The 83,341-nt window shown below is 35.0% G+C and carries 84 protein-coding genes and 1 riboswitch (1 of these 85 only partly in view); of the genes, 64 read left to right on the forward strand and 20 right to left on the reverse strand.

Annotation, left to right across the window (positions count from 1 at the left end; all coding sequences use genetic code 11):
- Together EZV73_RS14675 and EZV73_RS14680 are read left to right on the forward strand one after the other, a co-directional pair.
- Nucleotides 1-2,220: the 3' portion of a collagen binding domain-containing protein gene (locus EZV73_RS14675; RefSeq protein ID WP_240841115.1), read on the forward strand. 1,974 nt of this gene lie to the left of the window's left edge; 2,220 of the gene's 4,194 nt are visible here — the last part of the coding sequence; the start codon falls outside the window, past its left edge; it ends in the stop codon at nt 2,218-2,220.
- Nucleotides 2,221-2,871: a class D sortase gene (locus EZV73_RS14680; RefSeq protein ID WP_240841116.1), complete on the forward strand. Its 651-nt coding sequence runs from the start codon at nt 2,221-2,223 to the stop codon at nt 2,869-2,871.
- A gap of 38 nt (nt 2,872-2,909) precedes the next feature.
- Here EZV73_RS14680 and EZV73_RS14685 read toward each other — a convergent pair whose 3' ends face one another.
- The gene (locus EZV73_RS14685) at nt 2,910-4,901 is read right to left on the reverse strand and encodes a bifunctional diguanylate cyclase/phosphodiesterase (protein ID WP_240841118.1); all 1,992 of its coding nucleotides are present in this window, start codon (nt 4,899-4,901) and stop codon (nt 2,910-2,912) included.
- A 166-nt stretch (nt 4,902-5,067) separates the two neighbouring features.
- On the opposite strand from EZV73_RS14685, the gene EZV73_RS14690 reads away from it, so the two are divergent.
- From EZV73_RS14690 to EZV73_RS14785, 20 genes are all read left to right on the forward strand, one after another.
- The gene (locus EZV73_RS14690; RefSeq protein ID WP_240841120.1) at nt 5,068-6,006 is read left to right on the forward strand and encodes a hypothetical protein; all 939 of its coding nucleotides are present in this window, start codon (nt 5,068-5,070) and stop codon (nt 6,004-6,006) included.
- Nucleotides 6,007-6,092: 86 nt separating this feature from the next.
- Complete coding sequence (locus EZV73_RS14695) at nt 6,093-6,299, forward strand: type II toxin-antitoxin system Phd/YefM family antitoxin (protein WP_240841122.1); 207 nt, start codon at nt 6,093-6,095, stop codon at nt 6,297-6,299.
- A 2-nt stretch (nt 6,300-6,301) separates the two neighbouring features.
- Nucleotides 6,302-6,712 carry a PIN domain-containing protein gene (locus EZV73_RS14700; protein WP_240841124.1) on the forward strand — a complete coding sequence of 137 codons (411 nt, stop codon included), beginning with the start codon at nt 6,302-6,304 and terminating at the stop codon, nt 6,710-6,712.
- 84 nt (nt 6,713-6,796) lie between these two features.
- Nucleotides 6,797-7,177, forward strand: coding sequence for an Asp23/Gls24 family envelope stress response protein (locus tag EZV73_RS14705; RefSeq protein ID WP_240841125.1), 381 nt, complete (start codon nt 6,797-6,799; stop codon nt 7,175-7,177).
- Nucleotides 7,178-7,222: 45 nt separating this feature from the next.
- A complete protein-coding gene (nusB, locus tag EZV73_RS14710; protein WP_240841127.1) occupies nt 7,223-7,633 on the forward strand; it encodes a transcription antitermination factor NusB in 411 nt (136 codons plus the stop codon).
- Nucleotides 7,626-8,534 carry a peptidase M22 gene (locus EZV73_RS14715; protein WP_240841129.1) on the forward strand — a complete coding sequence of 303 codons (909 nt, stop codon included), beginning with the start codon at nt 7,626-7,628 and terminating at the stop codon, nt 8,532-8,534. Before nusB ends, EZV73_RS14715 begins: the two co-directional genes overlap by 8 nt.
- A 5-nt stretch (nt 8,535-8,539) precedes the next feature.
- The gene (xseA, locus tag EZV73_RS14720) at nt 8,540-9,730 is read left to right on the forward strand and encodes an exodeoxyribonuclease VII large subunit (RefSeq protein WP_240841130.1); all 1,191 of its coding nucleotides are present in this window, start codon (nt 8,540-8,542) and stop codon (nt 9,728-9,730) included.
- Complete coding sequence (locus EZV73_RS14725; RefSeq protein ID WP_240841132.1) at nt 9,723-9,959, forward strand: exodeoxyribonuclease VII small subunit; 237 nt, start codon at nt 9,723-9,725, stop codon at nt 9,957-9,959. The genes xseA and EZV73_RS14725 overlap by 8 nt, the downstream gene beginning before the upstream one ends.
- Nucleotides 9,960-10,838: a polyprenyl synthetase family protein gene (locus EZV73_RS14730; protein WP_240841134.1), complete on the forward strand. Its 879-nt coding sequence runs from the start codon at nt 9,960-9,962 to the stop codon at nt 10,836-10,838. It abuts the gene before it with no gap.
- Nucleotides 10,839-10,846: 8 nt separating this feature from the next.
- Nucleotides 10,847-11,290 carry a divergent PAP2 family protein gene (locus EZV73_RS14735; RefSeq protein ID WP_240841136.1) on the forward strand — a complete coding sequence of 148 codons (444 nt, stop codon included), beginning with the start codon at nt 10,847-10,849 and terminating at the stop codon, nt 11,288-11,290.
- A 588-nt stretch (nt 11,291-11,878) separates the two neighbouring features.
- Entirely contained in the window at nt 11,879-12,445 is a 567-nt protein-coding gene (locus EZV73_RS14740) for a hypothetical protein (RefSeq protein WP_240841137.1), read from the forward strand.
- 10 nt (nt 12,446-12,455) lie between these two features.
- Nucleotides 12,456-14,279, forward strand: a complete 1,824-nt coding sequence (dxs, locus tag EZV73_RS14745; protein ID WP_240841139.1) for a 1-deoxy-D-xylulose-5-phosphate synthase — start codon at nt 12,456-12,458, stop codon at nt 14,277-14,279.
- Nucleotides 14,272-15,090 (forward strand): TlyA family RNA methyltransferase, encoded by an 819-nt coding sequence (locus EZV73_RS14750; RefSeq protein WP_240841141.1) that lies wholly within the window; start codon nt 14,272-14,274, stop codon nt 15,088-15,090. The genes dxs and EZV73_RS14750 overlap by 8 nt, the downstream gene beginning before the upstream one ends.
- Before the next feature lie 14 nt (nt 15,091-15,104).
- Entirely contained in the window at nt 15,105-15,554 is a 450-nt protein-coding gene (locus EZV73_RS14755; protein WP_240841143.1) for an arginine repressor, read from the forward strand.
- A 19-nt stretch (nt 15,555-15,573) separates the two neighbouring features.
- On the forward strand, nt 15,574-17,280 hold the full coding sequence (recN, locus tag EZV73_RS14760) for a DNA repair protein RecN (protein ID WP_240841144.1): 1,707 nt from the start codon (nt 15,574-15,576) through the stop codon (nt 17,278-17,280).
- Nucleotides 17,267-18,013 carry a sporulation transcription factor Spo0A gene (gene spo0A / locus EZV73_RS14765; RefSeq protein WP_240841146.1) on the forward strand — a complete coding sequence of 249 codons (747 nt, stop codon included), beginning with the start codon at nt 17,267-17,269 and terminating at the stop codon, nt 18,011-18,013. Before recN ends, spo0A begins: the two co-directional genes overlap by 14 nt.
- A gap of 15 nt (nt 18,014-18,028) precedes the next feature.
- Nucleotides 18,029-19,231, forward strand: coding sequence for a GGDEF domain-containing protein (locus EZV73_RS14770; RefSeq protein WP_240841148.1), 1,203 nt, complete (start codon nt 18,029-18,031; stop codon nt 19,229-19,231).
- Nucleotides 19,218-20,090 carry a tyrosine-type recombinase/integrase gene (locus EZV73_RS14775; RefSeq protein WP_240841151.1) on the forward strand — a complete coding sequence of 291 codons (873 nt, stop codon included), beginning with the start codon at nt 19,218-19,220 and terminating at the stop codon, nt 20,088-20,090. Before EZV73_RS14770 ends, EZV73_RS14775 begins: the two co-directional genes overlap by 14 nt.
- 130 nt (nt 20,091-20,220) lie before the next feature.
- The gene (locus EZV73_RS14780) at nt 20,221-21,399 is read left to right on the forward strand and encodes a phosphopentomutase (RefSeq protein WP_240841152.1); all 1,179 of its coding nucleotides are present in this window, start codon (nt 20,221-20,223) and stop codon (nt 21,397-21,399) included.
- 2 nt (nt 21,400-21,401) lie between these two features.
- Complete coding sequence (locus EZV73_RS14785; protein WP_240841154.1) at nt 21,402-22,727, forward strand: pyrimidine-nucleoside phosphorylase; 1,326 nt, start codon at nt 21,402-21,404, stop codon at nt 22,725-22,727.
- 33 nt (nt 22,728-22,760) lie between these two features.
- Here the strand turns inward: EZV73_RS14785 and EZV73_RS14790 are convergent, their stop codons facing one another.
- The gene (locus EZV73_RS14790) at nt 22,761-23,885 is read right to left on the reverse strand and encodes a hypothetical protein (protein WP_240841155.1); all 1,125 of its coding nucleotides are present in this window, start codon (nt 23,883-23,885) and stop codon (nt 22,761-22,763) included.
- 199 nt (nt 23,886-24,084) lie between these two features.
- On the opposite strand from EZV73_RS14790, the gene EZV73_RS14795 reads away from it, so the two are divergent.
- The 16 genes from EZV73_RS14795 to EZV73_RS14870 all read left to right on the forward strand — a co-directional run bounded on the left by EZV73_RS14795 (nt 24,085) and on the right by EZV73_RS14870 (nt 36,692).
- Entirely contained in the window at nt 24,085-24,837 is a 753-nt protein-coding gene (locus EZV73_RS14795; protein WP_240841156.1) for a ScpA family protein, read from the forward strand.
- Nucleotides 24,838-24,839: 2 nt separating this feature from the next.
- Nucleotides 24,840-25,397, forward strand: coding sequence for an SMC-Scp complex subunit ScpB (scpB, locus tag EZV73_RS14800; protein ID WP_240841157.1), 558 nt, complete (start codon nt 24,840-24,842; stop codon nt 25,395-25,397).
- The gene (locus EZV73_RS14805; protein ID WP_240841159.1) at nt 25,384-26,070 is read left to right on the forward strand and encodes a pseudouridine synthase; all 687 of its coding nucleotides are present in this window, start codon (nt 25,384-25,386) and stop codon (nt 26,068-26,070) included. Before scpB ends, EZV73_RS14805 begins: the two co-directional genes overlap by 14 nt.
- Nucleotides 26,070-26,489 (forward strand): hypothetical protein, encoded by a 420-nt coding sequence (locus EZV73_RS14810; RefSeq protein ID WP_240841161.1) that lies wholly within the window; start codon nt 26,070-26,072, stop codon nt 26,487-26,489. The genes EZV73_RS14805 and EZV73_RS14810 overlap by 1 nt, the downstream gene beginning before the upstream one ends.
- 115 nt (nt 26,490-26,604) lie before the next feature.
- Nucleotides 26,605-27,444, forward strand: a complete 840-nt coding sequence (locus EZV73_RS14815) for a hypothetical protein (protein ID WP_240841163.1) — start codon at nt 26,605-26,607, stop codon at nt 27,442-27,444.
- A gap of 17 nt (nt 27,445-27,461) precedes the next feature.
- The gene (locus tag EZV73_RS14820) at nt 27,462-28,562 is read left to right on the forward strand and encodes a hypothetical protein (protein WP_240841165.1); all 1,101 of its coding nucleotides are present in this window, start codon (nt 27,462-27,464) and stop codon (nt 28,560-28,562) included.
- A gap of 394 nt (nt 28,563-28,956) precedes the next feature.
- A complete protein-coding gene (locus EZV73_RS14825; RefSeq protein ID WP_240841167.1) occupies nt 28,957-29,160 on the forward strand; it encodes a 4Fe-4S binding protein in 204 nt (67 codons plus the stop codon).
- Nucleotides 29,160-30,296: a 2-oxoacid:acceptor oxidoreductase subunit alpha gene (locus tag EZV73_RS14830; protein WP_240841168.1), complete on the forward strand. Its 1,137-nt coding sequence runs from the start codon at nt 29,160-29,162 to the stop codon at nt 30,294-30,296. Before EZV73_RS14825 ends, EZV73_RS14830 begins: the two co-directional genes overlap by 1 nt.
- On the forward strand, nt 30,296-31,120 hold the full coding sequence (locus tag EZV73_RS14835; RefSeq protein WP_240841170.1) for a 2-oxoacid:ferredoxin oxidoreductase subunit beta: 825 nt from the start codon (nt 30,296-30,298) through the stop codon (nt 31,118-31,120). The genes EZV73_RS14830 and EZV73_RS14835 overlap by 1 nt, the downstream gene beginning before the upstream one ends.
- Nucleotides 31,120-31,653, forward strand: a complete 534-nt coding sequence (locus EZV73_RS14840; protein ID WP_240841172.1) for a 2-oxoacid:acceptor oxidoreductase family protein — start codon at nt 31,120-31,122, stop codon at nt 31,651-31,653. The genes EZV73_RS14835 and EZV73_RS14840 overlap by 1 nt, the downstream gene beginning before the upstream one ends.
- A 13-nt stretch (nt 31,654-31,666) precedes the next feature.
- Nucleotides 31,667-32,551 carry a MurR/RpiR family transcriptional regulator gene (locus EZV73_RS14845; RefSeq protein WP_240841173.1) on the forward strand — a complete coding sequence of 295 codons (885 nt, stop codon included), beginning with the start codon at nt 31,667-31,669 and terminating at the stop codon, nt 32,549-32,551.
- A gap of 105 nt (nt 32,552-32,656) precedes the next feature.
- On the forward strand, nt 32,657-33,307 hold the full coding sequence (gene cmk / locus EZV73_RS14850) for a (d)CMP kinase (RefSeq protein WP_240841175.1): 651 nt from the start codon (nt 32,657-32,659) through the stop codon (nt 33,305-33,307).
- Nucleotides 33,300-33,893: a 1-acyl-sn-glycerol-3-phosphate acyltransferase gene (locus tag EZV73_RS14855; RefSeq protein WP_240841177.1), complete on the forward strand. Its 594-nt coding sequence runs from the start codon at nt 33,300-33,302 to the stop codon at nt 33,891-33,893. Before cmk ends, EZV73_RS14855 begins: the two co-directional genes overlap by 8 nt.
- Nucleotides 33,874-34,704, forward strand: coding sequence for a 4-hydroxy-3-methylbut-2-enyl diphosphate reductase (gene ispH / locus EZV73_RS14860; RefSeq protein WP_240841179.1), 831 nt, complete (start codon nt 33,874-33,876; stop codon nt 34,702-34,704). The genes EZV73_RS14855 and ispH overlap by 20 nt, the downstream gene beginning before the upstream one ends.
- Nucleotides 34,705-34,734: 30 nt before the next feature.
- The gene (gene rpsA / locus EZV73_RS14865) at nt 34,735-35,826 is read left to right on the forward strand and encodes a 30S ribosomal protein S1 (protein ID WP_240841180.1); all 1,092 of its coding nucleotides are present in this window, start codon (nt 34,735-34,737) and stop codon (nt 35,824-35,826) included.
- Between the two features lie 92 nt (nt 35,827-35,918).
- Nucleotides 35,919-36,692, forward strand: coding sequence for a protein-glutamate O-methyltransferase CheR (locus EZV73_RS14870; RefSeq protein ID WP_240841182.1), 774 nt, complete (start codon nt 35,919-35,921; stop codon nt 36,690-36,692).
- Nucleotides 36,693-36,726: 34 nt separating this feature from the next.
- Here EZV73_RS14870 and EZV73_RS14875 read toward each other — a convergent pair whose 3' ends face one another.
- Together EZV73_RS14875 and EZV73_RS14880 are read right to left on the reverse strand one after the other, a co-directional pair.
- Entirely contained in the window at nt 36,727-36,903 is a 177-nt protein-coding gene (locus EZV73_RS14875) for a YjfB family protein (RefSeq protein ID WP_240841183.1), read from the reverse strand.
- Between the two features lie 73 nt (nt 36,904-36,976).
- Entirely contained in the window at nt 36,977-37,153 is a 177-nt protein-coding gene (locus EZV73_RS14880) for a hypothetical protein (RefSeq protein WP_240841184.1), read from the reverse strand.
- A 114-nt stretch (nt 37,154-37,267) separates the two neighbouring features.
- On the opposite strand from EZV73_RS14880, the gene EZV73_RS14885 reads away from it, so the two are divergent.
- The 5 genes from EZV73_RS14885 (at nt 37,268) to EZV73_RS14905 (ending at nt 43,234) form a co-directional block, all read left to right on the forward strand.
- Entirely contained in the window at nt 37,268-38,548 is a 1,281-nt protein-coding gene (locus EZV73_RS14885) for a D-serine ammonia-lyase (protein WP_240841185.1), read from the forward strand.
- A 262-nt stretch (nt 38,549-38,810) separates the two neighbouring features.
- Nucleotides 38,811-39,080: a barstar family protein gene (locus tag EZV73_RS14890; protein ID WP_240841186.1), complete on the forward strand. Its 270-nt coding sequence runs from the start codon at nt 38,811-38,813 to the stop codon at nt 39,078-39,080.
- A gap of 150 nt (nt 39,081-39,230) precedes the next feature.
- Nucleotides 39,231-41,006 carry an oligoendopeptidase F gene (gene pepF / locus EZV73_RS14895; protein ID WP_240841187.1) on the forward strand — a complete coding sequence of 592 codons (1,776 nt, stop codon included), beginning with the start codon at nt 39,231-39,233 and terminating at the stop codon, nt 41,004-41,006.
- 91 nt (nt 41,007-41,097) lie between these two features.
- A complete protein-coding gene (locus EZV73_RS14900) occupies nt 41,098-42,369 on the forward strand; it encodes a GntR family transcriptional regulator (protein ID WP_240841188.1) in 1,272 nt (423 codons plus the stop codon).
- Nucleotides 42,370-42,379: 10 nt separating this feature from the next.
- A complete protein-coding gene (locus EZV73_RS14905; protein WP_240841189.1) occupies nt 42,380-43,234 on the forward strand; it encodes a DegV family protein in 855 nt (284 codons plus the stop codon).
- A gap of 23 nt (nt 43,235-43,257) precedes the next feature.
- Here the strand turns inward: EZV73_RS14905 and lipA are convergent, their stop codons facing one another.
- Nucleotides 43,258-44,124 (reverse strand): lipoyl synthase, encoded by an 867-nt coding sequence (gene lipA / locus EZV73_RS14910; protein WP_240841190.1) that lies wholly within the window; start codon nt 44,122-44,124, stop codon nt 43,258-43,260.
- Between the two features lie 10 nt (nt 44,125-44,134).
- Nucleotides 44,135-45,112 (reverse strand): lipoate--protein ligase, encoded by a 978-nt coding sequence (locus tag EZV73_RS14915; protein ID WP_240841191.1) that lies wholly within the window; start codon nt 45,110-45,112, stop codon nt 44,135-44,137.
- Nucleotides 45,113-45,287: 175 nt separating this feature from the next.
- Nucleotides 45,288-45,390, forward strand: a riboswitch (glycine riboswitch).
- A gap of 224 nt (nt 45,391-45,614) precedes the next feature.
- Between EZV73_RS14915 and gcvT the strand changes: the two genes are divergently transcribed.
- The 5 genes from gcvT to glyA are packed head-to-tail and all read left to right on the forward strand — an operon-like array spanning nt 45,615 to nt 51,112.
- On the forward strand, nt 45,615-46,703 hold the full coding sequence (gene gcvT, locus EZV73_RS14920; RefSeq protein WP_240841192.1) for a glycine cleavage system aminomethyltransferase GcvT: 1,089 nt from the start codon (nt 45,615-45,617) through the stop codon (nt 46,701-46,703).
- 9 nt (nt 46,704-46,712) lie between these two features.
- Complete coding sequence (gene gcvH, locus EZV73_RS14925; RefSeq protein WP_240841193.1) at nt 46,713-47,096, forward strand: glycine cleavage system protein GcvH; 384 nt, start codon at nt 46,713-46,715, stop codon at nt 47,094-47,096.
- On the forward strand, nt 47,097-48,419 hold the full coding sequence (gene gcvPA, locus EZV73_RS14930) for an aminomethyl-transferring glycine dehydrogenase subunit GcvPA (protein WP_240841194.1): 1,323 nt from the start codon (nt 47,097-47,099) through the stop codon (nt 48,417-48,419). It begins immediately after the preceding gene.
- Nucleotides 48,419-49,882: an aminomethyl-transferring glycine dehydrogenase subunit GcvPB gene (gene gcvPB / locus EZV73_RS14935; protein ID WP_240841195.1), complete on the forward strand. Its 1,464-nt coding sequence runs from the start codon at nt 48,419-48,421 to the stop codon at nt 49,880-49,882. The genes gcvPA and gcvPB overlap by 1 nt, the downstream gene beginning before the upstream one ends.
- On the forward strand, nt 49,883-51,112 hold the full coding sequence (glyA, locus tag EZV73_RS14940) for a serine hydroxymethyltransferase (RefSeq protein WP_240841196.1): 1,230 nt from the start codon (nt 49,883-49,885) through the stop codon (nt 51,110-51,112).
- A gap of 20 nt (nt 51,113-51,132) precedes the next feature.
- Here glyA and bioD read toward each other — a convergent pair whose 3' ends face one another.
- From bioD to EZV73_RS14955, 3 genes are read right to left on the reverse strand one after another with little or no spacing between them, the layout of a single operon-like run.
- The gene (bioD, locus tag EZV73_RS14945) at nt 51,133-51,696 is read right to left on the reverse strand and encodes a dethiobiotin synthase (protein WP_240841197.1); all 564 of its coding nucleotides are present in this window, start codon (nt 51,694-51,696) and stop codon (nt 51,133-51,135) included.
- The gene (gene bioA / locus EZV73_RS14950) at nt 51,693-52,889 is read right to left on the reverse strand and encodes an adenosylmethionine--8-amino-7-oxononanoate transaminase (protein WP_240841198.1); all 1,197 of its coding nucleotides are present in this window, start codon (nt 52,887-52,889) and stop codon (nt 51,693-51,695) included. Before bioA ends, bioD begins: the two co-directional genes overlap by 4 nt.
- Nucleotides 52,886-53,410, reverse strand: coding sequence for a biotin transporter BioY (locus EZV73_RS14955; protein WP_240841199.1), 525 nt, complete (start codon nt 53,408-53,410; stop codon nt 52,886-52,888). Before EZV73_RS14955 ends, bioA begins: the two co-directional genes overlap by 4 nt.
- 166 nt (nt 53,411-53,576) lie before the next feature.
- Between EZV73_RS14955 and EZV73_RS14960 the strand changes: the two genes are divergently transcribed.
- Nucleotides 53,577-54,428: a DUF975 family protein gene (locus EZV73_RS14960; protein WP_240841200.1), complete on the forward strand. Its 852-nt coding sequence runs from the start codon at nt 53,577-53,579 to the stop codon at nt 54,426-54,428.
- Nucleotides 54,429-54,455: 27 nt separating this feature from the next.
- On the opposite strand, the gene EZV73_RS14965 is transcribed toward EZV73_RS14960, so the two are convergent.
- Complete coding sequence (locus EZV73_RS14965) at nt 54,456-55,244, reverse strand: AraC family transcriptional regulator (protein WP_240841201.1); 789 nt, start codon at nt 55,242-55,244, stop codon at nt 54,456-54,458.
- Nucleotides 55,245-55,356: 112 nt separating this feature from the next.
- On the opposite strand from EZV73_RS14965, the gene EZV73_RS14970 reads away from it, so the two are divergent.
- The 12 genes from EZV73_RS14970 to EZV73_RS15025 all read left to right on the forward strand — a co-directional run bounded on the left by EZV73_RS14970 (nt 55,357) and on the right by EZV73_RS15025 (nt 69,732).
- Entirely contained in the window at nt 55,357-57,702 is a 2,346-nt protein-coding gene (locus EZV73_RS14970) for a glycoside hydrolase domain-containing protein (protein ID WP_240841202.1), read from the forward strand.
- Nucleotides 57,703-57,800: 98 nt separating this feature from the next.
- Nucleotides 57,801-58,529 carry a DUF2161 family putative PD-(D/E)XK-type phosphodiesterase gene (locus EZV73_RS14975; protein WP_240841203.1) on the forward strand — a complete coding sequence of 243 codons (729 nt, stop codon included), beginning with the start codon at nt 57,801-57,803 and terminating at the stop codon, nt 58,527-58,529.
- Nucleotides 58,507-59,928 carry a tRNA (N6-isopentenyl adenosine(37)-C2)-methylthiotransferase MiaB gene (gene miaB, locus EZV73_RS14980; RefSeq protein WP_240841204.1) on the forward strand — a complete coding sequence of 474 codons (1,422 nt, stop codon included), beginning with the start codon at nt 58,507-58,509 and terminating at the stop codon, nt 59,926-59,928. Before EZV73_RS14975 ends, miaB begins: the two co-directional genes overlap by 23 nt.
- Nucleotides 59,929-62,529: a DNA mismatch repair protein MutS gene (gene mutS / locus EZV73_RS14985; RefSeq protein ID WP_240841205.1), complete on the forward strand. Its 2,601-nt coding sequence runs from the start codon at nt 59,929-59,931 to the stop codon at nt 62,527-62,529.
- Entirely contained in the window at nt 62,530-64,626 is a 2,097-nt protein-coding gene (mutL, locus tag EZV73_RS14990) for a DNA mismatch repair endonuclease MutL (RefSeq protein WP_240841206.1), read from the forward strand. It abuts the gene before it with no gap.
- Nucleotides 64,627-64,633: 7 nt separating this feature from the next.
- Nucleotides 64,634-65,557, forward strand: a complete 924-nt coding sequence (gene miaA / locus EZV73_RS14995) for a tRNA (adenosine(37)-N6)-dimethylallyltransferase MiaA (RefSeq protein WP_240841207.1) — start codon at nt 64,634-64,636, stop codon at nt 65,555-65,557.
- Nucleotides 65,558-65,577: 20 nt separating this feature from the next.
- A complete protein-coding gene (gene hfq, locus EZV73_RS15000) occupies nt 65,578-65,820 on the forward strand; it encodes an RNA chaperone Hfq (protein WP_240841208.1) in 243 nt (80 codons plus the stop codon).
- Between the two features lie 66 nt (nt 65,821-65,886).
- Nucleotides 65,887-67,149, forward strand: coding sequence for a methionine gamma-lyase family protein (locus EZV73_RS15005; protein WP_240841229.1), 1,263 nt, complete (start codon nt 65,887-65,889; stop codon nt 67,147-67,149).
- Between the two features lie 20 nt (nt 67,150-67,169).
- Nucleotides 67,170-67,682, forward strand: coding sequence for a signal peptidase I (gene lepB, locus EZV73_RS15010; RefSeq protein WP_240841209.1), 513 nt, complete (start codon nt 67,170-67,172; stop codon nt 67,680-67,682).
- Nucleotides 67,672-68,313 (forward strand): lactate utilization protein, encoded by a 642-nt coding sequence (locus EZV73_RS15015; RefSeq protein WP_240841210.1) that lies wholly within the window; start codon nt 67,672-67,674, stop codon nt 68,311-68,313. Before lepB ends, EZV73_RS15015 begins: the two co-directional genes overlap by 11 nt.
- A gap of 91 nt (nt 68,314-68,404) precedes the next feature.
- Nucleotides 68,405-69,322 (forward strand): phosphotransferase enzyme family protein, encoded by a 918-nt coding sequence (locus tag EZV73_RS15020; RefSeq protein ID WP_240841211.1) that lies wholly within the window; start codon nt 68,405-68,407, stop codon nt 69,320-69,322.
- 116 nt (nt 69,323-69,438) lie between these two features.
- Entirely contained in the window at nt 69,439-69,732 is a 294-nt protein-coding gene (locus tag EZV73_RS15025) for a hypothetical protein (protein WP_240841212.1), read from the forward strand.
- 56 nt (nt 69,733-69,788) lie between these two features.
- Here the strand turns inward: EZV73_RS15025 and lexA are convergent, their stop codons facing one another.
- Entirely contained in the window at nt 69,789-70,442 is a 654-nt protein-coding gene (gene lexA, locus EZV73_RS15030) for a transcriptional repressor LexA (protein ID WP_240841213.1), read from the reverse strand.
- A 137-nt stretch (nt 70,443-70,579) separates the two neighbouring features.
- On the opposite strand from lexA, the gene EZV73_RS15035 reads away from it, so the two are divergent.
- A complete protein-coding gene (locus tag EZV73_RS15035) occupies nt 70,580-70,900 on the forward strand; it encodes a LysM peptidoglycan-binding domain-containing protein (protein ID WP_240841214.1) in 321 nt (106 codons plus the stop codon).
- A gap of 151 nt (nt 70,901-71,051) precedes the next feature.
- The gene (locus tag EZV73_RS15040) at nt 71,052-71,624 is read left to right on the forward strand and encodes a hypothetical protein (RefSeq protein WP_240841215.1); all 573 of its coding nucleotides are present in this window, start codon (nt 71,052-71,054) and stop codon (nt 71,622-71,624) included.
- Nucleotides 71,625-71,666: 42 nt separating this feature from the next.
- On the opposite strand, the gene EZV73_RS15045 is transcribed toward EZV73_RS15040, so the two are convergent.
- The 4 genes from EZV73_RS15045 to EZV73_RS15060 all read right to left on the reverse strand — a co-directional run bounded on the left by EZV73_RS15045 (nt 71,667) and on the right by EZV73_RS15060 (nt 76,900).
- Nucleotides 71,667-72,791, reverse strand: coding sequence for a tyrosine-type recombinase/integrase (locus tag EZV73_RS15045; protein WP_240841216.1), 1,125 nt, complete (start codon nt 72,789-72,791; stop codon nt 71,667-71,669).
- 507 nt (nt 72,792-73,298) lie between these two features.
- Nucleotides 73,299-74,093, reverse strand: coding sequence for an MBL fold metallo-hydrolase (locus tag EZV73_RS15050; RefSeq protein ID WP_240841217.1), 795 nt, complete (start codon nt 74,091-74,093; stop codon nt 73,299-73,301).
- Nucleotides 74,094-74,122: 29 nt separating this feature from the next.
- Nucleotides 74,123-75,439, reverse strand: a complete 1,317-nt coding sequence (locus EZV73_RS15055; RefSeq protein ID WP_240841218.1) for a UDPGP type 1 family protein — start codon at nt 75,437-75,439, stop codon at nt 74,123-74,125.
- Nucleotides 75,440-75,535: 96 nt separating this feature from the next.
- Nucleotides 75,536-76,900 carry a hypothetical protein gene (locus EZV73_RS15060; RefSeq protein ID WP_240841219.1) on the reverse strand — a complete coding sequence of 455 codons (1,365 nt, stop codon included), beginning with the start codon at nt 76,898-76,900 and terminating at the stop codon, nt 75,536-75,538.
- A gap of 211 nt (nt 76,901-77,111) precedes the next feature.
- Between EZV73_RS15060 and EZV73_RS15065 the strand changes: the two genes are divergently transcribed.
- Nucleotides 77,112-77,588 carry a CGNR zinc finger domain-containing protein gene (locus EZV73_RS15065; RefSeq protein WP_240841220.1) on the forward strand — a complete coding sequence of 159 codons (477 nt, stop codon included), beginning with the start codon at nt 77,112-77,114 and terminating at the stop codon, nt 77,586-77,588.
- Between the two features lie 24 nt (nt 77,589-77,612).
- Here EZV73_RS15065 and EZV73_RS15070 read toward each other — a convergent pair whose 3' ends face one another.
- From EZV73_RS15070 to purB, 5 genes are all read right to left on the reverse strand, one after another.
- Nucleotides 77,613-78,284, reverse strand: coding sequence for a TrkA family potassium uptake protein (locus EZV73_RS15070; protein WP_240841221.1), 672 nt, complete (start codon nt 78,282-78,284; stop codon nt 77,613-77,615).
- Between the two features lie 9 nt (nt 78,285-78,293).
- Complete coding sequence (locus tag EZV73_RS15075; protein WP_240841222.1) at nt 78,294-79,775, reverse strand: TrkH family potassium uptake protein; 1,482 nt, start codon at nt 79,773-79,775, stop codon at nt 78,294-78,296.
- A 35-nt stretch (nt 79,776-79,810) separates the two neighbouring features.
- Nucleotides 79,811-81,115: a CCA tRNA nucleotidyltransferase gene (locus tag EZV73_RS15080; RefSeq protein ID WP_240841223.1), complete on the reverse strand. Its 1,305-nt coding sequence runs from the start codon at nt 81,113-81,115 to the stop codon at nt 79,811-79,813.
- A gap of 35 nt (nt 81,116-81,150) precedes the next feature.
- Nucleotides 81,151-81,492 (reverse strand): hypothetical protein, encoded by a 342-nt coding sequence (locus tag EZV73_RS15085; RefSeq protein ID WP_240841224.1) that lies wholly within the window; start codon nt 81,490-81,492, stop codon nt 81,151-81,153.
- Nucleotides 81,493-81,636: 144 nt separating this feature from the next.
- Nucleotides 81,637-83,067 (reverse strand): adenylosuccinate lyase, encoded by a 1,431-nt coding sequence (gene purB, locus EZV73_RS15090; RefSeq protein ID WP_240841225.1) that lies wholly within the window; start codon nt 83,065-83,067, stop codon nt 81,637-81,639.
- Nucleotides 83,068-83,341 lie beyond the last annotated feature (274 nt).

Raw genomic sequence — 83,341 nt, forward strand, 5'->3', positions numbered from 1 at the left:
CTAGATGGTTTGGTTGTTGTGGATGATTTTTCAACTGACCAATACATGACTCAAGCTCAGTTTGATGCTATAAGCATCACAGATGGGGCAACGACTGAAAAAGTAGAAGTTGACGGTATAATCAGAGGTTTTAAGATTATATTTCCTGATGACTTAAACAATAAGACTTACAACATAGTTTATAATACAACAATGGATGATGACGTTTTTTATAATGGCGGTAATTTGAATTATTCTAATACTGCTAAACTGACTTGGGACGTTGATGGAGAGACTGAATTATCAAAGAAGCCGACTCTTACGAGTGAAGGTGTTAAGAATGGTAAGAAGGTAGGTTCTGCAGATTTTTCTAACAAGTCCATTGATTGGGATGTTTACATCAACTATTTTTCTAAGAATATGACTGATGAGGTGTTAACAGATAATTTACCTGAAGGCCTTTTATTAAAGTCAGGTTCTATCCAAGTATATGATTATTCTATTGATGCAGATGGTGCTATTACTGTAGGTGGTCTAGCGGATATGACCAACATACAAATTAATGAGGCGAACGATCATAAATCTTTTACCTTAGACTTTGATGGTTTACATGATAGACCTTATATGGTTTCTTACAAGACTGATTTAGATGGTGTTTCAAAAGATGAATACATCAACACAGCCAGTCTAGAAAGTGGTGAATCTTTTACTGCTAAGGTCAAATATGATAACTACAATAAGTTTATCTCAAAGACGGGTACTCAAAATGGAAAGACATCTATTGACTGGAAGTTAAAAGTCAATCAGTCACGATCTAAAATAAGCAAGCTTGTTGTCACGGATACATTAAGTCGAGGTTTAGAAATAGACTTGGATTCATTCAAGTTTACAGAAGGCAATTTAGACATAGATGGTCAGTCTTATGCTTTTTCTGACTTGTTTGATGTCACAATAGACGATAAAACTTTGGTAACTGATCCTACAATTGTAAGAATGACCATTAAAGAAGGTTTGTATGTGGACGATCTTTTCCACATAGAATATACAACAAACATTGTAGAAGAAGAAGTGATTGGCAAGGCTGTAAGTAACCAAGTATCTCTTACTGGTGAATCCATTAATTTTGGTACACGTCAAGATAATATTTCTTATGATTATTCTTCCATAGATGGTTTTGGTTATGGTACTGGTGAAGTTGGAGCCTTTACAATGACCAAAGTAGATGAAGATGATGGTACAAAGCTTTCTGATGCTGTATTTGAACTAAGACGCGGTGATAAGCTTCTTGGACAATTAACAACGGATGAGAATGGACGAATTACAGTTGATAATCTTTTATACTTAGAGCATTCGCTCACAGAGATTACGGCACCAGAAGGCTATGAGCTTGATTCGACGCCTTATACCTTCACCATAAATGGTCCAAATATGACTTTTGATATAGAAAATGAAAGATATAGAAAACTGATTATCACAAAGTTAGATGAAATCAATGAACATGTATTAAGTGGTGCTGAGTTTGAGATTTATGATGACTCAGATCAGCTTGTAGATACTCTTACAACGGATCATACAGGGAAGGTTGAAATTTTACTTCTTAAGGGTGATTATAAAATCAAAGAAGTTAAACCGCCATCAGGTTATTACCTGAATGAGGATCTTGCAGAAATTACTGTAGATGATTCATCTGATGTCTTTGAAGTTGATTTTAAGAATAAGAAAAAACCAAGAGTTTCAGACGATGATGACGATGAACCTGAAGAAAAGCCTGAAGAAAAACCAGTCGAAAAACCTGTAGAAGAGATTGTAGAAGAGCCTACTGAGGAACCAGAAGAGGATCAACCAGAAGAGGAAATCAAACCAGTTCCTGTGGATGAACCTGAAGAAGAGGTTATAGAAGTTGTTACCAAAGAAGACGAGCCTGTATCAGGTGAAGTTGAAGAGGCTGAAGATCTTGAAGTAGAAACTGAACCTGAGCATGGTAGTGTTGAAGTTGATGAAAATGGCAAGTGGACTTATACGCCTGATGAAGGCTATGAAGGTGACGATGCCTTTACCATTAAAGTGACAACACCTGAAGGTGAAGAAGAGATCATCTACATCGAAATAGACGTTGAAGAAACACCACAAGGTGCGGTCATTCTACCACAAACTGGTCAGTCTATGCCGTGGTTTAACTACATGTTTGGTGGCTTTTTAGTCTTATTGGGATCAGTCTTCTTGTTTAGAAAGAAGTCATAAATGAAAAGATTTATACCAGTATTGATGATTATTATAGGTTTAATGATCATCTTTACACCTGGTTTAGTAGAAAAATATCATGATTATCAAGTGGAGACCATACGTGTGACATTTGAAGAAGCCATGGCGTCCATTGAAGTTGATGATGCTTCAGAGGAAGTGGTTGATTTTGATCCGACACCTGCAGAAAAACCAGTTGGGGAGGAACGGGTTTATACTAGAGAAGAAAGAAACGATTATATTGTTTCAGCTTGGCCTGTTGAGGCCATGCTTACTATAGATACAATTGATCTTGAAATGCCTGTAATATTGGGCGCTACAGATGAATATTTGAATGTATCTGTTTGTGCTCTTGAAGGCACTGGAAAACCGTGGACTGGGGGCAACTATGTTATTGCAGGTCATAGGTCATTGACATACGGCAGGCACTTTAATAGATTAAATGAAGTGTTAGTAGATGATCTTATTAGTGTTACTGATTTAGAAGGGCAGGTTTATACTTATCTAGTATATTCTGTGTCCATTGTTCATCAGACAGAAGTTCATGTTGCAGATGATCATGGCTTCAAAGAGATTACCTTGATTACTTGTGACCCTATTGGTCAAAAGAATCCTGAATACAGATTGGTTGTTCAAGCCAAATTAAAATGAGTCTTATGGGCTCATTTTTTCAATTAAAAAGCAAACATCTAAGATGTCTGCTGGTTTGAAAATGTTTCTATTATTTTTTCACTGTTCATAGGTTTATAGAAGTAGTAGCCCTGCATATTGGTGATGCCAAGCTCTTTGAGTGCCTTTACCTGGTTGATGTCTTCTATACCTTCTGCAATGATTTCAAGATTTAACTGGTTAGCAAGTGTGACAATGGTCTGTAAAACAATTCTATCTGTACGAGATGTTAAGATTAAGTCTACAAACTTCTTATCTATCTTTAAAACATCAAACTCCACAGAAACCAATTTATCTATTGAAGAAAAACCTGTACCGAAGTCATCTATAGCAATCTTAAATCCTAGCTCTCTAAGTTCTGAGACTGAATCGTTGAACATTTTTAGGTCTTGAACTATAGAAGTTTCAGTGATTTCAAGTTTGATGCAGTCTTTGATCCAAGGATATGTCTTTATTTTTTCTTTTATATAATTGAGTAGGTCATCATTCATCAAATCAATGATGGAAATGTTGACTGACATAAACCTTTTTTTGAATTGACACTGGTTGATATCTAAAAAGTTAATGACTTCATCAATAACAAACTTAGTGATGTTGGCAATGGTGCCATTTTCCTCTGCCAGTGGAATAAAGTGAACTGGAGATATGCTGCCGTATTCGTCATCATGCCATCTTATAAGTGCCTCAAAACCAATGATGGTATCATGTTGGCAATCACAAATTGGTTGATAGTTTAAACTTAAAAAATCACTGTATGATTCATGATGTATGAGCGTGTTGTTGATATGGGCAGCTACGTCAGACTGACGGTTAAACTCATCATGATAATATGACGCAGAGATGCCGCTTTTTTGCTTAGCTATTTTCATGGCTGTTTCTGCTGTCAGAATTAAAGACTGGGTATTGTTTGCATCTTTCGGATACCTTGATATACCTGTAGAAAAAGCATATTTGATGTTTTGAAAATCTATATAAGTACCTAGGTTTTTACGCTGTGCTTTAACAAGTGCTTCTTCATCATCTAAAAGGATGAAGAAGGAGTCACCATGGGATCTAAATATTGTTGATGTCGGAAGTTGGGTTAAAATAAACTTAACGGTATTGTTTAAAAGAGCATCACCGAAGTCATAACCCTTTAGCCTGTTGATTCTTCCAAATGAATCAATGTCTAAATTGAGTAGGCAAAATTTTTCTTTTTCAGCAATTTTCTGATCAATCATCAACTCCATGATGTTTCTGTTATAGATACCAGTGATATTGTCAAATTTAAAGCGACTTTCACTTTTACTTTTGTAAGTTTCTTGTTCTGTAATATCTTTAGAAACAACAATGTATCTTGTATCTTCAAAGTTGTTGTTGTCAAACTTGACAATCTTTTTCTCAACGACCCTGAGGTTTGGCTTTGATTGTAAGCTGAAAACACCTTTCCATTCATCGTATTTGTCTACATGCAAAAGGGCAGCTTTTAGAGATACTGTATTTTGAGATTTGAAATCAGTGATCAAACAGTCCTGAAAACATAAGTTGTCTTCATATTGACACAGTTTTCTGTTACACCATAAGACATGACCGTTTTGATCAAGTAGGGTAATTTGCTCATCAATAATCTTAAAGAGATCCGTATAGTTTTGAAAAGATGGATCTTCTCTGTACTTTTCAGATGTCTCGAACGACCTTAAAATCGTACCATTAACGGTTTCTTCGACAAAGAAGGGTGTAAACTCATAATGAAACCAATAGTTGTTATCTTCAAAAGATTTAACTGACTTTTCAAAAACCTTGACTTGGCCTTGATGTGTTTCTGAAACAGCTTCTCTGAAGTTCGGTAAGAATCCATCTGTTACAAAATCAAGCATATAAGAATGCTTATGCATGGTCTTTCCAAATAGCTTATAGGATATTTCTTTTGCTTTTCTGTTGGCATACAAAACATTAAAATCTCTATCAAAAATGATGTAGGACATTGAAGATTCTTCAAATTGTCGTTGATACTCGAGCAGTCTCTTATTCATAAATTTCTCCATACCTTTCAATACCTTAGATTATATACTATTTGGAAAAACAAGTCATTAATTGGTGTGATTAAACTTTTTAATACAGTATTCTTTTTGTGAAATACTTTTTTTATGAGTTAGTTTTATGTAAAATATAGTAAAAGAATTGTGGAGGGCAACTCATATGTACAAAGAAATAGAGCGTATTCATATACTAGACAATGAATTTAATTTGGTTAAGTTTGACTCAAGTAAGCTTGTGGAAGACGATTATAGAAAAATTTATGATTATGACAATTTGAGAAGAATAGATGGTGGCAAGAAGGGAATCGAATCCATTAATCATTTTATGCTCCTTATGAAGGTGGAAAGAGATTACTTTGAGAACAAGTATTATCTTTTAAATGATGCATATGACATTATAGGATCTTACAGCTTGTACATTGATGGATCTCTTGTGACTTATAGTTATCATATAAGTAGCTTTTATAGATTTAAAGAGCTAAAGGATTACTTGTTTTCAAGTGGTATGTTGAAGGCTTCTAAATTGGGTGACGTGAAGATCTATCCTTCCTGTAAATATAGAGAAGACTATGAGTTTTATATAGAAAAGGGTTTTAAGTGTCTTGTAAGAAAAGGTAGATACCAGATTCCTATTAATTATGATCGGGCTATGGTTGATAAATATCAAAAACAAGCCATTGTTGAGTTTAATGACAAGGTGCCTGATCATATGATAGAAACCTATTCTACTATCATTTCTGAGTGTCAAGGTGAATATGAAGCAAGTGTTGTAGCATCTATTGTAAGATTGATTGAAGAGGATGTCAAAGTAGATGGGAACAAACAGTATACGGGCTTTTACAACAATAGTGGTCTGATTTCTTATATGGTTGTAGGTTCAACTTCTGCATACATAGATGCCTTGTGTGTACTTGAAAAAAATAAGTCAGTTCCATTAAAGATCTTAATAGCTTCTGCTTTGGATCATTTAAAAAGAACCTATTCTGACATCTTGTATTTAGATATAGGAGACTTAGATAAAAGTCTCTTTAAAGAGTTTGGTGTTAGACCTATTTTGAATTATCAGCTAGCAGCTAAAGATATTCAGGAACTTCTTTAACCTACGTACTATATTCTTCTTTAATGGTACGAAATTTTGATTTTATAGTACGAAAATGTTATAATTAAGTGAAAGGAAGTGATTCTATGTCAATTACTGTGACTGATCTTAAAAATAATCTTTCATTCTATCTGAGTAAGTCTCTTGAAGAAGATATCTATATTACTAAGAATGGAAAAATCATCGCCAAGTTATCTAATCCAATGCAATCTAGAGTAGATAAAGCTACTGCATTATTTGGTGTAATTTCTCATGCAAAAAATATTGATGTGAAAGCTGAGAGATTGGAGTAGTGATGAAAAAAGTTTTGATAGATACAAATGTAGTGATAGACGTGTTGACGTCCAGACAACCTTGGCATGTGGATGGTGAAAAAATCTTTATTAGGATTGCAAATAATGAGATTCAAGGCTGCATTTCTGCATCCTCTATTACTGATATATTTTATCTGTTAAACAAGTATTCAAAAACGAGATCAGTTGCTAGAAAGGCAATCGAAAATATTTTAGACTTGTTTACTATATTGGATGTAACTCCTGAAGATTGTATAAATGCCTTGGGCTTAGGTATAGAGGATTATGAAGATGCTTTAATTATTATCGTAGCTGTGCGTCATAAGATTGACTTAATCATTACAAGAAATGTTAAAGATTTTGAATTAAGTCCAATTGAGATAGTAACACCTAACACCTATATTAAAATGTGACAAAATGGTATTAGTAATTTAATTATGTAAACTTGAATATAAGACCATCCTTTGGTATAATTATGAGGATTGGAGGAATTAATTATGTCTGAAAAAGAAATACAAGCACATGAATTTGGACATGTCAATATATCAGATGATGTTATAGGCATCATCACCAATATAGCTGCTAGTGAGATAGAAGGCATACAGCTTGCCGGTACACTTGCAGGAGACATTGCAGAGATTCTCGGAAGAAAGAACATGACTAAAGGTGTTCGCGTAGAAATAAACGATGAAGATGAAGTACAAGTAGACTTAAATATTGTGGTAGATTTTGGTGTTGTTATACCAGAAATTGCTTGGAAAGTGCAAGAGAGTGTAAAAACTGCTATTGAGAACATGACTGACCTAAAAGTAACAAGCATTGATGTTAATGTTCAAGGCATTAACTTAGATAAAGACCATGACAAGGTAGATGAGTAAACTAACTCTTTGGAGTTAGTTTAACTTTTGTAAAAGGAGCGCATAGTGAATAGAAATAAAATGAGAGAGAACATCATGAAGTTAATTTACCAAGCTGATGTTCATAATAATTATATTTTTTCATTCTTTACAGATGCTTATGAGTTAATGGAAGATACAACACCAGTAAATGATCAATATTTTATGACGGTTGTTAAGTCATTTATTGATTATAAGACTCTTATTGATAATGAAATTTCAAACAATTTGAAGAAATGGGACATTGATAGAATCGGTAAAGTTGAACTTGCAATTATGAGACTTGCTGTGACTGAGATGATGTATTTAAATGATATTCCTCTAAAGGTATCTATCAACGAAGCCATAGAGCTTGCCAAAGTGTTTGCAGACGATCAAGCACCAAAGTATATCAATGGTGTATTGGCATCTATTTTAAAATCAATCGAAAATGCTTAGTTTAGGGATTGATACATCTTGTTATACAACGTCACTTGTTGTCATGGATGGTAAAAATGTTGTATATGAAGGTCGAAAGTTATTGACTGTTAAAAAGGGCACAGTTGGTCTTAGACAAGCTGATGCTTTTTTTCAACATGTGCAGAATCTACCTATACTTTATAAGGAAATGGTTTATAAAATAGATGTAAGAGAGATTGATAGGATTGTGGTCTCTGATAGGCCGAGACCTTTAGAAGGTTCATACATGCCTGTTTTTACAGCTGGTATGCGTTTTGCTGAAGTTATAGGTGATACACTTGATACCCAGGTGCTTTATCTGTCTCATCAGGAAAACCATCTTTATGCCACACTTTTGGAACATGGTGTTCAGGGGAACTTTGTGGGCGTTCATATATCAGGTGGTACAAGCGAGATTCTAGCCGTTGATTCTGACTTGTCTATTTCAATTATCGGAGAAACTTTGGATTTGAGTTTTGGTAAACTCATTGACAGACTGGGCGTCTACATGGGACTGGATTTTCCTTGTGGTCAGGCCATGGACATCTATACATCCTCAGAAGTCTATCCCCTTAAGATGTCTATAAAGGATATGTCCTTCAACATATCCGGCATAGAGAATCAATTAAAGGCTTATTATGACAAAGAGGGTTCTATAGAAAAGGTTTCTGTCACACTCTTTAGATATATAGGCAAACTCTTATGTAAAGTATTAAAAAAAGCTTTGGATGAAACAAATTATGACAGAATCATTATGTCAGGTGGTGTTTCAGCAAACAAACTGATTAGAGAAGAAGTATCCTCTCTGTCAGACAAGGTTTTGTTTACCAGCATCGAGTATTCGACAGATCATGCTGTAGGCAACGCCTATTATGGAAATGTGGTGAGATCATCAAATTAAGAGCCATGGCTGTTAGTGAACTTAACAGCTACATAAAAAGACAATTACAATTTGATCCTATCCTAAGTCAACTACGAGTTGTCGGTGAAATATCAAATTTTAAATTACATTCAAGTGGTCATATCTACTTTACTCTAAAGGACGAAACTTCTAAAATTCAGTGTGTTATGTTTCGGTCTGATGCAGAAAACCTTGATTATATGCCAGCTGATGGTGAAAAAACGGAAATCTCAGGCCGAGTATCTGTTTATGAAAGAGAAGGCAAGTATCAGATTTACGTAACTTCTATGACTGAAGTAGGTAAAGGTGAGCTTTTTAAAGCATTTAACCTTTTAAAGGATCGTTTGGACAAGGAAGGGTATTTTCTAAAGTCAAATGAGATACCTAGATTTCCTGCAAAGGTTGGTCTTATTACATCACCGACCAGTGCTGCTGTTAGGGATATGATAACAGTCATGACCAGAAGAAACCCTTATGTAGAGATTCAGATTTATCCGGTTCATGTTCAGGGTGAGATGGCTAAGTTTGAAATTGCATCTGCCATTGATTACTTTAATGACAATCCAGTGGATACCATTATTGTTTCAAGAGGTGGCGGTTCTATAGAAGAGTTGTGGGCATTTAATGAACTCATGGTGGCTGAAGCTATCTATGCTTCTAAGATTCCTGTTATTTCAGGTGTTGGTCATGAAACAGACTTTACCATTTCTGACTTTGTATCAGACAAAAGGGCTGCAACGCCTTCTGAAGCTGCAGAAATGGCTGTATCAGATATGAGTGTTTACTATGATCATTTAAGCTTGCAAAAGTCAAGACTCATACAATCTGTATCAAATGAAATACAAAGCAAAAAAATTCTCTTAGAGAGAAGTAACAAGAAAAAGTTATGTCAACTAATCTCAAGGGACATATCAACAGAAAAATCACAGCTAGAATGGTCTGGAACCAGGCTTAGAAATGCCATGGAATTCTTAACCATGTCTTATGGCAACCACTTGGAAAAACTGGCTTTACGCTTAGATGGGGCCTCGCCTTTATCGACTTTAAATCGTGGTTATGCTGTTGTACAAAAAGACCACAAAACCATTACATCTGTTGATGATGTCCAGGTAACAGATTCAATTGATATTATACTAAAAAATGGTATAATTAAAACTGAGGTCATTTCAAAAGAAAGGAAGACCCATAATGAATAAATTTAAAGATTTTGAAAAAGATCTTAAAAAATTAGATGAGATTGTGGCTTCTCTTGAAGCTGGTGAATTATCTCTATCTGAGGCTTTATCAGCCTTTGAAAAAGGGATCGGTCTTTACAATGCATGCCATCAGGTTCTAGAGGGTGCAGAAGACCAGGTAAAGATCTTAATAGATAATATGGAAACAGGAGAAAAAGAGGCTGTTTCATTTAATGATTTTGGAGAGTAAATGAATTTTAAAGAGAGTTTACATAATAAAGCACAAGTCGTAGAAAAACATCTAGCTACTTTTTTTAATGAACATCAGAATGAATTCGAAAAGAAACTTCATGATTCAATGAAATACAGTCTTTTATCAGGTGGTAAAAGAATTAGACCTATATTAGCTTTAGAAATTGGACGCTTGTTTGGTGCTCATGAATCTCAAGTCATAGACTATGCTTGCGCCATCGAAATGATTCATACCTATTCTTTGATACACGATGATCTTCCTGCTATGGATGATGATGATTTAAGAAGAGGGAAAAAGACCAATCACATAGTATACGGTGAAGCCATGGCCATTTTAGCGGGTGATGGCTTGTTGAATTACGCTTTTGAGCTTATGAGTGATAAAGCTATTTCTATGAATCATGTAAATGCTATGAAAGCTGTTTCTAAGGCCTCAGGTCATCAAGGCATGATTGGTGGACAGGTTGCAGATATTATGTCTGAAGATCAAGGTGGAGATGCAGACATTCTTCACTATATTCAAATGAATAAAACATCGGCACTTTTAACTTGTGCTTTGCTTGCAGGTGGTCATATAGCAGGTGCTGATGATAAAGTAATAAAGAATTTGGAGCGCTTAGGCGCATGTGTGGGCATCGCCTTTCAAATCAAAGATGATATCTTAGACATTGAAAGTGATGAAGAAACGCTGGGAAAACCAATCGGTAGTGATGAAAAGAACAAGAAATTAACTTATCCTTCATTACATGGTTTAGAAGCGTCTAAAGAAAAGTTGTTATCATTAACTCAGGAAGCACATGATATTTTAGATGGTTTTTCTGGGGATGTCACTTTCTTAAAGATGCTGGTTGATTATTTGTGTTATAGAAACAGTTAGGAGATAGAGTGAGGTTTTTTAATGAGTTAATTGCCAATGAATTTTTCAAGGTTGCCTTTGTGGCCTGGTTCATTGCGCAGTTTATGAAAGTTATTTTGACATTAGCCTTTGAAAAAAGATTGGATATAGGGAGATTTTGGGGGTCGGGGGGCTTCCCAAGTTCCCATACATCAAGTGTAATGAGTGTCTCAACTGCTATTGGTTTAGATATGGGATTTGATACACCTTTTTATGCTTTGAGTTTGGTTTTTACGTTTATTGTTATGTATGATGCATCTGGGGTAAGACGAGCAGTTGGTAAACAAGCCGTTATTTTGAATCAAATGATTCATGATATTTCAGAGCACAAACATATAGAAGGTGAGCAATTGAAAGAACTTATTGGGCATACACCATTTGAAGTTATCGGTGGTGCCATACTCGGTATTTTGGTTGCAAATTTTTATTTCTAAATAATTGGGGCACAGTATCCTAGTCAGTACTTTAATTTCTGAAGGCGGGCCTAAAAATTCGTCAGAGGGCACATCGATGAAGTTCCTGGTATTTGCTTTAGACGCCCAGTCTGGGGTGATTGCTGGGAGTAAGGAGTAGGGGGCGATCCGCAATGGCATGTGGGCGTTGACCCTCTTTCCGTGGAGACTTGCAATGCAAGATTACACCTACAATGTGTTGCTTCTGTTTAACCTAACAGTTGTGGTACGTGTAGTGTAGCCTGCCTTGAGCTGAAGATGGTGGACGGTAGACCAGATCAGATTGTATCGGCCAATATGATTTGATTATTGCTCATCTAAACCAATTTGGCAAAAGAGGCTAGGAAGTTATTTGACTGCTGAGGAAAACTCCTAGGCTGAATGTATTAAATGGATTGAAGTGTGAACTAAGTGGTAGTCTAGTCTAGCGTTAGGAAACTGCGCTAATACATGATTAAAAGGGAACTGCTGATTTGGCGACAAATCAGTTGATGTATGGGAAATCCTACTAGACCTAAGTCGCAGAATTTACTTTTTTTACTGCCCCATTTATATAAAAAAAGAGGATTTATGAAAAAAATTAAAGTGAAGTTGAATTCCTGGATCTATTTGATCTCTGGGGTTACATTCTTTATAACGATTGTCATCAGTTTTGTCACTGACAGACTGATGGGAAACACTGGACTTTTATCTGCTATCATAGTGGTCTTGTCTATTGTTTTAATAGGTGTTTTATTTGATACAGTGGGTACAGCTGTAGCAGCAGGTTCGCCTGCGCCGTTTCATTCAATGGCAGCTTCAAAAGTACCATCTGCCAAGTATTCACTTTTACTTTTAAGAAATGCCAGTAAGGTAACCAACTTCTTAAATGACGTTATTGGGGATATTGCTGGAATCGTTTCGGGAGCTGCCAGTGCTGTTATAGTTGTTAAGATTATTGCCTTACACGGTGATAAGATCGAGCAGTACTTAATCAGCGTTCTTTTGTCTGCAACAGTGGCATGTTTAACTGTTGGGGGTAAAGCCATTGGTAAGGAAATTGCCCTTGGTTATACCAAAGAAATTGTCAATTTTGCTGGAAAGGTTATGTATGTCTGTAATGAGAAAACACCTTTCAAGTTTATAAAAAATATATAATGGAGAAAAAATGATAGAACTAAAAGATATTCATTCACCACAGGATCTTAACAATCTTAAAACTAGTGAATTGAAGGATTTGGCTGTTCAAATCAGATCTTTTTTGTTAGAGAATGTTTCATCAACTGGTGGACATTTATCATCTAACTTGGGCGTTGTGGAATTAACACTTGCCCTACACAAGGTTTTTGAGAGCCCTAATGACAAGATCATATTTGATGTTGGTCATCAGGGGTACGTACACAAGATTTTAACAGGAAGACAAGAAGATTTTAAAGGTCTTCGTCAGTTTGAAGGCATGAGTGGTTTTCTAAAGGCATGTGAAAGTGAACATGATGCCTTTGAAGCTGGTCATTCATCGACTTCAATATCTGCAGCACTTGGTTATGCAAAAGCATTTAGAAGTGCTGGACTTGACCACCATGCGATTGCTGTTATTGGTGATGGCGCCCTAACGGGTGGTATGGCCTTTGAAGCCTTAAACTATGCTGGTCATTCTGAAGAAAATATTATCGTCGTTTTAAATGACAATGAAATGTCTATTTCATCTAATGTTGGTGCTGTGACAACCATCTTGTCTAAGGCGCGTACAACAACATTTTATGACCACTTTAAAGTGAAGTTAACTAAGGTTTTAAGAAAGATACCTCTGATAGGCAAACCTATAGAAAATATTCTGCGTGCTTTAAAAAACAGCGTCAAGCAGATTTTTGTAAAAGGTATGCTCTTTGAAGAATTAGGTTTTACTTATTTTGGTGTGGTAGACGGTCATGACATCACTAAGATGCTTGATATCTTAGAACATATCAAAGATGTTAAAGGACCTATTCTATTACATGTATCGACGACCAAAGGCAAGGGGTATCCTTTTGCTGAAAAAGAGCCAGAGAAGTACCATGGTGTTGGTAAATTTGATCTTGAAGAAGGCGTCTTGCCGTCTTCAACAGAGAAATACCAAGATACAATGGGTAAAAAGCTCCTATCTATGGCCAAAGACCATAAAGATATTTTTGCCTTTACGGCTGCTATGCCATCAGGGACTGGTTTAACAGAGTTTTCAAAAGTACTGCCAGACCAATTTATAGATGTTGGTATTGCAGAGCAAAATGCTGTCACCATGGCAGCGGGTATGGCTGTGGCCGGTATGAAGCCTTATGTCTGTATTTACTCAACATTTTTGCAGCGTGCTTATGATCAAATTGTACATGATGTTTGTTTACAAAACTTGAATGTTACTTTCTGTATCGACAGGGCTGGCCTAGTCGGTGAAGATGGTGAAACCCATCATGGTATGTTTGACATTGCTTATTTAAGCCATATTCCTAATATGACCATATGGGCACCAAAAGATAAAATCGAATTAGAAAAAATGTTAGAGGCGTCATATACATTTGAAGGTCCTTTAGCTATTAGATACCCAAGAGGGACTGCACTTGAAATTAACAGAAGCGACTTCTCTACTCAAGCAGAAGTTTTATCTCAAGGTGATATTTCACTTGTTGCAGTTGGTAAAATGGTCGACATAGGACTTGATGTGGTTAAGAAACTAGAAGATGAGGGGATATCTTGTGAGTTGATTAATCCAAGACAGTTGGTGCCTATGACGGATGAATTGAAAGATTTGCTCTTGAGTAAAAATAAGATTGTAACTTTAGAAGATCATGCCATTAAGGGTGGCTATGGCCAATATGTTTCTGGTGTGCTTAATCGTTCTGTAGAAAAAATAGGTCTGCCGAATGAGTTTGTAGAACATGGTACGGTAGATAAGCTATTTACAAAACATGGTCTTGACGTTGATTCTATTGTTACTAAAATAAGGAGCTTAAATGGCTAAAAAAGAAAGAATAGATATTCTCTTGGTAGAACAGGGGTTGTTTGAATCAAGAGAAAAAGCAAAGCGTGCGATTATGTCAGGTGTCATCTTTGTAGATAATCAACGTGTTGATAAACCAGGTACAACCATCGACAAGGAAGCGGCCATAGAAATCAAGGGCAAAACACTTCAGTATGTTTCTAGAGGTGGTTTAAAGCTTGAAAAGGCCATGAAGGCATTTCCAATCAGTCTTACAGATAAAGTCTGTATGGATATCGGTGCTTCAACAGGTGGCTTTACAGACTGCATGTTACAAAATGGTGCATCAAAGGTTTATTCAGTGGATGTTGGCTACGGGCAACTTGACTGGAAACTTAGAAATCTTGAAAATGTCATCAATATGGAAAGAACCAATATCCGTCACGTTAAAGCTGAAGACATTGATGATATGCTTGATTTTGTCAGCATAGATGTATCCTTTATATCATTAAAGCTGGTTTTACCAGTGGCAGCCTCTTTGATGAAAGAGGGGGCTCAAATTGTATTTTTAATCAAGCCGCAATTTGAAGCTGGTAGAGAGAAGGTTAAAAAGAATGGTGTGGTCAGAGACCCTGCTGTTCATATGGATGTTATTGAAAAAGTCTTATCGTATGCTTATGATGCAGGCTTTCAAATAGAAAATGTTTCTTTTTCTCCAATTACAGGTCCTAAAGGTAATATTGAATTTTTAGGCTATGGATTTAAAAGAGATTTAACTAAGGATTTAGATTTTTATGACACACAAGCATTAAGGACCCTCGTAGAGGATGCACATAAGAGTCTGAAGAAATAAGATTGGGGGAAAAAGTGAAGTATTCTAGACATTCTAAAATATTGGAACTAATTAATAAGCATGAAATTGAAACGCAAGAGGAACTTGCTAAAACACTATGCGACAGTGGTTTTAATGTAACTCAAGCGACCGTTTCAAGAGACATCAAGGAATTAAGACTAATCAAGGTACTGACACGTGAAGGTCGTTACAAGTATGCGACTTTAAAGCAACATGAAACTTCTATGTCTGAAAGATTTAAGAAGCTTTTTAGAGATTCAGTCATCTCAATAGACTATGCGTCAAACATCATTGTGATTAAGACCCTTGTTGGTGCAGCCAATGCAGCGGCTGCTGCTTTAGATGCCTTAAATTTAAAAGATGTGGTTGGTTCATTAGCAGGTGATGATACAATCTTTGTTTTGATTAGAAATGAAGAAAACATTGATGCAGCAATAAAAGAATTAGAAGGTTTACTTCAATAGCCAAAAGTAGAGGTTTTAAATGTTAATTGAAATCCGAATCGAAAACTTTATCTTAATCGAATCACTCAACCTAAGTCTGGATAAAGGTCTCAATGTCTTTACTGGTGAAACAGGTGCCGGTAAGTCTATGATTATCGGGGCTATTAATGCTGGACTTGGTGGTAAGGTATCAGGAGATTTGATACGTGTGGGTGCGAAAAAAGCAGTGGTGCAACTTGTCTTTGTTATAGAAGATCCTTCTATAAGAAGCTCACTAGACGATATGGGTATTGTCTTAGATGATGATCTTTTGATCATTACAAGAGAGATACTACCATCTAATCGTTCTGTTATCAGGTTAAATGACCGTGTTATCACAATCAGTACACTAAAAGACTTGTCTGATTTGTTGATAGATATCCATGGTCAACATGAGCACCAGTCACTTCTCTATCCTAAAAATCATTTGAAATATTTAGATCTAATGGGTGGTTATGACCATCAGGACTTGATTTTACAGGTACAGACCTTATATGGAGAGATTAAGCGCTTAAAGTCAGAAATCGAAAAGCTAGCGGGTTCTGAATCCGGTGATATTAACTATTTAAAGTTTCAACTCCAAGAAATAGATGCTTTGAATCTGACAGGTGACGATGAAAAGCATCTAGAAGAAAAATATGAGTATTATAAGCATTTAGAGCAAATTTTTCAAAATACACAGGGCATATCAGAAATTCTTTCTGGAGACAACAGTTCTAATGTCAAAGAGATGCTTCAGACTGCCACTAGGTTATTAGGAGACATATCTTCATACGATGACAAGTTAGAAGGCTATTCTAACCAGCTGAATGAAGTTGTCTATATGATAGATGATTTACAATCAGAGTTCAGACATTACCTTGACGGTCTAGATGTGGACGAACAAGAGATGTTTGAGACTGAAGAAAGAATGAATGCCGTCAATGAACTTAAGCTGAAATATGGCAAAACAGTTCATGATATATTAGAAAAGAGAGATGACTTAAGTCAGCGTTTAGACATAGCTTTAAGACAAGATGAGATCCTAGCTGGTCTCAACCAAGAGATTCTAAAAGCAAAACGTGCTTATATAGATCAATCAAAGCAATTACAAGAGTCAAGACATGCTCTTAAAGACCTCTTTATACCGCAGGTGGTTAAGGAGTTGTCTGTTTTAAATATGGGTACTTGTCAATTTGAAATTGCATTTGTTGAAAAGAAATTGCCAGATGGTGAATACCGTTTGTCGCCTAACGGCTTTGATGAAATTGAGTTTATGATATCTACTAATCCTGGTATGCCTGTCAAACCTTTATCTAAGGTGGCATCGGGTGGTGAGATTTCAAGAATCATGCTGGCAATTAAAATCGCTTTATCCAATCACGATGTAATTTCTACATTGGTGTTCGATGAAGTAGATACAGGTATTAGTGGTAATACAGCCATTGTAGTTGGTGAAAAAATTCACGAAATCACTTCAAACTATCAAGTTTTATGTATTACACACTTGCCTCAAATAGCAGTGATGGGAAGGCGTCACTTTTTAATCCAAAAGGATTTGGGACAGACAGATGTTGTTGAATTAAATGAAGATGATAGATTGTCTGAAATTGCAAGGATGCTAAGTGGTATGTCTACAAGCCATACTTCAAGACAAAATGCTAAGGAAATGTTGGAAAAAGCTAGCCTTTCTATGCAAAAAATGGAGAGTAATAATGTTAAAAAGTAAAAGTGTTATCATTGTTGATGATAACGAAAGCTTATCTTTTCTTTTAAAAGAGAATTTAGATAAGGAAGAGGGCTTTCATGTAATTGGTATGGCAAAGGACGGATTAGAGGGCATATCTCTGATTCATGAGAAAAGACCAGACATTGTCATTTTAGATATGGTAATGCCTAAGGCAGACGGTTTAACTGTTTTAGAGAAAATACAGGGTATCCATGCACCTGAAGTTGTCATCTTATCGGCAATAGGTCATGATATCATCACAAAACGTGCCATGAGTTTAGGGGCAATGTATTATATCATCAAACCCTTTGAAGTACCTGTATTTATTGACAGGATGAATCAGCTTTTTCATGGTGAAAAGCCAAGTAATAAGGTTATAAAAAGTGATAAAATTAACTTAAGGTTAGATGAGCGCATCACCAGCGAGCTTAATAAACTGGGTGTGCCGCTACATGTTAAGGGTTATCATTATTTAAAACATGCTATTACTATGGTTGCTAAAAACGATACAACTGTTGTAAAGATTACAAAGGAAGTGTATCCGGATATCGCATCTAAACACGATACGACACCTTCAAGCGTTGAAAGAGCCATAAGACATGCTATTGATTTAACGCTTGCCAGAGGGTCCGTGGCATTTATAGAATCTTATTTTAACCATGAGTTGTTTAACAATAAGATAACCAACAAAGAATTTATTTTGGGTATAGTAGATAATGTAAGACACAGATAGAGAGGGGGGATCAACATGCAAATAGAGTTTTCTCGAATCGTTTTCTCAAGTTTTGAGGCGCTTATTTATTTGTGTATGATCCACCTGATTCTGCCTAAAAACACCAGGAATAATTGGACCCAGAACTTAATCATGTATGTGATCATTTGGGTCGCCTCTTTTTTCTTCTTAAAAGAAAGTTTATTGGGGACCTTGGCCTTTTCTACGACCTTGATACTGTCCATCTTCTGGATCAACAAAGTCAATGTTTATGTGGCCTCTATAACGGTGGTATTTGCCTATCTTTTAAATACCATCTCTTCACTTATTTCTATCGTATTCGGAATATTCGCTTATAAGTCTTTAATCGACTATAGGTTTGTTTTAGAAGGCTATGATTATAAGGTCATTCTTTTAAAGTTTGCCATTTCCATCATTGTTGTTTATACCTTTAAGGTCTTTAACTCCTTGATCAATAGGAAGATAAAGATTCAGAAGATCAATCCTAGACCTGTTTTTTTTCTAGACTTGGTTTACATTGTTTTGATCATCTTCTTGTCGTGTGAACTTATTGAGTATTTACCGACAGTTTACAATGATGTCTTAGGTATAGAGAGTCTGAATAACTTATTATTTATTGGTATCTCCATGCTTTATGTAGCCAGTGCTTTTGTCATTTACATAACCAATGTTTACTTGTTTAAGTCAAGTGATTACTTATCAATAAAACTGTCGTCAGAGACAGATGCTCTTACGGGTGTTTATAACCGTAAGGCAGGTATCAATTATTTAAAAGAACGTATGCAAAATGTTCAGCACAAGAAGTCTGCTTTGACCATTTGCTTTATAGATGTTAATAATCTTAAGGACGTCAATGATAAATATGGTCATAAGGCTGGCGACCGTTTGATCATCTCTGTTGCAAATATCATTAAAGATGGCTTAAGAGAAGGGGATGAGGTGTCACGACTGGGTGGTGATGAGTTCCTGGTTTTGTTTGATAATTGTACCATAGAACAAGCTGTTAGGGCTTGGGACAGAATTATAGAGAAATTCGAAACATATAATTTGACTTCAGAGGAAGTTTTTGATATCAGTGTGAGTGTAGGCTTTGCAGAATACAACCACAAACTTAATATATCACATGATACACTGATCGAGCTTGCAGACACAGAAATGTATAAAAACAAGCAACGTTATAAAAGATTGAAAGGTAAAAGAAGAAATGCAAAGTGGTAATCTTAAAGATGTTATAGATAAGTATTGTGTGTATTTGACTGAAAAGAAACAAGTTTCTAAGGCGACTTTGTCAGCTTACAAGACTGATATGAACAAGTTTAGAAAATTTGCTTTTGAAAAGTACCATATTGATCTATTTTCAGATATCAATGTGAGTATTTTAACCTCATATATGCTTCATATGAAGTCCCTTGGTTTAAAGGGGTCAAGTATATCTAGGTCATCGTCGGTACTTAAGAATCTTATGTTATATGCATATCATGAGTCTTATATTGATGAGAATTTAGCAGAGGTGAAACTAGAGCTACCTAAAGAAGCCAAAGAACTACCAGAAATCCTAACGGTTTCAGAAATGGATCTACTCTTATCTCAACCCGAGGACACAGTACTTGGTATAAGAGATAGGGCCATGTTAGAGACCCTTTATACATCAGGATTGAAGGTCAATGAACTTATAAATCTTAAGTTAGAAGACTTAGATCTAAAGTTAAAAGTTATCAAGTGTCGTTCTAAGTCTAAGACAAGGGTTTTACCATTAGGTGCCATTGCCTTAGAAGCCATTGAGTCTTATCTTTCAAAAAGTAGACTATCTTTGGATAAGTCAGATTGTGAGTATCTTTTCTTAAGCTACAATGGTCACCAGATTTCTAGACAAGGATTCTGGAAGGTTGTAAAGAAGTACGGCGATCAGGCTGGTATTAAAAAGAATATCACAACTTCAACATTTAGACATTCTTTTGCCACCCATATGATTCAAAACGGCATAGAAAAAGATGCTCTTAGACAAACACTAGGAAATTCTAGTGTTGCCTCTGTTCAAGTCTATCTTGATCTGAATAGAAAAAGAAAAAGATCTTAGTTGTGTAACTATTACAAAAGTTAAATATAAATAATTGATTTGTCTCTCTTATTGCAAGATATCTTGATATAATGCAATAGGAGATTTATTTTTCCATAAATGGGTATTAAAATGTCAGAAGGAGGACATTATGAATAAAAGAGTTATATTAATGATATTAGATTCTTTAGGTGTTGGTGCATTACCAGATTCAGAAAAGTATGGGGATGTAGGTGTAAACACTCTAAATAACATTGCGAAAAACGTAGACAGATTTGAAATCCCTAACTTAATTAAGATGGGTATTGGTAATTTAGAAGGTATCACTCATGTGCCGTCGAGTGATGATGTCATCGGTGCATATGGTCGTTCGATGGAAGTTTCAAATGGTAAAGACACAACAATGGGTCACTGGGAAATTGCAGGTTTAAATATCTCTGAGCCTTTTAACACATACCCTGATGGCTTCCCAGAAGAAATCATCAAGCCTTTTGAAGAAAAGACAGGTAGAAAAGTTGTATGCAATGCGCCAGCTTCAGGTACAGTTGTGATAGACGAATTTGGTAAACACCACATGGAAACAGGTGATTTGATTGTTTATACATCTGCTGATTCAGTTTTCCAGATAGCAGCGCATGAAGAAATTGTTCCTATTGACGAGCTTTACAAGTATTGTGAGATTGCTCGAGAAATGTTAATGGGTAAACATCAAGTGGCTAGAGTTATTGCAAGACCTTTTGTAGGTACACCAGGTAACTTTACAAGAACTTCTAACAGACATGACTATTCCTTGAAGCCATTTGACAAGACTGTCTTAGACCAGTTAAAAGAAGCTGGTAAAGATGTTATTGCAGTTGGTAAGATTGTAGATATCTTTGATGGAGAAGGTATTACAGAATCTGTTCATACTAAGTCAAACATGGATGGTGTAGATAAGACTTTAGAATATATGAAGGCTGACAACCATGGTCTTATATTCTCAAACCTAGTAGATTTTGATGCTATGTTTGGTCATAGAAGAAACATAGAAGGTTACAGAGATGCTATCGAAGAATTTGACAAGCGTTTACCAGAAATCCAAGCTGCTATGAAGCCAGGTGACATCTTGATGCTTGCAGCAGATCATGGTAATGACCCTTCTTATACTGGTACAGATCATACTAGAGAATATATTCCTATGTTGGTATTTGGTGATGCTATCAAGGCGGGTACAGACTTAGGTACAAGAAAATCATTTGCAGATATTGCAGCAACAATCGCAGAAGTATTAGAAATAGATGCGCCTAAGAATGGTGAAAGCTTCTTTGGCATCATGAAGAAAGAAGGCTAAACATGAGAATGTATGATATCATTGCTAAGAAAAAGCATGGTGAAAAGTTAACAGATGAAGAATTTGATTTCTTCATCAATGGTTATATCAACGATGAAATCCCAGAATACCAAGTATCTGCTTTATTGATGGCTATTTACTTCCAAGGTTTATCAAGAGAAGAAACAGTAGCACTTACACATAAAGTCATGCATTCTGGTGATGTTATAGATTTAAGTGACATTGAAGGTATCAAAGTAGACAAGCATTCATCAGGTGGTGTTGGTGATACAACAACTCTTGTACTTGCACCACTTGTTTCATCTTGCGGTGTACCAGTCGCAAAAATGTCAGGTAGAGGTTTAGGCCATACTGGTGGTACTTTAGATAAGCTTGAGGCTATTGAAGGCTTCAATATTCACTTAAAAATTGATGAGTTTGTCAACCAAGTAAACAAGAACAAGGTTTCTGTTATTGGTCAAACTAAAAATATAGCACCAGCTGATAAGAAATTATATGCTCTAAGAGATGTTACAGCAACTGTAGACAACATTGGTTTAATTGCTGCATCTATCATGAGTAAAAAACTTGCCGCTGGTTCTGATAAAATTGTATTAGACGTAAAAGTGGGTTCTGGTGCATTTGTTAAGGAGTTAGACGGTGCTATTGAATTAGCTCAAGAGATGGTGAACATCGGTACAGATATGGGCAGAGAAACAGTTGCCATCATTACTTCTATGGAACAACCTTTAGGTTATGCTATTGGTAATGCTAATGAAGTTAGAGAAGCCATTGATGTACTAAAGGGACAAGGTCCTGACGATTTAAGAGACTTATGTGTCAAGTTTGCATCTACAATGGTTCACTTAGGTGGCGGAGCTGATTCTTTTGAAGCTGCAAAAGAAATGGTTCTTGAGAACCTATCTAATGGCAAGGCTTTAGAGAAAATGGTAGAGTTTGTTACAGCTCAAGGCGGTAACAAGGAAAATATCTTAAATCCTGATACACTACCTACATCTGATATCGTTAGAGAAATCAAAGCTGATAAAACAGGATATATCAAGGCTATCCAATCAGATGATATCGGAATAGCGGCTATGATTCTAGGTGCTGGTAGAGAAACCATGGATGATGTGCTTGATATGGGTGCAGGTATCTACTTTAACAAGAAAATTGGTGACTACGTTGAAGCTGGTGAGGTCTTAGGTACACTGATGACCAATAAGGCTGAAAAGATAGATGAAGCTATTCAAATGACTTTGGATGCACTTGAGTATTCAGAGACTGAAGTTGCAAAGAGTCAATTGATCAAAGCAAAAGTAACATGTGATGGTGTAGAAAAGTACTAAAATAAGCAGGCGATATGCCTGCTTTCTTTATGGTTATTCTACTATAAACTCAAGGGTTGTTTCTAAATCGTTCCATGTGGTACCATCAGAGCGGTAGTATGAAATCCTTACATTACCATCTGTTAAGAAGACTTCAATCATGTAGACTTGCCCTTGCTCCATTAACATGGGGTAATTGCTGTAAGGCAAGACATTGTTGTTAAGTGGATGATCTTTAAAGTCTTCATATGCATTTTCTATCCTGTAAAAATCAATGTAATCAATGTTCTTTTGTCCAAATCTTTCAACCTTACCAAAATAAGAAGCATCATAAAGCTTGCCTTCTAATGTAATCACATCAACGCGTATAGGGTCGATGTCCTTTTGCATGTATGACAAGTTTTCTGAGGAAATGATATCGCCATAATGTTCTTTAAGTTGATTTGCCATTGAAGGGACTTTGCCGCTAAAATCCATTTCATTAAGACCTGTATGGGCACTACCATAAATACCGTAAACATCTTCACCAATTAGCTTGTCAAATTCATAGATAAAGTTTTCAACCATCTTTTCTTCTCTGAATGATGAAGATCTACTACCATAAAACATTTCACCTTGCTTAGAGACTTCCTTGGCACGTCTGTATGCTTCTGTTTCCTCAAGGCCTTCAGATTCTAAGTACTCAAGATATCTCTTGCCGGTAGTCTTATATTGATGTCCGACATCTGTACCATGAAAAACGGTTTCTGGATACTTTTCTTTAATGGTCTTATAAAAATCTTTGATATAAGGATTATGGGCTGGTGTACCAGACCAGTCATTATAAATCTTATCTAAAATATCATCATTGTCTGCCTTCATCCACATGTTTAAAAACTCACCTGTATAGTAGGGTGATTCTATAAACATATGTCTCATGTCAAGATTGGTATAATAGTCATCCCATAGTTTTAGTTCTGCATCTAGTATTTTCTTAACACCATGTGCTTCTCCAACAAGATAGATAAGTCCATGCTTTATCTCTTGGTCAGCTGGTTCAGTAATATCATCTCCTGATGCTAATGCTTCTTCATTTACACCTTCAACTTGACCTATTGACTCATTTTTACTAGAGTCTGTGCAAGAGACAAAAATAAGAGATAGTGCGAGTAATAATAATAAGTAGTTTAATCGTTTCATTTTCTCCCTCCATTTCTAGTAATAGTTTATCATGAAAGAAATCGATTAAAACTTATTTTCCTAATAATGTTATTTTCATGCCTTAAAATGCACTTTAGGAGGCCTATATATATAAACGATTTGGGCAGGCATTTGGTCTCTTTTACTGGAAAAATTGCTGACTTAGTTGTATAATAGTAGGGGTAATTAAGGAGAATACATGTCATATCAAATAAATTTAGAAATATTTGAAGGTCCTTTCGATCTTCTATTTCATTTAATAGAGAAAAACGAAGTCGACATATACGACATTCCAATACATGAAATCACAGAACAATACTTATCATATTTAGAACAGATGCAGGCCATCGATATGGATCTAGCATCTGAGTTTATTGTCATGGCAGCAACCCTTTTGGAGATAAAGTCTAAAATGTTACTACCAACATCTGAAATGGACGATATAAGTGCTGAGCTATTTGATTCAGATCCGAGAAAAGAACTGGTAACAAGATTATTAGAATACAGAAAATACAGAGAAGCTTCAGAGTACTTTGCATCACTTGAAAGAAATCATTCAAGGAAGGTATTTAAAGCTCAGGATGATCTGCTTGCTTACTTTGAAGAACCGACATTAGATGAAATCAATGACGGACTTGATACCAAGCTTTTGGTGGAAGCCATGCAGCGTGTTTTAGCCAATCTTAACAAGGAAGACATGAAGAGAAAGACTTTCTTTAATTCTCTTAAAAGAGACCTTTATTCAGTGGATGAAAAGATTGAATCCATACGTGGCATATTAGCAACTAGAAACAAGTGTCTCTTTAACGATACCTTTTCAGAAAATCCAATACGTGAAGAAGTCATTGTTTGCTTCTTGGCCACTTTGGAACTTCTAAAGCTTAAGTATATCGGTATCAAACAGGAAAAACAGTACAGTGATATTGTACTATATAAATTAGAACAGGAGTAAAGATGACTTTACAAGATATAAAATCTAGCATTGAATCCATGATGTTTGCTTTTGGTGAACCTCTGAGTGCTAAGAAAATGGCCAATGTACTTGAGGTTTCACTCGATGAAGTGAAAGAAGCCATGGCCGACTTATTAGAAGAATACAGTGAAGATAAGAAGGGCATTTACATTGTTGAGGTAAACAACTCCTATCAGTTTGCAACTTCTAAGCAAAACTATGAGTATGTACAAAGACTTTGTAAGTATTCTCATTCTAAGGGCCTTACGAAGGTTGGTGCAGAAGTCCTTGCAATCATTGCCTATAAGCAGCCTATTACCAAGTTTCAGGTAGATTCGATTCGTGGTGTTAAATCTGATAAGCCTATCCAACAACTGATTGATAGAGAACTTATTTGTGTAAAAGGGCGTTTAGAGCAAATTGGCAGACCTATTATTTATGGAACGACTGAATCATTCTTAAAGGCATTTGGTTTAAAAACTTTAAAAGAGTTGCCACCTATTGAAGAGTTTGTCGGTTCTGAGGTCTTCTTGTCAGGAGAGTTTAATGAGAGTGCATAAGTATATGGCCAAGGCCGGTGTAGCCTCTAGAAGAAAATCAGAGGAAATGGTTAAAGAAGGCCTAGTTAAAATAAACGGTGAAACTGCTGGCTTGGGATCCATGGTTTCTGAGGGAGATGTGGTGACTGTAAGTGGTCATGTGGTGACTTTAGAAGAAACCATGGTCTATTTGATGTTAAATAAGCCTTTGGAGTGTGTAACAACAGCTGAAGACCAGTTTGGCAGAAAGACAGTCATGGACTATATAGATGTCCCTGAAAGGGTCTATCCTATAGGAAGACTAGATTACAATACAACAGGACTTCTGCTTTTAACAAATGATGGTGACCTTGCCAATAAGATCATGCATCCTAAACACCAGATGAAGAAAACTTATATAGCAAAGATCAAAGGAACACCTTCTGAAGATTTAATCAGAAAGTTTGAAACGGGTCTTTTGATTGAAGATAAGATGACAGCACCTGCCAACCTAAAGGTCATCAAACCGGGGTTGGTAGAAGTAAAAATACATGAAGGACGTAACCGTCAGGTCAGAAAAATGTTAGAGGCCATTGGATTTCCAGTGATTACTTTAAAGAGAAGCAAGATTGGCCGTCTGACACTGGGTGATTTAAAGGCGGGTCAGTTCAGACATTTAACTGAAGATGAAGTCAACTACCTCAAGGAGGCGTAATGATAGAAATTACTAAAATGGCAGATAAGTATCAAGAAGGTCTTAAAAAAATGATGACCATGGAAGGACTTGACTACAAGACAGTATCACTTTGTTTAGATACCTTGTTTGTAGTGGTAGATAGATTAGATGTTTTAGGTTTTGGTTATTACAACTCATATGATGGTGAGGTTTACTTAGACCATCTATACATCAAGAAAAATGAAAGATTAAACAAACTGGGTGACTCCTTATTCAGAGCCATCTTAAACAGTCTACAGCTTCAAGGCATCACTCAAATCTACATGAGACAAAGTGATTTATACGATGGCTTTTTAAAGGCAGAAAATATTGTTTTTGAAGAGGATAGATTTGCGATTGATACCATGGAGTTTTTTAACAGAAAATGCAGAGGCTCTAAAGAAGTTAAGATTCATTAACCACATTGATATGTGGTTTTTTTATGTTCAGAAATTGCGCTTTGGTACATACTTGCAGTTTGTTCTTTTATTATTATATAAAATGATTGTAGACATAGTTTGAAAGGAAGCAGTTATGAAGAAAAAAGATCTAATATTTATTTTACTAATTATTGTAGCCGTTATTTCACTAAGTATATTATTAAATCCATTTAAGCATTCTATTCAAATGGATGATCAAGGTAACTACATATCAAGGTATGCTTGGGTATCTGGTCAGGAGTGGTCAGAACTGGATTTAACAGATGCCAATTATGACAGTCCTGAAGCATTTTTAAAGGATGTGGACGACTACGTTGAAATCATCGGGAAAGAACTTAACAGAAGTGAGTGGATCAACACAAACATAAAGGATGGGACCCTTGATAATTTGATCGAAATAAAGTTTTCTAGTGGAAGAAGTGAAGCCAGTGGTGGTGGTTACTTTGAATCAGAAACTTATGTAAGACCTGTTATATTACTAAACATTGACGGATTCGAAGGTGGAAGAGACAATCTTATTCATGAGTTGGTACACATCATAGCACCTTATACAAGTTCTAAGACCATGAGTGAAGGTCTGGCCTGTTACATAAATGATCATTATTCTAAGTATGATAAAACATTCTTGTTTGACGGTTCAGTTCATCTTATTGTTAAAGAGAATCTAGAAGGAAAGTATGGTAATCTTGTGGATTATCTTGGAAATAACGCTAATGGTTCAAATAAACTCTATACCTCAGATAAAAAGAGAGATATACTTTATTATGCATTTTCTGATTCTTTTACAACATATATCATTGAAAATGTAGGTATAGAAGACTATATGAGACTCTATCAATCTGACTTTAAAGATGAAGACTACATAGATGCTTTAGGTTCTGATCGACAAACATCTATAGATAGGTGGCAGGCATATATATTAGACTTTGAGTAAGTGATTAAGAGGTGTACATGAAAAAGACTGTTTATATTATTATAGGAATACTGTCATTACTTCTGTTGGTAATGGGGTCTAACTATAGCAAACTACAAAATAACCAGACCATTTTAAGAAATAGAGTTTATGAGTTAGAGCAGGCCCATGCTGAGATAAAAAGTGGTTTAAGAGTCAATGAAACTAGCAATCAAAATTTACAAGAGGAAAACGACAATTACAAGTTGATTGTAAAAAGACTGTTGGAACATGAACATTATTCGGACCTTTCTAAGATTATTCGAAAGACATATGATGTTAAGAGTTTGGTTACAACTGATGATGCTTCATTTGAAGTGCCAAGAAACGGTAAGATCATCGTGGATTCTGAAAGTTTAGCCATAGAAATAAATATTGAACTACCACCTGACTTTGATGAAGAATTTAATGATATGCTTCACCTCTATGACCGGTTTAACTTTGGTCTTATGTTAGATAAAGAACTTACGTCTGATTATCAAGTAGATAAAAAAAGGATTTATATTGAATATGATAAGCTTGAAGCAGATGACCGTATTGACATTTATGTCAGCAATGAACTTCAAACGCTTCTTGGCTTGTCTGATAGACATATTGAAATTATTAATAGACAAACTGAAAGTTCAGAAGCTTACCTAGAAAAGAACCTATCTCTAAAAGAGTTTGGAGGTTTTATTACTGGGGTATATAGCCATAAATTCGATTATGATAATAAGACCGTTATCCAGTCGGTAGATAGAGGTCCGAATGTTTTTTTTAACCTCGACTATGAAGGTGCACAGTCTATAGACTATAAATTTGATAGAGGTATTAAAGTTATTAGTAAAAGAATTGGTAGTCAAGAGGAGTACTTTGATTTTCTGATATTACCTGAACAATTAAAGTTAGGTCAAGAGTGGACGAATAGAAGACGGTGTGTGCTTTCTGCATTAGATTATCAACTGGAAACTGCCATTGGAGTTTTAGACACCATAGAGGTCTCTCACTTTGAAAATGGTTTCTTAGTCTTTAAGAAATATTATGCAAGAAATCTTGGACTAGTTGCTACAGATTACGGTAATGGATGGGATAAAATCATTAAAATTGACTATACAAAATAGAAGTTCATTTTTATGGACTTTTTTTTGATGCTTGTATGTGATTCTATTAAAGAACAATGGTTTTAAACTTTGAAAGCCTTGGAATAACTTTGTTTCAGAAAAATAATATTTTACTCTTATGACGTCTTTAACTTGTACAATTGTATACGATTATATGAAAATGTGGTTATATTGTATACTATACGCAAGAATTTAGTAAATATAATTGTATACCATTATTCTTCTGCAATTTTTATTGCATAATCTATAGGGTGTGTTATTATGTAGATGATTCAATAAAGATTTAACAAAGTTTGTTAAAAAATAGCGATCTAACATAAGTGAAATCGCTTAAAAAAAGCGTAAGAAAACAAACGTTTTCTTAAAGATAACAAGAATAAAGGGGGTCTTCACGTTGAGCGGGAAGAAGAACTTAGAAATCAAAAAAGAATGGTGTAAAGGTTGTGGCATTTGTGTAGCATTTTGCCCGAAGCAAGTATTAGCTTTAGACTCAAATGAAAAAATTGATATCGTAAATAGAGATGCATGTATCTCATGTGGACAATGTGAATTAAGATGTCCAGACTTTGCGATCTTCTTAACAGGAGGTAACGAATAATGGCTGAAAAGAACGTAAAATTACTACAAGGTAATGAGGCTTGTGTAGAAGGTGCTTTATATGCAGGTATGACATTCTACTCTGGTTACCCAATCACACCATCAACTGAGATTGCTGAAGACTCAGCTTTAAAGCTACCTAAGGTAGGTGGCAAGTTTATTCAGATGGAAGATGAAATCGCTGGTATTGCTGCTGCAATCGGTGGTTCATTAACAGGTGCTAAATCAATGACTGCAACTTCAGGTCCTGGTTTATCATTAAAATTAGAAAATATCGGCTATGCTGCAATTGCAGAAATTCCGTTAGTAATAGTAAATGTACAAAGAGGTGGTCCATCTACTGGTCTTCCTACATCTCCTGCACAAGGTGACATCATGCAAGCTAAATGGGGTTCACATGGTGACTACCCAATTATCGCATTATCACCACAGTCAGTAAGAGAAACTTTTGATTTAACAGTAAGAGCTTTTAACTTAGCTGAAAAATATAGAACACCTGTTATTTTATTAACAGATGAAGTTGTGGGCCACATGAGAGAAAAAATTGTTATCCCAGAGCCAGGTGAGTTAGAAATATTTGATAGAATTAAGCCAGAAGCAAACACTGATTATAAGGCTTACAAAGTTGAAGAAGGTGACATCGTTCCTAAAATGGCGCCATTCGGTGCAGGTTATAGATACCATGTAACTGGTTTATTCCATGATGAGACTGGTTTCCCATCAAACTCTTCAGAAAACGCTAAATTTATGTTAGATAGAATGATGGCTAAAATTGAAGATAACAAAGAAGACATCATCACTTATGACGAGTTCATGATGGAAGATGCAGAGTTTGTTATCATCTCTTACGGTTCATCTGCTAGAACATGTAAAACTTCTGTTAGAAAGTTAAGAGAAAGAGGCATTAAGGCTGGTTTATTTAGACCAATTACTATTTGGCCATCTCCACAAGATCAAATCAAAGAGATCGGTAAAAAAGTAGACAATATTTTAGTAGCTGAAATGAACTTAGGTCAGTACTCGCAAGAAGTTGAGAGACTTGTAAAGTCAGATGCTGAAGTACACCATATTGGCCGTGCTAATGGTGAAGTTTTAACACCAGACGAAATTGTTTCTAAAGTAATGGAGGTTCTATAATGAATAGCGAATTAGTATCAAAGTTCTTCAGAGAAGACAAATTACCTCATATTTGGTGCCCTGGTTGTGGCCACGGTATCATCATGCGTTCTATTGCTGAGGCAATTAATAACTTAGGTTTAGATAAAGATAAGGTTGTTGTAGTATCAGGTATCGGTTGTTCATCTAGAGCACCTGGTTACATGGACTTTAACACACTACATACAACACATGGTAGAGCATTGGCTTTCGCAACTGGTGTAAAGCATGCAAACCCAGAATTAGAAGTAATTGTAATTACGGGTGACGGTGATGCTTCAGCAATCGGTGGTAACCACTTAATCCACGCTTGTAGAAGAAACATCGGCATCACAACAATTGTATTTAACAACAACATTTATGGTATGACAGGTGGTCAATACTCTCCAACGACTCCTACAGGCGACTTAGGTACAACGGCTCCTTACGGAAATGTGGATCCAGCGTTTGATATCGCGAAGTTGGCAGCGGCTGCAGGTGCAACTTATGCTGCAAGAACAACTGCTTACCATGCAAGACCAATGACTAAGTACATTGAAAAAGCAATTGCTCATAAAGGTTTCTCTTTAGTAGAAGCTATCTCTGTTTGTCCAACATACTATGGTAGAAAGAACAAAAAAGGTTCAGCTGTTGCAATGATGAACTTCTTAAAAGATTCTTTTGTAGATGTAAAGGCTGCTGAGAAGTTACCTGCTGAGAAATTAGTTGGTAAGCACATTATGGGTGAATTCAAACATGACGAAACTCAAACAGAATATACAGAAAAATATGCAGAAATCATTGAGCGTATGAAAGGAGCTAAATAATGTCTAATCAAGTAGAATTAAGATTATCTGGATCAGGTGGACAAGGTCTTTTACTTGCTGGTATTATCCTTTCAGAAGCAGCAATCGGTGAAGATAAGAATGCAGTTCAAACGCAGTCTTATGGTCCTGAGGCACGTGGTGGTGCTTCTAAGGCAGAAGTTATCATCTCAAATGAAGATATTGACTTCCCAAAAGTAACTGCTCCAAACGTAGTTTTAGCATTAACTCAAGTTGCTGCTGATAAATATGTTGAATCTGTGCGAGAAGATGGTATAGTTATAGTAGATTCAAAAATAGTTTTACCTGAAACGTTAAAGTGCGACAAAGTGATCAGTGTACCAATTATTGATACAGCGATTGATAAAATCGGTAAGTCGATTGTTGCTAACATCATTGCAATTGGTGTTATCCAACAAGCTACTCAAATTGTATCTAAAGAAGTAGTTGAAGCTGCGGTACTTAAGAGAGTTCCAAAAGGTACTGAAGATCTAAATAAAGCAGCACTTCAAGCAGGTTATGAGTTAGCGAAATAATAAGGAGTGTGTCATGAGCGGAGAATACAAAGATCTACTAAATCGTATACAGAGTCGGTTTAAGAAGCTGAGTAAGGGACAGAAGCGGATTGCAGATTATATACTCAATAATTACGATAAGGTTGCGTTCATGACAGCAGCTTCATTAGGACAAGCAGTTGATGTAAGTGAATCAACTGTTGTTCGCTTTGCAAATGCTTTAGGTTATGGTGGTTATCCAAAACTACAAAAGGCTTTACAGGAGTCTATTAAGACCAAGTTGACAACTGTTCAGAGATTTGAAATGTCTAAGGAGTTAGAATCAAATTCAGATTTGTATAGAAAGATCATGACTCAGGACATTGAAAATATTCAAAGGTCCTTGGATGATTTGGATATGGATAATTTGATGAACATTGCTGATGAAATCCATAAGGCCAGACGTGTTTACGTATTAGGTCTAAGATCTTCAGCTGTACTGGCTCAATATTTATCCTTTTATTTAAACTTTGCTATTGATCGTGTAAATGTTATACCTGTAGGTGTTTTGGACCCATTTGATTCTGTTATCAACTTATCTGAGGAAGATTTATTGATTGTCATTACTTTCCCTAGATATTCGAATCAGACATTAAAGCTTGCAAAATATGTTCATGAAAAAAATGTACCGATTATTTCTATTACCGATTCAGTATTGTCGCCAGTGGCTTCTATGTCAAAACATACTTTAACAGCCAAGTACGACATGATGACATTTATTGATTCATTGGTTGCACCTATGAGTGTGATCAACTCTTTGATACTGGCAGTTGGTATGAAAAACCGAGAGTTCTTGGACCATAAATTTAAGGAATTAGAAAAGATATGGGAAGAGTCTCATACTTACAGTGATAAGTATGAAGCGGAAACGAAATATTGATATAAAAGTACATCTATTGTATAATCTTAAAGTAGCATACCATCTTAGGATGGTATGTTTTTTAGTTTAACTCCATTTATAATGGATGTAGAAAGAAGGGTATGTATGTTTTTAAGTATTGCAGTCGATGGTCCAGCTGGATCAGGTAAATCTACCGTAGCTAAGGCGGTAGCTAAAAATCTAGGAATTACCTATTTGGATACAGGTGCTATGTATCGTATGGTAACTTTAGATGTCTTAAGAAATAAGGTTTCAATAAAGGATATGGAGGCCATAAAAACTTTATTGGATAAAATAAAAATTGAATTTAGAACAGAAGGTTTGTTTTTAAATAACGATGATGTGACGACAGAAATTAGAAATGATGTTGTAGCCAATCATGTATCGGATGTAGCTGCTATTGGCATTGTTCGTGAAAAAATGGTGGCTATGCAACGTGAGATTGCAAAAGGTCAATCCATCATCATGGATGGTCGTGATATCGGTACTCATGTATTAAAGGATGCATCACACAAGTTTTACCTGGTAGCTTCTGTAGAAGAAAGAGCCAAAAGACGTCTTCTTGAATTTGAAGCACAAGGTATAGATATGACCCTTGAAGAGCTGATGAAGGACATAGAAAGAAGAGATGGCATTGACTCAAACAGAGAGATTAATCCACTTAAACAAGCTCATGATGCTATACTTGTTGATACAACTAAAATGACGATTGAAGAAGTAATAAACTTTATTATGTCGGAGGTAAATCATGCGTAAATTTATCAAGTTGATGTTTCGTTTCTATTATAAGATCATGTTTGGTGTTAAAGTTCATGGCCTAGAGAAATTGCCAGACAGAGATGCCTATTTGATTTGTTCTAACCACTTAGATGCGAGAGATCCTTTTGTCATCGGTTCTGCCCTTGATCCAGAAATATCAATTCTTGCTAAAAAAGAACTCTTTAAGAATAAGATTGTTGCATGGTTTATTTCTTTAAATGGTGCCATTCCAGTAGACCGTGAAGCCAATGACATCTCTGCAATTAAGGGGGCTTTAAAGATCCTAAAGGGTGGCAATGTTATGATGTTGTTTCCTGAAGGTACAAGAAATAAAACCAAGGTGCCTTTAGAAGCTAAACCTGGTGTGGCCATGATTGCTGTTAAAGCCAAAGTACCGATTGTACCTATTTCATTTATAGCAGAGTACAAACACTTTAAGAAAATGCATGTGGTTATCCATGATCCTATATATTTAGATGAGTATTTTGATCAAAGAATGACAACAGAAAAATATCAGGAAATTTCACAAAACATTCTTGATAAGATTTATGAAGGTGTGAATGATGAAAATTATAATAGCTGATAAGGCAGGTTTTTGCTTTGGTGTAAAACGTGCTGTAGATATGGCCATTAATTATACAGAAAGTCATGATTCTTTAATCAGCCTAGGCCAGTTGATTCATAATGACCAGGTAACCAATAGACTTGAAAAGAATGGGTTGGTCAAGGTGGACAATCTTGAAGGCTTAAAAGACAAGACTGTTCTTATAAGGTCTCATGGTGTAGGCAAAGATATCTATGAGAAAAGTGAAGCTCAGAATCTAGAGATGCTTGATGCCACATGTCCTTTTGTGAAAAAAGTCCACCGCATCGTACATGACTATCATGACAAGGGTTATAAGATTATTATAGTCGGCAACAAGGACCATCCAGAAATCATAGGAATCAATGGTTGGTGCAAGAATGAGGCTTTGATAGTTTCAGATGAAAATGAGCTGCCTGTGCTTGATAAAGGACCTTACTGCCTGGTTGCTCAAACGACCCTCAAACTGTCTGTTTGGAATGGTCTTGTAGATAAGGTTAAATCTTTTGACGTAGAAGCAGAGTTCTTTAATACCATATGTTCTGCAACTGCAGAAAGACAAAGAGCTGCCATGGCGCTAGCCCCTAAGGTAGACTTGATGATTGTCATTGGTGGCTATCATTCATCCAATACAAGAAAGCTCTATGAAATTTGCTCAACGTTATGTGAAGAAACCCTACATGTTGAAAAAAAATCAGATTTAGTGATGACTAATCTAGATAAGTATGTTATGATAGGTATAACTGCGGGTGCTTCGACACCTGATTGGGTAATTGAAGAGATTGTCGATCATTTGAAGGCCATGCAGTAAAAAATTTTAATATGAGAGAGGTAATTGTTAATGGAAAACAATAATTCAATGGCAGAATTGCTAGAACAATTTGAGAAAGACTTTGTAGTACCAAAGAAAGGTGAACTTGTTAAGGGTAAAGTTGTATCTGTAAGTGACAAGGAAATCGTTGTTAATATCGGTTATAAAGCTGATGGTATCATTCCTAAGTCTGAAGTATCGAACAACGATGTAAACCTAAAAGAATTCGCGCAAGAGGGCCAAGAATTAGAAGTTTATATTCTTAAAAAAGATGATGGTGACGGTAACGTATTGTTATCATTAAAGAGAATTGCTCAGTTAAAAGACTGGACAGAATTAGAGAAGTTAGCTGAAGATGCTACTACTATTACAGTAACTATTAAAGAAGCTGTTAAGGGTGGTGTGATTGCATACTACAACGAGATCAGAGGTTTCATTCCAGCATCTCAAATCGCTTTACACTATGTAAATGATTTATCAGTATACGTAGGTCAAACTATCGAAGCTAAGATTCTTGAAGTAAACAAGAACAAGAGAAGAGCTGTATTCACTAGAAAGCAATTATTATCTGAAGAGTTATCAGAGAAGAAAGCTGAACTTTGGGGTAACATCTCTGAAGGTGCTGTTGTTAAAGGTGAAGTTAAGAGAATTACAAGCTTTGGTGCTTTCGTAGATATCGGTGGCTTAGACGGTTTAATCCACATTTCAGAAATGTCTTGGGGTAGAATCAAGTCTCCTAAAGAAGCTGTTAAGATTGGTGATACTGTAGAAGTTAAGGTATTAACAATTGACAAAGAGACTGAAAAAGTATCTTTATCATTAAAGCAAGTTAAGAACGATCCATGGATTGAGTTCGATAACAACTACAAAGTAAACGATGTAGTATCTGCTAAAGTAGTAAACTTAACTGACTTCGGTGCATTCTTAGAGATTGAGCCAGGTTTAGAGGGTTTAGTACACATTTCTCAAATTTCTGCTGAAAGAATTGAGAAGCCGGCTGACGTATTAAAGATTGGTGATGCTTGTGACGCTAAGATCATTGAAGTGAACTTAGAAGAAAGAAAAATCAAATTATCAATCAGAGCTATCGACGAGCCTGAAACTGCAGAAGTTCAAGAATAGAAAATTGAATAGGACCGTAATGGTCCTATTTTTTATTTCAATGCATAAACTTAATGATTTAGGGTACCTAATATCTTATAGGAGGCTTATACATGACACCATATGAAAAATTTAAAAGCCAAGTTTATAAAAAAACTGGAATAGATTTGTCCTTATACAAAGAAAGACAAATGAAACGCCGTATCGAATCAATGATTAAAAGAAACGGTAAGAAGAATTTTGACGAATATTATGATCTGATCAATACAGATTTAGATAAGTTTAATGAGTTTATCAATTACTTAACAATCAATGTATCTGAGTTTTTTAGAAATGCCAACCAGTGGGAGATTTTAAAGTCTACTGTTCTTCCTCAGTTGATGGAAGGCAGATCAACTTTAAAAGTATGGTCTGCTGCTTGTTCTACAGGTGAGGAGCCTTATACCATTGTTATGGTATTAAGTAACTTCTTACCACTCAGTAAAATTAAAATTCAAGCTTATGACATTGATGATGAAGCTATCAACAAGGCAAAAGCAGGTGTTTATTCTGAAAAGAGTATTGCCAATGTTCCTGAAGAATTTAAGAAGAAATATTTCACCAAGGTTGGAAATTCATATAAAATTTCAGATGAGATAAAAAGATGTGTTGAGTTTAAGAAATTTAACTTGTTAAGCGACAAATATCCATCTGGCTATGATTTGATTGTTTGTAGAAATGTAATGATTTACTTTACTGAAGAAGCTAAAGATGAAATGTATCATAACTTCAATGGTGCACTTAGAGAAGGTGGGGTACTCTTTGTAGGTTCTACCGAGCAGATTATTCTTCCGGCTAAGTACAAGTTTAAATCTTCAAAGACATTCTTTTATGAAAAATATAAGTAAAAAAGACACTATACAGTGTCTTTTTTTAACGATATTATACTTTAATATCGATAGATGCGCCTTTTCCTGGTTCTACACTGGCTTGCATTAACTTTGCCAGCTGTTCGGTATTCTCAGTTGCTGTGTCCATTGCCATTTTAGCAACAGCCAATGAAACTTGAGATGCCAAATTCATTTGACTACTCACCATAGAAAAACCTGCAATATCCATAGCATCACATCCTTTAACATATTATCGGCATAAATTAAAAAATCATTTACTATTTTATTTCTAGGGTAAGGGCCTATTGGTAATTTTCAAGCAGTAACATTTTTTCTTTTAAAGTGCTTTCAACTTCTTCGATGGTGTATGATAGATGTCTGGTTACATCTGAGTTGTTTTCATCGATTAAACGAAACTTGATTTCGCTTAATTTGTCTCTTAGAACTATAATTTCATTTAATAAAATATCTTTTGTCATAACATCACCTCAAGATATTCATACCCGATAGAAAAAACACTAACCAATTTAATGAAAAAACTTTCATTCTGATTCAAGAACGTTTATAATAATTAAAGAATTGGGAGGGGTTTCATGAACAAAGAATTGATGATAGAAAAACACAGCATTTTAAAAGATATGATGGCCTATAAGCCACTTTTATGGCAAAATCCAAGATATGAAAAAACGGATCTAGCAACGGCAGAACTCGACTTTACAATTTCAGATATTATTGATGCAGAAGCGAGATTAAGAAGATTTCAACCTTTTTTAGAAAAGGCATTTGATTTACAAGGTATCATAGAGTCTCCTCTATTAGAATTAGAGGGATATCGACCTGTAAAGCTATTTATGAAAGCAGACCATGCACTGCCTATTTCAGGCTCAATTAAGGCTAGAGGTGGTATATATGAGATATTAAGATATGCTGAGCAGCTTCTATTTAAGAATAACCTACTGACCATTGAAGATGATTATTCGATATTGAATACTCAGGCATTTCAAAAGTTTTTTTCTAGATATGAAATTGTGGTTTCGTCAACTGGAAATCTTGGACTCAGTATCGGCATTATCTCTGCATCTTTAGGTTTTAAAGTTAAAGTTCATATGTCACATGATGCCATGACTTGGAAAAAAGAAAAGCTTAGAAGCATTGGCGTAGAAGTGATTGAACACACATCAGATTATTCTCAAGCAGTAATAGAAGGCAGAAGGGCCTCTGATTTAAAGAGTAATTCTTATTTTGTCGATGATGAAAATTCTATCAATCTTTTTATGGGTTATGCGGTTTCGGCATTACGATTAAGAGACCAACTGGATAAATTGAAAGTACTAGTTACAGATGACAGCCCTCTATTTGTTTACATACCATGTGGTGTTGGTGGCGGTCCTGGTGGCGTTTGTTATGGACTTAAAGAAGTCTTTGGTGATAGGGTCCACGTATATTTTGTAGAACCGACCCACTCGCCCTGTATGCTTCTTGGAATGGCGACTGAAACACATGATGAATATTGTGTTCAAGATTTTGATATTGATAACATTACCATTGCAGATGGTCTTGCGGTAGGACGTGCATCTAAGTTTGTGGGTAAGACCATAGACAAAATGCTCGCTGGCATTTCAACAGTATCAGATGACACCTTATACAAATATCTTAAAGATATGGTTGATAGGTATCAAATCAAACAAGAACCTTCTGCATTAGCAGGATTTCAAGGTTTAGATGATATTTTAAATGCTGATCCTGTACATGGTCATATGACCATTACAAAAGAACAGGTTCAAAATGGAACGCATATTGTATGGTCGACAGGCGGTAACATGGTACCTGAAGATATAATGACCAAGTATTACAGAAACGCTCAAGAAGTTTAAGCGGCGTTTATAGAAATAAGATATAAAATCAGTGGGAAGACCTACTGATTTTTTTGATGAGCACTTTCTACTTTTATACCGCTATCAAATTTTTCGTTTATAGAATGTACTAAATGCTAAAAATAAACAATCTTCTCAAGCATGAGATAAGACAAAATGATGCTCCTTTATTAGTAAGACAAGTTTTCTGAAAAAAAGTTTAAAAAAAGTTTTGTTTTTTTTAGAAAATGGGTATAGATTGTATAAGAAAGGTTGGTGGCTTATGAATGTGACAATTGATGCAAGTGAATTTAACACTATTGAGGAATTGCATGAGCTTTTAAAAGAAAAACTGAGTTTTCCTGACGATTATGCAGATACTCTAGATGATTTGTGGGACAGCTTAATGAATCATTGTGCTTTACCACTGAATCTTTACTGGACAGACTTTGAAGTAAGCAAAACTTTAATCGGAGACTCTTTGGAAGAGATAGTAGTCCTTCTTAACGAGGCTCATGATGAGATAGATGACTTTGTCATAGAATTTCAATAAACTCGGTAAATACTCCAGAAGATTTCTGGAGATTTCTTTTTGTTTGAACCAGAATAATTATATTTATTTTATAACTTATTTTGTAACACTAAATATGTTATGATAACAAGTGAGAGATTTAAGATCATATAGAATGAAAGAGAGGCATTTATGTTAAAAAAGAGAGAAGACATTGATCAGAAGTATAAATGGAATCTAGATTCATTGTATCCTTCTGACCAAGCCTGGGAAGATGATTATAAACTTGCTGAAGCTATGTTTGAAGAATTAAAGAAAATGGAAGGCAGCATTCTTTCATCTTCAGAGAATTTTAAGAAGAACCTAGAGCTTAGTTTAGACTCTAGTAGAAAGGTTTCAAGAATAGCAACTTATGCAAAAATGAAGCAAGATGAAAATACAAAGGACAGCCATTATCAAGAACTAAATGGACGTGCTTCAAATCTTGGCGTAAAGTTTAGTGAAGCAACTTCTTATATTGTTCCTGAAATGATGATGGGTGATGAAGAGACTATTAGAAATTATTTAAAAGAGGATGGTTTAAAACTTTATACACAACATGTAAATGATATTTTAAGAGCGAGACCTCATACATTAACGCCGGGAGAAGAAGCGATTATGGCAGGTGCTAGTGAGTTATTTACTGCGCCGAGTACTGCTTTTGGCATGTTAAACGGTGCAGACCTTAAGTTTCCTAACGTAGGAAAAGATTCATTAACACATGGTTCTTTTATTCCTTTTATGATGAAAAAAGACAGAGCTGTTCGTGAAGAAGCTTTTAAGAAGTACTACAAGGTATTTGATGAACATAAAAATACATTTGCAAGTCTATTGTCATCAGAAGTAAAAAAGAATATTTTTAACGCTAAGGCTAGAAAACATACATCTGCAAGAGCGTGTGCTTTGCATGATAACAATGTACCAGAATCAGTTTATGATAACTTAATTGAAGCAGTACACAAAAATCTACCTGCTATGCACAGATACATTGATCTTAGAAAGAAAATGTTGCGTGTTGATAAGCTAAGACCATTTGACTTATATGTACCACTCATTGATGATGTGGATATGAAGTATGCTTATGAAGACGGTAGAGATACGGTACTTAAGTCTTTAGAGATTTTAGGTGATGACTATCTTGGTCCTGTTAGAGATGCTTTTGAAGATTCTTGGATTGATGTTTACGAAAATGAAGGTAAAAGATCAGGTGCCTACTCATGGGGAACTTATGATTCAAAACCTTATATCCTCTTAAACTATCATGATGAATTAGGGGATGTCTTCACTTTAACCCATGAAATGGGTCATTCGATGCATTCTTACCTAACTAGAAAGAATCAGCCGTATGTATATGGTAACTACAGTATTTTTGTTGCTGAAGTTGCATCAACAACAAACGAGGCTTTACTAAATAAATACTTACTTGATAATGTTAAAGAAAAGAATGAACGTCTCTACTTATTAAACAATTATCTTGAAAACTTTAGAGGGACAGTTTTCAGACAAACTATGTTTGCTGAATTTGAAAGAGATATTCATGCTTATGCTGCTGATGGCGGTGCATTAACAGCTGATCAGTTATGTAAAATGTATAGAGACCTTAATGCTAAATACTATGGTGAAAGCTTAGATATTGATGCAGAACTTGATTTAGAATGGGCTAGAATTCCTCATTTCTATTACAACTTCTATGTCTTCCAATATGCGACAGGTTTCTCTTCTGCAGTTGCTTTAGCTGACAAAATGGTTAATGAAGGCCAACAGGCTGTTTCTGATTATAAGTCTTTCTTAGGTGCAGGCTGCTCGGATTATCCTATTGAAGTATTAAAGGCTGCAGGTGTAGATATGACGACACCAGAACCGGTAGATAACGCCCTTAACGTCTTTAATGCATTGGTAGAAGAAATGGAAAAATTGATTAACTTATAATAATTAGGATGCTTTTGCATCCTTTTTTCTTCATTATTTTTACTCTTTGTAATATAATTGTTTTAGATAAAAGAATAAAAGAGAGGTAGACATGAAATACCAAGATATTATCCTTTATTTAGAAAAAGAGATTAACGAGAAGAGACTGGTCTCAGGCAGTAAGCTGCCTTCGGTAAGGCTTCTTTCTCATGAACTCAATTGTTCCAAATCGACGGTTATGAAGGCTTATGATGAACTTGTTAAAAACAAGCTTGCCTATGTGATTGATAAAAATGGTTATTATCTCATGAATGAACCTGAAAACAGATTGATGTCCAATCGAGTTGATTTTACACTAGATAACTCTCGGAGGGCCTATCAGACCAATGATTTACAACGTTTGATGAACAAAGGGTTCAGTCATTATCGTTTGGATTATGATGAAGTAGAAGGTTATTATGCCTTTAGAGAATCTATGAAAAGGTACTTCAAGAGTCGTAAGATATTTGCATCGGTTCATGACATTTTTACATTTCCAAGCCTTGTGCAAAGTCTTCTAAGTGTCTTGTCGATTGCCTCTTTTGATAGGGTCTTGGTTGAAAATGCAACTGATCCAAGGTTGACAGACTTGTTTAAAAGACACAAGAACATATCAACTTATTCTTTTATAGATTATGATGAAAATCTACTGGAGTTGAAACTGATACAAGACAAGGTAAAGTTAATTGTATTAACGCCGCATGTCCACTTGCCGACTGGTAAGTCCATGGATCTTGAAGAAAAGATGAAGTTGATAAATATATGTCAAAGACATGGTGTTTATATACTTGAAATCAACCAATGTGAGGATGGACTGTCCTACATTGAGTCTCAATCCCTTTATGCACTTGACAAGCAAAATATCGTCTTTCACTTAAAAACATTTGATAAAATTTTCTCCAAGGAATTAAAGTCAAGTGTTCTAGTCACACCGCCTGATATGTCAAAAAAGATTCTTTATTATAAGGATGTTTATATAGGAAAAGAGGCTGTGTTTGAATCTTTGATTTTAAACGAAATGATTGAAGATGATGCTTATTTAGATGAATATAAGAAAGCGCTTGAACACTTCAGAGACGCTGTAACATCTTACTTTGAAGGTGATTCAGATCTTTATAAGATTTACAAGTCTGAGGCTTCTAATTTTATATTTGTCAGCGTACCTTTTCATTATAATTTAGAAACTGTGATACAAGAAATGAATCACAGGAATGTACATATAGAAAACATATCCAAGTACTTTGTAGATGATCATGATTTAAAGGGCTTTATTTTATCTCTATCTATGGTTTCTAATAAAGCCATTCATGAAAGTATGCAAATTGTCAGTGATATGTTGATTTAGGAGGAGTGTTATGGCAGTTAAGATTTTAACGGATTCGGGTTGTGATTTACCAAAATCGATTACAGATAGCCTGAATATTGAGGTCATGCCTTTGATTGTTTATCTAAACGATGAAGAGCATTATGATGGAGAAGTTGATCCAAAATTCTTTTTTGATAGCATGAGAAAAGGGGCAAAAACTAGGACTGCGCAGATTACAGCACCTATGTTTGAAGAAACTTTTACCAGGCTTGCAGAAACAGGTGATGATGTTCTTTACATAGCTTTTTCATCGGGTTTATCTGGGACTTACCAAACGTCTGAATTGGTAAAGAATGATCTGTTATCATCCCACCCAGAATATAAAATACATATTATTGACTCTAAAGCTGCTTCCATAGGATTTGGCTTAGTGGTTTACTATGCTGGTAAATTGGCGCAAGAAGGCAAAAGCATTGATGAAATAATTAAGGCGACAGAATTTAACTGTAAACACATGGAGCATATATTTACTGTAGATGACCTTGAGTATCTTTATAGAGGTGGCAGAGTTTCTAGAGGTGCTGCTGTTATGGGGTCTATGCTTAATATCAAGCCGATATTGGATGTGGAAGATGGTAAGCTGATACCAGTTCAAAAGATACGTTCTAGAAAAAAAGCTATGAAGAGAATGGTGGAAATGATGGGTGAGAGGGGTGTAAACCTCGATAAGCAGATGATTGCTATCAACCATGGTGATGATTTAGAAGCTGCTGAATCTTTAAAAGCAATGATTACTGAAAAATATGGATGTAATGATTTTATTGTTAACTACGTTGGTTGCGTCATAGGCGCTCATTCGGGTCCTGGTACTTTGTCTGTATTTTTTCTTAATGAAATTAAATAATCTCTAACAATAAAACAACGCGCCTAATGCGCGTTGTTTTCTATGACTTCTAATGACTCTAGAGCCTTATAAGATGATCTTACCAGTGGGCTTGATGCCACTGCCTTAAAGCCTAATTCGTAGGCTATGTCTTCGTATTTCTTAAACTCATCAGGATGAATGTATCTTTGCATCTTTACATGTTGATCAGAAGGTTGCATATATTGACCGATTGTAACGATGTCGCATCCTGCTTGTCTTAAATCTTTAAGTGTTTGAATCACTTGATCTTCAGTTTCGCCTAAACCGAGCATAATGCCTGACTTGGTTACCATAGAAGGGTCTAAATGCTTGATGGTTTTGATGACTTCTAGTGACTGGTCGTAGTCGGCTTCAGGTCGAACATCTTCGTATAACGATTTTACGGTTTCTATGTTGTGATTATAAACATCCGGTTTTGATTCTACAACGATTTTAATTAGCGATTCTACACCGTTAAAGTCTGGTGTTAAGACTTCTATACTTGTATCAGGGTTATGTTTTCTGATTGCAAGTACTGTTTTCTTAAAATGTTCAGCACCTTGATCGAGTAGATCGTCTCTAGTGACAGAAGTAATAACAGCGTGTTTTAAGCCTAAATCTTTAATGGCTTGTGCGACATTTTCAGGTTCGTTTACATCAAGAGATTCTGGTGGGTTAGAAGTAACATTACAAAATCTACAGTGTCTGGTACATTCTTTGCCCAGTATCATAAAGGTAGCTGTTTTTGAAGAAAAACACTCTAAACGATTGGGGCAGTTTGCTGCTTGGCAAACGGTATTTAAATTGTATTGTTTAAGTAGGTTGTTGACCTTGTTTAAGTGAGCGGTGCTAGAGAGTCTAACACGCATCCATTCTGGTTTTCTTTCCATAAATCCCCCCTTAGAAGAACAGGCTGATTATTTCATCTGCAGTGATATTTTTTAAGTAGTCGTCTAGATTGAACTGATTCAATGTTTCTTTGATTGCATTTTCTTCATGGGTAACATCTATTAAGGCGCTTTCGATATCCGCTACATCAAATCTACTGAAGAAGTCACCAAACATTTTTACGCCGGCGATTTTTCCTTTTGTAATTTCGTAATATACTTCAAGTACGCCGCCGGAGAACTTGTTACTTCTATAGCTTGTATACTTTGGTGAGTTGCCGTAATTCCATTCCCATGTTTTAAATCTCTGATTTTCAATTTCTTCAATCTTTTTGATATCTTCATCAGTAAACTCGTAAAACTCAGCATCTTCTACGGTTTCTAGTATGTGTTGGTTTATAAGTTGTCTAAACTTAATGATATCAATATCGTCTTTTAAGTGTGCTTTAATATTGGTTACACGGCTTTTAACAGACGAGATACCTTTAGATTCATATTTGATTTTCGGAGGATTAATAGATTTGGTTAAATCGCCTAAATCTGAAGAAAATAACAAGGTACCGTGGTGTAAAAGTCTGTCTTTATACTTGTACTGGGCATTACCAGAGAATTTCTTACCCTCAATGGTTAAATCGTTTCTGCCTGAGAATTCAGCATTTACACCAAGCTTTTGAAGTACTTCTAAAATTGGTTTGGTAAATTTTCTGAAGTCTGAAAACGATTTCTTATCTGTAACGATAAAGGCGAAATTTGTATTTCCTAAATCACAAAAAACAGTGCCGCCGCCAGATAATCTTCTGACTACATCGATATCATTTTCTTTGACATAATCATAATTTACTTCAGCTAAAGCGTTTTGATTTTTACCGATAAGAACGGACCTCTTGGCTCTCCAAAGCATGAATATATCATCGTTGAAGCACTTCATCATATATTCTTCTGCGGCCATATTGAAGCTTAAAGATGTGTTTTCATTTAAAACTATTTTCATGTATTCCTCCTTGAATCTTATTGGAATCATCATACCATAAATCCACAGTTTGTAAAGTGATGAATATTGTTAAAAAAATATCTTTCGAAATATTGTGACAATTTGAGAAAAAGTTCTTTACTTTTACTATAAAATCATTTAGTATTATAAATAATTAATTTAATATTGTTCCAAGTGATTGCATCCGGGAGATACTGGGTAAACAGTAGCCGAAGGAGAAATCTTATTGATCTCAATAAATAAGAGAAACTCTCAGGCAAATGGATCGGTGCATGATGGAACTCTGGAAAAGCGAAAGCGCCGAAGGAGAAACAGTTATTCTGGAAACTCTCAGGTTACGATACAGAGACACGATTGAGGCTATTTTAGTCATGCATTCGTGTTTTTTTAATATGCGTCTATAAAACGTCTATAAAATGTTACTATAAACGTCAAAAGAGTATTTTAATCCATAGGCTTTTATGTCATAATGAGCTTGAGATTAATAGAAGGGAGATAATACATGTCTTTAAAACACACACCACTTTACGAACAACACGTAAAAGCAAAGGGTCAAATTGTTGATTTTGCCGGGTTTGAGTTACCTATTCAGTATGTTGGGATAACAGAAGAACATGAGGCAGTTAGAAACAATGTTGGTCTATTCGACGTATCCCATATGGGTGAAGTTGAAGTTAAGGGAAAAGATGCACTTAAGTTTGTTCAAAACTTAGTTGCAAACAATGTACGTAAGTTAGTTGATAATCAGGTACTATACACAGTCATGTGTTATGAGAATGGTACAGTTGTTGATGATTTACTGGTTTATCGATTTGAAGAGGACTATTTCTACTTAGTAATCAATGCTGCTAATGTAGACAAAGACTTTGAATGGATGAAAGGTCAATCTGAAGGATTTGATATCTCTTTAGAAAATATTTCAGATAATGTTGCACAACTGGCTCTTCAAGGTCCGAATGCTCAGGATATTCTACAAGGTCTTGTAGATGTGGATTTAAAATCAATTGAGTTTTTCCACTGTAACAGACAAGTCATGATTGGCGATGTAAAAGCGCTAGTGTCTAGAACTGGTTATACAGGTGAAGATGGTTTTGAGATTTATGTTTCTAATAACGATGCTGTGAAAGTTTGGGAGTTGTTGATTGATAAAGATGTCATGCCGATAGGTTTAGGCGCTAGAGATACACTTAGATTTGAAGCGTGTCTACCACTTTATGGTCATGAGATCAGTGACGAAATTAATCCATTAGAAGCTGGTTTGTCAATGTTTGTTAAGTTAGACAATGATGATTTCATTGGTAAAGATGCTTTGGTAGAGATCAAAGAGACTGGTATTAAGAGAAAACTTGTTGGTCTTGAGATTGCAAAAGGTATTGCAAGAGAAGGTTATGAAGTGCTTTGTGACGATCAAGTAATTGGTCATATTACAACCGGTTATAAGTCGCCAACAGTTGGTAAGAGTGTGGCTCTTGCATTAGTTGATAGAAGTTATGGCGAAATGGGTAAACAATTAATGGTACAGGTTCGTAAGAAGCAGGTACCTGCAACTATAATAAGTAAGAGATTTTATAAGAAGAACTATAAGAAATAGGAGGGTAATATGAAGGTTTTAGAAAATTTAAAGTACACGAAGGAACATGAATGGTTAAAGGTAGAAGGCAATACAGCTACATTTGGTATTACTGATTATGCTCAAAATATGCTTGGTGGTATCGTTTATGTTGAATTACCAGATGAAGAAGATGAATTAGAAAAAGGTGAAAACTTTGCTGTAATCGAGTCTGTAAAGGCTGCAACTGATATTCTTGCACCAGTTGATGGTACAGTTCTAGAAGTTAATGAAGACTTAGATGATGAGCCAGAAAAAATGAATGAAGCGCCTTACGAAGCATGGGTAGTTAAGATCGAGTTATCAGATGTATCTCAATTAGATGAGTTTATGGATGCTGCTGCTTATGAAAAGTTCTGTGAGGAGGAGGCGTAGATGTTTCCATACATACCAATTTCAAAAGCTGATGAGGAAAAAATGCTTCAGGTGATTGGTGCTAAGTCTGTTGACGAGTTATTTTTAGATATTCCTGAAAATCTAAAAGTAAAAGGTCCTTTAAACTTACCTAAGCATAAATCAGAAGCTGAAGTACGTCGTTTAGTTGGCAAGTTAGCTTCTAAGAACACATCGGCAAGTGAAGCACTTTGCTTCTTAGGTGGTGGTACATATGATTCATATATTCCATCAATCGTACCTTATTTAACATCGAGAAGTGAGTTCTCTACAGCTTATACACCATATCAACCTGAAATCAGTCAAGGAACTTTACATGGTATTTTTGAATTCCAAACATTGGTGTCTAATTTAACGGACATGGATGCTTCAAATGCCTCTATGTATGATGGTCCAACTGCTGCAGCAGAAGCTGCTTTAATGGCTTTCGATAAATCTAAAGGTGATACTTTATTTATTTCTGAAACTGTAAATCCTAAGATTATACAAGTTGTTTGTACATATTTAAAATTTAGAGAGTTTAAGATTGAAATGATTCCTTCTAAGGATTTCATAACAGATCTTGATGCTTATAAAGAAAAAGTATCAAAAAATGCTGTTGGTTTACTTGTTCAATCACCAAACTATTTTGGTATTGTAGAAGACTACAGTGAGTTTATGGATATTACAAAGGAAAATAAGGCTTTAAACATTATGTATGCTGATCCGTCATCATTAGGTATTTTAAAAACACCTGGTGAGTATGGCGTTGATATCACTGTGGGTGAAATGCAAGCCTTTGGTAATCCAATGAACTATGGTGGCCCACACCTTGGGTTTATTGCAACGACTAAGAAGATGATGAGAAAATTGCCTGGCCGTATTGTTGGTGAAGGTGTAGATGCAAATGGTAATCGTGCTTATGTATTAACATTGCAGGCGAGAGAACAACATATCAGAAGAGAAAAGGCATCTTCTAATATTTGTTCTAATCAAGCCCTTAATGCCATGGGTGCTACTATTTACATGTCTCTATTAGGTAAACAAGGTATCAAAGAAATTGCAGTTAACTCGACTAATAAGGCCCATTATTTGTACAATGAACTTCTTAAATTAAATGGTTTTGAAAAAGTTACAGACCAACCTTTCTATAGAGAGTTCCTTGTAAAAGTTAAAGATTTGAATGCTTTAAATAAGGCGCTTAGTGAAGCGGGTATCATGACTGTGAAAGCCATTAAAGATGACAATATCGTTCAATTTACTGTAACAGAGAATAGAACAAAAGACGAGATAGATTATCTAATCAAATCAGTGGAGGTGTTGTAATGAGAAAATATGATAGATTAATATTTGAAGTTTCTCAGCCTGGTCATAAGGGTTATGCACTTCCAGATCAAGAGTTTTCTGAAATGGATTATACATCGTATTTTGGAGACGAAACTTTAAGAAAAACAGAAATAGAGTTTCCAGAAGTGAATGAAACAGAAGTTGTAAGACATTATACAGCTTTAAGTAATCTTAACTTTGGCGTAGATACAGGTTTTTATCCCTTAGGATCATGTACAATGAAGTACAATCCTAAAATAAATGAAGAAATGGCTAACAACCCTAAGTTCTCTGGTATTCACCCAGAACAACCGGTAGAAGATGTTCAGGGTACTTTGGAGTTGATGCAGTTGGCTTCTGATTCTTTAGCAGAAGTGACTGGTATGGATGTTATGAGTTTACAACCTGCTGCAGGTTCTCATGGTGAACTGACTGGCTTAATGATCATGAAGGCTTATCATTTAAAAAATGGCCAAGGTCATCGTAAAAATATTATTGTGCCTGATGCTGCTCATGGTACAAATCCTGCATCTGCAAATGTTGCTGGTTTTAAGATCATTGAAATCAAATCAACTGCAAATGGTGCCGTAGATTTAGATTCTTTAGAAGAAGCGATAGACGAAAATTTTGCTGGTTTGATGCTTACAAATCCTTCTACTTTAGGTTTGTTTGAAAAAAATATAGAAAAGATAACTAAGATGGTTCATGATGCAGGTGGATTACTTTATTATGATGGTGCAAATATGAATGCCATTATGAGTCAAGTAAGACCTGGTGATATGGGCTTTGACATCATTCACCTGAATCTCCATAAGACTTTCTCGACACCGCATGGTGGTGGTGGTCCTGGTGCTGGTCCAATTGGTGTTAAGTCATTCTTAGAACCATTTTTACCGTATCCGGTATTGACTAAGTCAGAAGAAAAATATACATTAGATTATGATAGACCTGATTCGATTGGTAAAATTAAAAATTACTTTGGTAATATAGGTATCATTATCCGTGCTTATACTTACATTCTTTCTATGGGTTCTGATGGTCTTAAACGTGCAAGTGAAGTGGCTGTTCTTAATGCCAACTACTTACAGACGCGTCTGAAAGAACATTATCATTTACCTATTGATGAATTATGTAAACATGAGTTTGTATTAAGTGGTAATTTCGGCTTAACGCATGGTATCAACACCATTGATATCGCAAAGAGATTGATTGACTACGGCTTCCATCCGCCGACAATCTATTTCCCACTTATCATTGATCAAGCCATGATGATTGAACCAACAGAAACAGAATCTTTAGAAAATATGGATAAGTTTGTTGATGCCATGATTTCAATTAGAAAAGAAATTGATGAAGATCCAGACTTGTTACATCAAGCGCCTTCTACAACTCATATAACTAGAATTGATGAGTTAGCGGCTGCAAGAAATCCAATTATTGTGTATAGAAAACAGGAGGACTAGATGTTAGATAGAGTAAAGGGAGTAGATCCTGAATTATATGAGGCTATCAATGAGGAGATGACACGTCAGCAGACGCATATCGAGTTGATTGCATCAGAGAACTTCACTTCGTTAGCAGTTATGGAGGCTAGTGGTTCTTGGTTAACAAACAAGTATGCAGAAGGTTACCCGAATAAAAGATACTATGGTGGTTGTGAGTATGTAGATAAAGCTGAAATTCTTGCAATTGACCGTTTAAAGGAACTATTTGGTGCAGACCACGCCAATGTACAGCCGCACTCTGGTTCTGGTGCTAATATGGCCGTATACATGGCTGCCTTAAAGCCTGGTGATAAAATCTTAGGTATGGATTTATCAAACGGTGGTCACTTAACACATGGTTCACCAGTTAATTTCTCAGGTCAATTATATGAAGTGGTTTCTTATGATGTTGACGAGAATGGCTACATTGACTATGAAGCTTTAAGAGAGTTAGCGGTTAAAGAAAAGCCAAAGATGATTGTAGCTGGTGCAAGTGCTTACCCAAGAGCAATTGACTTTGAAGCTTTTAGAAGTATTGCAGATGAAATTGATGCATTATTACTTGTGGACATGGCTCATATTGCTGGTTTAGTTGCTGCAGGTTTACATCAAAATCCAGTACCTTATGCAGATTTTGTTACTACAACAACTCATAAGACGCTTAGAGGCCCTAGAGGTGGTGCTATTCTTTGTAAGAAAGAATATGCTAAAGCAGTAAACAAAGTGATTTTCCCAGGTATCCAAGGTGGTCCTTTGATGCATACAATTGCTGCTAAAGCAGTATGCTTCTTAGAAGCTTTAAAGCCTGAGTTTAAGACATACCAACAGCAAGTTATTGATAATGCTCAAGCACTTGCAGAAGCATTTACTGAAAGAGGTTTTAACCTTGTATCAGGTGGTACAGACAACCACTTAATGTTAGTAGACTTAAGAAACAAGGGCGTGACTGGTAAGTTAGCAGAAAAACTTTTAGATTCGATCGGTATTACAACTAATAAGAACACGGTACCGAATGAAACGGAAAGTCCATTTGTCACTTCTGGTTTAAGAATTGGTACGCCTGCTGTTACTACTAGAGGATTTAAAGTTGAAGATATGGCTGAAATTGCTGACATCATTGACTTTGCAATTCAAAATAGAGATGGCGATTTATCTGAGGCAAAAGCAAGAGTTAGAGCCTTATGTGATAAATATCCATTATATGCTTAATCAAATAAACAAGTGTAGACTTAGTCTGCACTTGTTTTTATGTAGTCTAATATCGTTTTTTCGTTATCTCTACTTATAATAGACTCATTTTCCATATTGTTAATATAGATCTTTCCTATTTTAATATGATGACTTCTAAGAAGTTCTAGGGTAAGAAGTGTATGGTTGATACAACCGAGCTTATTTGAAACAACCAAATCCACTTGTGAATCAGGAAATGACTTGATTAGATCGAGCTGGGTGTAGTTTCTTGTAAGAGGTACCATTAAGCCGCCGGCAAGCTCTACATAAGAAGAACCGGCATCCTTTATAAAATGTTTCACTTTATCAAGGTCAACTTCTTCATGATCTAATTCAGCCGCCAGATGAGGAGATGCTGGTGTATCAAAAAAATAAAGGTTTATTTGATCAATCGGTAAGTCTTGAAGGTGACTGTATTGATATGAATCACTTTTATGGATATCTTCAAAATCTGCCTTGCCAGTTTCAATGGGCTTGATGACCTTATGACCTTCTTTAATGAGTTTTCTGCCATAGTATGTTTTGCCGACGCCTGTATCTGTTCCTATAATAAATTTTATCATTCTACCTCCTTAAACCATGACTTGTATACATCGATGACTAGATGTAGTTCTCTATCTTTTATGATATACGGAAACATGGCATACATGTAATCGATGAAGGGCCTGCTATGTACACCTCTATCTAAGGCGTACTTCTTAAAGCCTTTTAGGTTTTCCTTGTTGTAGACTTCTATACACAGATATGCCCCTAGTATTCTAATCTCCTTAATAGCATCATGGTTGAAATCTTTAAATGCATCTTTAAGTAACTTTTCAATATGCTTTATTTTACTTATGTAATCTTCTCTTTCAAAGATCTCTATAGACTTCAAGGCCGCTCTACAGGCAAGTGGATTACCCATAAAAGTAGGGCCATGCATGAAAGCGTGTTCGGCTTTATCTGAATAAAAGCCGTCAAAGACCTTATCGTTTGCCAATGTTACTGCATGACCTATATAGCCTGCCGTTAGGGCTTTTCCTAAAACTACAATGTCGGGACATACTAAGTCACTGACAAATCGATGACCGGTTCTACCAAAGCCTGTTGCAACTTCATCAAAAATAAGAAGGATATTATACTGGTCACATAAGGCTCTTGCAGATTCTAGAAAATCGACACCATACATTCTCATACCGCCTGCACCTTGCAAAAGAGGTTCTACAATTAAACAAGCAATAGTTTCGTGATGCTTTTCAAGTATCATCTTAAGTTCTTCTACATTAGGATTGATATGATGAACACCTTCTTTATCAGGAAAGGCTAGGTGATAATCTGGATCATCACCAACGGCCATTGTTTTAAATGTATCACCATGATAAGCGTGGGTCAGGGCTATGATTTCTTTTTTCTTGCATTTCCCTTGATTGAAATGATATTGAATGGCCATCTTTAAGGCAACTTCAACGCCTACACTCCCTGAATCAGAGTAGAAGCAATGATTGAGACTGCCTGGCAAAAATGACTTCAGCTTATGACTTAAATCAAGGGCTGGTTTATGGGTCAGGCCACCTAACATGACATGTGAAAACTCATCAACCTGTTCTTTGATCACTTGGTTGATTTCCTGATTGTTATAGCCGTGAATGACACTCCACCAGGAAGACGTTGTGTCGATGTATTTATTCTTATGACTGTACAAATAAATGCCTTGAGCTTTTGTTATGTGAATGGGTTCGTCCATCGTTTTCATTTGAGCATAAGGATACCAAATCATATAAGCTCCAATGCTGATTCAACTCTTTTTCCAATTGTAACTGCTGTCAATGTAAGAACAAAGTCAAATACAAGATCAAGAGAAAAAATAGCCATGATGCCTGACATATAGGACATATCAACTCCTAAGTAATAGACGTTGATAGATGTTAAATAAAGCATACCAATCAGCCAAACAAGAAAAGTACCTAGTAAAGCGTAAAGCCATGTGTGTTTCTTTTCTTGACCCATACCAGTCAAGTATGATAGTGCGATAAAACCTAATAGGAAACCAAAAGTAGGCTTTAAAACATAAGCAAGGCCTCCGCCGCCAGCAAACCAAGGGATACCAAGTAAGCCACCCAATATGTAAATGCCTACAGACAGAGGTCCGTATTTTTTACCAAGTACACATGATATAATGATGACTGCTGGTAGTTGTAGTGTGAAGTAGCCTGCGATGGGTGACGGTAGTTTGATTTGTGCACCTAAAGCGATTAAGGCTACAGCTAATGATGTTCTTAATAATAATTTTGTATTCATGATTACCTCCATAATTGATTATAACCTATGATTTTATATTGTCAACTATATAGTTATGCAGGTTGACAAACATATTCATTAAGAAAAAATGTACTTTCGTACAAATCCTTGTTTCCTAGAAAATAATTGTTATATAATAGAGTCAGCAATTATATAGGAGGTTTATATGTGGACTAGAGCAGAATTAAAAGATCAAGCAAAAGCGATATTAAAGAAAAGTTATTGGAAGGCTTTTCTAGTTAGTTTGATCTTAGCAGTTATAGGTGGCGGTAGTAGCGGTGGAGGAAGTAACAGTCGCTTTAATTTCAATGGATCAAGTGGTAACTTCAACGATTTTAGAACGGGTTTTGAACAAGGCTACAACGGCACTGGGAATGTAGACGTAGGAGCACTTGAAGGTGTTGATTTTTCATTTTTCTTCATTTTCTTAGGCATATTCTTATTGATCTTTTTAGCAATCATCTTATTCCGTGTATTAGTAGGAACTGTAGTTGAAGTTGGTTGTCAAAAGTACTTTATAAAAGCGACTGAAGAGGAATTTTCAATTAATCATGTTATGTCAGGCTTTAAAAAAGGTAAATACGGCAACATTGTACTTACCATGCTTTATAGAGGTGTACTCTTATTCCTTTGGACTTTATTACTAATTATTCCAGGTATCATCAAAAGTTATGCTTATAGGTTTGTGCCTTATATCATGGCGGACAATCCTGAAATCACGCCAAAGAGAGCAATCGAGATGAGTAATCAAATGACAAATGGTCAAAAGTTTGATATGTTTGTTTTAGATGTATCATTTATAGGTTGGTATATCTTAGGGACATTAGCGCTTGGTATAGGTGTCTTATTTGTAAACCCTTATCCAAACCAAACATTTGCACACTTGTATGTAAGACTTAGAGGCGACTTAATCAATTCGGGTCAATCATCTTATGCAGAGTTTAATTTATCTACACCAGAAGATATTCCTGTTGTATCAGACGAATGGGAATCGGTATTTGACCGAGAAGATTATTAAGATAAAAAACTGAGAAGTTAGTGCTTCTCAGTTTTTTTTTCGATAAAAGATTGGTGTTTTACCAGTATATTTCTTAAAAAGCTTGGAAAAGTAAAATACATCAGAAAACCCAAGGAGTTGACTTATTTCTGTAACGGTCTTTGTGCTGTATAGTAGGTGTTGAATGGCTGTATTAATTCTAAGTGTGTTGATGTATTTAATTGGTGGCATACCGTAATGTTTTTTAAAGAGTCTTATAAAGTAATTAGGATGAACATTCATCATGGCAGCTAAATCGCTTGTTGTATGTTGAAGGTGAAGATTGTCATTAATATAAGTGGTTATACGATTCAGTGACTGAATATTAGGATCTAAGACTTTGTCTCGGATCTTATCTGAATGGTTCATATGTAAGTCCAATAACTTCATCAAAGCTTCTTTACGATGAAATAGATCAGAAATATTCTTAAAATCTTTTATAAGGACATCAAATAATTTAATGACTTTATTAGGATTATCTAGGTGTGATATTATACCAACTTCTTTTAGGTCAAAATAATCCAAGTGATGACCGACCGGCAAGGTGAAGTGACAATAGTAATGCGTCATTTTATCAGTCTCCAAATAAAAAGTCTGTTTGGTTCTGAGTGGAATAAGTACAAGACTATTTTCTTCTATTATAAAAGACTGATTGTCTATAATAAGCTTAGCAGAACCTTTTTTAATAAAATATAGTTTGCTGACAAGTGGCACAAAATCATTGGCATACCAGTTCTTTTTATCTACAGTCGTAAAATCACAAGTCTCTATGTGTATCATAATGTCGTTGTATTTCATGATTGCCTCCTCTTGATGAATTATATCATAAGGTTAGTATTGTATAAAAGAATATAAGAAATAACCATGTTGGTTCAAGTAATACTTTTGTATGATTTTTATGGAGGTGACAATGAAAATATATTGCAAGAAAAGTTTGGTTGACATAAATGAATTATGTAAAGAAATTGAGTTTAAAGCACTTTACAACAGCTACAACTCATTTCCCATAACACTGGAAACAGAGAATGTACTTGAGAATGTATCCTTTAATTTTGAGATATTTTCTAATGGCAAAAGAGAAATTGATCATAAAAGATGGACATGCTTTAACATAGGCGGCATAGACTGTAATGGTAGAAGATTTACAAAACGAGTAGATGTAGTCAAACACAAGGAACTTTGGCTAGGACTTGATCTTAAAGACATTGAAGAAGGTGTTTACAAGGGGTGTATACATCTGACTGCAGATAACTTTAAAATGGTCATATCTGTTAGGCTTGTAATAGAAAAAGATGTTAGGGGACATTTGCCGAGAATGTCTTGGCTAAATAGTAAGATAGGTCAAGAGGACATCGTGCTAAAAGATTATTTACCCATTGAAATGAAGGATAGATGTTTGAAAGTCAACAATAAAACCTTGTTGCTGGCTGATAAGGGTTTGATTGAATCTGTTACATACCATCAAGAAGAATTACTTAATGGCCCATTGTCGATTAATATTTCATCTATGACTAAAAAACTTGTCTTTCAAGAGAGTCCGTGGGCATTTCTATCTCAGGACAAATCCAAGGTTACTTATAGAAAATTTTATACAAATGATTCAGTAACGCTTGTAGTGGATATGCTGGTGTCTGTGGAAGGTTTTATCCAAGTAGATTTAAGAATAAGGGTCTCAGATAAAATGCGTCTTAATCTGGATCTTAATTGTCCGCTTAATGAGAAACATGCAACTTATATGATGGGTCTTGATTTTGATGGTGGCCTCTATAGACCTTACGACTTTACTTTTAACGACAATCATCAAGATGCTATATGGATTGGCTCTCATAAGATGGGTATATCGATGAAATTCAAAGATGACAATTATATCATGCCTTTTTCAAATGTCTATTATAAAAACAGACCTTTAAATAAGAGTGTTTGGGACAAAATATCATTGTCGGATCATCATGAACTTCAGGCGAGTACGAGGGATTTTATCATGGAGGCTTTTGAAAAGAAAACCATATCAATAGAAATGAATCTGACGCCTTTTAAACGGCTTGATATGAAAAAACACTTTAAGAGACGTTATTATCAACCAAAGGAAAATTCACATATGATGGCTTGTATAGATGACATTCTTGATAAAAAGTGTCAGGTCTTGAATATACACCATGGTCAGGATGTTTATCCTTATATCAATTATCCTTTTAATCATAAAGAAGCGCTTAGTAAGTTGATACAGTCTTGTCATCAAAAAGAAGTTAAAGTGAAGCTTTATTATACCATGAGAGAACTGAGTCATCATATAGATGAACTACAGGCATTTCATTCACTTGATTACGAGTTATTTCCTAAAAATGATTATAATAGCCCATCCTTTTGGGATCTTAGAAACGAACGTCTTAAAGAAAATGATGGCCTTGATATTGGCTATCATACGGGATATATCAACAAAACCCTTGATAAGGACTTAATTCCTGCATGGGAACACCAATTTGAAGACGGTACCTTGTGTGCAGCTATTTTAACTGAAACACACTCAAGACTCAATAACTTCTATATGGCTGGTTTAAAGTGGATGATAGATAATTTAGACATAGATGGTATATATATTGACGATACTTTTCTAGATAGAAGTTCCATGATAAGGCTTAGACGTATTTTACAGGTCAAAGATGATTTTGATATTGATCTGCATTCATGGAACCATAGACATGACTTTGCAGGTCAGGTGTCTTCTCTAATGCTCTATATGCAAGTCATGCCTTTTGTTGATAGATTATGGATTGGCGAATCATATGACTACAATAAGGGGCCTGATTATTGGTTGACTGAAATATCTGGTATACCCTTTGGTCTTACAAGTGATATGTTAGAAGGTGACGGTCATCTTTATAGAGGCATGCTTTATGGTATGACCAATAGGACTAGGTGGGGGGATAGAGATCCTCTTTCTATGTATGACTTATGGGATTCTTTTGGTATAAAAGACAGTCGGATGGTTGGTTATTGGGAGGATCATACCATAAGGCTTAAAAGTAATCATGTTAAACTTACCTGTTACTATAAAGACGATTGTGTTTTATTGGCGTTTGCTTCTTGGGCTGATGAGGAAGTTATAATAAATTTAAGTGATTTAGACCTAAAGCTTAACCGACCTGTTATACCACATATAGAGGGGATTCAGGATTATCAGGTCTTAGACAAAATGGAAATTAAGATTCCCTCTAATGGTGGAAAAATTTTAATATGTCAGTATGGAGTAGGATAGCAATTGTATAATTGTTATTCTACTTTTTTAGTGGTGTAAGAATGTTGTTTTTAGGATGAATTTCCGCTATAATTATAAGGATGGAGAAAGAAGGTTTTATGAAGGATTTAAAGGAAAGTGATCTATATCATCCTATAAAAAAATACTTTGAATCGTGTGGTTATAAAGTTCATGGTGAAGTGAAAGATATTGATATGGTTATAAAAAAAGATGATGAATCAATAGCCATTGAACTTAAACCGACATTTAATTTAAAGTTGATCTTACAGGCTGTAGATAGACAAAAGACTTTTGATTCTGTCTATGTTGCCATCTTTAAGCCTAAGCAAATAAATAAGAGATACAAAGAAGTGGTTCATTTGATAAAAAGGTTGGAACTAGGCCTTATTACAGTAAGTGTTTTAAAATCTGGTATGAGGGTCACTATTGAAAACCACCCTTTGGCGTATAACCGAAAGAAAAATCATAAAAAAAAGAGAGCCATTATATCTGAAATTGATAGACGTACCGGTATTGTAGAAAATATCGGAGGTACAACAGGTATCAAACGCATGACGGCCTATAGAGAAGAAACAATAGCCGTAGCAGTTGCACTGTCAAAGTATCAAGAGGCTTCTCCTAAACAAGTAAAGCTTTTTACAGATAATAAGAAAACAGGACAAATCCTCTATAGTAACCACTATGGCTGGTTTGACAGAATTGGACAGGGAAAATATCGCTTAACCGCTAAAGGTTTTGAAGCGTTAGAAACATACAAAGAAGTAGCGGACTACTTTAGAAATTCATATAGTGAAAGGACAGTAAATGAAGTTAAGCAAGGAAAGTAAAGAAATATTAGCTAACAATGATCAGTTAATAGAAAGTATTCGTCATGATAACATGGCTTATTTTACAACACATGGTAGAAAGAAAAAGTATTTAATTTTAACATACGGTTGTCAAATGAATGAACATGACTCAGAAAAATTAGCAGCAACTCTAGAGACCATGGGTTATGAGGCAACACCTTTTCAAACTGATGCAGATTTGATACTTGTTAATACCTGTTGTGTAAGAGAAAATGCAGAGTTAAAAGTATATGGTAAAATTGGTACTTTCAAGACTTTAAAAGAAAAGAATCCTGATTTAATCATTGGTATTTGTGGTTGTATGATGCAACAGGATCATGTTGTTCAGGAAATTAAGAAAAAGTATCGTCATGTAGACATTGTATTTGGTACCCATAATGTTCATAACTTCCCAGGCCTACTTAATGAAGCCATGACTTCTAAACATTCAGTTGTACAAGTTTGGGATATTGATGGTGAAGTGATTGAAAACACGAACTCTTCTAGAAAGTTTGAACTGAAAGCTTTTGTCAACATTATGTATGGTTGCAACAACTTCTGTACTTACTGTATCGTACCTTATACAAGAGGTCGTGAACGTTCAAGAGAAAAAGAAGCCATACTTGATGAAATTAAAACTTTAGTAAAAGATGGTACAAAAGAGATTACCTTGTTGGGACAGAATGTTAACTCTTATGGTAAGACCCTAGACAATCCAGTATCTTTTGCTGAACTCTTAGAAGATGTTGCAAATATTGAGGGTGTTAAGAGACTTAAGTTTATGACGTCACATCCTAAGGATCTTTCTAAAGAAGTACTAGAAGTGATGGCAAAACACGATAACATTTCTAAGTATCTTCATTTACCGGTTCAAGCAGCAAGTAATACACTACTTAAATCGATGAATAGAGGTTACACACGTAAAGATTATATGGAGATTATCCATTACGCAAGAAATCTTATGCCTGAAGTTACCATTTCCACTGACTTAATCATCGGTTTCCCAGGTGAAACAGATCAGGATGTAGAAGAGTTATTAGATTTAATTAAAGAAGTACGTTATGATTCAGCATTTACATTTATCTATTCACAACGTAAAGGTACACCAGCTGATGAGATGACCAATCAAATTCCTGATGATATCAAACATGAAAGATTTAATAATGTACTCAACTCGATTAATGAGATTATATACGAAAAGAACTTGGCTTGTAATGATCAAGTGGTTCAAGTCTTAGTAGAAGGTCATTCTAAAAAGGATGATACGCTTACAGGCCGTACAGACGGCAACAGAACAGTTCACTTTTTAGGTGATGAATCACTTATTGGTGAGTTTGTAAATGTAAGAGTTACACAACCTAAAAAGTTCTCGTTGTATGGCGAGCTAGTGGAGGCATAAATGGCAAAGTTAACACCTATGATGCAGCAATATATGGAAATAAAAAAAGAATATCAGGATTATATCCTATTCTTTAGACTAGGTGATTTCTATGAAATGTTTTTTGACGATGCTGTAACAGCTTCTAAGGTCCTGGATATTACGCTAACGGCTAGAGGTTGTGGCTTAGAAGAAAAGGCACCTTTAGCAGGTGTACCTTATCATGCTGCAGAAGGTTATTTAAGTAAGCTTGTCTCTGCTGGTCATAAGGTGGCTATCTGCGAGCAAATTGAAGATCCTAAGCAAGCCAAAGGTATTGTAAAGCGTGCAGTAACACGTATTGTTACGCCAGGTACAGTAACGGATCCTAACATGTTGAAGGATTCTGTTAACAATTATGTCTTAACGGTCTATCAAAATGATCGTCATTTTGGTATTGCCTATTCAGATATATCTACATCTGAGTTTAAGACAACTTTCTTCAAAAATCTGACCAATTTAGAAAACCTCTATAATGAGATTTTAAAGATCAACCCTAAGGAAGTTGTTATTTCTGAAAGCATGCGTTACGATGAAGAACTTATGGCTTTCTTTATAGACAATCATTACCTGATGACTTATTTAAATCCTATACACTTTAAGTTTTCAGAGGCAGAACAAACCATTAAGAGACTCTTTAAGGTTTATTCTACAGAAAGCTTAGGCTTAACTGAGTCAGATGATTCTGTAATTGCATGTGGTGCACTTTTATCTTATATAGAGGAAACTCAAAAGGTTGATCTGGTTCACTTTAACCATATAGAAATATACAAACATGATGCTTATATGGTATTAGATAAGTTTACTAGAAGAAACCTTGAGTTGTCTGAAACTATGAGAGCTCATGAAAAAAGAGGTTCTTTACTGTGGGTACTAGATAAGACGGCAACCGCTATGGGCGCAAGAAATCTTCGTAAGTGGATAGAGGCACCTTTACTTTCAAAAACAGAAATTAATAAAAGACTGTCTGCTGTAGAGTACTTTTATGAAAACATCTCTATGAGACAGGATATAAATGAATATTTATCTAGAATTTATGACTTAGAGAGAATTTCATCTAAGCTGGTTTATGGTACTGTTAATGCCAGAGATATGTTGTCTTTAAAGCAATCTCTTATGTATTTGCCCAATATAAAAAGAATGCTTATGTCAGCAGAAAATGAGCATCTGAATCATATCATTTCAGAGCTAGATGATTTAACAGATATCTATAAGCTCTTAGATGATGCCATTCATGAGGATCCGCCGATTACTATCAGGGAAGGTAAAATCATCAAAACTGCTTACAATGAAGAATTAAGTGAGTTAAGAGATATACTGACAAACGGTAAAGATTGGATTGTTAAATTAGAGCAGGCTGAAAGAGAAAAGACTGGTATCAACTCTTTAAAAATAAAGTTTAACAAGGTGTTCGGTTACTTTATAGAGGTGACTAAGAAAAATGTAGACTTGGTACCTGAAAATTATATCAGAAAACAAACACTGGCCAATGCAGAGCGTTATATCTATCCTGAACTTAAGGATATTGAAACTAAAATATTAAATGCAGAAGAAAAAATCAATGTTTTAGAGTATGACCTCTTTATTGATGTTAAGAATAGAATTTTAGATCAAATTTTAAGAATCAAGAAATCTGCCCAAGTTATTGCAGAAATTGATACACTACTATCATTTGCCATTGTTTCTTATAACAATGATTATACAAAGCCGGAAATCAGCACAGACGGTGAAATCATGATTGAAAATGGCCGTCATCCTGTTGTAGAACAGCTAGGAACGGAAGAGTTATTTGTACCTAATGATACCATTATCAATCAAACTGACAACCGTTTTTACATCATCACAGGGCCAAATATGGCAGGTAAGTCAACATACCTTCGCCAAGTAGCCTTAATAACACTTATGGCTCAAATTGGCTGTTTTATTCCAGCATCTTCTGGTAAGGTTGCCATTGTTGATAGGATATTCACGCGTGTTGGGGCTTCAGATGATCTATCGCAGGGTCAGTCTACTTTTATGGTAGAAATGAACGAACTGTCTAACATACTTCATAATGCAACAGAACATTCATTGATCATTTTAGATGAAATCGGTCGTGGTACTTCTACCTATGATGGTCTATCTATTGCCTGGTCTGTGGTAGAGTTCTTATCACAAAATGAAGAGATTGGTGCCAAGACATTATTTGCAACACACTATCATGAGTTGACTGAATTAGAAGGTCGTTTCCCGGGTGTTAAAAATTATTGTATATCGGTAAAAGAATCGGGTGATGACATTACCTTCTTAAGAAAGATTATCAGAGGTGGTGCAAACAGGTCTTATGGTATTCAAGTTGCAAAACTTGCTGGTATTCCAGATCCAGTTATTGCACGTGCTAAGGAAATCTTAAAACAACTTGAGGAACATGACATCAACAACAACATTTCATCTATACATTCCTCAATGGATGTTAAGACACAAGTTGTTATGAAAGAACATGAAGTTGTAAACATACTTAAGGACATGGATGTTATGAAAGTAACGCCTTTAGAAGCTATGAATATACTATATGATTTAGTTGAAAGAGCAAAGAAGGATTAGATGATCGATAATAAAATTATTCAATTAGACAAAGATATATCTAATAAAATTGCAGCAGGTGAGGTTGTTGAAAGACCTCTTGCTGTTGTAAAAGAGCTTGTAGAGAATGCAATAGATGCACAGGCGACTAAGATTACAGTTGAAATAAAAGATGCTGGTAAAAGCCTTATCAGGGTAACTGATAATGGTCATGGCATCAGACCAGATGATATTGTACTAGCCTTTGAAAGGCATTCTACAAGTAAGATAAGAACCATCAATGATATTTATCATATTTCAAGTTTAGGCTTTAGAGGTGAAGCCTTAGCTTCTATTTCTTCTGTTTCTAATATGGAAGTTATCTCAAAGCATTCAGACTTTGATTATGGTAAAAAGCTTGTCCTTTCAGGTGGTAAGATAGTTGAGAACCAAGATGTTGGAGCCCCTTCTGGTACAACGATGATGGTCAAAGACTTGTTTTTTAACACACCTGCCAGACTTAAGTTTATGAAGTCTAATAACGCAGAGTTAAATGCTATCAATGACATTATGACTAAACTCGCCATGTCTCATCCAGAAGTGGCTTTTAAGTATATTGTCGGTGGTAAAAACATCTTTATAACACCAGGTAACGGCAAACTCTATGATGTGATCTTAAACATTTATCAAAGGTCTCTTGCTAAGAACCTGATTCAAGTAGATTATAAAGAACATGATATTCACTTATCTGGTTATGTTTCTACCATTGAGATGACAAGAGGCAATAGACAATACCAAATTGCCTTTGTAAATAATAGATATGTAAAAAGCAAAACCATTGAGGATGCCATTGCGACGGTTTATCGTACCTTGATTCCTCATAACCGCTTTGCTATATCGTTTCTTAATATAACCATAGACCCATCACTTATAGACATTAACATTCATCCTGCAAAGACTGAAATTAGATTTCATCAGGAGGGTGTTGTTAAAGACCTTATCTACAAGGCACTTAAGTACGAGATCAATCGTTATGACATGGTGCCGGATAAACCTATGAATGCTAAGCCTATAGAAAATAAAGAAGTCCTTAAGGCTTATTCAGAAGTAAACCGTCAAGCTGAAAAAACGCTTATCAGTAAAAAGCCTGAATCATTTGATCAAGTTAAAAAGGAAGTAAAGGACTTTAAGTTTGGTCATGAAAAAAGAGATTTTGTAAAAGCTAAGGAAGAGCAAGAAAAGAAGGAAGTTTTACTCGAGTCTTATAAGAGCTTAAGTGAAAATAGAAATAATAAGCCCATAGAAAATCAGACAAGTGTCAAACCATTAGAAAGACAAGATAAGCCGCTTGTAAGACAAGATAAGCCGCTTGTAAGACAAGAAAAATTTGTTGAAGACAAGCCCCTTATTAAAGAAAGTCCTGTATTTTCAAATAAGGAGACTGTTAAAGAAAGTCCTGTATTTTCAAATAAGGAGACTGTTAAACCCCTTGTTAGAGAGACCTTTAAAGAAGTGGTTTATGAGTCGCCTAAACCTATGTTTGAAGATCCTAAGGAAACAATTTATGACAACTTAAGATACATCGGACAGATTTTCAACTCATATCTAATATATGAAAAGAATCATCAGATGTATATGATTGACCAGCATGCTGCTCATGAAAAGATACTCTATGAGAAATTCTTAGATGACTTTAGAAATAAAAAGATGATGACACAGATGATTTTGGAGCCAATTGTGGTAGATATAAATTCTATGACTGTATCAAATGCCATGGCCCACAAAGATATTCTTTTAAATTTAGGCTTTAACATTGAGCCTTTTGGAGAGAATGCCATAGTTGTTAGGGAGATTCCTTTGGGATTTGATCTAAAGACTGCTAAGTTTATGATCAATGACCTAATTGAAAAACTGGATTTTTCATTACCAAAAGAAAGATTTGAGTTGGCGCTGAATCAAATAGCTACAAGATCATGTAAGGCGGCTGTTAAGGCCAATGATCATTTAATGGACATAGAAGTTGAAGGTCTTGTCAATCAACTGAAGGGTCTAAATGAACCTTACACTTGTCCACATGGTCGACCAATTATAATAAAAATATCAAGAAGTGAAATAGAAAGAAAGTTTAATAGAACGTAGGTGTTTAATGAGTAAAGTAGTAATTTTAGTAGGACCAACAGCCGTTGGTAAGACCGACATATCCATTGATATTGCAAAAGCCGTTGATGGTGAAATTATATCATCAGATTCAATGCAGATTTATAAGCATTTTGATATAGGAAGTGCAAAACCTACAAAAGAAGAAATGCAAGGGGTGCCTCATTACTTAATAGATGAGATAGACCCTTTTGTGAACTTCTCAGTTTCTGATTACCAAGAAAAGGCCAAAGCCTATATCAAAGATATTTCTTCAAGAGGTAAAACACCGATTGTAACTGGTGGTACGGGTTTGTATGTCAATGCCCTAATGTATGATATGGATTTTTCAAATTCTGCTAGTGATCCAGACTATAGAAAAGAGCTTGAAGCCATAGCTGAAGCTCATGGCAACCAGCATGTTCATGAAATGCTTAAGGATATTGATCCAAAATCTTATCAAAAGATTCACTTTAACAATCTAAGAAAAGTTATAAGAGCCTTAGAGGTTTATCATGTTACAGGTCAAACCATTGATGATTTTTCTACTGATTTGAAAAAAACATCAGATTATGACTATGTTTTAATTGGATTGACACGTAATCGTAAAAGATTATATGTTAGAATTAATAAAAGGGTAGACATTATGATTGATCAAGGCTTGATAGATGAAGTAAAAAATTTAAGAGAAATGGGATTGAATGCGTCAAACACCTCAATGCAGGGTATAGGATATAAAGAAGTAGTTCCTTACTTAGATGGGATGTACGATAAAGAGACAATGATCTCATTGATCAAGCAGAATTCTAGACGTTATGCAAAACGTCAAATGACATGGTTCAGAAGATATGATGATATTCATTGGTTTGATTATGATCAATATGACACTTATGAAGAAATGAAGGCAGCAATCATCCGTCTAATTAAATCTTAAAAATATTATGGAGGGGTTTTATGAAAAATGCACTTAATTTACAGGATATCTTTCTAAACGATGTTAGAAGAGATCATATCAGCATTGTTGTATTCTTAATCAGTGGTTATCAGATTAAGGGGTATGTTAAAGGATTTGACAATTATACGATTGTACTTGATAGTGATGGTAAACAACAAATGATTTACAAACATGCTATCTCAACAATCATCCCTGCTAAACCTGTTAACTTTAATAAGAAAGTAGAAGAATTTACAGAATAAGAGATAAGCTCTAAAAGAGAACTTTTAGAGCTTTTTAACGAGGAGATTTAAATGAGTAAGAGAGCTATGTATGAATCTTTAGGTATTCATACACATGTACTAGATTATCTAGAAAGTGTTGAATCAGACATTAAAGAAACATTTGATGAAATAGATGAAATAGCAAGTTACAATCAATTGAAGGTGCTTAATGCTATGCAAAAACATAGGTTGTCATCGAATCACTTTAACTGGCATACTGGTTACGGTTACGATGATCCTGGTCGAGATAAGATAGAAGAAATATATGCTGATGTATTCAAGACAGAAGATGCCATTGTTAGACCTATTATCGTTAATGGCACCCACGCCTTATCTTTATGTCTTTCAGGTATCCTTAAAACAGGCGACACACTCCTGTCTATTGCAGGCAAGCCCTATGATACACTAGATGAAGTCATCGGTATCAGCAATGAATACAATCAAGCACTTGATATCAACTATTTACAAGTAGACTTAACAAGTGATGGCGAGTTTCAGTTTGACCTTATCAAAGAAAATATGAAGTCACCTGTAAAAATGATATACATACAAAGGTCTAGTGGCTATGCTTGGAGACAGTCATTAACCATCGATAAAATTAAAGAAGTCATAGCATTTGTAAAAGACATTCAAGAGGATGTTATTGTTATGATTGACAACTGTTATGGTGAATTTCTAGATTATCAAGAACCTACTGAAGTAGGTGCTGACATCATGGCAGGCTCGCTTATTAAAAATCCAGGTGGTGGCCTTGCCATTGCTGGCGGTTATATTGTTGGTAAAAAGGACTTGGTAGAGCAAGTTTCATATAGGATGACAACGCCAGGTATTGGTAAAGAATGCGGACTGATGTTTGGACAAACAAGAACCATGTTTCATGGCCTTTTCATAGCACCACAAACTGTTGCAGGGGCAATTAAAGGTGCGATCTATTGTTCGAGAGCATATGAAAAGCTTGGTTTTGAAGTTAACCCTAGATATGACGACCCAAGAAGTGATATCATACAGTCCGTTAAACTTGGCACAAAAAATAGGGTTATTGCCTTTTGTGAGGGTGTTCAATATGCTGCCCCTGTAGATTCTCATGTAACACCTGTACCATGGGCGATGCCTGGTTACGATTCGGATGTTATTATGGCAGCTGGTGCCTTTGTTCAAGGGTCTTCAATAGAACTAAGTGCTGATGCACCTATGAGGGAACCTTTTATCGTGTATTTTCAAGGTGGGGTTACTTATGATCATTCAAAATTTGGTGTTATGCAATCTTTGAATAGATTATACGAAAAAGAGTTGGTGGATATAAAATAATTATGTAAACCGAGGTGGTTATGAAGAAAATATTAGAGTGGGTAAAGCCGATTGTACTTGCAATTGTTATTGCCTTTATCATAAACTCATTTATTATTGTTAATGCTGTTATTCCAACTGGTTCTATGAAGCCAACGATTAATATCAACGATAGGGTGATTGCCCTTAGATTGTCTTATTTGTTTACAGATCCTCAAAGAGGAGACATCATCATCTTTGATTCTAATTATGAAGACAAGCTTCTTGTTAAAAGAATCATAGGTATGCCAGGAGAGGCAGTGGAAATCAAGGAAGGCAGGGTATATGTAAATAATCAGGTCTTAGAAGATTTTTCAGATATTCTTATTGCTGGTGACTTTGGTCCCTATAAGGTGCCAGATGATGCTTACTTCATGTTAGGTGACAATAGAAATGGCAGTAAAGACTCTAGATACTGGGACAACCCATACATAGATGAATCGCTTATAAAAGGTAAAGTACTGATTAAGTATTTTCCTTCAATTGAATATTTAGGAGGTAACCATGGACAATAATGTGAAAATTGTAGTTAAAAAGCGTGTAGACAAAACCATTAAAAACCTAGAAAAAAGAAATATGAGTGGCTACTATGCAAATGATCTTAAAGAGTTAAAAGAAATTATTGATAGACTTATCCCAGATAACTCATCAGTAACAGTTGGTGGTTCTATGACCTTGTTTGAAACGGGTATTATTGATCACTTAAGAGAAAGAGATCTTACTTTCTATGATAGATATGAAGAGGGACTGACACCAGAAGACATTAAAGAGATTTATTTCAAAGCTTTTGGTGTAGATGGTTATTTTGCATCGACTAATGCCATCACTGAAGAAGGAGAAATCTACAATGTGGATGGCCGTGGTAACAGAGTTGCAGCGATGATCTATGGTCCTGAGAAAGTAATCCTTGTGGTTGGTACCAATAAAATTGTTAAGGATTTAGATGAGGCTTTTGAAAGAAATAGACGCTTAGCTGCACCTGCGAATGTACAGAGATTAAGCAGAAAGACGCCATGTCACACTACTGGTTACTGTACAAGATGTAACAGTCCAGAGAAGATCTGTCATGCACATACAATTATTGATGGTCAGATGATTAAAGATAGGATGCATGTAATCTTTGTTGATGGTTATTATGGTTATTAAGAGGCTCTTTTGAGTCTCTTTTGGCGTAATGATTACGTAATAAAACTTGATTGATATTCATGTTATAATATTAATCGAAGAGGTGATGAAAATGTACAAAGTTGACGATTATAAAAAAGTATTTGAACAGCTGAAATTAGATGATTCTAGAGCTGTCTCATTATATCCTTATGCACCAGTATTCAAAGTTAGATTAAATGATGAGTTTTGTGTATTAAAACGAACTAAAAAAGATGAGAATCAGATGAACAAGCTTTTGGTTTTCCAAAAGCATTTAAAAAATAATGAAATCAATGTCAGTCTTCCAATCAAACGATTTGATGAAGAAACACATATCATTGATGAAACAAGATGGGTCATATATCCTTTTATTGAAGGGGAACCATATAACGGGTCAGATGAACACATTAGGTTAGCAGGGGACCTATTAGGACGTTTACATGCCTGTAACAATGATATTTTTAACCACGGTTTTACTTGGCAGAATTATGGTGGTGTGTTTTTAACAGACGTTATTGATGATATGAAAACCATTGAATCAAGATATAGTGAGCAATTACACATCCAAGATCTTGTAGATGAGGCTGTAAAGTCTAAATTCGATCATTTAAGAGAAATTGACTTCCCTTATGTAGATGCTACATGGGACTTTAAGGCAACAAATCTTATTTACTCTGAAGAAAATGTTTCGCTTATTGATTTAGACAATTCTGGTTATATCCCTAGAATATTTGATTTATGTTTGGCTTTAATCTTGTTCCATACATCCTCGCCACTTGCTCCGAATAGACCTTTTACCATAGATGAATGGGACTTATTTATGACAGCATACAAAAAACATATTACTTTAACAGAAGAAGAAGTGCTAAACTTTACTGAATATCTTAAGTTTGTTTATCTAGACGAGGGCATCTATGCGATTGTAGATTTAGAAATGGACGATCAACAAAGACAGATAGAGTTTATCAAGGAGCTTATGCTTTTAGATTTAACTAAATACAAGATATAGTATTATGTAACATAAAATTAACGCTAGATTAATACATCTAGTGTTTTTTTAGTGTATAATTAAGTTAGAAAATTGAATATTCCTAGGCTAAAATGTACTATTCAAAGGAGAATTTCATGGGGAGACAAGTTTACCAAGAAGGCAGTTTTAAAGTCTATAGAGTTGGCAACAACTTTATCGTACACAATTCAAGGTATTTATTTGCTGAAGCTCACACGCATGTTAGGACATTGAATACCGCGAAGAAAATTATTTACTGTACAATGAACAGAGTGATTCCAAAAACATTTCCAGAATATTTGTTAAACTCATTGATAAGAGTTTCGGATGATGAGCATTACAATTGTCAAGTCGAATCTTTGATTGAAGTACGGCGCCAAAAGGGAAGAAAATTAAAATATGTGAATTAAATTTTTACATAAATAAAGGTTGTCTATGATTAGACAACCTTTTTAAGTGTTCATTTTTACATATGTCTGTAAACGCCTTTTACAATACCAAGTACAGCCACATCTTTAGAATAGATTGGATTTAATGATGAGTTTTCTGGTTGTAGTCTGATTTGGTCTTTTTCCTTATAGAAAGTCTTACAAGTTGCAGAATCATCCAATAAAGCGATAACAACATCACCATTTTTAGCTTCGTTCTGCTTTCTAACCAATACCAGGTCATGATCCATAATACCGATATCAATCATACTGTCGCCAGAGATCTTTAACATGAAATATTCACCATCGTCCACAAATTCTTTTGGAAGAGGGAAGTTGTCTTCTATGTTTTCTACTGCTAAGATAGGTTGACCAGCTGTAACCGTACCGACGATTGGTACCATAGAAATGTTTGTTCGGTAATCATCTAATTGATGAACATTGGTTGAAATGTCATCATCTTTGAATTCTTCACCTGGTAACAGTATTTCAATTGCTCTCGGCTTAGTAGGGTCGCGTCTAATAAAGCCTTTTGCTTCTAATCGGTTAAGATGACCATGTACTGTAGACGTTGATTTCAAGCCAACTGCAGCACATATCTCACGTACAGAAGGCGGATAACCCTTTTGTTGTACTTGACTTTGAATGTATTTTAGTATGTTTAATTGCTTTTCAGTAATTTCTTTGCTCATATTGGCCTCCTATCTATTTACTATAACTAGTATACAATATAAATAAAAAAAAATCAAACATTCGTTCGTAAAAGTCTTTACAAAGAACGACTGTTCGGATATAATTAAAATACGAACAGATGTTCAAGGAGGTTATAATGACTAATATAAATACTATAAAGAAGAATAGAAGAAAAAGAAAAGCTAATAGAGTTACATTTGCACTAACTTTAATTTTTATAATCACATTTTTATCATTAATGATGACATTAGGTAATATGGATTCATATGGTGATGGTGATGTTGAATACGTTGAAATAACTGTAAGGGCAGGCGATAGCTTATGGTCAATTGCTGATGAGGCAACACCTGATCACAGAGATTTAAGAGAAACTATGTATGAAATAGCAAAGGTGAATGAACTTGATGATGAAATAGTATATCCTGGTCAAGTATTACAAGTACCTAAAGTATATTAAGGAAAGCGAACAGTGTTCGCTTTTTTAGTTTTTTGTATTTACCTCTTCTAACACAATGCAAAAGTTGCACTGAAGTCAGAATTTATCTTGTTTCATGCAATTGTGTTGCATAGAAAATAGGGGGTATATAAGTAATGACGGAGGTGGTCTTATGAAGTTGAACGAGGAATATGTTATTATGAAGTCTTATAAGGTTATAACTTGGTTTATTGCTTATGTTGTGTTCTTTATGATATTTTGGAGTCATGTAAAATCTTTGAATGCTGGTGGTGTATTGTTTGTATATGAATGTATGTTATTGGTCTTTTTACTAAGATATCTAAGACAATACATTTATATCAGAACAGCTAAAATGATGGGCAAGGATGTTGAAGGTTCTTCATTAAGCTTGAATCCAACTTTCTGGAGCTCAAGTGAGTATAATTTAAAAGAAGTCCTAACAATGGAGTTAAGACCAATGATAATCTTGACCACAGGTCAAATCATTGGCATATTAATCTCACACTTTGTATTCTCAGCAACCTTAATCACTCCAATTTTACTAGGTGGTCTTATTTTGTCACTTGCAGTGTATAATCAATCCTACATGATATTGTTTAGGTGTTTAAGACATGGTGAGTCTACATATAAGTATGGCTTTGAAGCGTTTAAAGTATACCAGGGCGAAGGTTGGATAACATGGCCAACTGCAGAAAAGTTAATACGCATCATTTTGAATAATTAATTAAAAAGGAGTAGTCGTTTTAAAATGACTACTCCTTGTATTTTAGTTTTCCTCTTCATCTAGTAGCTCATATTGCTTGATGATATCTCTTTTAGCATTCTTTCTATGTGCTGAATAAAGCTGGGTTGTGGTTACGTTGTCGTGATCCAGTAGATTCTGTACATCGTATATAGAAAAGCCGTATTGAATTAGTGATGATGCAGCAGTTGCTCTAAGTTTATGTGGGCTATAACCGGAGTCTCTGCTAGTTCCGAGTGCGATGGAAGTATATTTCTTAACCAGCTGCCTGATTGCTCTTTCTGTAATTCTTTTCTTCTGCATAGAAAGAAAAAGGGCATCTTTAAACTCATCATCCAATTCAGTTTCTTTAGGTCTTTCAAGTTCAATATAGTCATTGATAGCTTTTACGACTGAGTTGTTTAATGGCATATCAATTTCTTTACCACGTTTTCTGTAGATCTTAAATTCGTTTCTAGAAAATGAGAAAGAAGAGATATTGAGTTGCTGGAGTTCTTTTAAACGCAGACCGAAGGTTGTGAAGAGTACCAGTATAGCCTTATCACGATATTTTGTTTTCTCCCAGTATTGGCGTTCTTTATCTGTAAGTCCTTGACCAGTTTCTACAGCTTGTAGCATAAGTGCTACTTCCTCAACTTCAAGGCGTTTAATAGCATCAGGTTGAGGTTTAGGCAGCTTAATTGGATTAAGACCATCAACGATATTGTCTTTCATAATTTCTTCTCTAAAGAGGAATTTGAACAGAACTGAAAGGGATGATTTTTTTCTTGAAAGAGAACGATTATGGTTTTCCATAAGTACAGTCGTATTGTCTTTTTCAATAAAGTAACGTGTACAATAGTCACCAATAAATCTGTTGACATCTCGAGCTCTAATAGAAGCGAACTCTTTTTCAGTTATTGCATCTGTGGTTTCAGCAGTAGTGATTCTAGTTTCGTTTACAAGATACTTACAAAAGAAGAGTAGGTCTTGTAGATAGGCCAACCTACTTGTTATGGCAATTGCGTTTTTTAGATAAATAAAATAATCAATTAAAAAATATGGCAACTCATTTTCTATTGCTGCACACTGATCTAATATTTTATTTTCTTTTTCTACAATATTATTTGGCTTAGAAGATTTATTATGTATTTTATATCCTACAGACATTTTTGACTCCTTTAATTGATAGAGTAGGGCATTTTCTAATTATTAGTGAAATGTTACTTGATTGAATTCATCTTATGAATCTATTATATCATGAAGAATTACAAAATCCAACTATTCTTTAAATGTATATTTAGGGAATAGTTAAACAAATAAAGGAGAGAGCTACCATATTTGATAGCTCAATTATAAATGTGTTTGTTTTTATAGTTAATAATAATATATTCTATAAGTTAATGAAACTTATGATCTGTAATGGTTGTTGAAGCTTTTAACCAGAATACTTTAAATATTATGTTTGTTTATGATCATTGCAACATATCAATTATTAAACTCTTATACGTAACTGACAATTCCAATCATTATAAACGGCTTTTAGACATTACTTAGTTATCATTGGCTTTGTCGGCTTAATCATCAGATTCTGTCTTACTACATTATATTGTCCTAAAATATGTTAAAATTACCTTGTCAATACAGCTAACCAGAATCTTTTGCTGATGCATTGTATTACTTAAAAAAACTGGTTGGCTGTGCTGACACGTACTTTTTTGCGTTTCTTTGATTGATTTTATGTATTGCCGTCATAGCATAATTTTTCTTATCTCGAATTAAACACTCACATAAATCAATTGAAAAATCACTTTTGATGAGTTGTTCTAGATAATAAATTCTTTCAGAAAACTCATAATTCAGATCAGCATTTAATTTGACTGGTCCATGTGTAAATATCAGATGTTTTGGAGACAGCTCATCATATAACAACATAGTTTTGTAATGATCATAAGGATTAGCAGTTATATCCAAATAAGGAATGATGATACGATGATCAGTATCTTCAAGCAAGTTATCACTAACATATAAATAATCACCATTAATAAGAACACTTAGTCCGCATGGTGTATGTCCAGGCGTTTTATATATTTCGATTCTCGAAGTATTTATTTTTACAGTTAGCTTATCATCAACTAGTATATCTGGTTTCCTGTAAGTTCTTTTGTAATTCGCATTACATTTTTCTAGATTAGTTTCATATTGATCTGAACCAATAATTGGTGTGTCAAATACAATTGCACCTTGAGCATGATCTTTATGATAATGTGAAATGACAATGTATTTAAGTTCTATGTTCATTTCTTCAAGATCTTTTTTTATGAAGTCACCCATTTCATAATAACCAGAGTCTAGTAAGATGCCCTGGCCATTGTCGTGAAACAAGTAAGCCGAAGTATAATATGAAACCCTATCAAGTTTTTCAAGTATTCTATATTGAATTGTATTCTCATTGATTATATTTTTTTCCATAAGTCACCGTAATTATTTTATGTAAACCTCTATTTAAACGTTACATTTTCTAATGTTTTATTACTTAAATTTTCGCCATCATAAGATATCGAAGTATTAACTTCATATCCCAAATTGCAATTAAAACCTGCTTCTGTCAACCATTTATGATGTGTCTTTAAGATCATTGTTCTTGCCGTTTCAGGACTATCAGCCCCTTCTTTGTTTTTAACTGGCGTAAACTCTTCTTCACGCGTAACAGATAAAACTGCCATATCCTCTGTAAATTTGAATACATCGAATAAGAACAACTCAAACTTGTATCCATTGGGATTATCCGCTTTTATAAGCCCATTATCAGAATAAGTATCTACTTTCTTATAAGCTGTATGATATGGAATTTCTTTGTCTACACAGTCCATTAGGAAGTCTAAGGTAAATATATGTGAAACAATGTTACCATTTCTATATAGAAGTTTACCCTCATCATCAAGTTTGTATCTCATATCTTCTGGCAATTCAGAGTATTCTACAATATCTGGATGATGATCTCTATAGCATATTACACCAACTTTCTCCTCTGGGTTTTCTTTATCAACTGACTTACTTGCAACATCTAAACCTGAATCAATGGTAAATCCAACAAAAACAGGATCTGCAATCTTTGCAATAGCGTTATCAACACCATATAGATAAACATATTTAACGCCATTAGATTGCATTTCTTCTAATAGCCCATTGGAATGTAAACTTGAAAACACGCCGCCATTTCCATTGGCTGCTAAGTTGATTTCATGTGAAGATTTCATTGCGATTTGTCCATTTTCAAGTACAAGTGGCAATCTATCTTGTTTAAAAAAATGGATGTTTTCTTTACCGTAATTAAAGTAATTAGATGACTCAAAATGGTCAACAGTCTCCCTGTGATTGTCTTCTGATGTCATGACATACCATTTCACAGAAAAACCTGAAAGGGCACGTAAGCTCAAGAATTTATCTGCTTGTAAATGAAAAAGTGATTTATGAGATGGTAATCCAATGTCATAAGTTCCCTTTGGACCTTGATGGCCTAAACGTGTCCCCTGGCCACCTGCCATTAAGACAACAGCGACTTCCCCTTCTTTTATGGATTCAAGCCCCTTCTTAAAGAAATGCTCTTTATCCTGAGGGTTGAGTTTCGTTGCCACCAAAGGCGCCACTAGATTATCTTTTGTATCAATTACCTTATCCTTATTATCAAATATTGATTGAATCAAGTCAAAATCTATACTTTTTATTTGATTTTCTAGTTTCTTAATTTCTTCTTCTGTTAATTGATCTTTATATGCTAAAAGATGTGATTGATTGTACTTATCTAATATTTTCATGTTATCCTCCATACCCATCCATTATACAATGAATTATGATGAATTAGAATATTCTTAGAAGACATTATAAAAGAAGACTCGAAAGTCTTCTTCCTTTTACTTATCTAATTCATCACTGTTTACCAGAATTTTAAATGGCTTTTGATCCTCATCAAATAAAAGCATGACATAATATTGACCTATGCCATCTGAAAAGCTATTAGTAGAGCCGTCATCATTTGTTACAGTACCTTCAGTAACAAGGTTATTTTCTCCTACTACTTTTATACTACCGAATGTTGATACTTCTTTACGATTTGAGTTATCACTTGTATATGGGATAAACTCAGTCTCTAAACCAGGAGCAGTCCTGTAAAACTTACCATCAGGTAGTTCGATTCTTTTAGGTTCATTATATAGACTATATAAAGCCAAAGAAGGATCTGAGTTATTAGACAAGTCGTAGTATGATGCAGCTATAAAGTAAGCACCTTCCGAATCTAATAGATCTTTTGAGATATCTTTAATTGAAACATTATCGACTATTAAATTTTTAGAAATCGATTGATTCATATCTGCATAAACATCTTCTGGATACATAGTGACAGTCATAACAACGTAATCATAAATCTTAGGTTCTCCATACAAACCTCTGCGGTTTTCTCCGGCTTTACCTTCTACACTCTCATATAAACTACCATAGCTGTACATGGCTTGAATAAAAGTATCGTCTGATTTATAGAATGCAATCTTAGTATCATAAAAATAATTGTTAAAATCATCATTTTTGTGTTCGAATACATATGACATCATATCATTACCGAAATCAGCCAGTCCAATATACTCTGTAATACCATATGTATTTTTCTTTAAGTCTTCTGCTTTAAATGTATGTTCGATGGTTACAATGCCTTTGTTATCGACTACATATTCCTCTTTAACATCTGTAGTTTCATTAGACTGTATAGGACTATTAGTGTTTTTAGCACCAATATCTAAGCCACTATCAGGTGTAAAAGCATAATCCCAGTTGAACTTTTCAACTGCAAAACGCCATGTTAATGGGAAATATGTTACTGATCTAAAACTAAGAATCGGGTATTCTTCACTTGAATTATCAATCGATTCACCATTTACTGTGATGTTATATGCTGGCAATTGAGCCTTATATGTTTGATTTATTAAGTTGCTTCCGCCTTTTAAATAATTTAAGCTGCCATTAGATTGTCCTAAATTTATTGTCAAACCGCTTTCGCTTGTGTAGCTTGTGTTTAATCCTAATGATTGTCCTAAGTTCCATGTCATTGGAAAATATGTAATACCGTTATAATTTATCAACGGGTATTGTGCCTCTATAGAGTTATATTCACCACCATTTAAAAGAACGTTAAACTCTGGTATAACGACGTCAACATTTTCTTCAGCATAAGCTGGTGTGCATACTAAAAGTATAAAGCACAAAATTAAGATACTCTTTTTCATTCTACCTCCATATTTAATTGGTTAATCTGACTTCTTTAATTATATACCGAAATTCCTACTTTTAATAATGAAATTTACATGTAACTAGTTAAAAACACTAATAAGTGTTACAATTAAAATGTAAATTCAGAATATTGTAACTAGTTATTGTTATGTAATAAGTTACAATATTGTTGGTGTAATGCATATAACGAATTAATGGAGGTTACATATGGATAACAGAGCCATTTTATTTGCTAACTTTAAAGAAGAGACTATTCTAGAACAAACAAAACAGTTAATAAAATCAAATAGTGAGTTTGATCTCTCCCCTAGTCTTAATGTGCTATTAGAGTTAAGATACTTAATAATTGAGATCTTTGACAGTGGCTTAGATGAAGATGCTCTTACTTATATGAATGATTATTTGTCGAGTGCAAGTTATTATCATCAAGTCAAATTAATTGATAATCAACTAGTATTATATCATGTATCAGAGGATGATGAAGATAAACAGATCATCAGTAAAATAGCCAGTGATTTGATTAAGATTTATAAGCAGGATATGCATGTTAAAAGGTGTGAAAATCAAGAATGTCAGGCATACTTTATAGATACCAGTAAAAATAAGAGTAAGAAGTTTTGTTCAAGTAAATGCAGTAATTTAATAAAAGTAAGAAGGTATAGAGAAAAGCATGCAAATGAATAAAGTACACCCTTTTGGGTGTACTACTTATTTTTTTGACAGTACCTTATAAGCTTTGGTAACACTATCTCTTGTACCAACTAAGAAGAGTTGGTTTTTAGCTTCAATATTAGTATTACCTCTTGGTACTATAAACTTGTCCTCTTCTGCATTGAATATGCCAGCGATTACACAGTCATCTGGAAAATCCTTATGACTGGCAATATCTTTAATCTGTTTATTTTTCATGCCTGAATGGTCTGGTAATGTAACTATAGAGACTTCGGCTTTACCATTTCTTAGTGATGCTACCCTTCTAATCTCTGGATTTTGAATGTCTAGAATAAATTTTTTAGTTAACATATCTACTGCTGAGCCTATGTTTGTTGCACCTGCTATTTCATACGCATCCCGATACTCTGGATCTCTCATTCTAACAAATATGTTTTTTATGCCAAAGTTTTTACAGAGTAGTGAGAATAACAAGTTTTCAGAATCATAGCTCATTACACCTAATGCTATATCAACTTTATCCATACCAGCTTCTCTTAAGATATTGATGTTAGTGGCATCACCTTGTATGGCTACCGCACCATACTTGGAGTATATCTTTTCACATAAAGCTTGATCTCTTTCTATAACAATGACATTATGATCTTTTGACAATGCTTTGGTGATATTTCTACCAACAATACCGCCACCTGCTATTAATATGTTCATATATCCCCCTTATTTTAACCATGCTTTTCTATTAAATAGAACCATCAATGGAAGTATTTCTAATCTTCCTGCCAACATACCAAATATATAGGTCAGTTTAATAACTGGTGATAATGTAGACATTTTTTCTACTGAAAAATAGAATGGTCCAATGTTACCCATAGCAGATGCCATGCCTGAAATAGATTGGAAAGCATCTAAGTCAGAAAACAATGCTGTAATACCAGAACCTATTACTATGATGAGTAACCAACCAAAGAATAAACCTGAGATCCTATATATTTCATTATCAGATATAGGCGTTTGCTCTACAAGAACTGGTGCTACAGCTCTAGATGGCATACGAATTTTTCTGATTTCTCGTCTGAATAATTTAGAAAGAATGGTAATTCTGATAACCTTTATACCGCCTGAAGTCGAACCTACACAACCACCTACAATCATTAAAACAATGAATAACTGTTTAGCAAGAGATGTGAAAAAGGCACTTCCAATGTCCTGTGTACCGAAACCTGTGGTTGTTATAACAGATACCACTTGGAATATGGTGGTTCTAAAGTACATTTCAAAGTCAGCGAATATATTGGTTCCTGCCATGATCATGCTTATAAGCATTAAGGCTGTAAATGAAAGAATGATCTTAAAATACTTTTTAGTTTCTAAATCTTTAACCAGGTATTTAGGGGTATCAAAAATGACTTTATAGTGTATCAAGAAGTTCATACCACCGAACAACATAAATAATGTGATGATGTATTCTATAGCCCTATAGTTGTAGCCTGCTTCTTTAAAATATGCTATGGAAGCATCGTATCGTGAAAATCCCCCTGTTGAGAGTGAGGTCATGGAATGGGTTAATGCATCATAGAAAGACATACCTGCAATCATCAGTAGGATAGTCTCTGTAAGTGTCAGTGAACCGTATATCAACCATAATATTTTGACTGTTTGAAATACATTAGGTACAGGTCTAGAGGAGTTAATTTTATGACCCTCTGCTGAAAACAGTTGCCATATGTCTCCTTCACCTGAAAAAGTAACAAATAAGAAGAAGGTTAAAATACCAAGCCCACCTACCCACTGTATCAATGCGCGCCAGAATATGATGGATAAATCCATATAGTCAAGTCCCTCAAAGACAGTGATGCCTGTTGTTGTAAAACCGCTGACTGCTTCAAAGAATGAGTCGATAAATCCTTTGTTTAAGTTAATCATAAATGGGATGGCACCAATGATTGATATAACAATCCATGCTAAAGCACAAATAATCATACTTGTTGTTAAGGTGATTTCAGTCTTCGAGTTTTTAGTTGTAAAATAAAACATGCCGCCAAATGCAAATGAAATCAAGCTTGGCACTAAGAAAGTATAATAAGAAGATATGGGTTCTTTATAGATGAAGACAACAGAAATAGGCACCAAAAGTATGATGCCTAGTAGTATGAGTAATGAACTGAGTATGTTTAAAATGCCTTTAACTTTATTTATCAACTATATATCCCCCTACATAGATGATACCCATTTTATCACTTATTTAACAGTTTGATATGTTCTATTAATGACTCTTTATTATTCATTTGTGGCTTGTCTAAAACCAGGTCTAAAAGTAGAAGTTTTAACTCGCCAATTTCTTTTCCCTTGTAACCTAGTTTCATTAGATCGTGTCCATCTAAGGCAAGGTCATTTACAGACATAGGTGCTTTTTCGTGGATGATTTCATCAAACTTAGTCTTCATAGATTCTACAGATTCAATGCTGTCATTGGTTGTAGAGCTTAATATATCGGCTTTTCTGAGTTCTAGAAAGTCAGATAAGTTATCAAGTCCAATCTTGTTCATGAACTTCTTAACAGATTTGTTATTGTCTAGATCTAAAAGTCTCATATGATTTGAAATCAATATTTCTACATGTTTACATGTATCATTATCGTACTTGAAACGCTTTAAGAACTTACCTGCTAAATTCACACTTGCCTTATCATGACTATAAAAGCGTCCCCTTCCTTCTATAAGTTCAAAGGTTGATGGTTTACCAATATCATGTAAGAGTGCAGCTAACCTAAGTGGAAGTTTAGCTGGTGTCTGATTAAGGGTAGCCATAAGATGATCAAATACCGTCAGATGATGAAATTCCGAATGTTGATCAAAGTCAACCGAGTCCAATATTTCTGGCAATATATAGGCCAGTAAACCTGTATCATAGAGGTGTTTTATCCCCTTTGAAGGCATATCAGATAAAAGAATCTTATTAAATTCTTCTCTGATTCTCTCTACAGAAATCCCCTTATGAATCGGCATAGATTTTATGATCTGATCGATTTCAGGATTTTTATCAAAATGATATTCTGTCGTAAATCGTATATAACGGTAAACTCTAAGATAATCTTCAGTAAAACGATCTCTAGCATGGCCTACAGTCTTGACCATATTATGCTTGATATCTTCTTGTCCCTTGTAGTAGTCCAGTATTTGACCGGACTTGTCCATAAGCATGGCATTCATTGTAAAGTCTCTACGTTTAATATCTTCCATAACATCACTAGAAAACGATACATGAGTAGGCTTTCTGCCGTCATAACCAGATTCGCTTCTATAGGTCGTGACTTCATAGTCATCCTCTAAAGAGACAACTATAGTGCCAAAGGCTTTGCCTACTGCATAGGTATGCTCAAATAAGGCTTCTATTTGGTCTGGTATGGCATTTGTTGTAATGTCCCAGTCTTTGATTGGATAACCCATAAGATGGTTTCTAACTGCTCCTCCGACGATATAAGCCTGGAAGCCGTTTCTCTCTAATGTCTCTAGTATATAAATTACTTCATTTGGTATCATATATTCTCCAAAAAAAATAGCACGTTCAAGTGCTATTACCATTCTAAGTCTAAAATCTCTTTCTGTTCGTCTTCTGGTAAAGTGTTGATCACACTTTCATAAGATTGATCAATTAAATCACACAAGTCAGTAAAGGAAATGTCTTTTACTGAAATATGGTTCCATGAGAACTTGCCTTCCTCTTTAATTAACTTAGCACCCTTTGATGAATCCAATAATTTTTTAGTAGTAGCTTCGTCTAATTTTAAATCAACATAATCTTGATGTAATTCAAGAATTTTTTCCGATGCAAGATTAAGAGTGACATATGATTTTTCCTCGTCTTCAAATGTACCAGGCTTGTCTAAAAAATAATCTCTTATAGAATTATCAATCATATTAATCACCTACCTTTATACTTATTATACCACCTTTTTTGATTTTTAAAAGTTTTCTTATGATTTTGAGATTTTATAAGTAAGTTTATATAATAAAATTATGTAAACCGCATAAAAAAAGGACACAATCATGTGTCCTAAAATTTATACTTTTAAGTCTGCTTCCTGACCAAGTGCATTTTTGTACTTGTCAGTGATAGGCTTAACAACTTCATTGTTAAATGTAATGACTTGTTCTGGAGAACGACCAATAAATAAAGCTGGATCTGTAAGTTTGCTTACGTCTTCTTCAGTTAAACCGAAGATTGAATCCTTTACAATTCTGCTTAATAAGTCGTTTTCAAGACCGTGTTGCTTGACTTGCTTTGCAGCTTCCATAGAATGAACTCTGATAGCTTCATGCAGCTCTTGTCTGTCGCCACCTTTTTTTACAGCTTCCATGATGATATTTTCAGTTGCCATAAATGGTAGTTCAGCCATAACATGCTTGTAAATAACCTTGTCATATACAACTAAACCAGAAACAACATTGTTCATAATATCTAAGATTGAATCTGCAACCAAGAAAGCTTCAGGTAGTGAAATTCTTCTGTTAGCAGAATCGTCTAAAGTTCTTTCAAACCATTGAGTTGAAACTGTCATAGCAGGGTTCATTGCATTAGCCATTAAGTATCTACTAAGTGATGCAATTCTCTCAGATCTCATTGGATTTCTCTTATAAGCCATAGCAGATGAACCAATTTGGTTCTTCTCAAATGGCTCTTCAACTTCTTTAAGATGTTGTAAAAGTCTTAAGTCATTGGTGATCTTGTGCATAGATTGACCTAAGCCAGATAATGCATTTAGGATTCTTGAATCCAGCTTTCTAGAATAGGTTTGACCTGTTACAGGGAAAGTCTTTTCAAAGCCTAGCTTAGATGCAATCAACTTGTCTAAAGCTTCCACCTTATCATGGTCACCATCAAATAAGTTTAAGTAAGAAGCCTGTGTACCAGTAGTACCCTTAGCACCTCTTAACATAAGTGTTTCAATTGTGTATTCAACATCGTATAGGTCTTGTACCAGGTCCATGTTCCAAAGCGTTGCACGCTTACCTACAGTTGTTAATTGTGCAGGTTGGAAGTGCGTAAAACCTAGTGTAGGCACGTCTTTACATTCCTCAGAAAACTTAGCTAATTTATCAATAACATTAACAAGTTTGTTTCTAACGATCTCTAATGCTTCTTTCATTACTAAAACATCTGTGTTTCCTCCAACGAAAGCACTTGTAGCGCCAAGATGGATAATAGGCATAGCAGTTGGGCATTGCTCACCAAAAGCATGTACATGACTCATAACATCGTGACGTGTCTTTTTTTCGATTTCACGTGCACGGTCATAGTTGATATTATTTTCAAAAGCCTTCATCTCTGCGATTTGCTCGTCAGTGATAGAAAGACCAAGTTCTTTTTGTGCTTCAGCTAAAGTTATCCATAATTTTCTCCAAGTCTGAAACTTTTTATCTGGTGAAAAAAGTTCGAGCATTTCCTGACTTGCATAGCGTCTAATCAATGGATTTTCATAAATATTCGACATTTTGCCTCCTCAATACAAATGTTTTAGTTGTTTTTCCAAAAATCATTCGGATTACAGTAATATTATAACAGAATAAAATTAAATGTAAACGGTTCATTAATTAAAATTTATTCATGAAAATAAAAAGGTTCTATAATTTTTGGTGTGGGTGAAAACTCACACCATTATTTATTTACAAAAAATAAGACATGAGAAGTTCATATACTTTATAATGTAATCACCACAAAAACTAATATAAAGGAGAACTCTCATGCCTAATACTGATTTTATACGA

Origin of the sequence: Acidaminobacter sp. JC074, from assembly GCF_022496765.1 — a bacterium.
Taxonomy (GTDB): domain Bacteria; phylum Bacillota; class Clostridia; order Peptostreptococcales; family Acidaminobacteraceae; genus JABXKX01.

Coding starts and splice junctions, on each gene's coding strand:
- EZV73_RS14890 (WP_240841186.1), top strand. CDS start 38,811: ATGAATGTGACAATTGATGCAAGTGAATTTAACACTATTGAGGAATTG.
- EZV73_RS14855 (WP_240841177.1), top strand. CDS start 33,300: ATGCGTAAATTTATCAAGTTGATGTTTCGTTTCTATTATAAGATCATG.
- EZV73_RS14815 (WP_240841163.1), top strand. CDS start 26,605: ATGAAGAAAAAAGATCTAATATTTATTTTACTAATTATTGTAGCCGTT.
- EZV73_RS14780 (WP_240841152.1), top strand. CDS start 20,221: ATGAATAAAAGAGTTATATTAATGATATTAGATTCTTTAGGTGTTGGT.
- EZV73_RS14725 (WP_240841132.1), top strand. CDS start 9,723: ATGAATAAATTTAAAGATTTTGAAAAAGATCTTAAAAAATTAGATGAG.
- EZV73_RS14680 (WP_240841116.1), top strand. CDS start 2,221: ATGAAAAGATTTATACCAGTATTGATGATTATTATAGGTTTAATGATC.
- EZV73_RS14960 (WP_240841200.1), top strand. CDS start 53,577: ATGTGGACTAGAGCAGAATTAAAAGATCAAGCAAAAGCGATATTAAAG.
- ispH (WP_240841179.1), top strand. CDS start 33,874: ATGAAAATTATAATAGCTGATAAGGCAGGTTTTTGCTTTGGTGTAAAA.
- EZV73_RS15060 (WP_240841219.1), bottom strand. CDS start 76,900: ATGAAAAAGAGTATCTTAATTTTGTGCTTTATACTTTTAGTATGCACA.
- EZV73_RS14695 (WP_240841122.1), top strand. CDS start 6,093: ATGTCAATTACTGTGACTGATCTTAAAAATAATCTTTCATTCTATCTG.
- EZV73_RS15045 (WP_240841216.1), bottom strand. CDS start 72,791: ATGTCTGTAGGATATAAAATACATAATAAATCTTCTAAGCCAAATAAT.
- EZV73_RS14905 (WP_240841189.1), top strand. CDS start 42,380: ATGGCAGTTAAGATTTTAACGGATTCGGGTTGTGATTTACCAAAATCG.
- gcvPA (WP_240841194.1), top strand. CDS start 47,097: ATGTTTCCATACATACCAATTTCAAAAGCTGATGAGGAAAAAATGCTT.
- EZV73_RS14770 (WP_240841148.1), top strand. CDS start 18,029: ATGCAAATAGAGTTTTCTCGAATCGTTTTCTCAAGTTTTGAGGCGCTT.
- purB (WP_240841225.1), bottom strand. CDS start 83,067: ATGTCGAATATTTATGAAAATCCATTGATTAGACGCTATGCAAGTCAG.
- EZV73_RS14820 (WP_240841165.1), top strand. CDS start 27,462: ATGAAAAAGACTGTTTATATTATTATAGGAATACTGTCATTACTTCTG.
- EZV73_RS15020 (WP_240841211.1), top strand. CDS start 68,405: ATGTACAAAGTTGACGATTATAAAAAAGTATTTGAACAGCTGAAATTA.
- EZV73_RS14730 (WP_240841134.1), top strand. CDS start 9,960: ATGAATTTTAAAGAGAGTTTACATAATAAAGCACAAGTCGTAGAAAAA.
- EZV73_RS14795 (WP_240841156.1), top strand. CDS start 24,085: ATGTCATATCAAATAAATTTAGAAATATTTGAAGGTCCTTTCGATCTT.
- xseA (WP_240841130.1), top strand. CDS start 8,540: ATGGCTGTTAGTGAACTTAACAGCTACATAAAAAGACAATTACAATTT.
- EZV73_RS15070 (WP_240841221.1), bottom strand. CDS start 78,284: ATGAACATATTAATAGCAGGTGGCGGTATTGTTGGTAGAAATATCACC.
- pepF (WP_240841187.1), top strand. CDS start 39,231: ATGTTAAAAAAGAGAGAAGACATTGATCAGAAGTATAAATGGAATCTA.
- EZV73_RS14840 (WP_240841172.1), top strand. CDS start 31,120: ATGTCTAATCAAGTAGAATTAAGATTATCTGGATCAGGTGGACAAGGT.
- recN (WP_240841144.1), top strand. CDS start 15,574: ATGTTAATTGAAATCCGAATCGAAAACTTTATCTTAATCGAATCACTC.
- EZV73_RS15040 (WP_240841215.1), top strand. CDS start 71,052: ATGAAGTTGAACGAGGAATATGTTATTATGAAGTCTTATAAGGTTATA.
- EZV73_RS14915 (WP_240841191.1), bottom strand. CDS start 45,112: ATGAAAATAGTTTTAAATGAAAACACATCTTTAAGCTTCAATATGGCC.
- EZV73_RS14870 (WP_240841182.1), top strand. CDS start 35,919: ATGACACCATATGAAAAATTTAAAAGCCAAGTTTATAAAAAAACTGGA.
- lipA (WP_240841190.1), bottom strand. CDS start 44,124: ATGGAAAGAAAACCAGAATGGATGCGTGTTAGACTCTCTAGCACCGCT.
- EZV73_RS15035 (WP_240841214.1), top strand. CDS start 70,580: ATGACTAATATAAATACTATAAAGAAGAATAGAAGAAAAAGAAAAGCT.
- hfq (WP_240841208.1), top strand. CDS start 65,578: ATGAAAAATGCACTTAATTTACAGGATATCTTTCTAAACGATGTTAGA.
- EZV73_RS14900 (WP_240841188.1), top strand. CDS start 41,098: ATGAAATACCAAGATATTATCCTTTATTTAGAAAAAGAGATTAACGAG.
- gcvPB (WP_240841195.1), top strand. CDS start 48,419: ATGAGAAAATATGATAGATTAATATTTGAAGTTTCTCAGCCTGGTCAT.
- EZV73_RS15080 (WP_240841223.1), bottom strand. CDS start 81,115: ATGATACCAAATGAAGTAATTTATATACTAGAGACATTAGAGAGAAAC.
- EZV73_RS14830 (WP_240841168.1), top strand. CDS start 29,160: ATGGCTGAAAAGAACGTAAAATTACTACAAGGTAATGAGGCTTGTGTA.
- dxs (WP_240841139.1), top strand. CDS start 12,456: ATGATAGAACTAAAAGATATTCATTCACCACAGGATCTTAACAATCTT.
- EZV73_RS14685 (WP_240841118.1), bottom strand. CDS start 4,901: ATGAATAAGAGACTGCTCGAGTATCAACGACAATTTGAAGAATCTTCA.
- EZV73_RS14965 (WP_240841201.1), bottom strand. CDS start 55,244: ATGAAATACAACGACATTATGATACACATAGAGACTTGTGATTTTACG.
- EZV73_RS14875 (WP_240841183.1), bottom strand. CDS start 36,903: ATGGATATTGCAGGTTTTTCTATGGTGAGTAGTCAAATGAATTTGGCA.
- EZV73_RS15055 (WP_240841218.1), bottom strand. CDS start 75,439: ATGAAAATATTAGATAAGTACAATCAATCACATCTTTTAGCATATAAA.
- spo0A (WP_240841146.1), top strand. CDS start 17,267: ATGTTAAAAAGTAAAAGTGTTATCATTGTTGATGATAACGAAAGCTTA.
- bioA (WP_240841198.1), bottom strand. CDS start 52,889: ATGATTTGGTATCCTTATGCTCAAATGAAAACGATGGACGAACCCATT.
- EZV73_RS15085 (WP_240841224.1), bottom strand. CDS start 81,492: ATGATTGATAATTCTATAAGAGATTATTTTTTAGACAAGCCTGGTACA.
- miaB (WP_240841204.1), top strand. CDS start 58,507: ATGAAGTTAAGCAAGGAAAGTAAAGAAATATTAGCTAACAATGATCAG.
- EZV73_RS14880 (WP_240841184.1), bottom strand. CDS start 37,153: ATGACAAAAGATATTTTATTAAATGAAATTATAGTTCTAAGAGACAAA.
- EZV73_RS14750 (WP_240841141.1), top strand. CDS start 14,272: ATGGCTAAAAAAGAAAGAATAGATATTCTCTTGGTAGAACAGGGGTTG.
- glyA (WP_240841196.1), top strand. CDS start 49,883: ATGTTAGATAGAGTAAAGGGAGTAGATCCTGAATTATATGAGGCTATC.
- cmk (WP_240841175.1), top strand. CDS start 32,657: ATGTTTTTAAGTATTGCAGTCGATGGTCCAGCTGGATCAGGTAAATCT.
- mutL (WP_240841206.1), top strand. CDS start 62,530: ATGATCGATAATAAAATTATTCAATTAGACAAAGATATATCTAATAAA.
- EZV73_RS15025 (WP_240841212.1), top strand. CDS start 69,439: ATGGGGAGACAAGTTTACCAAGAAGGCAGTTTTAAAGTCTATAGAGTT.
- EZV73_RS14715 (WP_240841129.1), top strand. CDS start 7,626: ATGCTTAGTTTAGGGATTGATACATCTTGTTATACAACGTCACTTGTT.
- lexA (WP_240841213.1), bottom strand. CDS start 70,442: ATGAGCAAAGAAATTACTGAAAAGCAATTAAACATACTAAAATACATT.
- EZV73_RS14785 (WP_240841154.1), top strand. CDS start 21,402: ATGAGAATGTATGATATCATTGCTAAGAAAAAGCATGGTGAAAAGTTA.
- EZV73_RS15015 (WP_240841210.1), top strand. CDS start 67,672: ATGGACAATAATGTGAAAATTGTAGTTAAAAAGCGTGTAGACAAAACC.
- EZV73_RS15065 (WP_240841220.1), top strand. CDS start 77,112: ATGGATAACAGAGCCATTTTATTTGCTAACTTTAAAGAAGAGACTATT.
- EZV73_RS14835 (WP_240841170.1), top strand. CDS start 30,296: ATGAATAGCGAATTAGTATCAAAGTTCTTCAGAGAAGACAAATTACCT.
- EZV73_RS14790 (WP_240841155.1), bottom strand. CDS start 23,885: ATGAAACGATTAAACTACTTATTATTATTACTCGCACTATCTCTTATT.
- EZV73_RS15050 (WP_240841217.1), bottom strand. CDS start 74,093: ATGGAAAAAAATATAATCAATGAGAATACAATTCAATATAGAATACTT.
- miaA (WP_240841207.1), top strand. CDS start 64,634: ATGAGTAAAGTAGTAATTTTAGTAGGACCAACAGCCGTTGGTAAGACC.
- EZV73_RS14690 (WP_240841120.1), top strand. CDS start 5,068: ATGTACAAAGAAATAGAGCGTATTCATATACTAGACAATGAATTTAAT.
- EZV73_RS14705 (WP_240841125.1), top strand. CDS start 6,797: ATGTCTGAAAAAGAAATACAAGCACATGAATTTGGACATGTCAATATA.
- EZV73_RS15005 (WP_240841229.1), top strand. CDS start 65,887: ATGTATGAATCTTTAGGTATTCATACACATGTACTAGATTATCTAGAA.
- mutS (WP_240841205.1), top strand. CDS start 59,929: ATGGCAAAGTTAACACCTATGATGCAGCAATATATGGAAATAAAAAAA.
- rpsA (WP_240841180.1), top strand. CDS start 34,735: ATGGAAAACAATAATTCAATGGCAGAATTGCTAGAACAATTTGAGAAA.
- EZV73_RS14955 (WP_240841199.1), bottom strand. CDS start 53,410: ATGAATACAAAATTATTATTAAGAACATCATTAGCTGTAGCCTTAATC.
- EZV73_RS14975 (WP_240841203.1), top strand. CDS start 57,801: ATGAAGGATTTAAAGGAAAGTGATCTATATCATCCTATAAAAAAATAC.
- lepB (WP_240841209.1), top strand. CDS start 67,170: ATGAAGAAAATATTAGAGTGGGTAAAGCCGATTGTACTTGCAATTGTT.
- gcvH (WP_240841193.1), top strand. CDS start 46,713: ATGAAGGTTTTAGAAAATTTAAAGTACACGAAGGAACATGAATGGTTA.
- bioD (WP_240841197.1), bottom strand. CDS start 51,696: ATGATAAAATTTATTATAGGAACAGATACAGGCGTCGGCAAAACATAC.
- scpB (WP_240841157.1), top strand. CDS start 24,840: ATGACTTTACAAGATATAAAATCTAGCATTGAATCCATGATGTTTGCT.
- EZV73_RS14740 (WP_240841137.1), top strand. CDS start 11,879: ATGAAAAAAATTAAAGTGAAGTTGAATTCCTGGATCTATTTGATCTCT.
- EZV73_RS14805 (WP_240841159.1), top strand. CDS start 25,384: ATGAGAGTGCATAAGTATATGGCCAAGGCCGGTGTAGCCTCTAGAAGA.
- EZV73_RS14810 (WP_240841161.1), top strand. CDS start 26,070: ATGATAGAAATTACTAAAATGGCAGATAAGTATCAAGAAGGTCTTAAA.
- EZV73_RS14845 (WP_240841173.1), top strand. CDS start 31,667: ATGAGCGGAGAATACAAAGATCTACTAAATCGTATACAGAGTCGGTTT.
- EZV73_RS14700 (WP_240841124.1), top strand. CDS start 6,302: ATGAAAAAAGTTTTGATAGATACAAATGTAGTGATAGACGTGTTGACG.
- EZV73_RS14885 (WP_240841185.1), top strand. CDS start 37,268: ATGAACAAAGAATTGATGATAGAAAAACACAGCATTTTAAAAGATATG.
- gcvT (WP_240841192.1), top strand. CDS start 45,615: ATGTCTTTAAAACACACACCACTTTACGAACAACACGTAAAAGCAAAG.
- EZV73_RS14775 (WP_240841151.1), top strand. CDS start 19,218: ATGCAAAGTGGTAATCTTAAAGATGTTATAGATAAGTATTGTGTGTAT.
- EZV73_RS14970 (WP_240841202.1), top strand. CDS start 55,357: ATGAAAATATATTGCAAGAAAAGTTTGGTTGACATAAATGAATTATGT.